The sequence below is a fragment of the Neisseria sp. P0008.S004 genome (assembly GCF_051962755.1).
In the GTDB taxonomy this organism is placed as follows: domain Bacteria; phylum Pseudomonadota; class Gammaproteobacteria; order Burkholderiales; family Neisseriaceae; genus Neisseria; species Neisseria subflava_A.
In genome coordinates this window covers 55,135-170,116 of the sequence record NZ_JBQCUZ010000003.1, presented here as the reverse complement: position 1 = coordinate 170,116, position 114,982 = coordinate 55,135, and the positions used below count along the sequence as shown (strand labels likewise).

At 49.6% G+C, this 114,982-nt stretch carries 107 protein-coding genes, 2 tRNA genes, 1 pseudogene and 2 riboswitches (2 of these 112 running past the window's edge); of the genes and pseudogenes, 47 read left to right on the top strand and 63 right to left on the bottom strand.

Translation table 11 applies throughout. The features are described from left to right. The 9 genes from ACTHSW_RS04340 to ACTHSW_RS04300 all read right to left on the bottom strand — a co-directional run. A protein-coding gene (locus ACTHSW_RS04340; RefSeq protein ID WP_070460634.1) for a hypothetical protein crosses the window boundary here: on the bottom strand, positions 1-943 show its 5' portion. Its footprint begins 128 nt before the window's first position; the window shows 943 of its 1,071 coding nt (coding positions 1-943); its start codon is at positions 941-943; the stop codon falls past the left edge of the window. Between the two features lie 55 nt (positions 944-998). Continuing rightward, positions 999-2,000, bottom strand: coding sequence for a hypothetical protein (locus ACTHSW_RS04335; protein WP_070460421.1), 1,002 nt, complete (start codon positions 1,998-2,000; stop codon positions 999-1,001). Between the two features lie 74 nt (positions 2,001-2,074). Continuing rightward, positions 2,075-3,001 carry an ACP S-malonyltransferase gene (gene fabD / locus ACTHSW_RS04330; RefSeq protein WP_070460419.1) on the bottom strand — a complete coding sequence of 309 codons (927 nt, stop codon included), beginning with the start codon at positions 2,999-3,001 and terminating at the stop codon, positions 2,075-2,077. Between the two features lie 9 nt (positions 3,002-3,010). After that, positions 3,011-3,358, bottom strand: coding sequence for a DUF1294 domain-containing protein (locus ACTHSW_RS04325; protein WP_070460417.1), 348 nt, complete (start codon positions 3,356-3,358; stop codon positions 3,011-3,013). A gap of 51 nt (positions 3,359-3,409) precedes the next feature. Continuing rightward, the gene (locus ACTHSW_RS04320; protein ID WP_070460415.1) at positions 3,410-4,372 is read right to left on the bottom strand and encodes a beta-ketoacyl-ACP synthase III; all 963 of its coding nucleotides are present in this window, start codon (positions 4,370-4,372) and stop codon (positions 3,410-3,412) included. A gap of 152 nt (positions 4,373-4,524) precedes the next feature. Next, positions 4,525-5,595, bottom strand: coding sequence for a phosphate acyltransferase PlsX (plsX, locus tag ACTHSW_RS04315; protein ID WP_070460414.1), 1,071 nt, complete (start codon positions 5,593-5,595; stop codon positions 4,525-4,527). 122 nt (positions 5,596-5,717) lie between these two features. Further along, the gene (locus ACTHSW_RS04310) at positions 5,718-6,242 is read right to left on the bottom strand and encodes a phosphoribosyltransferase (RefSeq protein ID WP_070460412.1); all 525 of its coding nucleotides are present in this window, start codon (positions 6,240-6,242) and stop codon (positions 5,718-5,720) included. Positions 6,243-6,334: 92 nt separating this feature from the next. Continuing rightward, a complete protein-coding gene (gene rpmF / locus ACTHSW_RS04305; RefSeq protein ID WP_002240035.1) occupies positions 6,335-6,514 on the bottom strand; it encodes a 50S ribosomal protein L32 in 180 nt (59 codons plus the stop codon). A 33-nt stretch (positions 6,515-6,547) separates the two neighbouring features. Then, entirely contained in the window at positions 6,548-7,051 is a 504-nt protein-coding gene (locus ACTHSW_RS04300) for a YceD family protein (RefSeq protein ID WP_070460410.1), read from the bottom strand. Positions 7,052-7,106: 55 nt separating this feature from the next. Here ACTHSW_RS04300 and ACTHSW_RS04295 point away from each other — a divergent pair, with 55 nt between their 5' ends. Beyond that, positions 7,107-7,697, top strand: coding sequence for a Maf family protein (locus tag ACTHSW_RS04295; RefSeq protein WP_070460632.1), 591 nt, complete (start codon positions 7,107-7,109; stop codon positions 7,695-7,697). A 54-nt stretch (positions 7,698-7,751) separates the two neighbouring features. Further along, positions 7,752-8,462, top strand: a complete 711-nt coding sequence (locus tag ACTHSW_RS04290) for an SAM-dependent methyltransferase (protein ID WP_107769139.1) — start codon at positions 7,752-7,754, stop codon at positions 8,460-8,462. 95 nt (positions 8,463-8,557) lie between these two features. Here ACTHSW_RS04290 and yidC read toward each other — a convergent pair whose 3' ends face one another. The 4 genes from yidC to rpmH form a co-directional block, all read right to left on the bottom strand. Further along, positions 8,558-10,204, bottom strand: a complete 1,647-nt coding sequence (gene yidC, locus ACTHSW_RS04285) for a membrane protein insertase YidC (RefSeq protein ID WP_070460406.1) — start codon at positions 10,202-10,204, stop codon at positions 8,558-8,560. A 118-nt stretch (positions 10,205-10,322) separates the two neighbouring features. After that, complete coding sequence (gene yidD, locus ACTHSW_RS04280) at positions 10,323-10,544, bottom strand: membrane protein insertion efficiency factor YidD (protein WP_003682178.1); 222 nt, start codon at positions 10,542-10,544, stop codon at positions 10,323-10,325. Next, entirely contained in the window at positions 10,541-10,882 is a 342-nt protein-coding gene (rnpA, locus tag ACTHSW_RS04275) for a ribonuclease P protein component (RefSeq protein ID WP_070460400.1), read from the bottom strand. The genes yidD and rnpA overlap by 4 nt, the downstream gene beginning before the upstream one ends. A 2-nt stretch (positions 10,883-10,884) precedes the next feature. Continuing rightward, the gene (rpmH, locus tag ACTHSW_RS04270; protein ID WP_002214728.1) at positions 10,885-11,019 is read right to left on the bottom strand and encodes a 50S ribosomal protein L34; all 135 of its coding nucleotides are present in this window, start codon (positions 11,017-11,019) and stop codon (positions 10,885-10,887) included. Between the two features lie 319 nt (positions 11,020-11,338). Here rpmH and dnaA point away from each other — a divergent pair, with 319 nt between their 5' ends. Both dnaA and dnaN read left to right on the top strand, forming a co-directional pair. After that, positions 11,339-12,907 carry a chromosomal replication initiator protein DnaA gene (gene dnaA / locus ACTHSW_RS04265; RefSeq protein WP_070460398.1) on the top strand — a complete coding sequence of 523 codons (1,569 nt, stop codon included), beginning with the start codon at positions 11,339-11,341 and terminating at the stop codon, positions 12,905-12,907. Between the two features lie 105 nt (positions 12,908-13,012). Then, a complete protein-coding gene (dnaN, locus tag ACTHSW_RS04260) occupies positions 13,013-14,116 on the top strand; it encodes a DNA polymerase III subunit beta (RefSeq protein ID WP_004520410.1) in 1,104 nt (367 codons plus the stop codon). A gap of 137 nt (positions 14,117-14,253) precedes the next feature. Here the strand turns inward: dnaN and ACTHSW_RS04255 are convergent, their stop codons facing one another. From ACTHSW_RS04255 to orn, 6 genes are all read right to left on the bottom strand, one after another. After that, a complete protein-coding gene (locus ACTHSW_RS04255; RefSeq protein ID WP_070460395.1) occupies positions 14,254-14,616 on the bottom strand; it encodes an ACP-like domain-containing protein in 363 nt (120 codons plus the stop codon). Between the two features lie 297 nt (positions 14,617-14,913). Then, positions 14,914-16,500, bottom strand: a complete 1,587-nt coding sequence (locus tag ACTHSW_RS04250; protein ID WP_070460394.1) for an L-lactate permease — start codon at positions 16,498-16,500, stop codon at positions 14,914-14,916. A gap of 331 nt (positions 16,501-16,831) precedes the next feature. Next, positions 16,832-17,467 carry a 7-carboxy-7-deazaguanine synthase QueE gene (locus ACTHSW_RS04245; protein ID WP_107792258.1) on the bottom strand — a complete coding sequence of 212 codons (636 nt, stop codon included), beginning with the start codon at positions 17,465-17,467 and terminating at the stop codon, positions 16,832-16,834. Positions 17,468-17,572: 105 nt separating this feature from the next. After that, positions 17,573-17,944 (bottom strand): DUF1304 domain-containing protein, encoded by a 372-nt coding sequence (locus ACTHSW_RS04240; protein ID WP_107792206.1) that lies wholly within the window; start codon positions 17,942-17,944, stop codon positions 17,573-17,575. Between the two features lie 73 nt (positions 17,945-18,017). Continuing rightward, positions 18,018-18,440, bottom strand: coding sequence for a 6-carboxytetrahydropterin synthase QueD (gene queD, locus ACTHSW_RS04235; protein WP_377073651.1), 423 nt, complete (start codon positions 18,438-18,440; stop codon positions 18,018-18,020). 66 nt (positions 18,441-18,506) lie between these two features. Next, positions 18,507-19,061: an oligoribonuclease gene (orn, locus tag ACTHSW_RS04230; protein ID WP_440373769.1), complete on the bottom strand. Its 555-nt coding sequence runs from the start codon at positions 19,059-19,061 to the stop codon at positions 18,507-18,509. Between the two features lie 133 nt (positions 19,062-19,194). Between orn and dxs the strand changes: the two genes are divergently transcribed. Genes dxs through ACTHSW_RS04215 form a run of 3 tightly spaced genes read left to right on the top strand, consistent with a single transcriptional unit; the run spans position 19,195 to position 23,570 of the window. Further along, entirely contained in the window at positions 19,195-21,084 is a 1,890-nt protein-coding gene (gene dxs, locus ACTHSW_RS04225) for a 1-deoxy-D-xylulose-5-phosphate synthase (RefSeq protein WP_440365648.1), read from the top strand. Positions 21,085-21,119: 35 nt separating this feature from the next. Then, entirely contained in the window at positions 21,120-22,130 is a 1,011-nt protein-coding gene (locus ACTHSW_RS04220) for a glycosyltransferase family 2 protein (protein WP_070625169.1), read from the top strand. Between the two features lie 39 nt (positions 22,131-22,169). Then, positions 22,170-23,570 carry an L-serine ammonia-lyase gene (locus tag ACTHSW_RS04215; RefSeq protein ID WP_440361970.1) on the top strand — a complete coding sequence of 467 codons (1,401 nt, stop codon included), beginning with the start codon at positions 22,170-22,172 and terminating at the stop codon, positions 23,568-23,570. An 81-nt stretch (positions 23,571-23,651) separates the two neighbouring features. Here ACTHSW_RS04215 and ACTHSW_RS04210 read toward each other — a convergent pair whose 3' ends face one another. Further along, positions 23,652-23,873 (bottom strand): hypothetical protein, encoded by a 222-nt coding sequence (locus ACTHSW_RS04210; protein ID WP_004519529.1) that lies wholly within the window; start codon positions 23,871-23,873, stop codon positions 23,652-23,654. 8 nt (positions 23,874-23,881) lie between these two features. Then, on the bottom strand, positions 23,882-24,511 hold the full coding sequence (locus tag ACTHSW_RS04205) for a C40 family peptidase (RefSeq protein ID WP_440365649.1): 630 nt from the start codon (positions 24,509-24,511) through the stop codon (positions 23,882-23,884). 260 nt (positions 24,512-24,771) lie between these two features. On the opposite strand from ACTHSW_RS04205, the gene hslO reads away from it, so the two are divergent. Beyond that, positions 24,772-25,668 (top strand): Hsp33 family molecular chaperone HslO, encoded by an 897-nt coding sequence (gene hslO / locus ACTHSW_RS04200; protein ID WP_440365650.1) that lies wholly within the window; start codon positions 24,772-24,774, stop codon positions 25,666-25,668. Positions 25,669-25,838: 170 nt separating this feature from the next. On the opposite strand, the gene tyrS is transcribed toward hslO, so the two are convergent. From tyrS to ppc, 4 genes are all read right to left on the bottom strand, one after another. Then, on the bottom strand, positions 25,839-27,134 hold the full coding sequence (tyrS, locus tag ACTHSW_RS04195; protein WP_107810443.1) for a tyrosine--tRNA ligase: 1,296 nt from the start codon (positions 27,132-27,134) through the stop codon (positions 25,839-25,841). A 75-nt stretch (positions 27,135-27,209) separates the two neighbouring features. Beyond that, on the bottom strand, positions 27,210-29,069 hold the full coding sequence (locus ACTHSW_RS04190; protein WP_107810932.1) for an acyltransferase family protein: 1,860 nt from the start codon (positions 29,067-29,069) through the stop codon (positions 27,210-27,212). A 484-nt stretch (positions 29,070-29,553) separates the two neighbouring features. Next, on the bottom strand, positions 29,554-30,645 hold the full coding sequence (gene ychF, locus ACTHSW_RS04185) for a redox-regulated ATPase YchF (RefSeq protein WP_063068446.1): 1,092 nt from the start codon (positions 30,643-30,645) through the stop codon (positions 29,554-29,556). An 867-nt stretch (positions 30,646-31,512) separates the two neighbouring features. Beyond that, positions 31,513-34,215 carry a phosphoenolpyruvate carboxylase gene (ppc, locus tag ACTHSW_RS04180; protein ID WP_107810933.1) on the bottom strand — a complete coding sequence of 901 codons (2,703 nt, stop codon included), beginning with the start codon at positions 34,213-34,215 and terminating at the stop codon, positions 31,513-31,515. 188 nt (positions 34,216-34,403) lie between these two features. Between ppc and ACTHSW_RS04175 the strand changes: the two genes are divergently transcribed. The 6 genes from ACTHSW_RS04175 (at position 34,404) to ACTHSW_RS04150 (ending at position 39,601) form a co-directional block, all read left to right on the top strand. Continuing rightward, entirely contained in the window at positions 34,404-34,868 is a 465-nt protein-coding gene (locus ACTHSW_RS04175) for a cyclic pyranopterin monophosphate synthase MoaC (protein WP_004519536.1), read from the top strand. A gap of 49 nt (positions 34,869-34,917) precedes the next feature. Next, on the top strand, positions 34,918-35,664 hold the full coding sequence (locus ACTHSW_RS04170) for a HesA/MoeB/ThiF family protein (RefSeq protein ID WP_199901833.1): 747 nt from the start codon (positions 34,918-34,920) through the stop codon (positions 35,662-35,664). A 183-nt stretch (positions 35,665-35,847) separates the two neighbouring features. Further along, the gene (locus tag ACTHSW_RS04165; protein ID WP_049343552.1) at positions 35,848-36,192 is read left to right on the top strand and encodes a CidA/LrgA family protein; all 345 of its coding nucleotides are present in this window, start codon (positions 35,848-35,850) and stop codon (positions 36,190-36,192) included. Continuing rightward, entirely contained in the window at positions 36,192-36,890 is a 699-nt protein-coding gene (locus tag ACTHSW_RS04160; RefSeq protein ID WP_070460368.1) for an LrgB family protein, read from the top strand. Before ACTHSW_RS04165 ends, ACTHSW_RS04160 begins: the two co-directional genes overlap by 1 nt. Positions 36,891-36,932: 42 nt before the next feature. Further along, positions 36,933-38,153: a bifunctional glutamate N-acetyltransferase/amino-acid acetyltransferase ArgJ gene (argJ, locus tag ACTHSW_RS04155; protein ID WP_070460366.1), complete on the top strand. Its 1,221-nt coding sequence runs from the start codon at positions 36,933-36,935 to the stop codon at positions 38,151-38,153. Between the two features lie 77 nt (positions 38,154-38,230). After that, complete coding sequence (locus ACTHSW_RS04150; protein WP_083290037.1) at positions 38,231-39,601, top strand: chloride channel protein; 1,371 nt, start codon at positions 38,231-38,233, stop codon at positions 39,599-39,601. A gap of 75 nt (positions 39,602-39,676) precedes the next feature. On the opposite strand, the gene ubiB is transcribed toward ACTHSW_RS04150, so the two are convergent. Next, positions 39,677-41,188, bottom strand: a complete 1,512-nt coding sequence (gene ubiB / locus ACTHSW_RS04145; RefSeq protein ID WP_070460362.1) for a ubiquinone biosynthesis regulatory protein kinase UbiB — start codon at positions 41,186-41,188, stop codon at positions 39,677-39,679. Between the two features lie 206 nt (positions 41,189-41,394). Continuing rightward, positions 41,395-41,492: riboswitch (glycine riboswitch) on the top strand. 209 nt (positions 41,493-41,701) lie between these two features. Here ubiB and gcvT point away from each other — a divergent pair. The 16 genes from gcvT to ACTHSW_RS04065 all read left to right on the top strand — a co-directional run bounded on the left by gcvT (position 41,702) and on the right by ACTHSW_RS04065 (position 58,053). Further along, complete coding sequence (gene gcvT / locus ACTHSW_RS04140; protein ID WP_070460361.1) at positions 41,702-42,802, top strand: glycine cleavage system aminomethyltransferase GcvT; 1,101 nt, start codon at positions 41,702-41,704, stop codon at positions 42,800-42,802. A 147-nt stretch (positions 42,803-42,949) separates the two neighbouring features. After that, entirely contained in the window at positions 42,950-43,348 is a 399-nt protein-coding gene (gene gcvH / locus ACTHSW_RS04135) for a glycine cleavage system protein GcvH (protein ID WP_036492952.1), read from the top strand. Between the two features lie 107 nt (positions 43,349-43,455). Then, positions 43,456-44,007 carry a DNA-3-methyladenine glycosylase I gene (locus ACTHSW_RS04130; RefSeq protein WP_070460360.1) on the top strand — a complete coding sequence of 184 codons (552 nt, stop codon included), beginning with the start codon at positions 43,456-43,458 and terminating at the stop codon, positions 44,005-44,007. A 55-nt stretch (positions 44,008-44,062) separates the two neighbouring features. Continuing rightward, complete coding sequence (gene gcvP, locus ACTHSW_RS04125) at positions 44,063-46,915, top strand: aminomethyl-transferring glycine dehydrogenase (RefSeq protein ID WP_070646632.1); 2,853 nt, start codon at positions 44,063-44,065, stop codon at positions 46,913-46,915. Between the two features lie 224 nt (positions 46,916-47,139). Then, complete coding sequence (gene thiD / locus ACTHSW_RS04120; protein ID WP_049332169.1) at positions 47,140-47,949, top strand: bifunctional hydroxymethylpyrimidine kinase/phosphomethylpyrimidine kinase; 810 nt, start codon at positions 47,140-47,142, stop codon at positions 47,947-47,949. A gap of 111 nt (positions 47,950-48,060) precedes the next feature. Next, a complete protein-coding gene (locus ACTHSW_RS04115; protein ID WP_003679886.1) occupies positions 48,061-48,480 on the top strand; it encodes an OsmC family protein in 420 nt (139 codons plus the stop codon). A gap of 261 nt (positions 48,481-48,741) precedes the next feature. After that, on the top strand, positions 48,742-49,455 hold the full coding sequence (locus ACTHSW_RS04110) for a GntR family transcriptional regulator (RefSeq protein ID WP_070646633.1): 714 nt from the start codon (positions 48,742-48,744) through the stop codon (positions 49,453-49,455). 73 nt (positions 49,456-49,528) lie between these two features. Further along, entirely contained in the window at positions 49,529-50,308 is a 780-nt protein-coding gene (locus tag ACTHSW_RS04105; RefSeq protein WP_049332174.1) for a DeoR/GlpR family DNA-binding transcription regulator, read from the top strand. A gap of 105 nt (positions 50,309-50,413) precedes the next feature. Beyond that, a complete protein-coding gene (locus ACTHSW_RS04100; protein WP_070460351.1) occupies positions 50,414-52,102 on the top strand; it encodes a glutamine--tRNA ligase/YqeY domain fusion protein in 1,689 nt (562 codons plus the stop codon). Positions 52,103-52,176: 74 nt separating this feature from the next. Beyond that, positions 52,177-52,932 carry a BPSS1780 family membrane protein gene (locus tag ACTHSW_RS04095; protein WP_070460349.1) on the top strand — a complete coding sequence of 252 codons (756 nt, stop codon included), beginning with the start codon at positions 52,177-52,179 and terminating at the stop codon, positions 52,930-52,932. Positions 52,933-52,989: 57 nt separating this feature from the next. Next, positions 52,990-53,892 carry a DMT family transporter gene (locus ACTHSW_RS04090; RefSeq protein WP_070460347.1) on the top strand — a complete coding sequence of 301 codons (903 nt, stop codon included), beginning with the start codon at positions 52,990-52,992 and terminating at the stop codon, positions 53,890-53,892. A 244-nt stretch (positions 53,893-54,136) separates the two neighbouring features. Then, on the top strand, positions 54,137-55,396 hold the full coding sequence (gene rho / locus ACTHSW_RS04085; RefSeq protein ID WP_003748836.1) for a transcription termination factor Rho: 1,260 nt from the start codon (positions 54,137-54,139) through the stop codon (positions 55,394-55,396). A 56-nt stretch (positions 55,397-55,452) separates the two neighbouring features. Continuing rightward, on the top strand, positions 55,453-56,811 hold the full coding sequence (locus tag ACTHSW_RS04080) for a deoxyguanosinetriphosphate triphosphohydrolase (RefSeq protein ID WP_107810934.1): 1,359 nt from the start codon (positions 55,453-55,455) through the stop codon (positions 56,809-56,811). A gap of 132 nt (positions 56,812-56,943) precedes the next feature. Next, positions 56,944-57,020: transfer RNA gene (locus ACTHSW_RS04075), tRNA-Arg, on the top strand. Between the two features lie 12 nt (positions 57,021-57,032). Then, a tRNA-Glu gene (locus tag ACTHSW_RS04070) sits at positions 57,033-57,107 on the top strand. Between the two features lie 394 nt (positions 57,108-57,501). After that, complete coding sequence (locus ACTHSW_RS04065) at positions 57,502-58,053, top strand: hypothetical protein (RefSeq protein WP_070460629.1); 552 nt, start codon at positions 57,502-57,504, stop codon at positions 58,051-58,053. 83 nt (positions 58,054-58,136) lie between these two features. On the opposite strand, the gene ACTHSW_RS04060 is transcribed toward ACTHSW_RS04065, so the two are convergent. The 3 genes from ACTHSW_RS04060 to ACTHSW_RS04050 all read right to left on the bottom strand — a co-directional run bounded on the left by ACTHSW_RS04060 (position 58,137) and on the right by ACTHSW_RS04050 (position 61,465). Then, positions 58,137-59,447 carry an NCS2 family permease gene (locus ACTHSW_RS04060; RefSeq protein WP_070460344.1) on the bottom strand — a complete coding sequence of 437 codons (1,311 nt, stop codon included), beginning with the start codon at positions 59,445-59,447 and terminating at the stop codon, positions 58,137-58,139. Between the two features lie 226 nt (positions 59,448-59,673). Next, positions 59,674-60,996 carry a tRNA (N6-isopentenyl adenosine(37)-C2)-methylthiotransferase MiaB gene (gene miaB / locus ACTHSW_RS04055; RefSeq protein ID WP_003684389.1) on the bottom strand — a complete coding sequence of 441 codons (1,323 nt, stop codon included), beginning with the start codon at positions 60,994-60,996 and terminating at the stop codon, positions 59,674-59,676. A 73-nt stretch (positions 60,997-61,069) separates the two neighbouring features. Next, complete coding sequence (locus ACTHSW_RS04050) at positions 61,070-61,465, bottom strand: hypothetical protein (protein ID WP_070460342.1); 396 nt, start codon at positions 61,463-61,465, stop codon at positions 61,070-61,072. 198 nt (positions 61,466-61,663) lie between these two features. Between ACTHSW_RS04050 and hemL the strand changes: the two genes are divergently transcribed. Next, positions 61,664-62,947 carry a glutamate-1-semialdehyde 2,1-aminomutase gene (hemL, locus tag ACTHSW_RS04045; protein ID WP_049336068.1) on the top strand — a complete coding sequence of 428 codons (1,284 nt, stop codon included), beginning with the start codon at positions 61,664-61,666 and terminating at the stop codon, positions 62,945-62,947. Between the two features lie 78 nt (positions 62,948-63,025). Here the strand turns inward: hemL and ACTHSW_RS04040 are convergent, their stop codons facing one another. After that, positions 63,026-63,490 carry a universal stress protein gene (locus tag ACTHSW_RS04040; RefSeq protein WP_003680896.1) on the bottom strand — a complete coding sequence of 155 codons (465 nt, stop codon included), beginning with the start codon at positions 63,488-63,490 and terminating at the stop codon, positions 63,026-63,028. Positions 63,491-63,676: 186 nt separating this feature from the next. On the opposite strand from ACTHSW_RS04040, the gene ACTHSW_RS04035 reads away from it, so the two are divergent. The 6 genes from ACTHSW_RS04035 (at position 63,677) to rpmG (ending at position 67,924) form a co-directional block, all read left to right on the top strand. Beyond that, positions 63,677-64,453 carry a tRNA threonylcarbamoyladenosine dehydratase gene (locus ACTHSW_RS04035; protein WP_440373768.1) on the top strand — a complete coding sequence of 259 codons (777 nt, stop codon included), beginning with the start codon at positions 63,677-63,679 and terminating at the stop codon, positions 64,451-64,453. 13 nt (positions 64,454-64,466) lie between these two features. Continuing rightward, complete coding sequence (locus ACTHSW_RS04030) at positions 64,467-64,934, top strand: hypothetical protein (RefSeq protein ID WP_070460336.1); 468 nt, start codon at positions 64,467-64,469, stop codon at positions 64,932-64,934. A gap of 92 nt (positions 64,935-65,026) precedes the next feature. Continuing rightward, the gene (locus ACTHSW_RS04025; RefSeq protein ID WP_070460334.1) at positions 65,027-65,923 is read left to right on the top strand and encodes a segregation and condensation protein A; all 897 of its coding nucleotides are present in this window, start codon (positions 65,027-65,029) and stop codon (positions 65,921-65,923) included. A gap of 1 nt (position 65,924) precedes the next feature. After that, positions 65,925-67,253 (top strand): branched-chain amino acid transport system II carrier protein, encoded by a 1,329-nt coding sequence (brnQ, locus tag ACTHSW_RS04020; RefSeq protein WP_070460332.1) that lies wholly within the window; start codon positions 65,925-65,927, stop codon positions 67,251-67,253. Between the two features lie 251 nt (positions 67,254-67,504). Next, on the top strand, positions 67,505-67,738 hold the full coding sequence (gene rpmB, locus ACTHSW_RS04015; RefSeq protein WP_002216391.1) for a 50S ribosomal protein L28: 234 nt from the start codon (positions 67,505-67,507) through the stop codon (positions 67,736-67,738). A gap of 30 nt (positions 67,739-67,768) precedes the next feature. After that, the gene (gene rpmG, locus ACTHSW_RS04010; RefSeq protein WP_003684373.1) at positions 67,769-67,924 is read left to right on the top strand and encodes a 50S ribosomal protein L33; all 156 of its coding nucleotides are present in this window, start codon (positions 67,769-67,771) and stop codon (positions 67,922-67,924) included. 229 nt (positions 67,925-68,153) lie between these two features. Here rpmG and nqrM read toward each other — a convergent pair whose 3' ends face one another. From nqrM to ACTHSW_RS03900, 22 genes and pseudogenes are all read right to left on the bottom strand, one after another. Then, on the bottom strand, positions 68,154-68,375 hold the full coding sequence (gene nqrM / locus ACTHSW_RS04005; protein ID WP_070460328.1) for a (Na+)-NQR maturation NqrM: 222 nt from the start codon (positions 68,373-68,375) through the stop codon (positions 68,154-68,156). Between the two features lie 17 nt (positions 68,376-68,392). Further along, complete coding sequence (locus ACTHSW_RS04000; RefSeq protein ID WP_083290029.1) at positions 68,393-69,460, bottom strand: FAD:protein FMN transferase; 1,068 nt, start codon at positions 69,458-69,460, stop codon at positions 68,393-68,395. 132 nt (positions 69,461-69,592) lie between these two features. Continuing rightward, a complete protein-coding gene (gene nqrF / locus ACTHSW_RS03995; RefSeq protein WP_049323894.1) occupies positions 69,593-70,810 on the bottom strand; it encodes an NADH:ubiquinone reductase (Na(+)-transporting) subunit F in 1,218 nt (405 codons plus the stop codon). 13 nt (positions 70,811-70,823) lie between these two features. Continuing rightward, positions 70,824-71,417 carry an NADH:ubiquinone reductase (Na(+)-transporting) subunit E gene (gene nqrE / locus ACTHSW_RS03990; protein WP_003684365.1) on the bottom strand — a complete coding sequence of 198 codons (594 nt, stop codon included), beginning with the start codon at positions 71,415-71,417 and terminating at the stop codon, positions 70,824-70,826. Between the two features lie 3 nt (positions 71,418-71,420). Continuing rightward, complete coding sequence (locus ACTHSW_RS03985; RefSeq protein ID WP_003684313.1) at positions 71,421-72,047, bottom strand: NADH:ubiquinone reductase (Na(+)-transporting) subunit D; 627 nt, start codon at positions 72,045-72,047, stop codon at positions 71,421-71,423. Beyond that, entirely contained in the window at positions 72,047-72,823 is a 777-nt protein-coding gene (locus ACTHSW_RS03980) for a Na(+)-translocating NADH-quinone reductase subunit C (RefSeq protein WP_070460326.1), read from the bottom strand. The genes ACTHSW_RS03985 and ACTHSW_RS03980 overlap by 1 nt, the downstream gene beginning before the upstream one ends. Further along, positions 72,816-74,048 (bottom strand): NADH:ubiquinone reductase (Na(+)-transporting) subunit B, encoded by a 1,233-nt coding sequence (locus ACTHSW_RS03975; RefSeq protein ID WP_070460324.1) that lies wholly within the window; start codon positions 74,046-74,048, stop codon positions 72,816-72,818. Before ACTHSW_RS03975 ends, ACTHSW_RS03980 begins: the two co-directional genes overlap by 8 nt. A gap of 2 nt (positions 74,049-74,050) precedes the next feature. Then, positions 74,051-75,394: a Na(+)-translocating NADH-quinone reductase subunit A gene (locus tag ACTHSW_RS03970; protein ID WP_070460322.1), complete on the bottom strand. Its 1,344-nt coding sequence runs from the start codon at positions 75,392-75,394 to the stop codon at positions 74,051-74,053. A gap of 339 nt (positions 75,395-75,733) precedes the next feature. Then, a complete protein-coding gene (locus tag ACTHSW_RS03965; RefSeq protein WP_070460320.1) occupies positions 75,734-77,152 on the bottom strand; it encodes a sodium:proton antiporter in 1,419 nt (472 codons plus the stop codon). Positions 77,153-77,594: 442 nt separating this feature from the next. Beyond that, positions 77,595-77,954, bottom strand: coding sequence for a YbaN family protein (locus ACTHSW_RS03960; protein ID WP_070460318.1), 360 nt, complete (start codon positions 77,952-77,954; stop codon positions 77,595-77,597). Positions 77,955-77,968: 14 nt separating this feature from the next. Next, on the bottom strand, positions 77,969-78,565 hold the full coding sequence (locus tag ACTHSW_RS03955) for a DUF1415 domain-containing protein (protein ID WP_070460316.1): 597 nt from the start codon (positions 78,563-78,565) through the stop codon (positions 77,969-77,971). A 117-nt stretch (positions 78,566-78,682) separates the two neighbouring features. Next, positions 78,683-79,165, bottom strand: a complete 483-nt coding sequence (locus tag ACTHSW_RS03950) for an Lrp/AsnC family transcriptional regulator (protein ID WP_003684427.1) — start codon at positions 79,163-79,165, stop codon at positions 78,683-78,685. Positions 79,166-79,567: 402 nt separating this feature from the next. Further along, positions 79,568-80,041 carry a pilin gene (locus ACTHSW_RS03945; protein ID WP_070460313.1) on the bottom strand — a complete coding sequence of 158 codons (474 nt, stop codon included), beginning with the start codon at positions 80,039-80,041 and terminating at the stop codon, positions 79,568-79,570. Positions 80,042-80,145: 104 nt separating this feature from the next. After that, the gene (locus tag ACTHSW_RS03940; protein ID WP_070460312.1) at positions 80,146-80,595 is read right to left on the bottom strand and encodes a pilin; all 450 of its coding nucleotides are present in this window, start codon (positions 80,593-80,595) and stop codon (positions 80,146-80,148) included. Positions 80,596-81,387: 792 nt separating this feature from the next. Next, positions 81,388-83,946, bottom strand: coding sequence for a [protein-PII] uridylyltransferase (gene glnD, locus ACTHSW_RS03935; RefSeq protein WP_107810935.1), 2,559 nt, complete (start codon positions 83,944-83,946; stop codon positions 81,388-81,390). A gap of 19 nt (positions 83,947-83,965) precedes the next feature. After that, positions 83,966-84,262, bottom strand: coding sequence for a helix-turn-helix domain-containing protein (locus tag ACTHSW_RS03930; RefSeq protein ID WP_003680870.1), 297 nt, complete (start codon positions 84,260-84,262; stop codon positions 83,966-83,968). A gap of 239 nt (positions 84,263-84,501) precedes the next feature. Next, the gene (locus ACTHSW_RS03925; protein WP_107810936.1) at positions 84,502-85,509 is read right to left on the bottom strand and encodes an IS5 family transposase; all 1,008 of its coding nucleotides are present in this window, start codon (positions 85,507-85,509) and stop codon (positions 84,502-84,504) included. A 91-nt stretch (positions 85,510-85,600) separates the two neighbouring features. After that, positions 85,601-88,330: a lactoferrin/transferrin family TonB-dependent receptor gene (locus tag ACTHSW_RS03920; protein ID WP_070460052.1), complete on the bottom strand. Its 2,730-nt coding sequence runs from the start codon at positions 88,328-88,330 to the stop codon at positions 85,601-85,603. An 86-nt stretch (positions 88,331-88,416) separates the two neighbouring features. After that, complete coding sequence (locus tag ACTHSW_RS03915) at positions 88,417-90,195, bottom strand: transferrin-binding protein-like solute binding protein (RefSeq protein WP_070460055.1); 1,779 nt, start codon at positions 90,193-90,195, stop codon at positions 88,417-88,419. A 137-nt stretch (positions 90,196-90,332) separates the two neighbouring features. Next, positions 90,333-90,866, bottom strand: a pseudogene (locus ACTHSW_RS03910) (glutamate racemase); the annotation flags it as partial. A gap of 432 nt (positions 90,867-91,298) precedes the next feature. Beyond that, complete coding sequence (locus tag ACTHSW_RS03905; protein ID WP_070460058.1) at positions 91,299-91,739, bottom strand: TIGR01244 family sulfur transferase; 441 nt, start codon at positions 91,737-91,739, stop codon at positions 91,299-91,301. 78 nt (positions 91,740-91,817) lie between these two features. Continuing rightward, positions 91,818-93,569, bottom strand: coding sequence for a M61 family metallopeptidase (locus ACTHSW_RS03900; protein WP_070460061.1), 1,752 nt, complete (start codon positions 93,567-93,569; stop codon positions 91,818-91,820). Positions 93,570-93,901: 332 nt separating this feature from the next. Between ACTHSW_RS03900 and ccoN the strand changes: the two genes are divergently transcribed. From ccoN to ccoP, 4 genes are read left to right on the top strand one after another with little or no spacing between them, the layout of a single operon-like run. Continuing rightward, the gene (gene ccoN / locus ACTHSW_RS03895; RefSeq protein ID WP_199900391.1) at positions 93,902-95,335 is read left to right on the top strand and encodes a cytochrome-c oxidase, cbb3-type subunit I; all 1,434 of its coding nucleotides are present in this window, start codon (positions 93,902-93,904) and stop codon (positions 95,333-95,335) included. A gap of 24 nt (positions 95,336-95,359) precedes the next feature. Then, the gene (gene ccoO / locus ACTHSW_RS03890) at positions 95,360-95,971 is read left to right on the top strand and encodes a cytochrome-c oxidase, cbb3-type subunit II (protein ID WP_063075589.1); all 612 of its coding nucleotides are present in this window, start codon (positions 95,360-95,362) and stop codon (positions 95,969-95,971) included. A gap of 4 nt (positions 95,972-95,975) precedes the next feature. Then, positions 95,976-96,173, top strand: a complete 198-nt coding sequence (locus tag ACTHSW_RS03885; protein WP_003748776.1) for a cbb3-type cytochrome oxidase subunit 3 — start codon at positions 95,976-95,978, stop codon at positions 96,171-96,173. Further along, positions 96,173-97,537 carry a cytochrome-c oxidase, cbb3-type subunit III gene (gene ccoP, locus ACTHSW_RS03880; protein WP_083290024.1) on the top strand — a complete coding sequence of 455 codons (1,365 nt, stop codon included), beginning with the start codon at positions 96,173-96,175 and terminating at the stop codon, positions 97,535-97,537. The genes ACTHSW_RS03885 and ccoP overlap by 1 nt, the downstream gene beginning before the upstream one ends. Before the next feature lie 136 nt (positions 97,538-97,673). On the opposite strand, the gene ubiT is transcribed toward ccoP, so the two are convergent. The 9 genes from ubiT to ACTHSW_RS03835 form a co-directional block, all read right to left on the bottom strand. Beyond that, entirely contained in the window at positions 97,674-98,120 is a 447-nt protein-coding gene (ubiT, locus tag ACTHSW_RS03875) for a ubiquinone anaerobic biosynthesis accessory factor UbiT (RefSeq protein ID WP_049323906.1), read from the bottom strand. After that, the gene (locus tag ACTHSW_RS03870) at positions 98,107-99,024 is read right to left on the bottom strand and encodes a U32 family peptidase (protein WP_070460069.1); all 918 of its coding nucleotides are present in this window, start codon (positions 99,022-99,024) and stop codon (positions 98,107-98,109) included. Before ACTHSW_RS03870 ends, ubiT begins: the two co-directional genes overlap by 14 nt. A gap of 10 nt (positions 99,025-99,034) precedes the next feature. Next, the gene (gene ubiU, locus ACTHSW_RS03865) at positions 99,035-100,042 is read right to left on the bottom strand and encodes a ubiquinone anaerobic biosynthesis protein UbiU (protein WP_070460072.1); all 1,008 of its coding nucleotides are present in this window, start codon (positions 100,040-100,042) and stop codon (positions 99,035-99,037) included. 334 nt (positions 100,043-100,376) lie between these two features. Continuing rightward, positions 100,377-100,997, bottom strand: coding sequence for a DUF2238 domain-containing protein (locus tag ACTHSW_RS03860; RefSeq protein ID WP_070460075.1), 621 nt, complete (start codon positions 100,995-100,997; stop codon positions 100,377-100,379). Between the two features lie 108 nt (positions 100,998-101,105). Next, the gene (locus tag ACTHSW_RS03855; protein WP_070460078.1) at positions 101,106-102,095 is read right to left on the bottom strand and encodes a phosphatidate cytidylyltransferase; all 990 of its coding nucleotides are present in this window, start codon (positions 102,093-102,095) and stop codon (positions 101,106-101,108) included. Then, positions 102,092-102,799 carry a lysophospholipid acyltransferase family protein gene (locus ACTHSW_RS03850; RefSeq protein ID WP_070460081.1) on the bottom strand — a complete coding sequence of 236 codons (708 nt, stop codon included), beginning with the start codon at positions 102,797-102,799 and terminating at the stop codon, positions 102,092-102,094. Before ACTHSW_RS03850 ends, ACTHSW_RS03855 begins: the two co-directional genes overlap by 4 nt. A 63-nt stretch (positions 102,800-102,862) precedes the next feature. Beyond that, entirely contained in the window at positions 102,863-103,237 is a 375-nt protein-coding gene (locus tag ACTHSW_RS03845) for a hypothetical protein (RefSeq protein WP_070460084.1), read from the bottom strand. Between the two features lie 2 nt (positions 103,238-103,239). After that, positions 103,240-104,526 (bottom strand): phosphatase PAP2/dual specificity phosphatase family protein, encoded by a 1,287-nt coding sequence (locus ACTHSW_RS03840; protein ID WP_234395985.1) that lies wholly within the window; start codon positions 104,524-104,526, stop codon positions 103,240-103,242. A gap of 65 nt (positions 104,527-104,591) precedes the next feature. Next, on the bottom strand, positions 104,592-106,334 hold the full coding sequence (locus tag ACTHSW_RS03835; protein ID WP_070460090.1) for a bifunctional alpha/beta hydrolase/class I SAM-dependent methyltransferase: 1,743 nt from the start codon (positions 106,332-106,334) through the stop codon (positions 104,592-104,594). A gap of 440 nt (positions 106,335-106,774) precedes the next feature. On the opposite strand from ACTHSW_RS03835, the gene ACTHSW_RS03830 reads away from it, so the two are divergent. Together ACTHSW_RS03830 and ACTHSW_RS03825 are read left to right on the top strand one after the other, a co-directional pair. After that, entirely contained in the window at positions 106,775-107,059 is a 285-nt protein-coding gene (locus ACTHSW_RS03830; protein WP_070460093.1) for a PepSY domain-containing protein, read from the top strand. A gap of 363 nt (positions 107,060-107,422) precedes the next feature. Continuing rightward, complete coding sequence (locus ACTHSW_RS03825) at positions 107,423-109,069, top strand: Pycsar system effector family protein (protein WP_432760711.1); 1,647 nt, start codon at positions 107,423-107,425, stop codon at positions 109,067-109,069. A gap of 139 nt (positions 109,070-109,208) precedes the next feature. Here ACTHSW_RS03825 and ACTHSW_RS03820 read toward each other — a convergent pair whose 3' ends face one another. Beyond that, positions 109,209-109,808 carry a CDP-alcohol phosphatidyltransferase family protein gene (locus ACTHSW_RS03820; protein ID WP_070460099.1) on the bottom strand — a complete coding sequence of 200 codons (600 nt, stop codon included), beginning with the start codon at positions 109,806-109,808 and terminating at the stop codon, positions 109,209-109,211. Between the two features lie 71 nt (positions 109,809-109,879). Next, a riboswitch (PreQ1 riboswitch) is annotated at positions 109,880-109,925 on the top strand. Positions 109,926-109,928: 3 nt separating this feature from the next. On the opposite strand from ACTHSW_RS03820, the gene queC reads away from it, so the two are divergent. After that, positions 109,929-110,588, top strand: coding sequence for a 7-cyano-7-deazaguanine synthase QueC (queC, locus tag ACTHSW_RS03815; protein ID WP_070460101.1), 660 nt, complete (start codon positions 109,929-109,931; stop codon positions 110,586-110,588). A gap of 95 nt (positions 110,589-110,683) precedes the next feature. Here queC and ACTHSW_RS03810 read toward each other — a convergent pair whose 3' ends face one another. Further along, positions 110,684-111,745, bottom strand: coding sequence for a L,D-transpeptidase (locus ACTHSW_RS03810; protein WP_070460104.1), 1,062 nt, complete (start codon positions 111,743-111,745; stop codon positions 110,684-110,686). A 139-nt stretch (positions 111,746-111,884) separates the two neighbouring features. Here ACTHSW_RS03810 and rlmD point away from each other — a divergent pair, with 139 nt between their 5' ends. From rlmD to ACTHSW_RS03795, 3 genes are all read left to right on the top strand, one after another. Next, positions 111,885-113,210 carry a 23S rRNA (uracil(1939)-C(5))-methyltransferase RlmD gene (gene rlmD, locus ACTHSW_RS03805; RefSeq protein ID WP_070460107.1) on the top strand — a complete coding sequence of 442 codons (1,326 nt, stop codon included), beginning with the start codon at positions 111,885-111,887 and terminating at the stop codon, positions 113,208-113,210. Positions 113,211-113,334: 124 nt separating this feature from the next. After that, on the top strand, positions 113,335-114,810 hold the full coding sequence (locus ACTHSW_RS03800) for a 23S rRNA methyltransferase (protein WP_070460110.1): 1,476 nt from the start codon (positions 113,335-113,337) through the stop codon (positions 114,808-114,810). Between the two features lie 23 nt (positions 114,811-114,833). After that, on the top strand, positions 114,834-114,982 hold the beginning of the coding sequence (locus ACTHSW_RS03795; protein ID WP_070460113.1) for a response regulator transcription factor. 955 nt of this gene lie beyond the right edge of the window; the window shows 149 of its 1,104 coding nt (coding positions 1-149); the start codon lies at positions 114,834-114,836; the stop codon falls past the right edge of the window.

Here is a 114,982-nt window from a genome sequence, read left to right as displayed (position 1 = left end):
GCGGTACGTACGGCAAGGTCAGGAAGGCTTTGAGTTCTTCAAGGTTGCTTCCGTCCCAGTAGAACATATTGTTCGGGTGATAAAAATCGTAATGTACGATGGTCGGATTGGTCGTAATCAGTTTTTTGTCCAATCCAATCGCTTCGAAAATCCGCAAAGAGAGGCCGTAGTGCTTGCGGTTGAGGAAATCTACCAATACAGAGGATTTGGCCGCTTCTTCTAAGTTTTGACGATAGGAGAGGGCGTTTTCAAATGAGAAGAATTCGACTTCGGGAATGCCTAAAGCCGCTTTTTCTTCTTCGATTTTCTTACTGGCCAAGCGAAAATCTATTTCTAAACCGATTGAACGCGCAGCTTCGCAAAATGCACGGATGTCATTGTTGCGGTCGGCAGCGTACGAACCGATAAACAAGATTTTGTTTTGCGGGTTTTCAGACGGCCTGAAGCTGTCAAAGTAGAAGCTGGTGGTTGGAAAGAGTTTTTCGGTGTATTCGGGATGTTTGCCTTGGTCAAACGGATCGAAAAAGTAAAATTTGTCGAAAAATTCGATGTTGTCGAAGTCTTCTTTTAAGAAGGTCAGGGCTTCCCAGTTGTAATACACCATTAATTTTGAATGCGCTCTGAGCTTGGCGATGAAGTCTTTCGGATAGGCACCCAGCCAAATCATGAAGCAATAATCCGCTTGTTCGGGATGTTCGCTTAACAGGGAATTGAGGCGTTCTTCTACGGCGCGGAACATGGTCCGTTTTTTGAAGTCTTTTTGTCCAAGAATATTTCGATACCAGATTTTTTTCAGCCGTTGAAATACATTTTTGTATTTGAACTCTTTTTCTTCATAGGTCAGGGACAGCACTTCAAATCCGCATTTCTCCAAGTTCTCAATAATGAGTTCGTGGATTTTGAAGAGTTCCGGCATGGCGAGAATGACTTTTTTCTTACTCATAATGTATTCAATATAATATTTTGTCAGGCAGGTATATTTGCCATAGGCAATAGAGTTAATCAATGCCGAGCAGGCGGTTTAGCCATTGTGTAAACGAATAATAGGCTTTGATTTCAGGGGCAGGTTGCTGATACGGACGTGCCAAAAATTCAGGCAATGCGTCTAAATTACCGCCGTCCCATACGAACACGCGGTCTGGGTGGTATAGGTCGGTTTCCAAGATATGTTTGTTGGTGGTAATCAGTTTTTTATCGAAACGCAACGCATCAAAGATACGGAATGATAAGCCGTAATGTTCGAATTGTGCAAAATCGACGACTGCACCGCAACTTTGCACTTGGCTGAGGTTTTCTTCAAAGCTGAGGATGCTGCTGCGGTCAAGATAGCGGATGCCGTTGTGTCCGAAGGCTTTTTCAGCCCTGTCGTCTTTGCAGTAGATATGAAAATCCAAGGGTAGGCTGAGGCGTTCGGTTTCTTGGATAAAGCGTTTGGTTTGCTCTTCGCGTCTAAGTTCGTAGCCGCCTAAAAAGTAGAGTTTGTTAGTGGGTGCATATTCAGCCACGGGAAAGTCAAAGTAAAAATTGGTGGTGGCTTTGAAACGGCATTGCGGATATTTTTGAATATCGTCGGGGTCGAAAACCCAGCATTGATCAAAATAATCCAAATATTCAATGATGTCTGGGAAGCGGCCTACGCCATCCCATTGATAATTCACGCAAACATTGCTGTGTTCGCGGATGGTGGCGATAATTTCTTTGGGGTAAATATTGGCGCGGATACAGAGCGCATAATCGGCTTTTTTGCCGTTTAGCAAGGCCAATTTTTGCTGAATGTCGTCGAGGTGGCGACTGTATTTGAGGTATTTTTTATAGTTGCCGTCTTTGGAGATGTGTTTGTGATAGAGGTTTTTGAGTCTGCTGCCCAAGTTCGGGTAATAGGAATCCCGGTCGTCATAGCACAGGTTGATGACCTCAAAACCAAGAAAACGCAGATTTTTTTCGATACATTGATCCAGTCCGTACATGTAGGGAACGGCAAGAATAATGGTTTTTTTCATAATGTATTCGGATTGGAGTGGAGCTGATTTTTCAGACGGCCTTGCCTGACAGGATAAGGCCGTCTGAAAACGTTTTAATGGGCTTCGATAAATGCAGCCACTTGATCGGCATTGGTCAATGCGCTGCATACGGCTTCTTTGTTGATGCGTTTGGCGAGGCCTGCGAGGACTTTGCCGGGGCCGCATTCGGCGGATTCGGTGATGCCTTCGGAAACAAGCGCGTTGACGGTTTCTGTCCAGCGCACTGGGCTGTACAGTTGGCGTACTAGGGCGTCTTTGATTTTGTCGGCATCATCATAAGAAGCAACATCGGCGTTATGGATGACGCGGATTTGCGGTTGTTTGATGGTGATGTCTTTCAATGCTTCGGCAAGTTTTTCCGCTGCGGGCTTCATGAGGCTGCAATGTGAGGGAACGGAAACGGGCAGCGGCAGGGCGCGTTTGGCTCCGGCTTCTTTGGCAGCGGCCATGGCGCGTTCGACTGCGGCGGTATTGCCGGCAATCACGACTTGGCCCGGGGAGTTGAAGTTGACGGCTTCAACGACTTCGCCTTGTGCGGCTTCGGCGCAAATGGCTTTGACTTGTTCGTCTTCCAAACCCAAAATAGCGGCCATTGCGCCTACGCCTTGCGGTACGGCGGATTGCATGAGTTCGGCACGCAGGCGGACCAGTTTGACTGCATCTGCAAAATCCAATGCGCCGGCAGCGACGAGGGCAGTGTATTCGCCGAGGCTGTGGCCTGCAACGACGGAAGGGGTTTTGCCGCCGGCTTTTAAGTAGGCGCGGTAGGTGGCAATGCCGGCAGCCAGCATGATGGGCTGGGTGTTGACGGTTTGTCCGATTAATTCGGCATCTTCGCCGTTAATCATTGCCCACAGGTCTTGACCCAATACGGCGGAAGCTTCGTCAAATGTGGCTTTAACGATGGCTTGCTCGGCAAAGCCGTTCATCATGCCTAGGCTTTGTGAGCCTTGTCCGGGGAAGAAGAATGCGAAAGACATGGTAATTCCTTATTGGTTTGAATGTTTGAGGGTGTCTGCCAGCAGAAGGAGGGTGGCGACAGTATTGGTTGCGGTGGTCAGCCGGAAGGTGCGGACAAATCCGGGTTTGCTGGTTTTATGCCGGAATATGAGGCTGCCGCAATAACCGCCCGGCCAGCCACCAAGCAGGTTGAGCAGGTGCAATTTTGCTTCGGGTATGCGCCTGCCGTGCTTGCGTGCGCGCTGTTTGTCTTGGTAGTAAAGCAGGAAAACGTATGCACTTAGCGCGAGATAGGCAATTGCCAGTTTGGGCAATATTACAGCCGTTATGCTTAAAAACAGGCTGCTGATGCAGAGTGCAAACGTTAGGGATTTCATGGGTTTGAGCAGAATAGGCCGTCTGAAAGAGGTGTTCAGACGGCCCAATCGTTAGTATTTCACTAAAACCGCACCCCAGGCAAAACCGCCGCCGATGCCTTCGAGCAAGAGGTTTTGTCCGCGTTTGATTTGGCCGTTTTTAATGCCGACATCCAGTGCCAACGGAATGGAGGCTGCGGAAGTGTTGCCGTGGTCTTGGACGGTCAAGATCACTTTGTCCATGCTCAAACCCAAGTGTTTGGCGGTAGAGTCGATAATGCGCTTGTTGGCTTGGTGCGGCACAATCCAATCGATTTGATCAGCGGTGTAACCGGCTTCTTCGATAACGTCATCTGCGATTTTGGATAGCATTTTGACGGCAAACTTGAATACGCCGGGGCCGTCCATGCTGATGTAGGGCGAACCGCAAACCTGGCCGTTGGCGATTTGTCCGGGGACGTTCAAAAGGTCGAGGTAGTTGCCATCGGCTTTGAGTTTGCCGTGGATGATGCCCGGTTCGTCAGATGCGCTTAAGACAACCGCGCCAGCACCATCACCAAAGAGGACGCAGGTGGTGCGGTCGTTCCAATCGACGATGCGGCTGAAGGTTTCCGCGCCGATGACCAAAGCGTTTTTCGCCATGCCGCTTTTGATGTAGGCATTGGCAGTGGTCAGGGCATACATAAAACCGGCGCACACGGCTTGTACGTCAAAGGCAGGGCAGCCGTTGGCAATGCCCAATTTTTGCTGCACGATGGTTGCCGTAGAAGGGAATTGCATATCGGGAGTGGCTGTGGCGACGATAATCAGATCGATATCGTCAGCCTGCAAATCGGCATCTGCCAAGGCGCGGCGCGCTGACTCGGCGGCCAAGTCGCTGGTTTTTTCGCTGTCGTCTGCAATATGGCGAAATTTGATACCTGTACGCGTGGTAATCCACTCGTCGGAAGTGTCCACTTTTTTTGCAAGGTCGTCATTGCTGACGCGGTTGGCAGGAAGGTAGCTGCCTGTACCGGAAATTTTGGCATATTGCATGAGAACGGCCTTTTTAGAGAGTTGATTCAGATAGTCGGGTATTGTAAGCGAAAATGGGAAAATTCCCAATATTAAGAATGAAGTCGGTGATTAAAGATAAAAACAGGCCGTCTGAACATTTTGAAGTTTCAGACGGCCTGTGTATATCAGCCTTAAGCTTCCGTTGTTAGAGCAGCGGTTTCTTCCAGTTCGGCTGCTGCTTTGGCGGCTTCCAAAGCGGCCAACTGGGTGGCTACGCCTTGTTCGATTTGAGCGAGGCCGGCAGATTTGGCTTCGTGGTAGGCCTCTTCCAAAGCATAACGGAAGCCGACTTCGTCGGTTCCACCGTGGCTCTTAATCACAATACCGCGTAAACCAAGTAGGATGGCGCCGTTAAATTTGCGCGGATCCAATTTGCCTTTCAAGCCTTTGAGTGCGGGCAGGGCGGCAATGGCGGCAAGTTTGTTGAACAGGGTGCTTTGGAATTCACGGCGGATGGCGCCGCTCATGAATTTAACTGCGCCTTCGATGGTTTTGAGCATAACGTTGCCGACAAACCCGTCTGCGACAACGACATCGGCTTCGCCATATAAAACGCCGTTGCTTTCGATATTGCCGATAAAGTTGAGTTTGCTGCTGCTCAACAGTTTAAAGGTTTGTTTGACGGCATCCGTACCCTTGATGTCTTCTGTACCGACGTTCAAAAGGGCGACGCGCGGGCTGCCTTTTTCTGGGTGCAACGCGTGTACCAGCTCGCTGCCGATGATGGCAAATTGAACCAGTTGTTCGGGCGTACAGTCGACGTTAGCTCCCAAATCCAAAGCCAGGGTAACGTGTTCGCTGTCGGAAGGCAGGAATTTAGCGATGGCAGGACGCTCAATGCCGGGAATGGTTTTGAGGACGAATCGGGCGGTCGCCATCAGTGCGCCGGTATTGCCTGCCGATACGGCGGCTTGCGCGTTGCCTTCTTTGACTTGGTTGATGGCGATGCGCATGGATGATTCTTTTTTGTTTTTCAGCGCGGATTGCGGCGCTTCATCCATTTCGACGACTTGCGCTGCATGGCAGACGGTAATGCGGTCCATAGGTGCGCCTGCCGAGCTTAATGCTTGGCGGACTGCTGCTTCATCTCCGACCATAATCAGATGTACGTCGGATTGCTGTTTCAGGAAATCCACTGCACCGGGGACGGTAACCGCAAGGCCTGCATCTCCGCCCATGGCATCTACGGCCAGTGTAATCATGTTGTTCTCCGGTTTGTGTGTTTCAGACGGCCTCAGACAATCGGACAAGCACATTCATCTGATTTTCAGGAGATTGAATTGAAAATCAGATGAAAAGGCTTGTTGCGATGGTCGTACCAAATTTATTGGTTTTGCGCGGCCAATTTGTTGTGTTCGTCGATGTCCAGCGCGTCCCAAGGATAGTTGATCCACCAGTCTTCCACGGTAATGCCGCTGAAATAAGGGATGCCTTCGGGAATCTTGCCGACTTTGGCTTTGATTTTTTCATGCAATACTGCCACGCCGACGGTGCCGAAATCTTCTTTCAACAATTCGTTCAGGCAGAATTCCATGGTAACGCGGCTGTCGTCCACTTCGTCAACAACCAGTACGTTTTTGCCTTTCAGTACATCGGGAACGGGATCGAGCCATTGGACTTTTTTTACTTCCTCGGTCACTTGACCTTCGTTATCGCTGTCGTAGTAGGCTGTGGTGACGGCGTAAATCGGAATTTCCAAGAAGCAGCGCAACATGCGGGCAGGGATAAAACCGCCGCCGCCAATGGCAATCATGGCATCATATTTGGTGCCGGAGTTTTGGATTTTTTCCGCCAATCCTTTGATTACGCGGTGGATGTCGTCGTAGGTGTACCAGATTTTACGTTTCATGGTGTGCTTCCGAAGAGGAAAATACAGAGTGCAATGCAAAAAAGCCAGTCATTGCATGGCAATATTCTGGCTTTTTCAGTCAGACGAACGGATTATTCGCCTTTAGCTTTTACCACTTTACGGCCACGGTACATACCGTTTGGAGAAATGTGGTGTGGACGATGTACTTCGCCGGTTGCGCTGTCAACAGACAGAGAAGGCGCAGTCAGAGCGTCGTGTGAACGGTGCATACCGCGTTTAGAAGGGGATTTTTTGTTTTGTTGAACGGCCATTTCAAGCTCCTAGATAAATAAACTGTGTCCTAATTAACTGCTTTTCAAACCTGCTAAAACAGCGAAGGGGTTTGGTTTGTCCCGATTGACTTCTTCCAGTGTTCCATTGTTGCCGCAGTCTTCGTGTCGAGGGGAGAAAGGGAGCGACATCAGGATTTGGTCTTCAACCAGAGTCCGCACGTCAAGCTCTTTTTCGAGCAGCATGCCTTCCAATTCTTCATCGGCAAGCATGGCTTCGTCCAAACTCTCTTCATCGGCAAACAGGACGATACGGCTGGTTTCATCGAGTAGAAACGGCATGGGCGTAATGCAACGCTGGCAAATCAGGGGCATGTCGGCTTTGACGTTTAAATCGAGAAACAGACGGTGCAGCCGGTCGCGACCGCCTTGCAGCGTAAACGACACGCGTGTCTGTTTGTCGGCCGGATAATCGTGCGAACTGACTCGTTCATCCAATTCTTCGAGCAGGAAACTGCCTTGCAGATTCTGCCCTTCGGCGGCGAAAACTTCTGGGTCAATCAAATTAGGGTATGACATAAACGGAGTATGATATAATTTCGGCGGTCTAACGTCAATGTTTTTAAGTAAAAATATGGAAGTAAAACTGCCTTTGGTTTTAGGGTCGAGTTCGGTTTTCCGCTGCGGACAGCTTCGCCGTTTGGGTATCGATTTTCAGACGGCATCGCCTGATTTTGACGAAACGCCTATTGCGGGCGAGCATGCAGGCGAGACGGCGTTGCGTTTGGCTGAAGGCAAAGCCCGTTCATTGGCGGCAACTTTTCCTGCTGCGCTGATTATCGGCGCAGACCAAGTGGCATGGTGCGAAGGACGTCAATTGGGTAAGCCGATGAACGTCGCAAATGCACAACAGATGCTGGCGGACTTAAGCGGAAAACGGATTGAATTTTACAGCGCAATCGTGCTTTTGAATACTGCTACGGGCAAGGTTCAGCATCATGTCGATCATACGGTGGTTGCCATGCGCCAGTTGTCGCAGGAACAAATCAGCCGATATTTGGAACGCGAGCCGGATGCGGTTTATTGTGCCGGTGCGGCAAAGAGCGAGGGTTTGGGCGCCGCTTTGTTGGAGCGTATTGAAAGTACGGACCCGAATGCTTTGATCGGCCTTCCGATTTTCCGTCTGATTGATTTTTTGAAAAACGAAGGTGTGGAAGTTTTATAGTTTGAGGCCGTCTGAATGTGTTCAGACGGCCTGAGATTTTTTGGAGTTGGAAGAATGAAACCGATTTTGTATTTGATTCCTACCCCTTTGGGTGCGCCTGATACGCCATGCCTGTTGCCGCATGAACAACAGGCGATTGTCGGGCTGACGGATTTTATCGTGGAAGCGGAAAAAACAGCGCGCGCGCATTTGAAACATTTGGGCGTGACTACGCCTATCCGCGAGCTGAATCTGCAAACGCTGAATGAACACACGGATTTGAAGATTTTGCCGGAATTGCTGAAACCTTTGCAAGAAGGGCGCAGTATGGGTATTGTCAGCGAGGCGGGTTGTCCGGCTGTTGCCGATCCGGGAGCGAATTTGGTGGCGTTGGCGCATAAACACGGTTTTGAAGTACGGCCTTTGGTCGGCCCGTCCAGCTTGTTGCTGGCGCTGATGGCTTCGGGTGCGAATGGGCAAAACTTTGCATTTAAGGGTTATCTGCCGTCTGAAAAAAGTGAGCGCATTCAGAGTTTGAAGGCTTTGGAACAACGTTCGCGCCAGCAGAATGAAACGCAGCTGTTTATCGAAACGCCGTATCGTAACGATGCGTTGTTGGCTGATGCGGTGGAAAACCTGCATCCTGAAACGCGCTTGTGCGTGGCTACGGACTTGACCTTGCCGACACAGGAAATCATCAGTCAGACGATTGCGCAGTGGAGAAAAAGAAAAGAAATGCCGAATTTGAAAAAACGCCCGACGATTTTTGTGTTGCATGCTGCTTAAAACTGGATTGGATTCAATCTCAAACTGTATTTGTTTGGGGAAATAAAAAAAGGCCGTCTGAACAACAGACGGCCTTTGTGTTGCCTAAACCTTCATCAAGAAACGACTTCGCCTTGGGCGCGTTGTTTTTCGATACTGCGGTTGATGTGCCATTGTTGGGCGATGGTCAAGAGGTTGTTGACTACCCAGTACAGAACCAAACCGGCAGGGAAGAAGAAGAACATGATGGAGAAAATCAAAGGCATGACTTTCATCATTTTCGCCTGCATAGGGTCGGTTGACGGCGGATTCAGATAAGTCTGTGCAAACATGGTTGCCGCCATAATAAAAGGCAGGATGTAGAAAGGATCCGGACGGCTCAAGTCGGTAATCCAACCCAACCAAGGCGCTTGGCGCAATTCTACGGAGGCGAACAATGCCCAGTACAGACCGATGAAGACGGGGATTTGCAACAGCATAGGCAGACAGCCGCCCAGCGGATTGATTTTCTCGTCTTTGTAAAGCTGCATCATGGCTTGTTGCTGCGCCATGCGGTCATCGCCGTATTTCTCTTTGATGGCTTGCAATTTAGGTGCGGCGGCACGCATTTTTGCCATAGAGCGGTAAGAGGCGTTGGTCAATGGATACAGTACGGCTTTGACGATGATGGTCAAAACGATGATTGCCCAGCCCCAGTTGCCGATGATGTTGTGCAGTTGGTTCAAGAGCCAGAAGAGCGGGGAGGCGAACCAGTGTACTTTGCCATAGTCTTTGGCCAGTTGCAGTTTGTCGGCGATGTTGGCGATAACGGAAGTGGTTTGCGGACCGGCATACAGGTTGATAGCGGTTTCGGCTTTTGTACCGGCTTGGATGGCGGCTAAAGGCACGCTGACGCTTGCGCTGTACAAGTTGTCGTTGCGGCGTTTGATGTCGATACGGCAGTCGCCTGCGGTGCAAACGCTTTGACCGTCTTTAGGCTGCAAAATCCAAGTGGACATGAAGTGGTGTTCAATCATGCCAAGCCAGCCGGTCGGGGTTTTGCGGATGTATTCGGCTTCAGATTTGCCGGATTTGGCATCGTCGTCCAAATCAGAGAAGCTGACTTTTTGGAAGCCGCCTTCAGGGGTGTAAACCACCGGGCCGACGTAAGAGCGGGTGAAGTAGCCTTGGCCTTCAGGTTCGCTGTGGTCGCGAACGATGCGGTAGTCTGCACTTAGGTTGACGGGTTGGCCGTTGCTGTTGGTAATGTCAAAGCGGACGTTGACCAAGTAGCTGCCTTTGGTAAAAGTATAAACTTTGTCGATTTTCAGGCCGTTGGTTTCAGGTGCGCTCAGGCGGACTTCAACTTTGTCGCCTTCCAAACTGTATTGTTTTTGTGGAGCGGTAAAGCTGATTCCTTTCAGAACATTGTTGCCTTGTGCGTCCAAAAGCTCGGATTGGGCGACGTAGGTGTATTCCTTGCCGTCGTTAAACAGAACGAAAGGTTTGTGTTCGTCGCCGGTTGCTTTGTATTGCAAGAGGGTCAGCTGACGCAGGTCGCCGCTTTTCTCATCGATGACGGCTTTAACTGTGTCTGTGGTAACGGTAATAGGAGAGGCCGGGGTAAGCGCGGCTTCGGCAGCGGCTTTTGCCGGAGCAGCGGCCGTTTGCTGTTGCGCGGCTTGTTGCGCCGGATTAGGTTTGGGGCTGGGGAAAAAATGTTCCCAGCCGGCAAAGATTGCCACTGAAATGGCAAAAAACGCCATTAGTCTTTTAAAATCCATAAGAGATTCCTGGAATTGACGGATAGGTAATCAAGATGAAAACTGCTTCAGACGGCATTATATAGAAACCGACGGGAAATTAAAGGAAATCGTGTTCTTTAAATGGTTGACAGCAGCATTATGGAACAGGGTCATGGCCGTGTCCGCCGAAAGGATGGCATCGTGCGATGCGTTTGATTGCCAGCCATCCGCCTTTGAATGCGCCGTATTTTTTGACGGCTTCGACTGCGTATTGTGAACAGGTCGGGGTATAGCGGCAGCGCGGCGGAATGAGGGGGCTGATGCAGTATTGGTAAAAGCGGATGAGTGCGAGGAGGAGCTTGGAAAGCAGGGTATTCATCGGCGTTTTTTCATCAGCTGGGCAAGTTGGCTTCGGGCTTCCGGAGCAGTTTCCCGATTAAACGCCTGACGCACGCGCACAACAAAATCATGCGGCGGCAGCTGGTGTTGATTCAGCCTGAACCAGTCGCGGATGACGCGCTTCATATAATTGCGGTCATGGGCGCGTTTGGCGGTCTTTTTGCTGACGACCAAACCAAGGCGCGGATGGCCGAGCGCGTTGTCTGCGGACTGGGAGACTTGCAGTAAATCGCGGCTGCGTCGGTTTTTCAACGCAAAAACGGATGAAAAATCATCCGTTTTTAATAAGCGATACTGCTTCGAGAAGCCGTAATTCAAAATTATACAGCCAGGCGTTTGCGGCCTTTGGCGCGACGGGCAGCCAATACTGCGCGACCACCGCGGGTTTTGGAGCGAACCAAGAAGCCGTGGGTGCGTTTGCGTTTGGTAACGGAAGGTTGATAAGTGCGTTTCATGATGTTTCCTAAAAATTGGTAGATAATTAAACCGTGAATTACACTCCAATTTGCCGCTTTTGTCAATCAATATAAAAACTTTTCGTTGGCTAAAGTGTGACAATGGGTTTTATGCATTGATAGAATTTGTGGATAAAATTTTGCGGCGGTTGTGGATAAAAAAGAGTGGAATGGGTATAATCGCCCAACCTTGCCTTTCTCTGTGCGCAAGGCCGTATGAAAGCAGCGGGAGTATCGTAAAAATTTGATTTTTATCGGATTGCCTGTCTGCTCTGCCTTCTTGTATTTCCCAAGTCTTCCATTTTCCGAGCTTAATCTCATGACGTTAGCTGAATTTTGGCCGCTGTGCCTTTGCCGCCTTCACGAAATGTTGCCTGCCGGGCAGTTTGCGCAATGGATTGCGCCTTTGACCGTGGGTGAAGAAAACGGCGTATGGGTGGTGTATGGTAAAAACCAATTTGCCTGCAATATGCTCAAAAGCCAGTTTGCCGCCAAAATTGACGCCGTACGTGCCGAATTGGTGCCTCAGCAGGCTGCGTTTGCGTTTAAGCCGGGCGTAGGTACGCATTATGAAATGGCGGCTCAGGCTGTTGCGCCAGTGCAAGTGCAAGAAGTCATTGAAGTTGAAGAATTTGTAGAGCCTGTTCAAATGCCTTTGCAAACTGTTGTTGTAATGGAAGAAGATAGGCCGTCTGAAACGGTTTCCAAGCCTGCCACTGCCATGACGGCTGCCGAGATTTTGGCGCAACGCATGAAGAACCTGCCGCATGAGCCTCAAGTGCAAACTGCCGCTCCGGCTGAGTCTAAAGCGGTTGCCAAAGCCAAAACCGACGCGCAACACGATGCGGAAGAAGCGCGCTACGAACAGACCAATCTGTCGCGCGACTATACATTTGAAACCTTGGTGGAAGGTAAGGGTAACCGCCTTGCCGCCGCAGCTGCCCAAGCGATCGCTGAAAATCCGGGGCAGGGCTACAACCCGTTTTTCTTATACGGCAGTACCGGTTTGGGTAAAACCCACTTGGTGCAAGCCATCGGCAACGAATTGCTGAAAAACCGTCCTGATGCCAAAGTGCGCTATATGCACTCGGACGACTATATCCGCAGCTTTATGAAGGCTGTGCGCAACAACACTTATGATGTGTTCAAGCAACAATACAAACAATATGACCTGCTGATTATCGACGATATTCAGTTCATCAAAGGCAAAGACCGTACGATGGAAGAATTCTTCTATCTGTACAACCATTTCCACAACGAGAAAAAACAGCTGATTCTGACGTGCGACGTATTACCTGCCAAAATCGAGGGCATGGACGACCGTCTCAAATCCCGTTTCTCATGGGGTTTGACGTTGGAACTCGAACCGCCCGAATTGGAAATGCGTGTGGCGATTTTGCAGAAAAAGGCAGAAGCGGCCGGTATCAGTATCGAAGATGAAGCCGCATTGTTTATCGCCAATCTGATCCGTTCCAATGTGCGTGAGTTGGAAGGCGCGTTTAACCGTGTCAGCGCCAGCAGCCGTTTTATGAACCGCCCAGTCATCGACATGGATTTGGCGCGTACGGCTTTGCAGGATATTATTGCCGAGAAACACAAAGTCATTACCGCCGACATCATCATCGATGCGACAGCCAAATACTACCGTATTAAAATCAGCGATATATTAGGTAAAAAACGCACGCGCAACATCGCCCGTCCGCGCCAAGTCGCCATGAGCCTGACCAAAGAGCTGACCACGCTCAGCCTGCCTTCTATCGGCGATGCCTTTGGCGGTCGCGACCACACGACTGTGATGCACGGCGTTAAAGCGGTGGCGAAACTGCGTGAAGAAGATCCCGAATTGGCGCAAGACTACGAAAAATTGCTGATTTTGATTCAGAACTGACCCAATGCAATTTCAGACGGCCTGATGTCAATATGAGGCCGTCTGAAAACAAAAAATATTTTAAAATACCCAAATCAACCGATTTCAAATTCAAAGGAATGGAACATGCTGATTTTACAAGCCGATCGCGACAGTCTGCTCAAGCCGTTGCAAGCCGTTACCGGTATTGTCGAACGTCGCCATACTCTGCCGATTTTGTCCAATGTGTTGCTGGAAAGCAAAGACGGACAAACCAAACTTTTGGCAACCGACTTGGAAATCCAAATCAATACCGCCGGCCCTGAAAGTCAGGCAGGCGATTTCCGCATTACGACCAACGCTAAAAAATTCCAAGACATTTTGCGCGCCCTGCCTGACAGTGCGTTGGTGTCACTGGATTGGGCGGACAACCGTTTGACTTTGCGCGCGGGAAAATCCCGTTTTGCCCTGCAAACCCTGCCTGCAGAAGACTTTCCGTTGATGAACGTCGGCAGCGATGTGAGCGCGACTTTCTCGCTGACTCAAGAAACCTTCAAAACCATGCTTTCGCAAGTGCAATACAGCATGGCGGTTCAAGATATCCGCTATTACCTCAACGGCTTGCTGATGCAGGTTGAAGGCAACCAACTGCGCCTTGTTGCAACCGACGGCCACCGCCTTGCTTATGCGGCCAGCCAAATTGAAGCGGAACTGCCGAAAACGGAAGTAATCCTGCCGCGCAAAACGGTATTGGAACTCTTCAAGCTGCTGAACAATCCGTCCGAGTCCATCACCGTTGAGCTTTTGGACAATCAAGTACGCTTCCAATGCAATGGCACGACCATTGTCAGCAAAGTCATCGATGGCAAATTCCCTGACTTTAACCGCGTGATTCCTTTGGATAACGACAAGATTTTCCTCGTATCCCGTACCCAGCTTTTGGGTGCGCTTGAACGTGCCGCCATTCTTGCCAATGAAAAATTCCGCGGCGCGCGACTGTTCCTGCAGCCTGGTTTGCTGAGTGTTGTATGTAGCAACAACGAGCAGGAAGAAGCACGCGAAGAGCTTGAAATCGCTTATCAAGGCGGAGAACTCGAAGTCGGTTTCAACATCGGCTACTTGATGGATGTGTTACGTAACATCCACTCCGATGATATGCAGCTTGCTTTCGGCGATGCCAACCGTTCAACGCTGTTTACTGTGCCGAACAATCCGAATTTCAAATACATCGTGATGCCGATGCGTATTTAATTGGGTGAACAAACAAAAAGAGCGTGTACGGGACACGCTCTTTTTTATAGGATTGAATCAAAAGGCCGTCTGAAAATTGTTTTTCAGACGGCCTTTTGATTAAACCGGGATGATTCGGTTAAATAGGAAAACTGGGATTAACGTGGACGTGGTTCGCAGTTTTTCACCAGGAATGAGCCGTTAGGGGCGTTCACGCCAACTACTTCAGAAGTAGTGTGGGTGTTTTTGTCGATGAAACCGGCAGACATTGCATAACCTTGACGGTTGGTGAAAGTAGTGCCAGTGCTGTCAGAACGTTTTTTGTTGACAACCAAAGAGGCTTTTTTGCCACCGGCGTTTACGTCAGCAGTAACTGCACGGCCGCTACGGTCAAAGCCGTACATCACGTTCAGTGATTTGCCACCGTCACAATGGTAAGAAACGAAGCCGGCAGGTGCAGCGGCAGCAGAGAAGGAAACAGTAGCCAATGCGGCTGCAGTGATAACAGAAAGTAATTTCATGATCTAAGCTCCATATGAGGGTTGTGTGTTATCTTGCAAAATGAGAAAGGGTTTCCGTTTGCAGATGAAGCGTATTTTAGGCGTTTTGTCGGTAGTGGCAATTAGGTAAATTGCAAAACAGTGTTTACTTATGCTTACCCGATTGTTTATTAATAGAAAGTTGTTTGTAATTTGGTGTTGCAAAGTGGTTATGCGGATTGTTGCGGAATATATACATTAATGATTCTTTAAGAAATATAGCAAAAGAATACAAAAAAGGCCGTCTGAATATTCAGACGGCCTTTGATATGAAGCGGTTTACAAGAAGAAAATTGAAGCGATAGTCACGGCGATGACACCATAGATGCTCATCGGGATGACAGTTTTCTTGATGATCGCGCCTTCGGCGTTGTTTACGTTCAACACGCTGCATACGGCGATGATGTTGTTGATGCAGACCATGTTACCCATTGCGCCGCCTACGGATTGCAGGGCGAGGATGAGGGTAACGGACAGGCCGGTATCAAGCGCGATTTGTTGTTGAATCGGACCAAAGGTCAAGTTGGATACAGTGTTGGAGCCGGAGAAGAATGCACCGATTGCACCCAGGTATGGGGAGAAGTACACCCAGTGTTCGCCAGCCATATTGGCAAATTCTTTACCGATGATTTTCACCATGGAGTCGTCGCCGCCAACCATCATCAGTTGAACCATAATCAGCGCACCCATCAGGGCAAGCAGAGGTTTTTTGGTTTGGTTGAAGGTTGCAGCGTAGAAAGACCATGCATCTTTGAATTTGGTTTTGTACAGCAGGATGCAAATCCAAACGGTGAAGACAAACGGAATCCAAGCCGGAACGTAGAGGGTTTGGTAGGAAGCGTTTACGCCTTGACCGAAGATGTTGCCGAAGGTGATGGTCAGGGAGTCGCTGACGGTGATTTTGGACAAATCAAACGGCAGTTGGAAGCTGAACCATTCTTCTTTGCTGGTCAGCAGGCCTTTGATGCCCAGCTGTTTGATACGGGTTATCACCAGCATGCCGATCAGCATACCCAAAGGAGCAAGTGCTTTGGCAACTTGTGCGAAAGGTACTTTTTCTGCATTCGGGTCTTTGGCGTAATCTTTGCTCAAGCCCCAGCCGCGGTTTGCGGCGAATACGGATACCATCAGGCCGATTGCGCCGGCAACCAGAGATGGGAATTCTTCATTGACCATCGCCAATGCAACGTAAGGAAGGGTACAGGAGAATACGGCGATACCGATGAAGCCCAAGTTTTTGCGGATTTCAGCCCAAGGTACGATGAAGCTCAAGCCGATAACAGGGATGATGAAACCAGCAAAGAAGTGCATTACGCCGGTTTGCATACCGATTTCCATAATGCTCTTTTGATCCAAGCCCAAAGGAGCGAAGCCGAACCAAGTCGGGGTACCTACTGCACCGAAGGATACGGGTACGGAGTTCATGACCAAAGTGAAGATGGCTACTTTTAATGGGTTGAAGCCCAAGCTCATCAGGATTGGCGCGGCAATGGCGGCAGGTGTGCCGAAACCGGATGCGCCTTCAATCATAAAGGCGAAAGACCAGCCGATGATCATCAACTGGGCAATCGGATTCGGGCTGATGGTGGCCAGCCATTTGCGGATGACATCGATACAGCCGGTGGTTTCCATCATGCGGTTAAACATAATGGCACCGAAAATTACGGTAATCGGGGTCAGGGTAGAGACGAGGCCGGACGCGGCTGTTGCGTTGAGCAACATGGCGTCGTCGCCGAAATAAAACAGTTTGATGGCATAAATCAGCGCGGCGGTAATCGGCAACGCGACGTAGGACGGCATACTGTTTTTCTTAACCATCAGCCAGATCAGCAGCACGATGGGAAAAATACTGAGAAAGAGAGCCATGGGATTATCCTCGGGGCAACAAGCATCATAACCGTCAATCAATGGGGTTTGATGCGATGTGTTGAGTAGTTAATGTTTTTCGAATAAGGATTGCTATTTTTTTAGATGCAACCAGTTATCAGGTAAATTGGTTTTACCAATTTATGAAAACTGTTGCACACTTTACGTAATCTTATGTAATCGGTCAAGAGGTTTGTAACAAAAAAGGCCGTCTGAAATTGGGTTTTCAGACAGCCTGAGAGCATTGCCAGTAGTGCATTTGGTCGAATATCGAATGGTATTTACATTCAATATTTTGTAAAGATTTTGTTTTTAATTGATTTCAAACGAATTATTCTATTCCTGCCCATTTATGCGTTTGTACGCTCAATTGCCAATGGACGAGTGCATCGGGTCGGCTGTTTAACACACCGATTTGGCGGATGGTGTCGTAGATATTCATCACACCATCTTTCTCGCAAGGCGAGAGGTAGTAATGTTGGGCGCGGATTTTGCGTTCCATCTCTTGGCAAAATGCAACGACATCGCTGTCGGCAACAATGCGCACTTCATTAGCTTTCTCGATGCAACTGGATTCATATTTGGCGGCGTAGCAGGCTTTAGGGCTGGTGGCAACGTAGTCGATTTGCGGCGGCGCGGGGTTGAGGCCGTTGGTTTCGATACACAGGAAATAGCCTTCGGCTTTGAGTGTGTTGAGCAGGGTATCCAAATGCGGTTGGATGGTAGGCTCGCCGCCGGTAATGATGATGTTGCGCGCCGTGTAGGTTTTCAGACGGCCCAAAATATCGGACAGGCTCATCATGCCGAATTTGAGGTAGTCGGTATCGCACCAGCTGCACGCGAGATTGCATTTGCCCAAACGGATGAAAACGGCGGGCATGCCTGTATTCCAGCCTTCGCCTTGCAGGCTTTCAAAGATTTCGACAATGCGGTATTGGGGATTGTTCGGCGTGATGTGAATGGTCATGAATGTCGGGTGTGGGGTTTTAATTGTTGTGGTGAAGCGTTTTAAGAAATCGGTTGAGGCAGCCATTCTTTCTGTTAGTTCGAGTGGAAAGAACGGCTGGTGTGTTTAAGCGGCAATGACGGCTGCGGCGGCCAAAAATGCCGGCAAGCCTTGTTTGAGCAAAATGCCTTTGTTGCCGGATGAAAACGCGCCCCATGCGGCGGCGATGAGGACAAAGCCGAGGAACAGGATGGTCGCGCCGTAAACCGCGTTGTCGGGTGCGGCAAAGCGCGCCCATACCAAGCCGATGGCGAGGAAACCGTTGTACAGGCCTTGGTTGGAAAACAGGGTTTGCACGCGCTTTTGTTCCATAAATTCGTAAGGCATGTTGAACAGCTCTGACGCTTTTTCGCTTGGGATTTGCGTCATTTCGAGCCAGGCGACGTAGAAATGTTCGACAGCGACGAAGAGGACGAGGAGGGTGGAGATGATTTTCATGAAGATTCCTTTTGATGTTTAGCGGATGGGTGTGTTTGTGGAACAGGGCGTCTGAAAAATACAAAATGCTGGTTTAGTCTCCTTCATATTCCGCACACGACGTCGGCGTTTCCCATAATTTCACGCTGCACACTTTGACACCGGCGTTTTTCAGACGGCCATACATTTCTACGCTCATGTTTTCGGCGGTGGTACGGCAGGGCAGGCGCAGGGTTTTCATGTTCCAGCCTTCCAAAAGCGCGGCGATTTGGCTTTCGCGTTCGTTGTTGCCGTGATAGATGAAGGCATGGTCGAACGGGTCGGTAATGTGTTGTTTGACGATGGCTTTCAGGTCGGTAAAGTCCATCACCATGCCGTCTTTTGCGCCGCCTTGGATAACGGGCGCGGAGACGGTGATTTCGAGTTTGTAGGTGTGGCCGTGCAGGTTTTGGCACTTGCCGTCATGCCCGTCGAGCATGTGCGAGGAATCGAAGGTAAAAATTTTGGTGATTTTCATGAGATGAGGGAAGCCGATGAGGCCGTCTGAACGGTGTCAAACCGGTTTCAGACGGCCTTAAGATTATTATTCGGAAGGGAGTTTGAGGAAATGCTCGCGATAATGGCGCATTTCTTCGATACTTTCGAGGATGTCGTCCAATGCTTTGTGCGAACCGCGTTTGACCACGCTTTTGGCGACGGCCGGATTCCAGCGTTTGGCCAATTCTTTCAGCGTGGATACGTCTAAGTTGCGGTAGTGGAAATAGGCTTCCAAACGCGGCATGTATTTGACCATGAAGCGGCGGTCTTGATGGATGGAGTTGCCGCACATGGGCGTCGATTTCTCGGGTATCCATTCGGACATGAAGTCCAACAGGTTTTGCTCGACTTCGGCTTCGGTCAGTTTGGATTCGCGCACGCGTTGGGTCAAACCGGTGCGGCCGTGGGTGGCGGTGTTCCACTCGTCCATGCTGTTGAGCAACTCGTCGCTTTGATGGATGACGTATACGTCCGATTGCGCCAGTACGTTCAAATCGGAGTCGGTAATGATCATGGCGACTTCGATAATGCGGTCGTGTTCCGGGTTGAGGCCGGTCATTTCCATATCGAGCCAGCAGAGATTGTTTGCGTTTTGGGTCATTTCAGACGGCCTTGTGTTTTCAGTTGGCAGTATTATAAAGGATAAAGGTTCGGGCCGTCTGAAAGCATTTGTAACAAGTTGTGCAATCTCTTGATATAATCGTCCGTTACACAAAAAATCACCGCCAAAAATCATGAACCCAAGCCCTTTGCTCGATATTATCGATACGCCTCAGGATTTGCGCCGTCTGGAGAAAAAACAGCTGCCGCAAGTCGCCGCCGAATTGCGCGAATTTCTGTTGGATTCCGTCGGTAAGACGGGCGGCCATTTTGCCAGTAACTTGGGTGCGGTCGAGCTGACGGTGGCGCTGCATTATGTGTACGATACGCCCGAAGACCATCTGGTCTGGGATGTCGGCCATCAAAGCTATCCGCACAAAATCCTTACAGGCCGCAAAAATCAAATGCACACCATGCGCCAATACGGCGGTTTGGCGGGTTTTCCGAAACGCAGCGAGTCGGAATACGACGCGTTCGGCGTAGGACATTCTTCCACATCCATCGGCGCGGCATTGGGCATGGCCGTTGCGGACAAACAGTTGGGCAACAACCGCCGCAGCGTCGCCATCATCGGCGACGGCGCCATGACGGCAGGTCAGGCGTTTGAAGCCCTGAACTGCGCAGGCGATATGGATGTCGATTTGCTGGTTATCCTCAACGACAACGAAATGTCGATTTCCCCCAATGTCGGCGCGCTGCCGAAATATCTCGCCAGTAACGTCGTGCGCGATATGCACGGCCTATTGAGCACCATCAAAGCCCAATCAAGCAAAGTGTTGGACAAATTGCCCGGCGCAATGGAGCTTGCCCAAAAAGTCGAAAATAAAATCAAAACCTTGGCAGGCGAAGCGGAACACGCCAAACAGTCGTTGTCTTTGTTTGAAAACTTCGGTTTCCGTTATACCGGCCCGGTGGACGGCCATAACGTTGAAAATCTGGTGGACGTATTAAAAGACTTGCGCGGCCGAAAAGGCCCTCAGTTGTTGCACGTCATCACCAAAAAAGGCAACGGCTACAAATTCGCCGAAAACGATCCTGTCAAATATCACGCTGTTGCCAAGCTGCCGAGCGAAGTGCCTGCGCCGGAAGTCAAACCTGCCGCGGCCAAACCGACTTATACGCAAGTGTTCGGCCAATGGCTGTGCGACCAAGCAGCGGCTGACGAGCGTTTGGTTGCCATTACGCCTGCCATGCGCGAGGGCAGCGGCTTGGTTGAGTTTGAACAGAAATTCCCCGACCGCTATTTCGACGTCGGCATCGCCGAGCAACACGCCGTTACCTTTGCTGGCGGTTTGGCATGCGAAGGCATCAAGCCTATCGTGGCGATTTACTCCACTTTCCTGCAACGCGCTTACGACCAGTTGGTACACGACGTTGCCTTGCAAAACCTGCCTGTTTTGTTCGCCATTGACCGTGCAGGTATTGTCGGTGCAGACGGCCCTACCCATGCCGGTTTATACGACTTAAGCTTTTTGCGTTGCGTGCCGAACATGATTATTGCCGCACCCAGCGACGAAAACGAATGCCGCCTGCTGCTCTCAACCTGCTATCAGGCAAATTCGCCATCCGCCGTCCGTTATCCGCGCGGTACAGGCACGGGCGCAACCGTTTCAGACGGCCTGGAAACCGTTGAAATCGGCAAAGGCAGCATCCGTCGCGAAGGCGAGAAAATTGCCGTTATCGCCTTTGGCAGCATGGTTGCCCCATCATTGACCGCGGCTGAGAATCTGAACGCCACCGTTGCCGATATGCGCTTTGTCAAACCGATAGATGAAGAACTAATCGTCAGTCTTGCCCGAAGCCATGATTACATCGTTACCGCCGAAGAAAACGCCGAACAAGGCGGCGCAGGCAGCGCGGTGTTGGAAGTGTTGGCAAAACACTGCATTTGCAAACCGGTATTGCTGCTGGGTGTAGAAGACAAAGTTACTGAACACGGCGACCCGAAAAAACTCTTAGCCGATTTGGGACTGAATGCCGAAGCCGTTGAAAAACGCATTGCCGGTTGGATAGAGGCCGTCTGAAAAATATTAAAACATCTCAATACATTGCGTAATTTATGGGAAAAAAATTAATCAGCATCAGTATGGTGCGCAACGAAAACGACGTTATCGAATCATTTGTCCGTCATAATCTCGAGCTGATGGATGAAATGCACATCATCGATCATGGCAGCAGCGATGGCACAAGGGAAATCCTGATTCAATTGAAAGAAGAAGGTTTACCGGTATTTATCTATCAATATCAAGCGCTCAAGTTCAATCAAGACCAATTGGTAAACCTGCTTATGAAGCAGCTTGTAGCAAAAGATGAAGCGATAGATTTCGTTTTTCCGCTGGATGCGGACGAATTTATTTCATGTCCTAGCCGTACCATGCTGGAACAACTCTTGGATGTCATCGGTGAAAACAAGATCGGCATGTACCTTTGGCGCGGCTATTTGCCGACATCGTTGCAATACAACCCCGATTTCACCACACAATTTACCGAGCAACGCCTCGAAACGCTCTTTACCCCCAAAGTCATTATCCCCAGATGGGCTGCTGAATCTTGCAGCGTGATTATCGGCTGCCATTACATGTTGGATAAAGATGGCAACAAGGTTAAATCAACCCTGTTTCATTCGCCGAATTATCGAGGCTTGCATTCTTGGTTTATCGAGCAGTTTTCCGCCCAATTTGCAGAGACCGATTTGTTGTGGCTGGGGCATTTCCCAATCCGATCCTTGAACCAGCACATCAAAAAAATCCTCGAAAAGACCATCTTGATTGCCATTAAAGATGGAAGCAACGATATTGCCTGGGAAAACCAGTTGCGCGAATTGTTGGACAACGGCATGAAGATGGACTTGAACGATTTACGGCTGTTGGCATACAGATACCGCGCCGGTTCTACAAGTTTGGAAGACACGCATTGTAGAGTCAGCCGTTACGAACCTTTGCGTAAAAAACCGCTGATGCTGAAATACACCTCGCCGGAAGCAGGCGACCCTTTGATGATTGTCGGACATTTGGTACTTGCATTGGCAAGCGGTGCAAAAGATTCCTCTTTAGGCTTTAAGGCCGTCTGAAAAACAGCCAGCCCGCACACACAATGATAGGAAAACCTTATGATCAGTATCTTTGATATTTTTAAAATCGGCATCGGCCCGTCCAGCTCGCACACCGTCGGCCCGATGAAGGCCGCGGCCGCTTTTGCCGATTTGCTGAATGCCGAAAACTTGGATACACAAGTGGCGCGCATTGTCATTGAAGTGTACGGCTCGCTTGCTTTGACCGGTATCGGACACGGTACATTCGATGCATTATTGCTTGGTTTGGAAGGCAGCCTGCCGCACGATATTCCGCTTGCGGACATCCCTCAACGCTTGGAACGCATCCGCACGCAACACGTTTTAAAACTCAACGGCCGTGAAATGGCCTTCAATCCTGAAAAAGATTTGGATATCCGCGGCGACAAAGTGTTGCCCAAACATCCGAACGGTTTGAACTTTATCGCCTACCATTCAGACGGCCTGAAGCTGAAAGAGCAGATTTATTATTCGGTCGGTGGCGGTTTTATCGTAACAGACGAAGGGTTTGCACAAGAAGCGCAGGAAAATTCGGATGTGCCATATCCTTACAAAAACTGCGACGAGTTGCTGGCACAATGCCGTCTGAACCAGTTGAATATTTCCGAAGTCGTGTTGGCCAATGAAGCAGCGTTGGCAGGTTGCGATGAGGTGGAAGTGCGCCGCCGTGTGGCTGCCGTGGCCGATGTGATGGAAAACTGTATCAAGCGCGGCTTGGGCGCGGAAGGGCAATTGCCGGGCGGCTTGAACGTGCGCCGCCGTGCGCCGCAGTTGGCGGCCAAACTCAAAGTCCTGCGCGAGAGCGAAATCGTCAATACCCAACTTTGGCCGATGGTGTACGCCATGGCGGTCAATGAAGAAAACGCCGCCGGCGGCCGCGTCGTCACCGCACCGACCAACGGCGCGGCAGGCATTATTCCTGCCGTATTGCACTATTTCCGTAAATTTAATCCGCACGCCAACCAATCGCGCGTCGAAGATTTCCTGCTGACTGCCGGCGCTATCGGCATTTTGTACAAAACCAACGCGTCGATTTCCGGTGCGGACGTCGGCTGCCAAGGCGAAGTCGGTGTGGCATGTTCTATGGCGGCGGGTGCATACGCCGAAGTTATCGGCGGTACACCAAAACAAGTGGAAAACGCCGCCGAAATGGCTATGGAGCATCACTTGGGCCTGACCTGCGACCCTGTCGGCGGTTTGGTGCAAATCCCTTGTATCGAGCGCAACGGCATTGCCGCCGAAAAAGCCCTCAAGCTCGCCACCCTTGCGCTTTTGGAAGACGGCACAGATAAAAAAGTCTCACTTGATGAAGTGATTCAAACCATGCTGCAAACCGGCCGCGATATGAAGGCAACTTACAAAGAAACCTCACTCGCAGGCCTGGCCATTACCTTGCAGAAAAAAGCCATACCGGTATCCGTGCGCGTGGTGGAATGTTAGCAATAGGGTAGGGGATATGCCCGATAAAAAAAGGCCGTCTGAGAAACTTTCAGACGGCCTTTTTTTGTATGGATCGAAGAACTAACCGTTTTTTTGATAAGGGTTTTCCAGTCCGGCCATTAAGTCGCGGAAGTATTCGCGCAACTGTTTTTCGGAACAACCCATCAGCAGCGCGTCTTCAAATGCGTCCTGCGCTATTTGGTACAGTTCGTTCAAGTTTTCGGTCATGACTTTGACTTTTTCGGTGCAGGAAACAATCTGACCGTCGTCGTCATACCATTTGGGCATTTGCGGCATCGCCATCGTACACCTCAATTCAAGAAACGGGATGGGTCGTTTTTCTTCACGCGACGGGCAAAGGCGTATTTTCCGTTCCAATATTTGTGGCCGAGGCTGGTAATTTCGATACGTTTGCCCGTTCTCGGTGCGTGAATGAAATTGTTGTTGCCGATGTAAAGGCCGACGTGGGAAATACGGCCGTGGCCCATGGTACGGAAAAAGACCATGTCGCCCGGCTGCAATTCCGAACGGCTCACGGCAACGCCCATTTGCGCCTGTTCGGCAGAGGTGCGCGGCAGGTTTACGCCCATGGCGCGTTTAAAGATGTGTTGCATGAAGCCGCTGCAGTCAAAGCCGGTAGAGGCTGATGTGCCGCCGTAGCGGTAGGCCACGCCGAGCAAGCCCATGGCGCTGCCGATCAATTCGTCTGAATTACCTGAAGGTGCGCGCGTATTGTTGCTTGGGGCTGGACGTGTATTGACGGGGTGGACAGGGGTTGCCTGACGCGTATTGCCGTAAACGTTGGCGTTGTCGTTGAATTGGTTTAAAACATGCTGACGGGTGGTAATCAGGTTTTCCAAATCATCGGCGTAAGAAAAATTGACGCTCGCGAGCATGGCGACCGAAGTCCAAACTGCTGCGAGCCGGAGTAAAAAATTCATTATAAAAACTTCCGTTTCAGAAGGCATTCCCTGCCGATTGCAGGCACATTGCCGGTTTCTGAGATGTTATCCCGTATCATTCTCTTGTTATCTGCTTGATTGTATTCAAAAACTGTCTTTTTGGCAAAAAAACTGCTGTTATTTTGCGTTAAACCCTTGTTTCCAAACAAACTAGAAAAACATTAAATGCGGTTTCGCTTGATTTATCCTCTGCTGCAACCATATAAGCGGCATTCATTGATTTATTTTCAGAGACTGACATGACACAAAATCACTGCGATATCCGTACACGCTTTATCTTCGACGATATGCCTATCCGCGGTATGCACATCCGCCTCGAAAAGGTTTGGCACCACATCGTCAACCAAAAACATTATCCTGTCGCCATCCGTCGCGCATTGGGCGAATTGTTAGCCGCCGGTTCTTTATTGTCTGCCAACCTTAAAAACGAAGGCACGCTGATTGTTCAAGTTCAAGGTCAGGGCCGTCTGAAAATGTTGGTGGTGGAAGCGACTTCTGAAAATACTGTCCGTGCTACCGCGCGTTGGGACGAAACCGCTGAAATTCGTGATGATGAAAGCCTGACTGCGCTGTTGGGCGAAAACAGCGTGTTCGTTTTGACCCATCAGCCTAAAGATGCCGACCCTTGGCAAGGTGTTGTGCCGCTGGAAGGCGACAGCATTGCGCAAATGCTGGTCAACTATATGAAACGTTCCGAGCAGCTCGATACCTATATTACGCTTGCCGCCGACGACCAAGCAGCAGGTGCATTATTGCTGCAACGCCTGCCGGAAGAAGAATTGGATGATGCCGCGTGGGAGCATGTGACTACGCTTGCGCAAACGCTTACTCCGCAAGAATTGACCGGTTTGGATGCGCATCACGCCCTTTACCGCCTTTACCATGAAACCCCGCCCCGCGTTTTTGAACCGGAAGCCATCGAGTTTGCCTGCACCTGCTCCCGTGGCAAAGTCAGCGATATGCTGTTGATGCTTGGTGGTCAGGAAGTCGGTGGCGTGGTGGCAGAACAAGGCAGCATTCAAATCGATTGCGATTTCTGCCATAGCAAGTATGTGTTTGATGAAACCGATGTCAACGCTTTGTTTGGCGCGGATGTGGTGAATGCCGTCCGTCAAGAAAATGAGCGTTTGCAGTAAGTACGGGATAAAAGTTTCTTAAAAAATTGGCTTAATAGAAGGGCAGGTGCAAAACCTGTCCTTTCTTTTTGGAAAATTGAATGCTAAAAATAGAAAATGCCGTCTGAAAAAAAGCGTGGCTGATTTCAGACGGCATGATTGTTTTAAACGATGCGTTTAATGTTTCAAGATTATTTCCAAACCAACAAAGCATGGTTGCGTTTGCCACGGCGGACGATGGTGTATTTGCCGAAACGTTTGTGTTCGTCGGTCAGCATGTAGGCATCGTCAGGTTTTTCAGCAGCATGGTTCGGATTGTTGGCTTCGGCAGGTTTGCCGTTGAGCAAAACCGCTTTGCTGTTGACAAAGCCGCGTGCTTCTTTGTTGGAAGACGCCAAACCGGTTTTCACCAAAGTTTCCACCACGTTGAGGCTCTCGGAAACTTCAAACGTTGGCAGGCCGTCGAGTGCCAGCTGCTCGAAGTCGCTTTCGGTAAGATGGCTTTGGTCTTCGGCAAACAGGCTTTCAGAAATGCGTTGGGCGGCGGCAAGGGCTTCTTCACCGTGAATCAGGCGGGTCATTTCCTCGGCAAGAATGCGTTGCGCTTCTGGCTTGGTGCCGCTGGCTTTGTCTTTGGCTTCGATGGCGTCGATTGCTTCGATGGACAGGAAGGTAAAGTATTTCAGGAATTTGTACACATCGGCATCGGTGACTTTCAGCCAGAATTGGTAGAACTGATACGGAGAAGTTTTCTTCGCGTTCAACCATACTGCGCCGCCTTCGGTTTTGCCGAATTTGGTGCCGTCGGATTTGGTTACCAAAGGCAGGGTCAGGCCGAATACTTGTTTTTGGTGCAGACGGCGGGTCAAGTCGATACCGGCAGTGATGTTGCCCCATTGGTCGGAACCGCCGATTTCCAAAACCGCGCCATGGCGTTTGTTCAGTTCGGCAAAGTCGTAGCCTTGCAGCAGGGAGTAGGCGAACTCGGTAAAGGAAATCCCCACATCGTCGCGCTCGATACGCTGTTTGACGGATTCCTTGTTCAGCATGGCGTTGACAGAGAAATGCTTGCCGATGTCGCGCAGGAAGTCGAGGCAGTTCATGCTGCCGAACCAGTCGGCGTTGTTCGCCATAATGGCGGAGTTATCGCCGTCAAAGCTTAAGAAAGGGGTCAGTTGGTTGCGGATGCTTTCTACCCAGCCGGCAACAGTTTCGGCAGAATTCAAGCTGCGTTCAGCGGCTTTAAAGCTTGGGTCGCCGATCATGCCGGTCGCACCGCCCACCAAAGCAATCGGCGTATGGCCGGCTTGTTGGAAACGGCGCAATGCCAATACAGGCAGCAAGTGGCCGATGTGCAGGCTGTCTGCTGTCGGGTCAAAACCGCAATAGAGGGAAATTTTTTGTTCGTTTAGCAAAGCGTCTAAGGCTTCGATGTCGGTAGTTTGCGCGATTAAGCCACGCGATTGTAGGTCTTTGATGACGCTCATTGTTATCTTCCAAAAAAATTAGCAGTTTTACAAACTGCTAATTGTAACAAATTTCATCGGATGAATGGCTATGGCTTACTGAAGAAGCGTGTGTTTTTCAGAAAAACGCTTGGCCAGTTCTCTGCCGCCGTAAGGGTTGATGTGGTCTCTATCGGAATAAACCGGCAATCCGTTTATTTTGAAATTTTCCGGAATATAGGCAGTGGCATCGATAATGTGCACATTGGCATATTTTTCTGCCAATTCTTTGATGCGTTCATTTCCTTTTGAAGTGACTGTTTCATCAATGGCAAGATTCTGACTAAATCCCGGTATGCGGTAAGACAGAATATGGGCGCGCAAGCCGTTGTATGACAAATTAGGGTTGTCTATCATCAGGTAAACCGCTTGTTTTTCCGAAGAAAGTTTTTGCAACATGAGGTTGAATTTTTTGAAAAAATCGGGATCGTAAGCAAGGGAGTTGCTGTTTTCAGGCATTTGGCTGCCCCAGCGCATGGCCAAAAGCACTTTTGAGTATTGGGGCAGATGCTCTTTGGCATACTGATAAACGGCACGGCAGGAGGCGTTTTTCTTGAATACGGGTGCAGCATAATCTTCTACATAGGCACAACTGTCCGCAGAAACCATCGTTGCCGACCATTTTTCTTTTTTGCCGACGGTATCAAAAAACGTTTTATATTGATCGGCATGCGAATCGCCTAGAATCAGTAATTCCGGCTGTTTGTCGGTATCGCCCCAAATACACTGTTTGTCGGTGTTGTTGTGACAAGAAGTGTAGGAACGTGCCAATCCCATGCGGTCGTATTGCTCCATAAACGGGAGCTTCATGGCAAGAAAAGGCGTAATAGCCAAAACAAGCATGGGGACGGCATAAATCCATGTCACAGACTGGGCAAAAGAGCCTTTCCACTTTTTAAACGGCTTCTCGACAAAATAATAAGAAAGCAGGGAGAGTGCAAACATTAAGATAATCGCGGCCGCAGTCGAATACGAAGGCAGATTGTTTGGACCGATGTATCTCATAAAAGCCAATACAGGCCAATGCCACAGATACAGCGAATAGGAAATTAAGCCTATGCCGACGGTAATCTTCCATTGGAAAAATTTTTTCAGCCGGTGTTCAAATTGATTGAAATAAATGAATGCGGCGGCGGCCAAACAAGGAATGATGGCGGCAGGCCCTGGAAAATAGGCGGTTTTTTCTGTATAGGCAAACAGGCAGGCAAACAGTACGCAGATGGAAAGTAATGCGCCTGCCGCCGCATATGGTTTGCCGGTATCCAGCCCTTGTTGTTGCCGATATTGCATCCACACGGCTGTTAATGAGCCGATCAGCATTTCGCAGGCGCGCAGATGGGGCAGGTAATATTTATCCAGTGCAGTTGGCATAAAAGAAGCCAAAATACTGAATACGCATAGCGTGATGAGGAAGGCAAACTGAGTGCGCCAGCTTTTGCGGACAACCAGTAACAGCAATATCGGGAAGACGAAATAATATTGTTCTTCGACCGATAAAGACCAAATGTGAAGCAAAGGTTTTTCTTCTTGTATGGGATCGAAATAGCCCTGACCCTTGGCAAAAAAGATATTGGAGATGAACCCCAAGGTGGACAGAGCTGTCCTCCATAAAAGGAAGAAATCATCTTTGGTGAATAAAAGAAAGCCGCATATCATCGTTACCGTCAAGACGGTAAAAAATGCGGGCAGTATCCGCTTGATACGGCGGATGTAAAATTTTTTGAACGAGAAAATCCCGCTGCTCATTTCACGATGAATAATCATCGTGATCAGAAAGCCGGAAATGACAAAAAAGATATCAACACCAAGAAAGCCGCCAGGCAGCCAGTTTTTTTCAATATGGAAAACGACAACGGATAGAACAGCAACGGCACGCAATGTATCAATATCTGGGCGGTAAGATAAAACTTTGCTCATAATATTTTGATTTTAATTAGTTTATTTTAATGGCGTCGTCTGAAAAGTGATTCCTGCCGAGAGTGGGGCATTTCGGAGGTCGGCCATCGTTTGTCAGTACTGGGCAGTTTGTTTGCCTTCTTAGAATGATTGCTGATGATATGCGTTTGAATAGTAATAGATTAGAGTAGGAATACGGTTAATAGTTTCAACATAATGTTTAATATGTTGTTTTTATAATGAATCAATACGATGTGGTATTGTTTAATTATTTATTGTCATATCAGTGGTATTGTTATTGATGATGTAATCTTGCGCTATTTTTAGGTAAGGCGTCGACAAGAAATGAGAGATTTTAAGAAAGAAAAATTACGGGCTATGCCCGCATTTATTATGGAGATGATGTTTTGTTTTGTTGATATTTCAAGACATGAGGCCGTCTGAAAATAAATTCAGACGGCCTTAATCTTAGAAAAGGCCGTCTGAAAAAAGCGTTACGCTGGGTTTATACGTTAAAGAGGAAGTGCATCACATCGCCGTCTTGTACAACGTATTCTTTGCCTTCCACACGCATTTTGCCGGCTTCTTTGGCTTTTGCTTCGCCGCCTAAAGCGATGAAATCTTCGTAGGCGATAACTTGGGCGCGGATAAAGCCGCGTTCAAAGTCGGTGTGAATTACGCCGGCGGCTTGTGGGGCTGTGTCGCCTTTGTGGATGGTCCAAGCGCGGACTTCTTTGACACCGGCGGTGAAGTAGGTTTGCAGGCCCAAGAGGTCGTAGCCGGCACGAATCAGGCGGTTCAGGCCCGGTTCTTCCAAGCCCATTTCGGCGAGGAATTCGGCTTTCTCGTCGTCTTCCAGTTCGGCGATTTCGCTTTCCATCGCGGCGCAGACGGCCACAACCGGCGCGTTTTCTTTTGCAGCCAATTCTTTCAGGCGGTCGAGGTGCGGGTTGTTTTCAAAACCGTCTTCGGAAACGTTGCCGACATACATGGCAGGTTTGGCAGTCAGCAAGAACAGTGGTTTGAGCATGGCAAGTTCTTCTGCGTCCAAACCGAAGGAGCGTACAGGCTTGCCTTCGTCCAAATGCGGCAGCAGTTTTTTACACAGATCTACCAGTTTTTGCGCGTCTTTGTCGCCTGAGCGTGCACGTTTTTCTTCGCGGACGATGGCTTTTTCGACGCTGGCTAAGTCAGCCAGTGCCAACTCGGTGCCGATGGTTTCGATGTCGGCGATCGGATCGACTTTGCCTGCAACGTGAACGATGTTGTCGTCGTCAAAGCAACGTACGACGTTAACAATCGCGTCAGTCTCGCGGATGTTGGCAAGGAACTGGTTGCCCAGGCCTTCGCCTTTGCTCGCACCTGCAACCAAACCGGCGATATCGACAAATTCGACGATGGCAGGCTGCATTTTTTGCGGATTGACGATTTTTGCCAATTCGGCCATACGCGGATCGGGGACTTCAACGATGCCGACGTTGGGTTCGATGGTACAGAAAGGATAGTTTGCCGCTTCGATACCCGATTGGGTCAGCGCGTTAAAGAGGGTGGATTTGCCGACGTTGGGCAAACCGACGATGCCGCATTTCAAGCTCATGGTTTTTCCTGAAAAGATAAAAGTTTAACGGCGGATTATAGCATATTGTGGAGGTACTCAAAACAGCCGCAATGCTGGTGTGTTCTTATAATAAAAGGCCGTCTGAAAAAAGAGGGAGCAGGCATTCAGCTTATTGTGCTTCTGAAGAATGAGTAAATGAATAAAGCCATTAAATAAAACAATTTTTCGGATAGGAGGCTTAAGATCAAACCCAAAAGAATGCCCAGTACCCAATAAATCATCTGACGGTGTTTCGGGTTGGATGCGGTACGTAACATTTTGAAATACAAAACCAAACAGCCGAACATGCAGATTGTTTGAAACAGAATGAGGGGGAGGCTGTCAATGGCTTTGGAAATCGAACCATAAAGGATGATTGTCCCTATGCGTATGCATAAATAAATTAAAGCTGAGCCTGCAGCCGAACTCCCAAAAGGGACGGGCGTGTCGGATGAGTCGGGTGTTTTGTGGGGCTGAAGCCTGCCAAATAACAATATAAATACAATGTCAAACATATTGATAGTTGCCTTGGTGTGAGATGTTTTTGTTTTTCAGACGGCCTCAGGGTTGTCTGAAAGCTTATTGTGCGGCGATATGGGGCAGTGCCGCGGTAAGGTATGTCAGTAGGTCAACCATCCACCATGCTGAAGCGGTTGTTATGCTTCAGTGAACATATTGATTTGGCAGAGGGTTATCTGCTATTTCTCCAAATAGTCTGAAATACAGGGTAAGTTAAATGAATAGGGTCAGAGTGGCAAGCAGGTTGAGAAACAGTATGAGGCTTGTGGGTAAAACCTTTTCTGCGGTTCGCAGTTAGTTTAAAGGCCGTCTGAAAATTGTTTCAGACGGCCTTTTTTCCATGCTGCCTTAACCGGTATTACGCAAACCTTGCGCCACGCCGTTGATGGTCAAGTGAACCATCAGCAGCGCGTGCGGATTGTCGGGCTCTTTACGCAGGCGTTTGAGCATGGCGACTTGCAGGCCGTTGAGGGCATTCAGGTATGGAATCCTCAAGGCAAGCGAACGGGCGAGGCTGCGGTTGTCGCGCAGGAGCTCTTCGGTTTGCAGCAAGTCAAGCAGTGCTTTACGGCTGCGTTGGTATTCTTCCTTAATCATGCCGAAGATGACTTTTGCTTTATCGGGCGATTCGCTCAAGCCGGCATAGTTTTCCGCCAAGGTGATGTCGGTTTTTGCCATTACTTGCTCCATATTGGAGAGCATGGCTTGGAAGAACGGATTGCTTTGGGCATGTTCGCGCAGGGCGGCCAGTGTGTCGGGATTACCTTCGCACAAGGTTTCCACTGCGCTGCCGAAACCGTACCAAGCCGGCAGCATGAGGCGGTTTTGCATCCATGAGAATACCCACGGAATTGCACGCAAGTCCTGAATCCGCGCCAAGGTTTTGCGGCTGGCGGGACGGCTGCCGAGGTTGAGGGTGGCGATTTCCTGAATCGGGCTGGTTTGCAGGAAGTAGTCGATGAAGTCGGGGTGGGTAATCAGTTCGCGGTAGTATTTGAACGATACGTCCGACAAGTCCTGCATCAGTTTGTCATCAGGGTCTTTTTTGTCCGGCAGGATGCTGGCTTCCAACGTCGCAGCAACCAAGGTTTCCAAGTTGCGTTGGGCATTGCCCGGGTCGGCGTATTTGGCGGTAATGACTTCGCCTTGCTCGGTAATGCGGATTTGTCCGGCAACACTGCCCGCAGGTTGCGCCAAGATGGCTTGGTAAGAAGGGCCGCCGCCGCGACCTACGCTGCCGCCACGGCCGTGGAACAGGCGCATGCGGACATCGTATTTTTTGAAGAGTTCGACCAAGCCCAATTCGGCCTGATACAGACACCATGAGCTGGTAACGTAGCCGCCGTCTTTGTTGGAGTCGGAGTAGCCCAGCATGATTTCTTGGATATTGCCGCGGCTTTCGAGCAGGGTGTCATACCAGTCGAGGCGGAACATGGTTTCCATGACCGGACAGGCGTTTTCGAGCGCTTCGATGGTTTCAAACAGAGGCACGATATTGATGCGGCTGTGCGGTTTGCCGTTTTCCACCACCAACAGGCCGCTTTCTTTCAGCAGCAATGCCAAGGCGAGCAGGTCGCTGGGTTGTTCGCAGTTGGAAATAATGCTTTGTGTGACGGCATCTTCGCCGAATTCGTCTTTGATTATGCGCGCTTCGTTGAAAATTGCCAGTTCGTGACGAGTATGGTCGCTGTATGTGATGAACGGGCTGTACAGCGGACGTTGATGGCTCAATTCGCGCAACAGGGCGGCTTGTTTTTGCTCTTCGTTCAGGCTGTTGTAGTCTTCCAAGCCTGCGTGTTGGAAAAGCTCGGCAACCACATCGGCGTGTTTGCCTGCGTGTTGGCGCAGGTCGAGCGGCATCATGTGGAAGCCGAACACGGACACGCTGCGGGTAATGTCGGACAGACGGCCTTCTGCCAGCAGTTGGCTGCCGTTTTCGTGGAGTGAGCGTTGCAGTTTTTTCAGGTCGTTGAGGAACTCTTCAACCGTGGCATAAGGCTCGAGGAAGCCGAATTTGCAGCCCATGCCCAAACCGAGTGAGCGTGCTTTGCCCATGGCACGTGCCATGATGTAGGCGATGGCGCGGCGGTAGGGTTCTTCGGTGCGGGCGATTTCTTCGTCAGGCGAGAGGGCGGCCAGTGCCATCACGTCGTCGTTGACTTTGACGCGGCGGATGGAGAGTGGCAATTCGCGGTAAAGTTTGTCGAGTTCGCCGCGATAGAAACGGAACACTGCGTCGGCATGCCGTCTGAACGCAAAACGCAAGGTTTCGGCAGAAACGAATGGGTTACCATCGCGGTCGCCACCGATCCAGCCGCCGATTTTAAGGATATTCGGAACGCGGACGCCGGGATAGGCCGTCTGAAAATCACGTTCCATTGTGCGGTAGAGTTTGGGCAGGGCTTCAAAGAAGCTCATTGGGAAGATGGATACACCGTTGTTGATTTCGTCGTTGACGCTAAGTTTGTGGCGGCGCGTTTCGCTGGTCTGCCACAAGCCCAAAAGCACGGTGTCGATTTCGCGGCGCAACTGAGCCAGCGCATCAGGATTAGTGCAGCGTTCGCGTTGCGGCAGCAGCGCGCGGATGCGGCGGTTGAAGCTTAAGACGGTTTGGCGTTGTACTTCGGTCGGGTGCGCGGTCAAAACGGCGGTAACGACCGTGTTGTCCAGTTGTTGTTGCACCGCTTTTCCGTTGACTTTGCCGGCTTTGAGTTTGCGCACGGTTTCCGTCAGGCTGCCTTCGGCACTGTTGTGTCCGGCCTCTTCGTGGATTTGGCGGCGGCGTTCGTGGTGCACGTCTTCGGCGATGTTCAAAATCTGCGCGAACAGGCCGCAGGCCAGGGTTAAATCGTGGGTTTGTTGTTCGTCCAATTGCGGCAACACCTTTTCAATCAAGGCGGCGCTGTCGTCTGAAGTCGATAATAACTTAACGGTTTCGACCACCAAAGGCGACGCTTCCTCATGCAGCAGATTGAAAAGAGACTGTTTTAAAAATTCCGCATCCGCCGCCAGAGCGGCATCTTTTGGATTATTTAAGATATGCAGTTGCATGATTTTTCTCTTATTTAAATGTTAATTTGGGTGTATCGTGAATCCATTGTATAGCAAATTTTTGTAAACTGCCAATGCTGCCGTCCGATACATTTCAAACCGGAAAACAGCCGTCCGTATCCGCTGCGTGGTCGCTGTCTGTAAAATGCCGTAAAATATTGCCCATCAAAACAGATGGCGAGAAACCCATGATTGAATTTCCCAACCAGCCCGATTTTCCTGAACAACACACCGCCGTCGCCGTCGGCACCGTCAACATGAGCCAGCAGGCGATACGGGTGTTGATAGAGAATGCTACCGAAAAGGCAAGTATCCTGACCATCGCCCGCGTTGCCGCCATTCAGAGCATCAAACAGACCGCCAACCTGATTCCGCTGCACCTGCCCGGACGCATCATCGGCGTGCAGGTTGATTTCGATATTAACGTTGAGCTGGCCTGCCTGAAGGCCACGCTGACCGTCCAAGCGAACAGCAACGGCAGCATTGCCACCGAAGCCCTGACTGGCCTCAATTTGGCGCTTTTGAGCGTTTACGACATGATGAAAGACGTTGACCGCAATATGATGCTCAGCGGCATTCGCCTCGAATCCGAAACCAGCAGCGAAGGCCGTCCTTTCCTGTTTGACAACGCATACGAAAATATTAATTTCTAAACCACTCAGGCCGTCTGAACATTGGGTTTCAGACGGCCTTATTATTATGATGAACGATCAACAACTCTTGCGGTTCAGCCGCCATATCCTGCTTGATGAAATCGGTATCGAAGGCCAAGAAAAACTCTTGGCCTCCCATGTGCTTGTTGTCGGTTGCGGCGGGCTGGGTGCGGCAGCCTTGCCGTATCTTGCCGCCGCCGGTATCGGCCGCCTGACGATTGCCGATGCCGATACCATCGACGAGACCAACCTTCAACGCCAAATCACGTTTACCGAAGCCGACATCGGTAAAAACAAGGCTTTGGTCATGCAAGGCCGTCTGAAACAGATCAACAGCCAAACACACATTACAGCCATTGCCGAATTTCTCGATGAAGCCAGGCTTGTCGAATTGGCAAACGCAGCCGACATCATTCTTGATTGTTCCGACAATTATCCCACGCGCCAGGCGGTCAACCGCACCGCCGTTGCCACGCGCACGCCTTTGGTTTCCGCAGCGGCCGTCCGCTTCGACGGACAAATCGCCGTGTACCGCCCCGACCTTCCCGATACGCCTTGTTATGCCTGCCTGTTTGACAGCGAACAAGCCGACGACGGCGCTTGTGCATTGTTCGGCGTTTTTTCGCCATTGGTCGGCGTTATCGGAACGACCCAAGCCGCCGAAGCGCTTAAAGTGCTGATCGGTATCGGTACGCCGTCGCACGGCAAACTTTCCACCTACAACGCATTGAGCGGGCAATGGCGGCAATACGGGGTGAGGCGCAATCCCGAATGCCCGGTTTGCGGCGGCCGTTAAAGACCAAAGCAGGGCAAGGGTTTCAATGCTCCGAAGCCAATCCGCCGGAGCAATCATGCTTATCTTTCATTAAACTTGAAAGAAGGCGTTTCTTCCCTTTTCAGACGGCCTGTGGCACGATATGATTCAATGATTAATAAATTTTTTGAGGCCGTCTGAAAAAGATAGGGAGAAACCGGCTTAATGAATATTATTCGTGCCTTATTGGTGGTATTGGGTTGCCTGGCTTTGGGCGAGGCAACCGTTTGGATTTTGGGGTTGAAGCTGCCGGGCAGTATTGTCGGCATGGCTTTGCTGTTTGCCGCGCTTCAGGCAGGCTGGGTCAAATTGTCTTGGGTGGGAGAGCTGGCAGACATTTTGATGGCAAACCTGACTTTGTTTTTGGTGCCGCCTTGCGTGGCCGTCATCAGCTATTTGGATGTGATTGCAAACGACTGGTTTTCGATTTTGACGGCCACAATCGGCAGTACGATCTGCGTATTGTTGGTGACCGGCAAAGTGCATGAGTGGGTCAGGAGGTGGATGTGATGAACATAGACGGGCTGTTGCGTATGCCCTCGGTCATGTTGTTCCTGACTTTGGCCGTGTATGCTTTGGCGGTGCAGATTCGGGCGCGCACGGGGAATGTGCTGTGTAATCCGGTATTGATCAGTACGCTGGTGTTGATGGGTTATTTGAAGGTATTTGCCATCGATTACGAGCTGTACCATTCTGCCTCGCACTTTATTGATTTTTGGTTGAAACCGGCAGTCGTGTTGTTGGCCGTGCCGCTTTATCGAAATTGGGATCGTATCCGCAGCCAGTGGTTGCCGGTGGTGTTGTCACAGTTGGCGGGCAGCGTGACAGGCATTGTTACAGGCGTGTATTTTGCCAAATGGCTGGGCGCTTCGCGCGAAGTGATTCTGTCGCTGGCTTCCAAATCGGTGACCAACCCGATTGCGATCGAAATCACGGCGTCTATCGGCGGTATTCCGGCGATTACGGCGGCAACGGTGATTATTGCCGGACTTTTTGGACAGATGGCCGGATATAAAGTGTTGAAAGGGACGTTGTATATGCCTTCTTCAGTGGGAATGTCTTTGGGTACGGCCTCACATGCGATGGGTATTGCGGCGTCTTTGGAATACGGCCGCCGTATGGCCGCATATGCCGGCTTGGGCTTGACGCTCAACGGCGTATTGACGGCGGTATTGGTGCCTATCTTGATTCCCTTATTGGGCGTATAGCGTTTAGGCCGTCTGAAAATAGTGTAAACAGGAGAAAATGATATGGCTGTAAATTTGACTGAAAAACGTGCAGACGAATTGTTGGAAATCGACGGCATCCGTCTGTTTACAGGTCGTGCCGGCATCAAGCAACAAGACCGCGACGATTTGACGCTGATGGTGTTGGGCGGCGGACATACGGTGGGCGCGGTGTTTACGCAAAACCGTTTCTGCGCCGCGCCGGTGCATATCGCCAAGTCGCATTTGTTTGACCAAGACGGCGTGTGTGCCTTAGTTATCAATACGGGCAATGCCAATGCGGGTACCGGCGCACAAGGCCGTCTGGACGCGATTAAAGTGTGCGCGGCGGCGGCGGAACAGGTCGGCTGCCAATCCAATCAAATCATGCCGTTTTCGACCGGCGTGATTTTGGAGCCGCTGCCTGTGGATAAAATTGTGGCCGCTTTGCCGCAAGTGCGCCCTGCATTCTGGTCGGATGCGGCTCGTGCCATCATGACGACGGATACTGTACCGAAAGCCGCTTCACGCACAGGCTTGGTCGGCGAAAAACACACAGTCCGCGCTACCGGTATCGCCAAAGGTTCGGGCATGATTCATCCGAATATGGCGACCATGTTGTCGTTTATCGCCACTGATGCCAAAGTGTCCCAACCGATTTTGCAGCTGATGACCCAAGAAATCGCAGATGAAAGTTTCAATACGATTACCGTGGACGGCGATACCAGTACCAACGACAGCTTTGTCATTATGGCGACAGGCCGTTGCGGTCAGAGCGAAATCGACAATACCGCCGATCCGCGCTATGCGCAGCTCAAAGCCTTGCTTGGTTCGCTGGCTTTGGAGTTGGCACAGGCGATTGTCCGTGATGGCGAGGGTGCGACCAAGTTCATCACGATTGAAGTGCAAAACGCGAAAACCCGCGAAGAGGCGCGCAAAGTGGCTTATGCCGTCGCCCATTCGCCTTTGGTGAAAACCGCTTTCTTTGCCTCCGACCCAAACTTGGGCCGTCTGTTGGCAGCCGTCGGCTATGCCGGTATTGAAGACTTGGACGTCGATGCTTTAAAAATGTGGCTGGATGACGTGTTGGTGGCCGAAAACGGCGGCCGCGCGGAAAGCTATACCGAAGAAGCAGGACAAGCGGTGATGAACCGTCCAGAAATCACCGTCCGCATCGATTTGCAACGCGGCGATACGACGGCGGCCGTCTATACCTGCGATTTGTCGCACGAGTATGTGTCGATTAACGCGGATTACCGTTCTTAAAAACCTTTATCCTTGTGTTCAGACGGCTTTTGAGCAAAGTATCAAGGCCGTCTGAACACATTGACTGCGTGTTTATGATGAAATTTCCCCAGACTTGGGCGGCGCGCCTCGCCCACAAAATCCGCCAAACCAAACGCCTGTCGAAAAAGAGCATTGCCCTTCTGTTTTTGCTGGCAGGCTCGGCACTGGTTGCCCTGACGGCTTTGATGTTTGCGTACTTGGCAGATTTGGCTTTGGAATGGAACGCATTGCTGGTGGGAAAATATCCGTGGTTTGCGTGGGTGGCTTTGCCGCTGGGTTTGCCGCTTTTGGCATGGTTTACGCGTAAATTTGCGCCATACACTTCCGGCAGCGGTATCCCTCAGGTCATCGCCTCTTTGTCTTTGCCTTATGGTGCGCAGAAAACCCGTTTGATTCGTTTGGGCGAAACCTTTTTCAAAATTCCGCTGACGTTTTGCGCCATGCTGTTGGGCGCGTCTGTCGGCAGGGAAGGACCGTCTGTACAAGTGGGTGCGGCGGTGATGAACGCTTGGGGCGCGTGGTGTAAAAAGCACGGGCTGGCGTTTAGGGGCATGCAGGAAAACGATTTGATTGCCGCAGGCGCTGCAGGCGGTTTGGCGGCGGCGTTTAACGCGCCTTTGGCAGGCGTGGTCTTTGCCATCGAAGAATTGGGACGCGGCGTGATTTTGCGTTGGGAACGCCAAATCCTGATGGGCGTGTTGGCAGCCGGTTTCATTCAAGTGGCGATACAGGGCAACAACCCGTATTTTTCAGGGTTTCAAGGGCATGAGCTGCCAAACATGCTGATGTGGGCCGCGGTGTCGGGCATTGTCTGCGGTGTGGCCGGCGGATTGTTCAGTAGCTTTTTGTATCGCGGCGCGGCAGCATTCGCGCCGGTACGCTGGCGCAGTTTCATCCGCCGTCATTTGTTGGTGGTCGCCTTTGTGATGGGTATCTTGCTGGCACTGCTCGGTACGTTTTATCAAGGCAAAACCTATGGCACGGGCTATCACGAAGCCGCAGCCGCACTCAAAGGTGCGTATGAAGCGCCGTTCGGCTTGGCCGCCGCGAAATGGGCGGCAACCGTGTTCAGCTACTGGGCAGGTATTCCCGGCGGTATCTTCACGCCGTCATTAACCATCGGCGCGATGATAGGCGAACACATGGCTTCTTTCGCGCAACTGGGCGACGCGTCCAATGTCGCGGTTTTGCTTTGCATGGCCGCATTCCTTGCCGCTGCGACCCAATCGCCGTTGACCGCCGCCGTGGTGGTAATGGAAATGACGGGCGGACAGAATTTATTGTTTTGGATGCTGCTGACTTGCATCTTCGCTTCGCAAGTCTCGCGCCAGTTCTCGCCGCACCCATTTTACCACGCCGCAGGTTTGCGCTTCAGACGGCATATCGAAGCTGAAAGCGGATATGTTCAGCACGAGAAAAAAGAATAGGTCGGCATATAAAAAGGCCGTCTGAAAATCGATTTCAGACGGCCTTTATTATGTCGTTTAAAGCTGTATTACAGTTTATTTAAACAGCAAAATCAGCAGCAAAACAACCGCAATCACACTCAGCCACAGGCTTTGGCGTTGCTGTACTTTGACCAAATGCACATAGGCATCGCGCATTTCCTGCTGGCGGTTTTCATCAACCAGCGCACTGATTTTTCGCGGCAGGGAAGGGATGATTTGCGCCCAGTCGGGGGCTTCGTTTTTGAGATTGCGCCAAAGGGCTTTGGGGCCGACCTGTTCGTTCATCCAGCGCACCAAAAACGGTTTGGCGGTTTTCCACAAGTCCAAATCTGGATCGAGTTGGCGACCCAAGCCTTCGATGTTGAGCAGCGTTTTTTGCAGCAATACCAGCTGCGGCTGGATTTCGACATTGAAGCGACGGCTGACTTCAAACAGGCGCATCAGCACCAAGCCGAAGGAAATCTGCGAAATCGGTTTGTTGAACACAGGCTCGCACACGGCGCGGACAGCCGCTTCCAATTCTTCCGCCCGCGTGTCGGCAGGTACCCAGCCCGATTCGATGTGGGCGGTAGCGACGCGGTGGTAATCGCGGTTGAAGAAGGCGAGGAAGTTGATGGCGAGATAGCGTTTGTCGTAATCGGTCAGCGTGCCGACGATGCCGAAATCGAGGGCGATGTAGCGGTTGTCGGCGGCGACCAGAATGTTGCCGGGGTGCATATCCGCATGGAAAAAGCCGTCACGGAAAACTTGCGTGAAGAAGATTTCCACGCCGTAATCGGCAAGTTTGTGCAAATCGATACCGTCTGCTTTGAGTTTGGCGATATCGGATACCGGTGTGCCGTCCATCCATTCGATGGTCAGCACGTCGCTGGTGCAGTAGTCGTAAAACACCTTCGGCACAATCAGCATATCGCTGTTTTGGAAATTGCGTCCGAGTTGGCTGGCATTGGCGGCTTCGCGCATTAAGTCCAATTCGTCGTGCAGGTATTTGTCAAATTCGGCCACCACTTCGCGCGGCTTCAAACGCTTGCCGTCTGAAAACAAACGCTCTACCCAGCCTGCACCAAAGCGCATCAGCGACAAATCCTGTTCGATAACGGGCAAAAGGTTGGGGCGCAAGACTTTCACGGCGACCTGTTCGCCCGAATGCAGGCGGGCTTTGTGTACTTGGGCGATGGACGCGCTGGCGACAGGCTCTGTTTCAAATTCCGCGTATAAAGTGTCGATGGATTGTCCCAGTGATTTTTCGATTTGCGAGCGTGAAAGTTGCGCGTCAAACGGCGGCACTTTGTCTTGCAGCCTTGCCAGTTCGACCGCGTAATCGTGCGGAATCAAATCGGGACGCGTGGACAATACCTGCCCGAATTTGATGAAAATCGGCCCCAGGCTTTCCAACGCCAAACGCAGGCGCACGGCAGGCATTTCGTGTTTGAACTTGGACGACTGCGGCAGCATATTGAGGAAAGTCCGCGCCCAACCCGGACGGACCAGCGAGGCAATCAGCTCGGCAAGGCGGTAGCGGTAGAGCGTGCAGAGGATGGTTTTAATGCGTTTGAGGCGGTTCATGATGGGCGCGGATAAATCGAAAAAACAGAATTATATAGGAAAAACGGGTAAGGGCTTCAGACGGCCTGAGACTTTTGCAAAAACATTTGCCGCATAGCTAACAATTTTATAAAGGCTCAAGTTTTGCCGCCCCAATAAAAAGACGGATATTCACATCATAAATATTCGTCGGCTACTTGCCCAAACTGCCGATTCAAGACATAATCGGGAAATGTGCAGGAGAGTGTTACACCCAACTACAATGTAACCACCGAAGGCGCAGACACCCTTAAATCGCTCAGGTATCAGGGACTGCACATTGAAACAAACAATCTGGAGAGCGGCGTTAGAATAACGTCCACCGAAGGGGAGAAGGCCGTCTGAACCACCATTCAGACAACCGCGCAAAGCAGTGAGCAGACTGGTTTGCATCATGCGGATACGGCCGAAAATCTCAGGTTCAAGGACAGATAGGGTCATCCGCGCACAGGTGCGCGGGCGGCATCTGAACAAAAAATCCGGAGAAACTTGAGAATGACTGCTCTGAAAACCACCCCATTTCATCAAGCCCATCAAGATGCAGGCGCGAAGCTGGTAGATTTTGCCGGCTGGGAGCTGCCCATCCATTATGGTTCACAAATCGCCGAACACGAAGCCGTGCGCACCGACGCCGGTATGTTTGACGTATCCCATATGCTCGTTACCGACGTCGCCGGAGCGAACGCCAAAGCCTTTTTCCGCAAATTGATTGCCAACGACGTTGCCAAACTCGCCTTCGTCGGCAAAGCCCTTTATTCCGCTTTGCTCAACGATAACGGCGGCGTGATTGACGACTTGATCGTTTACCGCACCAACGAAGCCGAAACCCAATACCGCATCGTGTCCAACGGTGCGACCCGCGAGAAAGACACGGCGCAATTCCACAAAGTCGGACAAGAGTTCGGCGTTGCCTTCAATCCGCGCTACGACCTCGGCATGCTCGCCGTACAAGGCCCTAAAGCCATCGAAAAACTCCTGACCGTCAAACCCGAATGGGCGGATGTCGTCCATAATCTCAAACCGTTCCAAGGTGCAGACTTGGGCAACGACTGGTTTGTCGCCCGTACAGGCTACACCGGCGAAGACGGTGTCGAAGTGATTCTGCCGGGTACTGAAGCAGGCGCATTCTTCAAAGCCCTGCAAGCAGCAGGCGTACAGCCTTGCGGTCTCGGCGCACGCGACACCCTGCGCATGGAAGCCGGTATGAACCTCTACGGCAACGATATGGATGACAATACCAGCCCGCTCGAAGCAGGCATGGGTTGGACCGTTGATTTGAAAGACGAAAGCCGCGATTTCGTCGGTAAAGCCGCATTGGTGGCATTGAAAGAAAAGGGCGTTGCCGTCAAACAGGTTGGCTTGTTGCTCGAAAAAGGGGGCATTCTGCGCGCGCATATGGAAGTGTTGACCGATAAAGGCCAAGGCGAAACCACCAGCGGCGTATTCTCTCCAAGCCTGAAACAATCCATCGCCATCGCACGCGTACCGAAAGATTTTGACGGTGATACCGCCAAAGTTCTGATGCGCGGCAAAGAAGTGGACGTACGCGTACTGAAGCTGCCGTTTGTCCGCAACGGTCAAAAACAGTTTGATTAATATCGGTTCAGACGGCCTTTATTTGTTAAGGGCCGTCTGGAAGCAGGTTTTAATTGTCGTCCGATACGGACGTTTGTAGAAAGCATTGAACAAGGCATCTGTGGATATTGATTCATGCAGATGCCGTCTGAAAATAACCCCCTATCAATGGAGTATCAAACCATGAGCAACATCCCAGCAGAACTGAAATACGTTGCCAGCCACGAATGGCTGCGCCTTGAAGAAGACGGTACCATCACCGTCGGCATTACCCATCACGCGCAAGAGCTGTTGGGCGACATCGTGTTTGTCGAGCTGCCAGAAGTTGGTGCAAACCTGGCTGCCGAAGAGCAAGCCGGTGTGGTTGAGTCTGTAAAAGCCGCATCTGACGTGTACGCGCCGATTGCAGGCGAAGTCGTTGCCGTCAACGAAGATTTGCCAAGCGCTCCGGAAACTGCCAACAGCGATCCTTACGGCGCAGGCTGGTTCTTCAAAATCAAACCTGCCAACCCTGCCGATTACGACGGTCTGCTGACTGCCGAACAATACGCAGGCGAAGTAGCTTGATTTTTGCAAACATCCAAACAGGTTTTTCATCTGTTTGATATTGCAGGTCTTAGGTCGTCTGAAAAATGCTTTCAGACGGCCTTTGTTTCAATTTTTCCTCAGCAAACATGAATTACTGCGAATTTGTCGCCACGCTTCCTGACGATACGGACAACCCCAACAAACATTATCACGACACGCAATACGGTTTTCCGATTGAGGACGACAATGAATTGTTTGAGCGGCTGGTGTTGGAAATCAATCAGGCAGGATTAAGCTGGACGCTGATGCTGAAGAAGCAGCAGGCATTTCAGACGGCATTTAAAGGTTTCGACATCGATACGGTCGCCGCATTTGACGAAACCGATATTGAGCGACTGCTTGCCGATGCAGGCATCGTCCGCAACCGACTGAAAATCAACGCAGCCATTTATAACGCGCGACAAATCAGACAAATACAGCAAGAATACGGCTCATTCAAAAACTGGCTCGATGCGAACCATCCGCTCGACAAGGCTGAATGGGTGAAACTGTTTAAAAAACATTTCAAATTTGTCGGCGGCGAAATCGTCGGCGAATTTTTAATGAGTACCGGCTACCTGCCCGGCGCGCATGTGGCAACCTGTCCGGTTTATAGGGAAATATTGGCATGTCGTCCAAAGTGGGCGGAGGTCGTCTGAAACAACATTTGCAAGAAAAAACAGTGTTGATATCGATAACACCGAAGGAGTAGAAATGAAACTATCTGAATTGTTCAACCCGAACGAATTTGCCGCGCGCCATTTGAGCTTTGGCGACGAGGCTGCGCTTTTGGAAGCGCTCGGCGAGAAGAGCATGGATGATTTTGTCGGCAATACCGTGCCGCAAAGCATCCGTATGCCGTCCGAACTCGATTTGCCCGAAGCGTTGACCGAGGCGGACGCGTTGGCGAAATTGAAAGGCATCGCGTCGAAAAACGTGATCAACAAATCCTATATCGGTTTGGGCTATTACCCGACCCGCGTGCCGAATGTGATTTTGCGCAACGTATTGGAAAATCCGGGTTGGTACACCGCCTACACCCCGTATCAGGCGGAAATTGCACAGGGTCGTTTGGAAGCTTTGTTGAACTTCCAACAAGTGTGTATCGATTTGACCGGTTTCCCTGTGGCAGGCGCGTCTTTGCTGGACGAGGCAACTGCCGCCGCCGAAGCGATGGCGATGGCGCACCGCGTGGGCAAAGTGAAATCCGAGCGTTTCTTTGTGGATGCGCGCGTGTATCCGCAAACTTTGGACGTGATGAAAACCCGCGCTAAATATTTCGGTTTTGAACTGGTGGTCGGCGATTTTGCCCAAGCCGACGAGGGCGAATACTTCGGCGCGCTGTTCCAATACGTCGGCAAAGACGGTGACGTGCAAGACTTGCAGGACGTTATCGGCCGTCTGAAAGCCAAAGGCACAATCGTGGCCGTTGCCGCCGATATCATGAGCTTGGTTTTGCTGAAGTCTCCGGCTGAATTGGGCGCGGATATTGCTTTGGGTAACACCCAACGCTTCGGCGTGCCGATGGGCTTCGGTGGTCCGCACGCTGCTTATTTCGCGTTTAAAGACGAGTTCAAACGTTCCGCTCCGGGCCGCATCATCGGCGTATCCAAAGACGCATCGGGCAAACCTGCCTTGCGCATGGCTTTGTCCACCCGCGAGCAACACATCCGCCGCGAAAAAGCGACATCCAATATTTGTACCGCACAAGCATTGCTGGCGAACTTGGCCGGTATGTATGCCGTTTACCACGGTCCTGAAGGCGTGAAACGCATTGCCAAACGTATCCATGCGCTGGCTTCTACCTTTGCCAATGTGCTGGTTTCAGACGGCCTGAATGTGGTTCACAAGGTCTTCTTCGATACCGTTACCGTCGATTTCGGCAGCAAAGAGAAAGCAGACCAAGTGTTTGCCGCTGCTTTGAAGTCGGGTTACAACCTGCGCCGCGTCAACGATACTCAAATTGCGGCTGCATTCCATGAAACATCGGCATATGAAGATTTGGTCGATTTGTACCGTGCGTTTACCGGCAAAGATACGGCTACATTTGCCGATGATGTCAAAGGCCGTCTGAATGCCGAATTGCTGCGTCAGGACGACATTCTGCAACATCCTGTGTTCAACAGTTACCACACCGAACACGAAATGCTGCGCTATCTGAAAAAACTCGAAGACCGCGATTTGGCGATGAATCGCAGCATGATTTCATTGGGCAGCTGCACCATGAAACTCAACGCGACTGCGGAAATGTTGCCGATTACTTGGGCAGAGTTCACCGACATCCACCCCTACGCCCCCAAAGACCAAGCCGCAGGCTACCGCGCGCTTTTGACCGACATGGAAAACAGCCTGAAAGCCATCACCGGCTTTGACGCGATTTCCTTCCAGCCCAACTCCGGCGCGCAGGGCGAATACAGCGGCATGCTCTCCATCCGCCGCTATCAAGAAGCCAACGGCGAGGGACACCGCAACATCTGCCTGATTCCCAAATCCGCCCACGGTACCAACCCTGCGACTGCCGCTATGCTGGGTTTGAAAGTCGTTGTTGTCGATACCGACGAACACGGCAACGTCAACATCGATGATTTGAAAGCCAAAGCAGAGCAACACCGCGACGCTTTGTCCGCCATCATGATTACTTACCCGTCCACCCACGGCGTGTATGAAGAAGGCATCCGCGACATCTGCCGCATCATCCATGAAAACGGCGGACAGGTTTACATGGACGGCGCCAACCTCAACGCCCAAATCGGCATCATGCAGCCTGCCGAAGTCGGCGCGGACGTGTTGCACATGAACCTGCACAAAACCTTCTGTATCCCTCACGGCGGCGGTGGTCCGGGCGTCGGCCCTATCGGTTTGAAAGCCCACCTTGCCCCGTTTGCACCGGGACATGCTTTGACCGACATCCACAGCGCCAGTGCCGACCAAACCGCCGTTGCTGCTGCGGCCTTCGGTTCTGCGTCCATCCTGCCGATTACTTGGATGTACCTGACCATGATGGGCAAACAAGGCATGGAACAGGCGACACGCTGGGCATTGCTCAACGCCAACTACGTTGCCAAGCGTCTGAGCGAAGACTATCCGATCCTGTATACAGGCAAAAACGGCCGCGTCGCGCACGAATGTATCGTCGATTTGCGTCCGCTTAAAGCCGAAAGCGGCATCACTGAAACTGACATCGCCAAACGCCTGATGGATTACGGCTTCCACGCGCCGACGGTTTCCTTCCCTGTTGCCGGTACGCTGATGATTGAGCCGACTGAGAGCGAAAGCAAAGCCGAACTCGACCGCTTCATCGCTGCCCTGAAACAAATCAAACAGGAAGTGCTGAAAGTCGAGCGCGGCGAATGGCCGAAAGAGGATAATCCGCTGGTGAATGCTCCGCATACCGCAGCAGATGTAACCGGTGAATGGGCGCATCCGTACTCCCGCGAAGAAGCTGTCTTCCCATTGCCGTTCGTACGCGAACACAAATTCTGGCCGAGCGTCAAACGGGTAGATGAAGTGTATGGTGACCGCAATCTGGTTTGCTCCTGCTTGCCGATTGACGCATACGAAGAATAAGCCTGAATAGGTTTAAAATTGAACAGGCCGTCTGAAAATGAAAATAGTTTTCAGATGGCCTTTTGTTTGTTAAGATATTCCGCCCGAGAACGTACGTTTGTTTTGGGTAAAACAACAGATAAGGCATTCGGAAAGATAGATGGCGAATGCCTTTGTTTGCGGATAAAACCAAACTGCTCTCAACAACGATAAACATAAGGCCGTCTGAAAAACAGGAGGACACGATGGACGAACTTTTTATTCAAACGCTGACGATTGCCGGCTCAGATTCCGGCGGCGGCGCGGGCATACAGGCGGATTTGAAGACATTTCAGATGCGCGGCGTGTTCGGCACCAGCGTACTGACCGCGGTTACCGCACAAAATACCTTGGGCGTATCGGCAGTGCATCCGATACCGACTGACATGATTGCCGCGCAAATTGCTGCGATTCAGGAGGATTTTCAAATCCGCGCCTATAAAATCGGTATGCTGGGTACGGCGGAAATCATCGAATGCGTGGCGGAACAAACCGCCGAATGCGACTTCGGCAAACGCGTGTTGGATCCGGTCATGATTGCCAAAGGCGGAGCACCGTTGTTGGAAAATTCAGCCGTCGAAGCCATGAAACGCCTGTTGTTGCCGCATACGGACGTCTTGACTCCAAACTTGCCCGAAGCGCAGGCATTGACGGGTATTAATATTGAAAACCGCCAAGATGCGGAACGCGCCGCCAAAATTCTTCAGGATTGGGGCGTGAAAAATGTGGTGATTAAAGGCGGCCATCTTGCCGACAGCCAAAGCGAATATTGCACCGACTGGCTGTTTACGCCATATGAAACCATCGAGCTGAACAGCAAACGTTTCCCGACGCCGCATACGCATGGCACGGGCTGCACGTTTTCTGCCTGCATCACTGCCGAGTTGGCAAAAGGGTTTAGCGTGCCCGAGGCGGTTCAAACGGCAAAAAACTATATTGCTGCCGCCATTTCCCATCCTTTGGGCATCGGGGCAGGACACGGGCCGGTCAACCATTGGGCGTATCGGGACGAATAATGCGTTTAGGCCGATTGTAATTGATTGTATTTTTCAGACGGCCTGACTAGGTTTATCACTTGAAATTGTTTACAATATCGGATTAATGCTTTTACGGATAAAAAAGACACCATGCAAGTTACTTCAAAATGGATAGATGGAATGTGCTTCGTCGGTACAACGGCAAACGGACACAGCGTTGTGATGGAAGGCGCGGCGGCTGAAGGCGAAGTCAAACGCGGTCCCAGCCCGATGGAAATGCTGTTGTTGGGTGTAGCAGGCTGTTCCAGCATCGATGTCGTGATGATTGCCGAGAAACAACGCCAAAAAATCACCGACTGCCGTGCCGAAGTGACTGCCAAACGCGCCGACACCGCGCCGCGCGTGTTTACCGAAATCCATATCCACTTCAAAGTGTATGGTCGGGATTTGCAGGAAAGCGCGATTGAACGCGCAGTACAGATGTCTGCCGAAAAATATTGCTCCGCATCGATTATGCTGGGCAAAGCGGCAAAAATGAGCCACAGCTTCGAGATCGTCGAAACAGAATAGGGCAGTTTCAGGGTGGGAGTATCGGAGCGTGAACCGGCTACCCACAAAAAAAGCAGATATATTCACGCATTAACATGAATATATCTGCTTGCTTTTTATTCCTTTTTCTCTCTCTCTATCAGCCTTTATAACTTGGCTTGTTGATCTCATTGTGCAAGTTTCGTTTAACATTGTCAACAATTTTTAATTATATTTTAAACAACCCCGAAAGCTGCAGGTTTGTAAACGCTTGCGCCTTAATACGGATACTGGGGAAACAGTATGGATTACGAAAATAATACCAACATTGCGCCTGCAACTTCATCGCTTATTTTGGAAGAGCGTCACGATTCGGAACTCTTCCGCGTGTACGCATTGATTTTGGACGGCATTACCGACCATCTGCTGCTGCCGGGCAAAAAACTGACCGAGTCCGAGCTTTGCCGGCAAATGGTTTGCTCGCGCAATACCGTGCGTGGCGCATTGTCACTTTTGGCGCACGATAAAATCGTCGATTTGCAGCCCAACCGCGGCGCATTTGTCCATGTGCCGGACTTGAAAGAAATGAAAGACGTGTTCAATACGCGTATCGAAATGGAAAGCATGATTTTGAGCGTCCTTATCGATATGCCTGATTTGGAAACGCGTCTGAAACCGCTTTACGCCATGATTGAGCAAGAGGGCGCAGCCTCCGAAAGCGGCGACCGCGTGGGTTGGAACCGCCTGTCCAATGCCTTCCATGTCGAATTGGCGCGGCTGCTGGACAACGATGTCCTGTTTGAAATCATGAATACCTTGTGCGCACGTTCTTCATTGATTGTGGCTGTTTCCGATCCGCTTCGCAAAGAAAAGCGCAACATCGATTCCAATTCGCACCATGAACACCGAGAAATCCTCGATTTGTTGCTGGCAGGCAAGCGCAACCGTGTGACCAAAGTCATGCGCCGCCACTTGGGCGCGTGCATGGAACGCTTGGAACAGAAACTCGAGATGTAATCGGTTTGACAATTAAAAAGGCCGTCTGAAATATTCAGACGGCCATTGGTTTATCCCTACAAAACGAAACGCCATGAAACCCAAAATCCAAAGACACGAACATATCCTCAGCCTTGTCCGCGAACATAACTTTATGACGGTAGAAGAATTGGCGGCAAATTTGGATGTTACGCCGCAAACCATACGCCGCGATGTTCAAGAGTTAAGCGAGACTGGACAGCTCAAACGCTATCACGGCGGCGCATCTTTGGGCGATGTTTCAGTCGTAACGGCAGGGCAGGAACGACGCAACCATCAGCAGCAGGAAAAAAACGCCATTGCCCGTCTGATTGCTTCCACCATTCCCGACAATGCCTCGCTGTTTATCAGCATCGGCACCACCATGGAAGCCGTTGCCGCCGAGTTGGTCAGACAGCGTAAAAACCTGCGGATTATCACCAACAATATTTACGCCGCCTCCATCACTGCGGCGCGTACCGATTACACGGTCATCATCGCTTCCGGCGTGGTCCGCCCCTTGGACGGCGGTATTACCGGCGTGGCGACCGTCGATTTCATCAACCAATTTAAAGTCGACTATGCCATCATGAGTACCCACGGCATAGAAAACGACGGCTCGCTTTTGGATGACGATTACAAGGAAGTCAGCGTCATGCAGGCGATGGTGAACAATGCCCGCGTGCGCTATCTTGGCGTCGACCACAGCAAGTTCAACAGCAATGCCCTGGTCAGACTGGGCGATATCGGCGCATTCGATAAGCTATTTACCGACCGCACACCATCCGCCGCCATGCAGAAAACCCTAAACGAGCGCGGCGTGGCGTGGCAGGTTGCCGACCCTGTATCAAAGTAGCCAAGTCGGGTACAATTGAGCCATCATTCCATTCCTTTCAGACGGCCTGATTGAATGCCCAGGCCGTCTGAAAACAGAAAATCATCTTTCCATCAAAGAAATATTATGTTGAATAAAGACCAATTCGCGGACAACCACTTTATCCGCACCATTATCGAAGAAGACCTCAAAAGCGGTAAACATACAGCCATCCAAACCCGTTTCCCACCCGAGCCGAACGGCTACCTGCACATCGGCCACGCCAAATCCATCTGCTTGAACTTCGGTTTGGCGTATATTTATGACGGCTTGTGCAACCTGCGTTTCGATGACACCAACCCCGAAAAAGAAAACGACGAATACGTCAACGCCATCAAAGAAGACGTTGAGTGGCTCGGTTTTCATTGGGCGGGCGAACCGCGTTTTGCTTCCAATTATTTTGACCAGCTTTACGATTACGCCGTCGGTTTAATCAAAGACGGCAAGGCCTATGTCGATGATTTGACGCCCGAAGAAATGCGCGAATACCGCGGTACGCTGACCGAAGCAGGCAAAAACAGCCCTTACCGCGACCGCAGCGTCGAAGAGAATCTCGACCTGTTTACACGCATGAAAAACGGCGAGTTCCCCGACGGCAGCAAAACCCTGCGCCTGAAAATCGACATGGCATCCGGCAACATCAATATGCGCGACCCCGTCATCTACCGCATCCGCCGCGCCCATCACCACAACACCGGCGATAAATGGTGCATCTACCCGATGTACGACTACACGCATTGCATTTCCGATGCCATCGAAGGCATCACGCATTCCTTGTGTACGCTCGAATTTGAAGCCCACCGCCCGCTGTACGACTGGGTGTTGGACAACATTCCTGCGCCGCACGCCACCCGTCCGCGCCAATACGAGTTTTCCCGTTTGGAGCTTCTGTATTCCATCACGTCCAAACGCAAGCTGAACCAACTGGTTTCAGACGGCCACGTTGCCGGCTGGGATGACCCGCGTATGCCGACCATTTCCGGTATGCGCCGCCGCGGTTACACGCCCGAAGGCTTGCGCCTGTTTGCCAAACGCGCCGGTATTTCCAAATCTGAAAACATCGTCGACATGAGCGTGTTGGAAGGCGCGATTCGTGAAGAGTTGGAAAACTCCGCTCCGCGCCTGATGGCGGTTTTGAATCCGCTCAAAGTGACCCTGACCAACTTCGAAGCCGGCAAAACCCAAAGCCGCCGTGCCGCGTTTCATCCGAACCACGAAGAAATGGGCGAGCGCGAAATTCCCGTGTCCCAAACCATTTACATCGAAGCCGACGACTTTGCCGAAAATCCGCCCAAAGGCTTCAAACGCCTGATTCCCGGCGGCGAAGTGCGCTTGCGCCACGGCTATGTCATCAAGTGCGATGAAGTGGTAAAAGACGAGGCAGGCAATGTGGTTGAACTCAAATGCAGCATCGACCACGATACCTTGGGTAAAAACCCCGAAGGCCGTAAAGTCAAAGGCGTGATTCACTGGGTTTCTGCCGAACACGCCGCCGAAATCAAAGTCCGCCTCTACGACCGCCTCTTTACCGTCGAGCGTCCCGATGCCGTGCGCGGCGAAGACGGCAACTACCTGCCGTTTACCGATTTCCTCAACCCTGAATCCATTAAGGAAATCACCGCCTACGCCGAGCCTGTCGCAAAAGATTTGCCGGCGGAGAGCCGTTGGCAGTTTGAACGCATCGGCTATTTCGTCACCGACCGCAAAGACCACAGCAAAGACACACCGGTGTTTAACCGCACTGTGACACTGAAAGATTCTTGGCAGGCAAAATAATTGGTAAGAAGGCAGTCAGTATGCACTGGCTGCCTTTATTGTGTTTAAATTTTTGATTTTATAATAGGAATTTTATGGAAAACCAAATACCCACTTCACAGGAAGTTCGATATCACGAACCCAAACGCCTTCCTGCTTCTGCAGGCATCAAGTGGATTACCGACGCTTTCGGTATTTTCAAACTTCATCCGTGGAAATGGATGGGCGTATTATTGGCTTATATGATCGTAGGCTTTGTGGTTTCTATTATTGACTTACTAGGAATTAATGCGCTTTCTAGTTTAAAAGGTATTGTATTCAGCTGGGTGGGTTCATGCTTAGTAGGCGGAGCTATGTATGTTGCTAACAATATCAATAATGGAAAAGCATTTGATGTGAAAGATTTTTTTATTGTTTTTTTAGATAAAAAAATGAGTTTTTTCATTTTATTGTTACTTCAGGTGCTGTTCAGTATAGCTGTTAGTTTGCTTATCATTCCGCTATATTTTGCAGGTCATTGGGCAATGATGATAGGTGTTGTATTGATTGTTATTGTCCTTTTGTCTATATTTTTATTAACCCCCGCTTTGATTGTTTTAGATGGTCTGAAGCCATGGGAGGCTATTAAAGCTAATGTTAAAGCGGCTATGTGTAATATTCCTGCAATATTAGTTTATGTTGTAGGTGTGGCTCTCTATTCTTTTATGTGGGGCGTATTAGGCAGCATGTTAGGCCAGTGGATTATCATGATCATACTTTTACTATTCCTACCTGTCAGCGCAGTTTTACTGCTGGCTCCTTATATTGCTTACCGCAGTATTTACCCTAATGGTCGTATTGTAAAATCCTAAGTGGATAAAGGCCGTCTGAAACATTTTCAGACGGCCTTTGTCAATAAAAGGAATGAGATGGAACGTTATTCTGTACATTTGAAACTGCTGGGGATGGCGGTGCTGTGGGGCGCGTCTTGGCCGATGGGGCGGATGCTGGGGCAGTCGCTGCCACCGCTGACGGGCGGGGCGGTTCGGTTTGTACTGGCTTCGGTTTTGTTGTTGGGCTGGTTGTTTGCGCGCAGCAGGTTTGCAACTTTAGCAGCTTTATCGGCGCGGCAATGGTTGGGTTTGACGGTGGCCGCTTCCGTCGGGGTGTGCGGCTATGCGGTGTTTTTTATGCTGGGTTTGCAGACTATGCCGGCAGGCAAGGCGGCGGTGGTCGTGGCGGTGAACCCCGTGTTGACGCTGCTGTTGGCAACTTGGTTTTTCGGCGAGCGTTTAAATGCGAAGATTTTGGCGGGTATGCTGCTGGCGGTCGGCGGTGCCATTATGGTGGTAACGCAAGGGCAGCCGTTGACAGTGTTATCCGGTGGCATCAAGGCAGGAGAGTGGTTGATTTTCGGCTGTGTGGTCTGTTGGGCGGCCTATACTTTAATTGGTCGTGCGGTTTTGCGCGGAATAGATGCGCTGACGGTAACGACGGCAACATCGTTCATCGGTGCGTTGATGTTATCGGTGGTGGCGTTGTGGACGGATGGAATACCGTTTGAGGCGATAGCGGCAATGGATGGGCGTGGCTGGACGGCCTTGGCGTGGCTGGTCATCGGCGCGACGGTATTGGCCTATGCGTGGTATTTTGAAGGGGTAAAGACTTTGGGTGCAGGCAGCGCGGCGGCATATATTACGCTCGTGCCGATTTTCGGTGTGCTGTCTTCGGCGTGGTTTTTGGGCGAATCGCTGCATATTTCGCTGGTTGCAGGTTGTGCGGCGGCGGTCGGCGGCATGACGCTGATGCGGTACGGGCAAAAGGCCGTCTGAAGTTGGGTAAATACTCGAATTTTTGATGATAAGATTGCGGTTGCCACCTTACTTCCAGCCGTAATCTTATTGAAGGATAAGACCAAGTCACGGCCTCAGTGTTCGATTTAAAAATTTGACACCCTGCCTACAACTGCCTAAAATTCAACTTCCTCAAAAATCTACCGTATCCTGCGGCACGATTTCATCCTTTCAGACGGCCTTTGTGCCATCTCTCTGATACCATTCAAAATATATCAATACTATGCACGTTTCAGAACTACAAACCCTCCACATTTCCAAACTCTTGGAAATGGCAGAAGAACATGGCATTGAAAACGCCAACCGTTTCCGCAAACAAGACCTCGTTTTTGCCATCGTCCGCCAGATGATGAAGCAGAATGTCAGCTTCACCTGTTCCGGTACACTCGAAATTTTGCCTGACGGCTTCGGTTTCTTGCGCAGCGCAGATACTTCTTACCTTGCCGGTCCTGACGATATTTATGTTTCGCCCACGCAAATCCGCCGCTTCAATCTGCACACCGGCGACACCATCGAAGGCAGCGTGCGCGTGCCGAAAGACAACGAGCGCTATTTCGCGCTTGTCCGCCTCGACACCATCAACGGCGATCCGCCCGAAGTCTGCAAACACAAAATCCTTTTTGAAAACCTCACGCCTTTATTCCCAACCGAACAATTCAAACTCGAGCGCGACATCAAAGCCGAAGAGAATCTGACCGGCCGCGCCATTGACTTGGTTTCCCCGATCGGTAAAGGCCAACGTGCATTGTTGGTGGCGCCGCCTAAAACCGGTAAAACCGTGATGTTGCAAAACATCGCCCACGCCATTACCGCCAATTATCCCGATGTCGAGCTGATTGTCCTGTTAATTGACGAGCGTCCGGAAGAAGTGACCGAAATGAGCCGTTCTGTACGCGGCGAAGTCGTTTCCTCTACGTTTGACGAGCCTGCGCAACGTCATGTACAAGTGGCCGAGATGGTGATTGAAAAAGCCAAACGCATGGTCGAACACAAAAAAGACGTGGTCATCCTGCTGGATTCGATTACCCGTTTGGCGCGCGCCTACAATACCGTTGTGCCGACTTCGGGCAAAATTTTGACCGGCGGTGTTGATGCCAACGCTTTGCACCGTCCGAAACGCTTCTTCGGCGCCGCGCGTAATGTAGAAGAGGGCGGTTCGCTTACTATTATTGCGACAGCGCTTGTTGAAACCGGCAGCCGCATGGACGACGTGATTTACGAAGAGTTCAAAGGCACGGGCAATATGGAATTGCACCTTGACCGCCGCATGGCAGAAAAACGCCTGTTCCCGGCCATCAGCATCAATAAATCCGGTACGCGCCGCGAAGAATTGCTGGTGCCGAACGATCAGTTGCAGCGCATGTGGCTCTTGCGTAAATTTCTCCATCCGATGGACGAAATCGAAGCGACCGAGTTTTTGGTGGGCAAACTCAAAGACTCCAAAAACAATGATGATTTCTTTGAATTGATGCGCGGTAAATAAGCATAAGGCCGTCTGGACATGTTTCAGACGGCCTTTACTTTGCTTGAGGAATCTTTATGACCATCCGAATGAATTGGCAAAACTTATTGTCCACCCAACGCTTCCGTACCAAAAACGGCGAAATTGTGCCGACCGTTACCCCTTCGACTCAGGAAGGCGCCGATGCCTTGCGTACGGATTTTCACATCGACTACGACCGAGTCGTTTTTTCCGGAGCCTTCCGCCGCCTTGGCCGTAAAACGCAGGTGCATCCGCTGGCGCAACACGATTTGACGCACAACCGCCTGACGCACAGCGTTGAAGTTGCCAGCGTGGGCAGGAGTTTGGGCAACCGCGTGGGCGTGATGTTGCACAACGGCGGTTTTCTGCCGCAGGGCAATACACCCAGCGATATTGGTGCCGTGGTGCAGGTTGCCTGTTTGGCGCATGATTTGGGCAATCCGCCATTTGGTCATACCGGAGAAGATGCTTTGCGTGATTGGTTCAGACGGCCTGAACATCAAATTTATCTGAACACATTGAACGAAGCGGAGCGCAACGACATTCAAACCTATGAAGGCAATGCGCATAGCCTGCGTATCGTCGCCAGTCTTGAAATGTATCCGGAGGCGGGCGGAATGCGCCTGACTGCGGCAGCCATCGGCGCATTGCTGAAGTATCCGTGGACAACGCAACATCCAAACGGCAGAAAGAAATTCAATATTTATCAAACCGAGTTGCCGTTTATCCGTCAAGTTGCCGACGAATTGGGGCTGGTTTCCGCAGGAGTAGACAGCTGGGCGCGCCATCCTTTGTCTTATTTGATGGAGGCCGCCGACGATATTTGCTATGCCTTGTTGGACTTGGAAGATGCCGTCGAATTGGATTTGCTCACGGATACGGAAGTGGAGAGTATCTTATCCGAGCTGACCTTTGCCGAAAGCGCATGGCACGCCAGCTCCAGTCGTCAGCGTTGCGCCATGTTGCGCGGCATTGCGATTGGCAAGGCGATTGATGATGTCGCGCAAACCTTTATGCTGCATCAGTCCGACTTGTTGGATGGAACATTCAAAGGAAAAGACTTGCTTGCTCTGTGTAGCCCGCAAGTGCAAAACACTTTGGAAAAAGCGAAAGAATTGGCGCAAACACGGATTTTCCGCCATCATACCAAGCTCTTGACCGAGATCGCCACGTTCCCATGTTTAGGCTCCATCTTGGATTTACTTGTCCCTGCCGCCTATGCCCTGATTGCAGAAAAACAGTTGGCAACGCGTCAGTCTTTGGCGTTGGAGTTGTTGAAAAAGCACAATCCGATTCTTCCTGAAGACAGTCTGTATCAGGCATATATGAAAATCTTGGATTTTGTCGGCGGCATGACTGATAACTCCGCCGCCAAAATGGCACAGGATTTATCAGGAGTAGGGATTTTGCGTTAATTTTATATTTTTTAATTTCAATCAGTTAAGTAAAAATATAAAAAATATCCGTGAAAAAAGTAGACAGGTTTTGGTAAAGCCTATATTATTCGATCTTCTTGATTCACAACGCACTTGCGAAGTGATGAGGATGCACCCGTAGCTCAGTTGGATAGAGTATCTGGCTACGAACCAGAGGGTCGGGCGTTCGAATCGCTCCGGGTGCGCCACAAGATTTATCCGCGCCCATCGTCTAGCGGTTAGGACATCGCCCTTTCACGGCGGTAACCGGGGTTCGATTCCCCGTGGGCGTGCCAGTTTTCAAAAAAGCGCAATCTATTTTAGATTGCGCTTTTTTATTGCATTTACTGTTTGTGTTCTAAGGCCGTCTGAAACGCTTAGCAACTCAAGAGGCAGAAGTGTGTAAAATAAATCGCCCAGACTTTTTGTCGTCTATATGCGCTTTTCAATCTCATTTTACCATTGTCGAAACCCAATTTATTGACAACAGTATTCATCTTAAGAGTTCCTAAACCTGAATTTACATGATTTCATATTTATAATTTCTTGATTTTAGAAAATAAAAATATTTATTTGAACTTTTCTTAAAAAATGCCGTCTGAGATAAAGACAAGACGGAATATCTCTGTTAATGTGTAAATGTCAGCCGGCGTTTGCCGGTTTTTTATTGAAACCATTTGGGAGTCAATTATGAATATGAATGTTAAATTAATCGTTCCTGCCGTTTTGGCGGCTGTTGCCCTAACTGCATGTAGCAGCGGTTCTAAAGCCAAACCTGAAGCTAAAGCTGCGCCTACTGCGCAACAACAAGCTCAGGCTCAACAAGCTCAAGCTCCAGTGCCTAATACTTTGAAAGTAGACTCTATCGACGGTACTAAAGAAGTTCACTACAAATGCGGTAAAGACGGCAAAGAGCCTCTGAGCGTAATGTATGGCTTCAAAGGCAACGAAGTTGTTGCCGCCCAAGTAAAATACAAAGGCCAACTAACTGAAAACCTGTTCCGTATCACTGACAGCAGCAAAGACGTAAACGCATTCTGGGGCGGCAATGTCGCTTGGGTTGCTGAAGCAGCCACTGCAGCCAACGTAGACAAAGTTGATGGCAACATGTTGACTATCCGCGGTACTACCGAAGTAAACGGCAAACAAGAAGTGGTTGATCAAATCGTTACCCGCTTCTGCGCATTGGACAAAGGCGCGAAAGCTGCCGTTAAACCAGCTGCTAAAAAAGTGAAAAAATAATCTTTTACCGACAGCTTTAAACGCTGGGTAAAATAAAACAGGCCGTCTGAAAAGTTTTCAGACGGCCTGTTCTTTTGAGCAGTTTAACCTAAGAACCAGAATTTCAATGCCCACAACACGGCGACAATCCATACCATAGGCGGTACGTCTTGGGTGCGGTTGCACAAGAGTTTGATGAGTGCGTAGCTGATAAAGCCAAATGCAATACCGTCGGCAATCGAGTAGGTAAACGGCATGAAGACGATGGTCAGGAATGCCGGTGCGGCTTCAGTCATGTCGTCCCAATCGATTTCGCGCGCGCTGCGCAACATTTGCGCGCCAACATAGAGCAGGGCGGGTGCGGTAGCGAATGCAGGAATGCTTTGAACCAGCGGCGAGAAAATCAGACAGGCCAGCATCAGTACGCCGACGGTAACGGCAGTCAGGCCGGTACGGCCGCCGGCAGAAACGCCTGCCGCGCTTTCAACGTAAGGGGTAGTAGAAGAAGTACCCAAGGCGGCACCGGCGACGATGGCGGTTGAGTCGGCAAGCAGGGCGCGTTTCAAACGCGGCAGTTTGCCGTCTTGCAACAGGCCTGCGCGGTGTGAAACACCGACCAATGTGCCGGTAGAGTCAAACAGGTCAACCAGGAAGAATACAAAAATCACGCTGACCATGCTGACGGTGAACAAGCCTTTGAAGTCCATCTGCATGAATGTTGGCGCAATGCTTGGAATTTCGCCGACCACGCCTTTGAACTCGCTCAAGCCCAAGATGGTGGAGATAGCGGTCAGCGTCAGAATGGTAATGATGATGGAGCCTTTAACATGGAAGTGGCCAAGTGCAACCACCATCACAAAGCCTGCCATCGCCAGCAATGCGGTAGGCTGGTGGATATCGCCCAAGCCGACCAATGTGGCAGGATTGGCCACAATCACGCCTGCGCCTTTGAGCGCAATCAATGCCAAGAAGAGGCCGATACCTGCGGCAATCGACATTTTCAAGCCCATAGGCAGAGCGTTGACCAGCATTTCACGCACTTTAAAGAAGCTGAACAGGATGAAAATAATGCCGGAGATGAAAACAGCACCCAAAGCCACACGCCAGTCCACGCCCATGCCTTTGACGACGGCAAAGGTAAAGTAGGCGTTCAAACCCATGCCCGGAGCGAGGGCAATCGGGTAGTTGCCGACAAAGCCCATCACGAAACAGCCGATGGCGGAGGCGATACAGGTAGCCACAAATACTGCGCCCATATCCATGCCGGTTTCACCCAAAATCAGGGGATTGACGATGATGATGTAGCACATGGCGAGGAAGGTTGTCACACCGGCCATAATTTCCGTGCGGACGTTGGTCTGATTGGCGTTGAGGTTGAATAATCTTTCCAAAACGCTTTGATTTGAAGAACTCATTCGAGATATTCCTTTGGGAAAGCCGTTCAAGGACGGAATCAGCGGATTTAACTGCAGGAAGCTCGGATTTTAGCCTTAACTTCTCAACAGATAAGGGAATTTTCGGGCGGTATTATACTGAAAAGCCTTTTGTTCGGGTAATAAAAATACATGAATCAGATAATGCCCGGCCGAACCAAGATAAAGGCCGTCTGAACAGTTTCAGACGGCCTTTGTTTGTGTGTGTTTATACCGGTTTGCCTTTCAGGGAGAAGGTGTAGGCTTCGGTGATTTCCAGATCGATCATTTGGTTGATCATGTCGGGCGTGCCGGTAAAGTTGACCACACGGTTGTTGGCGGTACGGGCTTGCAGTTGGTCAGGGTCTTTTTTGGAGATACCTTCAACCAAGCAGCGTTGAACCGTGCCGATCATGGTTTGGTTGATGCGCGCGGTTTCGGCTTCGATGACTTCGTTCAAAGCTTCGAGGCGACGCACTTTTTCTTCATGCGGCGTGTCGTCGTGCAGGTTGGCGGCAGGCGTGCCTGGGCGCGGACTGTAAATAAAGACGAAGCTCAAGTCGAAGGCGATGTCTTTGACCAGTTTCAAGGTTTGCTCGAACTCGCGCTCGGTCTCGCCCGGGAAACCGACGATAAAGTCGGAGCTGAGGCACAAATCAGGACGGATGGCACGCAGTTTGCGGATGATGGATTTGTATTCCAAGGCGGTGTAGCCGCGTTTCATCGCGCTCAATACGCGGTCGGAACCGCTTTGAATCGGCAGGTGCAGATGGGAAACCAGCTTCGGCAGGTCGCGGTAGCACTCGATAATCGCGTCGGTAAATTCGCGCGGATGGCTGGTGGTAAAGCGCAGACGTTCGATGCCCGGGATTTCGTGGACGATGCGCAATAAAGTGGCAAAGTCGCAGATTTCGCCGTTTTCCATTTCGCCGCGATAGGCATTGACGTTTTGGCCTAAGAGGTTGATTTCTTTAACGCCTTGTTGCGCCAAACCGGCAATTTCAGTCAATACGTCGTTAAGTGGGCGGGAGAATTCTTCGCCGCGGGTGTAGGGGACGACGCAGTAAGAGCAGTATTTGGAGCAGCCTTCCATAATGGAAATGAATGCCGAACCGCCTTCTACGCGCGCAGGCGGCAGGTGGTCGAATTTCTCGATTTCGGGGAAGGAAATGTCGATTTGAGACAGGCCGGTGGTTTCTTTGTCGACGATGAGTTTGGGCAGGCGGTGCAGCGTTTGCGGGCCGAAAACCACGTCCACATACGGAGCGCGTTTGACGATGTTTTCGCCTTCTTGAGAGGCAACGCAGCCGGCAACGCCGATGATGAGGTCGGGATTTTTTTCTTTAAGCGGGCGTACGCGGCCCAAGTCGGAGAAGACTTTCTCTTGCGCTTTTTCACGCACGGAGCAGGTGTTGAACAAGATGATGTCGGCGTCGTCAGGTTGGGTAACCTGCTCGATACCGCCGTGTTCTTCGGCGAGGACGGACAGCATTTTTTCGCTGTCGTACTCGTTCATTTGGCACCCGAAGGTGCGGATAAATACTTTTTTCATGGTTTGTTTTGATTGATTTGCTTGTTGTAAAAGGGTTCAGACGGCCTGTGCAATACTCTGGCCGTCTGAAAAATTATTCTTCCGCCTTTTTCTGCTTTTTGGCGTGTTCGATGAACCTGTCGGCTTCGGCGTCGGTCAAAATCCAGATTTCGCGGACGAGGCGGCTCTCTTCGTTGTATTTGAACGCAACGGCTTTGCCGGTTTGATTCAGCAGGCGGCCCATGGGGATGAAACGGTCGTTTTCATCGTGGATTTTGGTAAAGCGGGTGATTTGCAGTTTGGCTGCGTTGCCGTCCACAATGCCCAAGGTCAGCAGGCGCGTCCAAGAAAAACCGCCTTTGCTGACTTTCAGATAAGGCAGATCGACAGTTTTTAAAACGGCCACGTCCATATCATCAGGCAGGCTGCGTTGTGCATGGACGAGGGAGGACGCCAAAAGGGCGAGGCTGAGTATGAGTCCGCGTAACATGATGCTTTTCTTTTATTGTTTCAATAGGTCGCGGATTATAGCACAAGCAGGAAAAATGTGGATAGAGTGTTTGTTTTTAAAGAATAATTTTGATTTTGCGCCCGATTCTTATTTTGAAGCTTGGGCCGTCTGAAAAGGATTTGGTGTTAAAATGGCTCCGATTTGATTTTCAGACGACCTCTTACGAAAGAATTGACCATGAACCGTAATGAAAGCTTGTTCAATCGCGCCAAAGCCATTATTCCCGGCGGCGTGAACTCTCCTGTGCGCGCATTCGGCAGCGTCGGCGGCGTGCCGCGCTTTATCAAAAAGGCAGAAGGCGCGTATGTTTGGGACGAAAACGGCACGCGTTATACCGACTATGTCGGCTCTTGGGGCCCTGCGATTGTCGGCCATGCCCATCCCGAAGTCATTGAAGCCGTGCGCGAAGCAGCATTGGGCGGTTTGTCGTTTGGTGCGCCGACTGAAGGCGAAATTGTTATTGCCGAAGAAATCGCCAAAATCATGCCGTCGGTCGAGCAGCTGCGCCTTGTCAGCTCCGGTACGGAAGCAACGATGACTGCCATCCGTTTGGCACGCGGTTTTACCGGCCGCGACAAAATCATCAAGTTTGAAGGCTGCTACCACGGCCATTCCGACAGCCTGTTGGTGAAAGCAGGCAGCGGTCTGTTGACGTTTGGCAATCCTTCTTCCGCCGGCGTGCCTGCCGATTTTACCAAACACACTTTGGTACTCGAGTACAACAATATCGCCCAACTGGAAGAAGCCTTTGCCCAAAGCGGCAATGACATTGCCTGTGTGATTTTGGAGCCTTTTGTCGGCAATATGAATCTGGTTAGGCCGTCTGAAGCCTTTGTCAAAGCCTTGCGCGAATTGACTGAAAAACACGGTGCCGTATTGATTTACGACGAAGTGATGACCGGCTTCCGCGTGGCGTTGGGCGGCGCGCAATCTTTGCACGGCATCAAGCCTGATTTGACCACCATGGGTAAAGTGATCGGCGGCGGTATGCCTTTGGCGGCATTCGGCGGCCGTAAAGACATCATGGAATGTATTTCCCCGTTGGGCGGCGTATATCAGGCAGGTACATTGTCCGGCAATCCGATTGCGGTTGCGGCCGGTTTGAAAACGCTGGAAATCATTCAGCGCGAAGGCTTCTATGAAAACCTGACTGCCTTGACCCAACGTCTTGCCAACGGTATTGCCGATGCGGCTAAAGCACATGGTGTTGAATTTACGGCGGACAGCGTGGGCGGCATGTTTGGTTTGTATTTTGCCAGCCATACGCCGCAAAACTATGCCGACATGGCGCGTTCCAATATTGACGGTTTCAAACATTTCTTCCACGGTATGCTCGACCGCAATGTCGCATTCGGCCCGTCAGCTTACGAAGCTGGGTTTGTTTCCGCCGCGCATACGCCTGAGCTGATTGACGAAACCATTGCTGTGGCACACGAAGTGTTCAAAGAAATGGCAAAATAAAAGCTGAAGCTGTCATGTGAAAAAAGGCCGTCTGAAAAATATTCAGACGGCCTTTCGCTATTTTAAATCAATGCTTGATTATGCTTCTTCAGCTTTGCTGCGGATAATCAGCAGAGGCAGGTGGCTTTGACGCATTACGGTCTCGGCGAAGCTGCCCATCAGCAAGTGCATCAGGCCGGTGCGGCCGTGTGTACCGAGTACCAGCAGGTCTGCACCGTTGTTGTCGGCGTAGTCAACCAAGTCTTGCGCCATTTCGCGCGCGCCTTTGTTGGCAACCAACAGATGTTTCACGATGTTTTCAACGCCGCTTTCACGCGCTGTTTTTTCTGCGAAATCCAAAACTTCGTTGCCTTGAGCCACTGCGGCAGCTTCGTAGCTTTCGTGTTGCAGGAATTCAGGAGCCAAAGCCATGTATTCGGCAGGGTTGGCAACGTGAACCAAAGTCAGTTGGGCTTTGTTGAGGCTTGCCAGTTCGGCGGCGTGTTTCAATGCATTGAGGGAGGTCTCGCTACCGTCAACGGCTACAACCAGATGTTTGTACATATTTATTCTCCTTTTGCGCCGAGTAGCGGCACTTTCGTTTAATATGAAATCAGAACTTGTCTGAATGTGAAACGATTATAAACTCTTTCGGGCGGGTACAACAGCCCATCTGCTTTCAAGTATAATGTCAGTCCGATTCTCCTGTCGCGTTTTTCATTAATTTATTGATATATCACAAGGTTACTTATGCAGGACGCCGCTTTTCTTTCTTCGCGCCGCTTTGGCGGCATTGCCAGACTTTACGGAGACGAAGCATTGGCGCGCTTTTCGCGTGCGCATGTGTGCGTGGTCGGTGTCGGCGGCGTCGGCTCGTGGGCGGTGGAAGCTTTGGCGAGGAGCGGTATCGGTCGTTTAACGCTGATTGATTTGGACAACGTTGCCGAGTCCAATGTCAACCGCCAGTTGCACGCTTTGACCGATGATTTCGGTAAGGCAAAAGTTACCGCTTTGCGCGAACGCATTGACCAAATCAATCCGCAATGCGAAGTGACGGAAATTGAAGATTTTGTGACCGAAGACAATCTGGACGAGCTTTTCAGACGGCCTTTTGACTTCGTCATCGACGCCATTGACCAAATCCGTGTCAAAGCGGCGATGGCGGCGTATTTCGTGCAACATAAGCAACCGTTTATTATCAGCGGCGGTGCGGGCGGACAGAAAAATCCGGCTTTGATCCAAACCGCCGATTTGAGCCGCGTCACCCACGATCCGCTGCTTTCCAATTTGCGCTACACCTTGCGCAAACGCTACGGCTTCAGCCGCGATACCAAAGAAAAAATGCGCGTGCCTTGCGTTTATTCAATCGAGAATATTACGCCGCCGCAATCCGGCGAAGCGTGTTCGAGCGATGCCGCACCGCAAGGTTTGTCCTGCGCGGGCTACGGCGCGAGTATGCTGGTAACGGCTTCGTTTGGATTGTATTGTGCACAGGCTGCGGTGGAGCATATCGCGGGGCGGAAGTGAGGGGTAGAGGAAGATGGTTAAGAACCGATTTTTTAAAGCCTACTTTATCGCCAGCCTGATTTATGCGGTATGGTTCGGCGTATTGATGTATGCTGTCGATCCGATGTTTCTCGATGTGATGGAATGCAATACGCTGCCGGGCGATTATTTGTGTGTGCAAAGCGGTTATAACCGCCCGTTCACCACTTTTCTTTATCCGTTTCTGTCCGTCGTGATATTCAGCCTTTTACACGCCGGTATCATGAAATGGCGCAAACGCCGTTCGGTTAAAATGATTTGGCTTTTGGTCGGCTGCGAAAGTTTGCTGTTGTTGGCTTTGATGGTGGCGATGCTTGCGAGGGATGGTTTTGTGTTTTCTCGCGATATTGGCTCGGTACTGACGGGTACGGTTTTCGCCAGCCTGCCGCTGTTGGGTATGGCCTTGGCCCAGACCTTTGCCGTCGCCATTGTTTCTTTGCAAATCAATCGTAAAAACCGCTGATTTTTATATTAAAAACGGGTTGTCCTTGTTTCAGACGGCCTTTTGTTGATGAAACTTCTTACTAAACTTAAAAAGAAAAAGACCCTTTAACCATGCCTTCAGAACACCTTATTTCTTCCACTGCCGCAACGCCGTCTGAACATACCGTTGCGTGGGTGTTCGGTCAGCCTGTTACCGATGTGCCGCAGGATTTGTTTATTCCGCCTGATGCGTTGAAGGTGGTATTGAGCAGCTTCCAAGGGCCGTTGGATTTGCTGCTGTACCTTATCCGCAAGCAAAATATCGATGTCCTCGATATTCCGATGGTGAAGATTACTGAGCAGTATCTGCACTATATTGCCCAAATGGAAGCGTATCAGTTTGATTTGGCGGCAGAATACCTGCTGATGGCGGCGATGTTGATTGAAATTAAATCGCGCCTGCTGTTGCCGCGTCCTGAAGAAGTTGAGGATGAAGAGGCGGATCCGCGTGCCGAGCTGGTGCGCCGTCTGTTGGCTTACGAACAAATGAAACTGGCGGCTCAGGGCTTGGACGCATTACCGCGTGCCGGACGTGATTTTGCTTGGGCGTATTTGCCGCTGGAAATTGCGGTCGAAGCGAAGTTGCCGGAAGTGTACGTTGCCGATTTGACGCAGGCTTGGTTGGGTATTTTGTCGCGTGCCAAGCATACGTGCAGTCATGAAGTGGTGCGGGAAACCATTTCTGTTCGTGCGCAGATGACAGCGATTTTGCGTCGTTTGAACGAAAGCGGTATCAGCAAGTTCAGCGATTTGTTTAAACCGGAGCAGGGCGCGACATATGTGGTGGTCAATTTTATTGCATTGCTGGAATTGGCTAAAGAAGGCTTGGTGCGTATCGTGCAGCCTGAAAATTATGGTGAAATCGAAATCAGCCTGAAAGACGGTTTGGAAACAAACGAAGCCGAAATGTTTTCAGACGGCCTTGAAGCCGATGAAACCGATAACGAAAATTTGAAAAAAGAGAACTAAAATGAATTCGACGACAAGTCATAACAAAGCTTCTTTATGGGCGGTGGGCTTAATGCTGTTTGCCCTGTTTTTTGGGGCAGGGAACCTGATTTTTCCTGCTTTTTTGGGACAGCAGGCCGGTGATAACTGGCTTTCGGCCATGTTCGGCTTTTTGCTGACGGGCGCAGGTTTGCCATTGTTGGGCGTGATTGCCGTCGGCTATTCCGGCTCGCGCGATGTGGAAGCATTGGCCTCCCGTGTTGCGCCTTGGTACGGCGTGACTTTTGCTACCGCGCTTTATCTGGCAATCGGCCCTCTGTTTGCCATGCCGCGTACGGCGACAGTATCTTTTGAAACCGCGATTTCCCCTTTCATTGATGAATCTTGGAAAAGCATCGCATTGGCAGTATTCAGCCTGGTGTTTTTCGGCATTACTTATTGGCTGTCGATTTCTCCGGGGAAGCTGGTTGACCGTATCGGTAAAATTCTCACGCCTGTTTTGTTGCTGTCAATTGCGATATTGGTCGGCTATGCCGCCATTAACCCGATGGGCGTGCCGCAGGCGGCGCAAGGCGATTTTGTCACTCATCCGTTGGTTAAAGGCATTTTGGAAGGCTATGGCACCATGGACGCGCTGGCTTCGCTGGTGTTTGCCATTATAGTCATTGATGCCGTTCGCGCCATGGGCGTGGACAACCGCGCGGACTTGCTGAAGACAACGACGATTTCCGGTGTGTTGGCGGCTTCTTGTTTGGCAGTAGTTTACCTGTTTATTGGCTATATGGGCGCGACAGGTGTGGCCGGTATCGGCTTGCAGGAAAATGGCGCGTCGGTTTTGTCTAAAACTGCACAACACTATTTCGGTACGGCCGGTATTGTGCTGCTTGGCGTTATGGTGCTGCTTGCCTGTCTGAGTACGGCGGTTGGCTTGATTACTTCATGTGCCGAATATTTCAACCGTCTTTGCCCGGGTATTTCTTATAAAACCTTTGTAATACTGAATACGGTGGTGTCTATTCTGTTGGCCAACAAAGGCCTGTCAGCGATTTTGCAGTTTTCCATCCCTATGTTGATGCTGTTGTATCCGCTGACCATCGTCATCATTCTGCTGGCTTTGACAGATAAATTGTTTGGCGGCGGCCGTATTGTCTATTTCTGCACCATGATGGCGGCTCTTGTGGTCGGTTTGCTCGATGCCTATAAGGCCGCGTTTGGATTTGATGCCGATACCGCTGCTGCCATCGAGCGCGCATTGCCGTTTTACAATATCGGTTTAGGGTGGGTTGTTCCCTCTTTAGCCTGCTTTATACTCGGTTGCATTTTGAATGCGGCGTTGAAGAAAAAAGCATGACGATAAAACAGGCCGTCTGAAATGTTCAGACGGCCTGTTTATTTCGCCGACCACGCAAACGACAGATGATTTTTTTAAAGAAATCCGTTATAATTGAAAAGTTAAGGCTTTGCGAAATACCGTTTCGCAGATGCAACATATTGAGAAGATTTATTTCCATAAATCCCGTTTTTTCGGCAAACGACTTGAACTGAAGGCGGATTTCGTGGTATAAATCGCGTTTTACTATTTTAGAAGTTTGGAGACTAACCATGGCACGAGTTTGCAAAGTGACCGGTAAGCGCCCGATGTCTGGCAATAACGTATCACACGCCAACAACAAAACCAAACGTCGTTTTTTGCCTAACTTGCAATCACGTCGTTTCTGGGTAGAAAGTGAAAACCGCTGGGTTCGCCTGCGCGTTTCTAACGCTGCATTGCGCACCATCGATAAAGTAGGCATTGATGTCGTATTGGCTGATTTGCGTGCTCGCGGCGAAGCTTAATTTAAACACCATTAATTAAGGATTACTGCAATGCGCGATAAAATCAAACTGGAGTCCAGTGCTGGTACTGGTCACTTTTACACAACTACTAAAAACAAACGTACTATGCCTGGCAAACTGGAAATCAAAAAATTTGACCCAGTAGCCCGTAAACACGTTATTTACAAAGAAACTAAATTGAAATAATCCGGTTTCTTCCAAGAAAAAGCTCCTGTTTTGCAGGAGCTTTTCTTTTTATTTTCTGATTGGTTTTTGGGGGGCTTGTTTCAAATGTGTATGCAAGATATTTTTGGATTGCTTTGTAAGGAGGCAAAATAAAAGAGCGTGTATCCATTGGGATTACGCTCTTTTATTTTTCAGACGGCCTGATAGAGGATAAGCTGCCTTAAATCGCTAATAAACATTCAACAACGACTTAATGATCGACCTTGATGCCTTGGTCGTCGGAATGTTGTTTTTTATCCAGCTCTTTTTGCAAGGTATCGCATGGCGTGTCGCAATCGCACATTTTTTTCATGCCGAGAGAGGAAATGCCGCCGCAGCTGCCTTTGATGGTGCGTTTGGAGAAGATATAGCCGACTGCCATGCCAAGGATGACAATGATAAAAATGCCGAAAGTGAGGAGGAGGGTTTTCATGTGTGTATTCCTGAAGGTTAGTTTAATAATTTCTTGAATGCGCTGGACATTTTAGTATGGTAGCCGCCTTGCGGGGTCCGGATGATAAGGAAAACGGCGAGATTTTCTTGCTCGGCAAGTTTAAGTGCTTCAGTTTCTCCGAGGACGAACAATCCGGTGGAAAGGCCGTCTGCAAGTGTGGCGTTTTCTGCTACTACGCTGATGGAAGCAAGGTTGTGGCTGATGGGTTGTTTGGTTTTAGGGTTGATGATATGGGAAAGGCGGCGGCCTGACTTATCGACATGGAAAATGCGGTAGTCGCCGGATGTGGCCAGTGATTTATTGTCCAATGGAATGGTGATTTGAGTGGCGCCGCCTTGAACGATATTGGGCTGCTCGATGCCGATACGCCAAGGATTGCCTTGTGCATTGTGGCCTTTGCCATGTAACTCGCCTCCGATTTCTACCAAATAATTGCCGATATTGAGTTTTTCAAGTTCGGCGGCGGTTTTATCCACGCCAAAACCTTTGGCGATGGAGGATAGGTCTAAATAGACTTCGGGATGGGTTTTGGCGAGTGTAGGCTGCTGACCATCTTGGGAAAGTTTGAGTTTGTCCGTACCGACCATTTCTGAAGCATGTTGGATTTCTTGTGCAGTCGGTTCGTGCGTGATTTCTTTTTGCGGGCCGAATCCCCAAAGGTTGACCAAAGGGCCGACGGTTACGTCCAGTGCGCCGTGCGTCAATTTGTTTAAACGCAAGGCTTCGCCGGTTACATAGGCAAAGTCTTGGGAAATGGGCATGGCCTGATTGACGGTGCGCAGCTGGTTGAATTGGCTGATTTCGGAATCGGTCTGGTAGGTAGACATTTGCCGGTTGACTTCTTTAAGCGCGTCATCAATGCGTTTTTGTATTTCGGCGGGGGAGGGGAGTTTGTCTTGACCATCTGAAAGGTATTTGACGGTATAGGTAGTGCCCATGGTCTCGCCTTGCAGGGTGATGGTTTGTTGTTTTTCAGGTTGGCAGGCAGAGAGCGTGAGTGCGGAAACGATGGCAACGGTGTAGCCGATTATCGGACGGTAAAACGAATTGGAAAGAAACGGCATAGGGGATTCGCGGATTATTTTTTGAAGCCTTTATTGTATCGTAAAAGAAAGGTTCAGGCCGTCTGAAAGTATGGTTTTCAGACGACCTGGCAATAAAAAAGGAAGAAACCGAAGTTTCTTCCTTTTTGTTTGTTAGCCGCCGAAATCGTCCAAGAGGATGTTTTCGTCTTCCACGCCCAAATCTTTGAGCATTTTGATCACGGACTGGTTCATGATCGGAGGGCCACACATATAGAATTCGCAGTCTTCCGGTGCTTCATGGTTTTTCAGGTGGTTTTCGTAAACTACGTTGTGAATGAAGCCTGTGTAACCATCCCAGTTGTCTTCAGGCAATGGGTCGGACAGGGCAACGTGCCATGTGAAGTTCGGGAATTCTGCTGCGAGTTGGTCGAAGTCTTCGACATAGAACATCTCGCGTTTAGAACGTGCACCATACCAGAAGGTAATCTTACGTTTGGAGTTCAAACGTTTCAGCTGGTCGAAAATGTGGGAACGCATCGGAGCCATACCCGCACCACCGCCGATAAATACCATTTCGGCATCGGTATCTTTGGCAAAGAATTCGCCAAATGGACCGGAAATCGTTACTTTATCACCGGCTTTAAGCGACCAGATATAAGACGACATTTGTCCTGGAGGCGCATCAGGTACGCGTGGAGGAGGCGTAGCGATACGCACGTTCAGCATGATGATGCCTTTTTCTTCAGGGTATGAAGCCATAGAGTAGGCACGCAAAATCGGCTCGTCCACTTTGGAAACATATTGCCACAGATTGTATTTGTCCCAGTCTTCGTGATATTCCTTAGGAATGTCGAAGTCTTTGTAGGCAACAGTGTGAGGAGGGGCTTCAATTTGGATGTAGCCACCGGCGCGGAAAGGAACTTCTTCGCCTTCGGGAATGGCAAGCTTGAGTTCTTTAATGAACGTTGCTTTGTTGTCATTGGAGATGACAGTACATTCCCATTTTTTCACGCCGAATACTTCTTCCGGTACTTCGATGTCCATGTCGGTTTTAACGTTGACCTGACAAGACAGACGGCAGCCTTCGCGCGCTTCGCGTTTGCTGATGTGGGACAACTCGGTTGGCAGAATGTCGCCGCCGCCGCTTTTTACGATAACGCGGCACTGGCCGCATGAGCCGCCACCACCGCAGGCGGAAGGAACGAAGATGCCTTGGCTGGCAAGCGCACCCAGCAGTTTACCGCCGGCAGGCATCGTCAGCTCTTTTTCATTATTGACTTTGATGGTGATGTCGCCTTCGCTCACCAACTTGGATTTGGCAAACAGAATCATCAGTGCCAAAACCAAGACGATGAGGGTAAACATCACGATACCTAGAATAATCTCCATGCCGATTCCTTTCTTATAACTGGATGCCGGAGAACGACATAAACGCCATTGCCATCAGGCCAGCGGCGATAAAGGTAATGCCCAAGCCTTTGAGGCCTTTAGGGACATCCGAATATTTCATTTTTTCGGTAATGCCCGCCAAAGCGACAATAGCCAAAAGCCAGCCCAGACCTGCACCGAAACCGTATACAACGGACTCGCCGAAGTTGTATTCGCGTTGCGCCATAAACGATACGGCACCGAAAATCGCGCAGTTTACGGTAATCAGGGGCAGGTAGATACCCAATGCGTTGTAGAGGGCAGGGACGAATTTATCCAAGAACATTTCCAAAATCTGCACCAAAGCGGCAATCACGCCGATGAAGGTGATGAATTTCAGGAAGGTCAGGTCCACACCTTCAACCAGCGCGCCGTCTTTCAGCAGCGAGTAAACCAGTTGGTTGGCTGGGACGGACAGGCCGAGTACGAAAGTAACGGCAACGCCCAAACCGAATGCGGTGGATACTTTTTTAGATACCGCCAAAAATGTACACATTCCCAAGAAGAAGGAAAGTGCCATGTTTTCCAGAAAGACGGATTTTACAAAGAGGCTTAAGTAATGTTCCATGTGTTATTTCTCCGCCTGTTCAGGTTTCCAAGTGCGCAGACCCCATACCAAGAAGCCGATGATGAAGAACGCGCTAGGGGCGAGCAAGAACAAGCCGTTGGTTTGATACCAGCCGCCATCTTGTACTGTTTGGAAAATGGTGTAGCCAAAGAGCTTGCCAGAGCCGATCAGTTCGCGGATGGTTGCGATGATGATCAACATCATGCCGTAACCTGCGCCGTTGCCGATACCGTCAACCAAGCTTTCCAGCGGCGGCTCTTTCATGGCGAATGCTTCGGCACGGCCCATTACGATACAGTTGGTAATAATCAGGCCGACGAATACGGACAGCTGTTTGGACAGCTCATAAGCAAAGGCTTGGAGCAGTTGGTCAACCAGCGTTACCAAGGAAGCAACAATCGCCATTTGCACAATAATACGGATGCTGTTGGGGATGTAGTTGCGTACCAAAGAAATGAAGAAGCTGGAAAAACCGGTTACCAAAGCTACGGAAATACCCATTACGATGGCCGTCTGAAGTTTGGTGGTAACCGCCAAAGCCGAACAAATACCCAAAACCTGCAAGGCAATCGGGTTGTTGTCGATAAAGGGTGAAAACATCAAATATTTCAAGCGTTTCATGTCAGCCATTATTGTGCTCCTGCTGATTTCAATTTGTTCAGGTAGGGGATATAGCCGTTTTCGCCGAACCAGTAGGCGAACGAACCTTGCACGCCTTTAGATGTCAGCGATGCGCCGGAGAGGGCATCTACGCCGTGTTCTTTGTCTGAGCCTGCGCCTTTGCCGACGTGCAGGGCGAGTTTGCCTTGTTCGTCAAACAGTTTTTTGCCGACGAATTTTTGTTGCCACAGAGGGTTGCCGATTTCGCCGCCCAAGCCCGGGGTTTCACCTTGGTCGTAGTAGGTGATGCCGTTGATGGTGTTGCCGTCGGGTTGGATGGCGACAAAGCCGTACATAACAGACCACAAACCGTTACCGTGCATAGGCAGGATGATTTGGCTGACTTTGCCGTCATCGCCTTTTACCAGATAAACCTCGGTGTATTTGGCACGGCTCTTGATACCGGCCAAATCGTCTTCGGGTTTGATTTGGATGCTTTGGGCAGGGTCTTTGCCGGCAACGCGTGCGCTGAAGTCTTTAGGCGCATCGGCGACGTATTCGCCGGTAGCCAAGTCCACGACACGTTGCTCGATACGCTCGGCAAAGGTTTTGCTGATGTCGGTGTTTTTATCCATCAAACCGGCTACGCTCAAGATATAGCCTTGTTTGTCCTGGAGTTTTTGTTTCTCTTGGATGGGTTTCAAGCCGACGACCGCACCGGCAACGATGATGGAACAAATCAGGCTGACAACCAATACCACAATCAGCGTGCCGCTGAAGCTGTCTTTATCGAATTTCTTAGCCATTGCTGCGCGCCTTTCTGCGTTTGATGTTCGCTTGTGCGACGAAATAGTCGAAAATCGGGGCAAACAGGTTGGCAAACAGAATCGCCAACATCATGCCTTCGGGGTAAGCAGGGTTGACCACGCGGATCAATACGCACATCACGCCGATTAACGCGCCGTACCACCATTTGCCGACATTGGTAAAGGAAGCGGAAACAGGGTCGGTCGCCATAAACAGCATACCAATGGCAAAGCCACCGACTACCAAGTGCCAGTACCAAGGCATGGAGAACATGGCGTTGGTGTCCGAACCGATGAAGTTAAACAGTGAAGACATGGCAATCATACCGATCATCACGCCGGCGATAATGCGCCAAGAGGCAATACGGGTGAACACGATAAACGCGCCGCCGATTAAGAGCGCCAAAGTGGACACTTCGCCGATTGAGCCGGGTACATTACCGATAAACGCATCCATCCAAGAAATGGCTTGACCGGTTACAGCATTTTTCAGGCCGTCTGCACCGTGTGCCGCCCATTGCGCCAAAGCAGTGGCACCGGAATAGCCATCAACCGCAGTCCAAATGGTATCGCCGGTAATGTTGGCAGGGTAGGCGAAGAACAGGAACGCACGGCCTGCAAGAGCAGGGTTCATGAAGTTTTTACCTGTACCGCCGAATACTTCTTTCGCAACCACAACGCCGAAAGAAATACCCAAAGCCGCTTGCCACAAAGGCAGGGTAGGGGGAACAATCAAAGCAAACAGAATCGAAGTCACGAAGAAACCTTCGTTGATTTCGTGTTTGCGTACGGATGCGAACAAAACTTCCCAGAAGCCGCCCACAACAAATACAGTCGCGTAAATCGGCAGGAAGAAAATCGCGCCGAACAGCATTTTGCCCAACACGCCCGCCTCAGACGACATATTGATGCCCAAAGCGTTGGCAAGGGCGTAATGCCAGTCGTTGGCGATATTTTGTTGCAGCAAATCAGGCGTTAACGCACCGAATGCCTGTGCGCCGACGTTGTACATACCGTAGAACATGGCAGGGAACAAAGCCAGCCACACCAAGATCATCATGCGCTTGGAGTCGAGCGCATCGCGGACGTGGGCCGCTTTGCGCGTTACCGCGCCGGATGTATAGAAAATCGTCGCCGCAGCTTCGTAGAGGGCATACCATTTTTCATGTTTGCCTCCCGGCAGGAAGTGCGGTTCGATTTTTTCAAGAAAATGTTTCAAGCCCATAATCAGCCTTCCTTCTCAATGGTTTCCAGCACCTTGCGCAACAGCGGGCCGTATTCGTATTTGCCCGGGCAGACGAAGCTGCACAAAGCGAGGTCTTCTTCGTCCAATTCCAAGCAACCCAATGCCTGAGCGCTGTCGGTATCGCCGACGATTAAATCGCGCAAGAGCAGGGTAGGCAGGATGTCCAACGGCATCACGCGCTCGTAAGTGCCGATCGGTACCATGGCGCGGTCGCCGCCGTTGACGGCTGTGTTGAACTTGAAGAGTTTGTTTTTCAGGAAATGGCCGAGGGTTGTGCGCGTGATGGAGTATTTGTCCGGTTGTGGCGCAACCCAGCCGAACAGCTCTTTGCTGCGGCCTTCTTCGATAACGGAAATCTGATTGTGGTAGCGGCCGAGGTAATCGTGCGCGCCTTGTGCAATCGCGCCGTTCAATACTGAGCCGGAAATCACGCGGTTGTCTGCATCAACCAATTCGCCCGCAGTAATTTGCGATACTTTCGCACCCAAAACGGTACGCAAGAGGCGCGGTTTGTTGACTTGAGAGCCGCCCAGGGCAACAACGCGTTCGGTGTTCAGACGGCCTGTTGCAAACAAACGGCCAATGGCAATTACATCTTGATAATTGATGGTCCAAACGGTTTTGTTCGCACCGACTGGTTCGATGAAATGAATGTGCGTGCCACTCAAACCAGCAGGATGCGGGCCGCCAAATTCATGTGTTTCGATGTTGGCAGCGTTTTCAGACGGCACATCTGCGCCTGCTGCTTTACACACATGGATTTTACGCTCGGTCAGGCAGCTCAATACCAACAGGCCGCGTTTGAAGTCCTCGGAGGCTTCTTTGATGATGACTGTAGGATCGGCAGCCAGCGGATTGGTGTCCATCGCATTGACGAAGATGGCGAACGGCTCGGCATCGACGGCAGGGATTTTGCTGAACGGACGGGTACGCAGCGCAGTCCACAAACCGGATTGAATCAGGTTGCGGCGCACTTCTTCGCTGCTCAATTTTGCCAGCGCTTCAGGTGCGTAGCGTTCGAACTCGATTTCGTCGTTGCCTTCAACGGCAATCACGACTGACTGAAGTACGCGCTTTTCGCCACGGTGAATCGCGGCGATTTTGCCTGAAGCCGGAGCGGTAAATACTACGCCCGGATTCTTTTTGTCTTCAAACAGCACTTGGCCTTTTTTGACGGCTTCGCCTTCCTTGATTTTCATCGAGGGGCGCATGCCGACATATTCTTCGCCAAGCAACGCGACTTCGGTAATGGCCGGGCCGTCATAAATGACTTGCTCCGGTCTGCCTGCGATAGGCAGGTCTAAGCCTTTTTTTATCTTAATCATAAGGATGCGTTACTTTTTGGTGGGTTGAGATTCGGATGTCGGATTGTTTTTTCAGACGGCATGTAATGCTTTGAAACAAAGGGTGGGCCGTCTAAAAAAAAGCAGAGGTTTGCTATAAAAACAATGAATAAACGCAAACAACAAAGCTTTAGATTTTATCAGGTATAGGCTGCTTTATGTCAGTTTTACGCTTATTTTTACGGGAAAATTGGGAAAAAAGTAGGAATGTGTAATCGAGTGTTAAGGGAAATAATTTTTAACTGATTGATATTTAAACGCTATATTTGATGATATAGCTGAAAATAAAAGGCCGTCTGAATTTCAGACGGCCTCTAAGTTTTAAAAGAGCTGCCAAACGAAGAAAATCATCGTATGCAGGGCAAACAGCGGTACCAATACAATTACCGACCATGCCATGTAGCCGAAGAAGGAAGGCATCGGTACGCCGCGTTGTTCGGCAATGGCTTTGACCATGAAGTTCGGCGCATTACCGATATAAGTGAGCGCGCCCATAAATACGGAACCCATGGATACTGCCAGCAGCGAATGGAACAGATGGCCTGTCATCAAAGCTTGGGCATCGCCACCGGCCATATTGAAGAACACCAAATAAGTCGGCGCGTTATCCAAGAATGCCGACAACAAACCGCTCATCCAGAAATACATCACATTAATCGGATTGCCTGCCGCGTCGTGAACCAAAGAAACAACAGAAGCCAATGCGCCTGTTTCACCAGCTTTCAAAATCGCCAAGACGGGGGAAATGGTAATGAAAATACCCAAAAACAGTTTGCCCACTTCGGCAATCGGCTCGAAGTTGAACTCATTGCCTGCGCGTACCTGTTTGGGCGTAATAATCCAAGATACGGCGGTCAAAGCCAGCAAAATGCCATCGCGCATCAGGTTTTGCAAGGCGTAATGGCTGCCCAAGATTTCAAAGCCCGGATGATTTGGTTTCCACAAGCCGGACAATAAAACCGCGCCGACTACACCGGCCAGCAACAGGAAATTCCATTTGCCGTAAATTTTGACTTTTTCTTCTTTATCGGAAGGAGCAGGAGCAAGGTGTTCGCTTTGTTCACGGTTGAAGTGTCGGCTGTCGATGATGTAGAAAACGGCCAGTAAAACCACAGAACTGATCAATACAGGCATCAGCATGTGTTTGACCGTCCACATGAAATCTACGCCTTTCAGGAATCCTAAGAACAGCGGAGGATCGCCTAAAGGAGTCAGACCACCGCCGATATTTGCCACCAAGAAAATGAAGAAAATCACAATGTGAACGCGGTAGTGGCGTTTATGGTTGGCTTTCAAAAGCGGACGAATCATCAGCATCGCCGCGCCTGTTGTCCCCATGATGGAAGACAAAGCCGTACCGACTGCCAACAGGATTGTGTTCAATTTAGGCGAACCATGCAAATCGCCGCTGACAAAAATACCGCCTGAAATGGTATAGAGCGCCAAAAGCAGCAGGATAAAGGGGATATATTCTTCAACCAATGCATGGGCAACGGTATGTACGCCGGCTCCGAAACCAAAGGTTACGATGAATGGAGTTAAAAACAGCAGCGTCCAAAACGCCGTAATTTTGCCGAAGTGGTGGTGCCAAGTATGGGAGAAAAACAGAGGTCCGAGTGCAATAGACAAGAGAATCAGTGCAAACGGCAGACCCCAAAGCAGGCTTGCGGATGAGCCGTCAAAATCGGATGCCGCAGCAGGAAAGGCGGCAAGAAGCAGTAAAAATGAGAGATAGCGCATAGTATTTCCTTTTTATTCTGTTGCGCCGTGAGGAACTTCGTTGAGAAAGCACGGCGGTGAAATATTCAGGCCGTCTGAAAATATCCAGACGAACTGCGCGGTGGTGTCAGGGGAAAGTATAACGCAAAGCAAGTGTTAAGGGACGGTTTAGAGTGTTGGAATCAAAAGAAATGTTGATACAAATAAAGAAATAAAAGGGAGGGAAGTAGTCGAAAGTAGTAAAAAAATGTTTTTGAAACAGGAGTTTGAAATATTGAAAATAATGCTATCGAAAAAATACTTTGAATTAATTTTAGCTAAAATTTACATTTGATTGAATAAATGGAGGCCGTCTGAAAAATGAGGATGAAATAGGGTGTTTTAGTCCTTACTGATTGTTTTAATGGATAAATTAGGTGTGAAAATAAAAAACAGGTAAGCGAAAATGCCCACCTGTTTTATTTTATGCCTCCGGCCGTAACCACATCCACACTGCCACGCAGCTACAGAAGACTGATGAAACGGCACCCATCCACCAGCGTTCTGGAAATTGCCAAAACATAAACAGGCAAGAAAGGGCCATCATGCCGATAGCGAAGAATTTTGCCTTGCGTGGCACGGCGCCGTTATTTTCCCAGTTTTGTATGATCGGGCCGAAATGGCGGTGATGATACAGCCAATTGTGAAAGCGCGGCGAAGCTTTTGCCCAGAAGGCGGCGGTCAATAAAATGAAAGGCGTAGTCGGCAGTAATGGCAGGAAAATGCCAATAATGCCCAAGACGAGCGACAATGCGCCGCAAAAAATCAATAAATAGCGAACCATATTCCCGTCACCAATTATTTGTTTTCAGACGGCTTGTGATGTGGAAATGGACAACGCGGAATGTCTAATTTATCCCAGCCCTCATGCCCCATTTTTTCCAGCAGCGCGATATTGCGGTCAAAAATTGCCGAGGCATCGGGAAATGCTTCAGCCGCTTTGGCAATACTGTCTTCACGAATCAAGTGCAAAGTCGGGTAGGGTGAGCGATTGGTGTAGTTGCTGATGTTGTCGGCTTCAGTGCCTTCAAATTGGAAGTCAGGATGGAACGGCGCAATTTGGACAATGCCTTCCAATTCGTTTTCTACAACGGCATCATCGGCGATTTCCAACATTTGGTTGAAGGTTTCAAAATCAGGGAACAGCGTTGGATGAACCAGTAAAGTGGTTTCCAATTCCGAAGCGGGCGTATTGCCCAGAAGCTGCAATTCACGATCCAAGTCTTCAAGGAAACCATCCAAATGACGGGCTTCGCTGACAACGATGCGAACCAGGTTTTTAACGTGCGGCGCTTTGGCAAACGGGCAGAGATTCAGCCCGATAACGGCTTTTTCCAGCCATTGTTTGGTATGTTCTGAAACAGTATTGCTATCGAGATGGGTGGTGTCAGTCATAGTAAAAGCTTATGTGAATTATTCTTAAAAAGTATACAAGTGTATGGACATGAAAGCAAACCATTGGAATTTAAAAGGCCGTCTGAAAAACAGACGGCCTTTATCGGTTTCAAATCATCAATCCTGAACCAAATGAACCAAAGGCAGAGCAGTCGTGTTTTTAATTTCTTTCAACACAAAACTTGATTGCGCATCTTGCACGCCGTGGTGCGAAAGCAGCGTGTCCAAAACAAAATGGGAAAACGCGTTCATATCGGTAAAAAAGGCATGGAGCAGATAATCGGTTTCGCCCGTTAAAGCAAAGCAGCTCAATACTTCCGGCCAAGCGCGGACAGATTCGGAAAAATCCTCGCGCGCATCTTTTGCCTTGCTAATCGATACACGGATAAAAGCCTGCAAACCCAAGCCCAAAGAGACAGGGGAAAGCTGGGCGGCATATTTTTGAATGATGCCAGCATCTTCAAGCTGTTTGAGACGGCGCAGGCAGGGAGAAGGGGAGAGCGCCACCTTTTCAGAAAGCTCAACATTGCTCAACCGCCCATTTTCCTGCAAAACCTGCAGAATTTTTAAATCCGTTTTGTCCAAGTTTAGATGAGGCATGATGGTTCTCCCAGTGTCGATAATATATGTTTTGAAAATGAAAAATGCTTAAAAATAAAGACTTGCATGGTTAAATTATATATTGAGTTCAGATGTGCGACAAATTGTCTTATCAGGGGTGTTGCGAATTTGTTTTATGTAGTGGTGAAAAGATGAAGGCCGTCTGAAACTAATCAAGACCAAAGTTTTATGTCATATTAGGATTGGATATAAAGAGGCCGTCTGAAAATGATTTCAGACGGCATTTATTTTCGTAATGTGATCATTCAGGCTCTTAAGGACCTTGTTTTGGAGAGTTTTGTTCTTTTGGTTTGTTCGCTTTCCGCGTTTGTATTTGGCTTTGTTTGGGGTGTTTTCTTTGCAATGTATTTGTGTGTTTTTCTTAGGGTATATGCTTGCTTCTTATCCGTGTGAGTTGTCACGGCACATGGCGGGAACCATTATCGGATCCAGCGTTCCGCCGCATTGCCAGTTGAGCAACCAAGTCGAATCGTTATGATTTCGATAAGGGGTCAGGGTCAGGACTTTGCCTTTGTTTTGCCCTTTATCGAAAGGAATGCTGATTTTGCCTGTATCTGCTTCTACAGTTACGCCACCGTTTTGGATGTATGTGCCGCCGATGCGTTGAGCGGTAACGCCGATTGAGCCTTGTTTACTGACATCCTCTGCATTGGGCAGGCGATTATTTACCGCTGAGGCAATGCTGATTTCGGTTTTCAGGTCGTCGGCAAGGTATAGTGCTTCGGAGGCTTGCGCCCTACCGATATAGTTTTGATAAGTGGGTATGGCGACAACAACCAGAATACCGAGGATGGCGATAACTATCATCAGCTCAATTAGGGTAAAACCTTTTTGGGCTTGAAATGGGGTATTCATTTGAGCGTATCGTTTTTAAGTTTTTTTTATTTTTATAAAGCAAATCCCATAATCACATTATGGGATTTGCTCTTTAAGCTTTTAAATTTGTTGGTAACAAATTATTAACGGCAAGAAGAAGGCAAGAATTTGCTATCAACAGTACCTTTCTTACAGGTCCAAGTGAAAGAACCTTTAGAAGAGGTAGCATTACCAGTTACATCAGGTGATAACATAACTGTTTTACCTTTAATATCATTATTGACATCAGTATTTTTCATTGTTGCAGTCAGAACACCATTTGTGCCTACAGCAACTTGAGCAACGTATTTACCTTTAATATCGGTAGGTGCTGCGATACCAGCCTCTGTATTATTTTTAGGCCATTTACCTTTATCTGCATAGTATTCAACAACAGCAGACTTTTGACCTTCCATCAAAGAGATGGCTTCAGAAACTTGAGCACGTGCAGTGTAGTCTTGGTATGCAGGCAGGGCGATAACTGCCAAGATGCCGATAATCGCGATGACGATCATCAATTCGATCAGGGTAAAACCTTTTTGGATTGCTTTCATTGTTTAAAACTCCAGTTTGAAAGTGTGAATAATTGTGTTTAAGTAAAAAGTCCGTAATGTGCTTGGCACTATGTATTATGAGTAAACCATAAGTAAGAAGGAATATACAGCTTCCGTCGGGCTTGCTGCTTTGAGGCTTGGGCCTTATCGGACGTGTTGTTTCAAGCAGTCGGTGTGCCAAGTGCGCAAAATTGATTAAAAAATTTATTTTTTATTTTTTATTTATTGTTTTTATTGGGATTATTTTTAAAATTTTAAATTTTGTGATGTTTTGTTTGAAAGTTTCAGGATTTTAGAGAAATTAGGGGGTTGACGTTTTTTGTCAGTTTTGTGTTTTTTGTGACAGGGAGTGTGTGCGAGTTTGGTCATGTGACGTTTTTTGTCAGAAATTAATCTTGTTTCAATAATATGTTAATTGATTTGGATGGGTGGTGATTTTATGGATTAATCGGTGAGTTTAATATTTTTTGATTTTATTTTTTTGTTTTTTATGAGTTTTATTTTTTATGCGTATTTTGTTTGAATACGGATAAGGAAAAAATTTGGAAGGAAGGATTTTTGAAGGGGATTTGGCATAATAGGTGAATGAAAATTTGTTACTGAAATTATATCCATATGGGTTATGATTTTAGAATGTAGTTTTATGTCAGAAGGAAGTTTTGGTTTCGAATTTTAAGGCTTTGGATTTCTTGAGTGTTTGAGAAGGGTATATTCAGGATGTTTATATTTTTGGGTGCGATTAGGGTGAGCAAAAAATGCTCACCCTATGTTTTTAAGATGTTCAGACGGCCTTTATGGGGTTAAGACTTCGACCAATGCCTGCTTTAGGGTGTTTTGGATTTGCGGGTCTTGCAGGGATGGGCTGTAGGTAATGAAGCTGTCCTCAATGCGCTGATCCAAGGTGGTAATTTTGGCGTAGCGCAGGCTGATGTTGTGGGCGAAGAAGGTCTCGGCGATGTCGGCGAGGAGGTGGGGGCGGTTGACGGCGGTGATGTCTATGGTGTGCCAGCCGGGATAATCTTCTTCGGGGGTGATGATTACGGTAGGCGGAATGGGGATGTGGCGGATGCGGCGGCTGATGTGCGGGCGGCCGCTTTGTTTTTGGACGGTGGTATTGCCGTGGATGAAGCTGTTGAGTTCGGCTTCAAGTGCGCTTTGGCGGTCGGGATATTCTTCGGGCGGGAGATTGTCGGGGAGTTGCAGGATAAAGGTGTCAAGGATGTAGTCGTGCTCGGTGATGAAGGCGCGGGCGGCTTGGATGTCGAAGCGGTGGCTGCTGAAAATGCGGCAGAGGCGTGCGAAGAGGCGGTCGCCATTGGGCATGAACACCATGACTTGAAGGCTGTTGCTTTGGGGAAGGATGCGGCTGCGGACGGCCGGACTTTGGGTGTCGTAGGCGAGGTTTGCGGTGTGCCAGAGGATTTCCCGCGTTTGATGGCGGACGTAGTATGCGCTGCCGAGGATGCGGCGGAGTTTTTGTTGGTTTTTGAGGGGAACGGCCGCGCGCGTGAGCTGATCGGTCGAGGCTTGTTCGCGTCGGTTGGGGAGGCGTTCGGGATCGTGGTGTTTGCTGTTTAAAACGGCGGCGGTGCTGTGGTAGAGGGTTTGGAGCAGGCTGGCGCGCCATGTGTTCCAAAGTTTGGGGTTGGTGCCGCGGATGTCGGCAATGGTAAGCAGGTAGAGTGCGTCGAGGTATTCGCGTGTAGGAATACGGCGGCAGAAGGCTTGGAGGACATGGGGATCTTGGATGTCTTCTTTTTGGGCAACGGTGGACATGAGCAGGTGGTTTTCAACCAGCCATGCGAGGAGGTGGCTTTCTTCTTCGGTGTAGTAGTGGTTGGCGGCGAATTGTTGTGCGTCTTTGATGCCTTCTTTGGCGTGATCGCCGCCACGGCCTTTGGCGATGTCGTGCAACAGGGCGGCGGTGTAGAGGACATGTGGTCGTGGGTAGGCCTGCATGATGGCGCTGGCCTCGGGCATTTCGTGGCTATGGGTTTCGATGGCGAGACGGCGCATATTGCGGACGACGGTCAGGATGTGGTCGTCTACGGGGTAAATATGGAAGAGGTCGTGTTGGAGCAGGCCGGTGATTTTTTCCCATGCGGGGAGATAGCGGCCAAGTACGCCGTAGAGGTTGAGAAAACGGAGGGTTTGGGTAAGGCCGGTGCCGTGTTTGAAGAATTGGATAAAGCGGCGGCGGTTTTCTGGATTTTGGGTAAAACGGGTGTTGATTTTTCGTGTGGCCGCCCACCATGCGCGCAGGGTTTGCGGCTCGATGGTGGTGATGTTTTGCTCCTGCATGGTTTGAATAATGGTGAAGATGTGTTCGGGATTTTGTTCGAACAGGGCAAGGTCGTTGGTGGCAATTTGGTGGCCGATGCGTTTGTAGTGGCTGTCGATGGGGTGGATATGTTGGGGATGGCTGGAGGTTTGATGGTTTTTGAGAACCGGAATAAGGATGCCGTTGAGTTGTTTGATGGCTTTGGTGGCTCGGTAGAAGGTGTGCATCAGGGCTTCGCTTCTGCCGCGGATGTCGGGTTGGGGATAGCCTAAGCTTTCGGCGACTTGGGACTGGTAGTCGAAAAGCAGTCTGTCTTCGGGGCGGTCGGCGGTAAGGTGGAGGTGAATGCGGATGTTGGCGAGACGGCGGTAGCCATGAGCCAGCATGCCGGCTTCAGTGCGTGTGAGGACGCCTGCGGTAACGAGGGCAGTGGGGTTGCTGTCTATGCCTTGTGCTTTGGCTGTCCAGATAAGGGTATGGATGTCGCGCAGGCCGCCGGGGCAGGTTTTGATGTTGGGTTCGAGTTGTGCGCCTGTGCCTTGGGATTTGGTATGGCGTTGCTCCATTTCGAGGAGTTTGGCTTCGATAAAGGCGGCTGTGTCGCGACGTGTGTTGAGTTTGTTTAGAAGTTGGGCGGTAAGGTCGGCATTGCCTTGTAGGTGGCGTGCTTCAAGAAAGGCGGTTTCGCCGGTAATGTCGTTTTGGGTACTTTGGAGTATTTCTTCTATGCTGCCGCTTTTGATGGCGGGATTGAGGCGTGCGTCCCAAAGGGTTTGGATAAATTGGGCGGTTTGTTGTTGCAGGCCGTCTGAAAATGGGGCCGAGGAAATAATCGCTAAGTCCCAGTCAGAATGGGGGTAGAGTTCGCAACGCCCGAAGCCGCCGATGGCAATGAGACTGATGTCGTCGCTGTCGGGAAAGTGGATTTGCCAGAGGGTTTGCAGCAGGGTTTCGGCAGCGGCGATATGGTCGCGGAAGTAAACGGTAGGGCGGTTGTTTTGGCGGTAGGCGGTTTCTGCTGCTGCTTTTTGCTGCTGGTAGGTTTGGATGGCTTGTTGGGCGGCGGTCATAATGATATCTGGCTGTGAACTAGGCTTGGGTGTCGGCAGGCTCGGTCATTTGGCGGAGCATCTCTTGCGGCGGAAGAAGGAGTTTGTAAGGGGCGATTTTGAGTGCGGATGCGATTTTTTCGATGTTGGAAAGGGCGATGTTCCAGCGTTTGCGCTCGACGGCGGAGACGTAGGTGCGGTCAAGTCCGCATTGGCGCGCCAGTTCTTCTTGCGACCAGCCGTGATTAACGCGGTAGAGGCGCATGTTGTAAGCGATAACGGCACGGAGGTCTTGCGGATCGGGCAGGCTTGGAGGGGGAGTGAGTTTGTTGACCATGGTATTTTGAGTTTGTGGTTTGAACGATAAGGAGATTTTATACTATTTTTGTGAGGGGAAAGGAAAGGCCGTCTGAAAGTTTTCAGACGGCCTGAGACCTTTGCAAAATTCCTTTTCCCCCGACAGCCGAAATCCAAACACAGGTTTTCGTTTATTTCCGCTCCTAATTACTCCTGATTTTACCCAAATATCCCCTTAATCCTCCCCGGACACCCGATAATCAGGCATCCGGCCGCCTTTTAGGCGGCAGCAGGCGCACTTAGCCTGTTAGCGGCTTTCAATAGGTTCAAACACATCGCCTTCAGATGGCTTTGTGCACTTACTTTGAGCAGACCAAAATAGACTGCCCGGGCGTAGCGGAATTTACGGTGCAGCGTACCGAAGCTCTGTTCGACCACATAACGGGTTTTTGATAAATATCGGTTGCGTTTGGTTTGCGCTTCCGACAGCGGATGTTTGCGGTGGGCTTTGCGCATAATACCGTCCTGCAGCCGATGCTCTTTCAGATGTTGCCGGTTTTCCTCACTGTCATAGCCTTTGTCGGCATAGACGGTCGTATCTTTGGCTATACCTTCCAGCAAAGGCAACAGATGGTTGCACTCATGGGTATTGGCGGGGGTGATGTGCAGTTTCTCGATATAGCCTTCCTCATCGGTGCGGGTATGTTGTTTGTAACCGAGTCTGTAGAGGCCGTTTTTCTTTATCCAACGGGCATCGCTGTCTTTACTCGGTGTGGTTTGGCCGCTGACTTGTCCTTCCTCATCGACTTCTATAGCCTGACGCTGTTTGCTGCCGGCGGTCTGAATAATGGTGGCGTCAATGACGGCGGCGGATGCTTTCTCTACTTTTAAACCTTTTTCGGTCAGTTGGCAGTTAATCAGTTTTAGCAATTCGGACAGGGTGTCGTCTTGCGCCAGCCAGTTGCGGTAGCGGCATAAGGTGCTGTAATCGGGGATGCTCAGTTCGTCAAAACGGCAAAACAGGTTGAAATCGATGCGGGTGATGAGGCTGTGTTCGAGTTCGGGATCGGAGAGGCTGTGCCATTGTCCGAGCAGGACGGCTTTGAACATGGACAACAGGGGATAGGCGGGACGGCCGCGGTGGTCTCGGAGGTAACGGGTTTTTTGACGATTCAGGTATTGTTCGATCGGTTGCCAATCAATTACTTGATCCAACTTCAATAGTGGGAAACGGTCGATGTGTTTGGCAATCATGGCTTGTGTGGTTTGCTGGAAGAAGGTACTCATGAAAAATCCCCTAAATGTCTGGGTAGGAATTTAGGGGATTTTGGGGAATTTTGCAAAGGTCTCCTATTGCCTTGATGCACGGTTGCTTAGGTTAAAACTTCATCTCCAAAGTCAGGGTGTAATTTCGTCCCGGTGCGGCGTAGCGGTTATACCTGCCGACATTATTGTGCCTATTGACCGCTCCTTCGGCAGTCTGCCTTACAGACTCCCAAGTGGTATACCGGTAGTTGAAGAGGTTATACACGCCTGCGCGCAGGGTCAGGTGTTTCTTGATATTGTAATATCCGGAAACATCCGTAACATGCCAAGGCCGCGTCCGCCGTGATGCTGCTTTTTTAGCATTGGCATTACCGTTCAACAGCGCCTGGCTGCCTAGCAGTTCGTCAACAGATTTTGCCTTGGAATAAGTAAACATCGTATTGATACCCCATATTCCGTCAGGATGGTCGTAACCCAAACCCAATACATATCGTGAAGGTTGGACGGCATCAAAGAGATATGAAGTTACAAACGTCCTGTCGGCGCGTATATCGGCATCTTTGACCTTGATGCGGTTATAGGCAAGCGTGGAATACAACCCGTCCGGCAACCCGCCCCATACACCGTGCCAATCGATTTTACCCAAAATATTGATACCGGCTATCCGTGCATTTTGAGCATTTCGATATCCGGGGTCGCCAGAAGCCGAAGTTTGCCCGTTTTGAGTTCGGGTTTCATAACCGAATGCAATCAGGTCGCGATAAGCATTGTTGAAATAGCTGGCTTCCAAATTGCCGAAGTCCCCTTTAAATACAATACCTGTCTCTCTATTAAAGGATTTTTCCGGTTTCAGATCCAACGTTTTCAAAGACTCCCCGGCTCTCCAGCCGTACATTTCGGCAAACGACGGTAGACGGAAGCCCGTAGAAGCGCGATAAGTCAAATCCATCCAGGTGAAAGGCTTGAGGACTACGCCTGCGTTCCAAGAAAGGTTGCGGTGAGTGCCGGTAGAGACACTCTTATCTTCCGAATGCGTACTGCGATAATCGTAACGTATGCCTGCTCCGACATCCGCCCACCTGCCCAAACGAACATTGTCTTGAACGGCTGCATAATAACCGTTGCCGCCGATATTCCTCGGTGTGCAGTCTGTATAGGTGTTATTGCCGAAACGGCATATCGGCGATGTATTGACCGTGGTCTTGCCGATAGACACCCAATACGGTTTGCCTTGGCTTCCGTTGGGTGACTGCGCCCCTTCCGGGATTTTCGATCCATATGCCTGAACTGCGTTTTGAAGATAATAATCGCTGTGGGACAATTGCGACTTAAAGCGGTCGTACCCTAGATTGATACTCAAATTGTGACGGATTTTGGCCGTATCAAATGCCTTTTTAAATACTGCTTGGAACAGGTTTCGGCTTTCTTCATAAATCATCCGGTCGGATTTATAGAAGGAATACGGTTTATTGCCGTCGGGACGGCAATTTTTATCCGAACCGTCGTGAGAGCAATGCGTCTGCTGCAAACGGTTGTCCAAATCTATACCTTGCCGGTCATAAGAAAGTCGGGCGTAATCGGCCCAGGTATCCTTGTCAGCATTATGGTAAACATATTCGACCCCGTACCGGTTTTTAGTATGGCGTTCATCATAAAACACGCCGGTACCGTAACCGATACCCTGCAATGTACCGCCCTCTCCCTGAACAAACAGCCTTTCGGCCTTATTATTGCCCGAATATTTGCCAAAGCCGCTCGGCGTACCGTTTCTCCGGACACTTTCATTCAGATCGGCCTCGGTAAAATAGGCAGGAACAGTCATATCCCGTGTATCAAAGGTCTGCTGCGTACGTTCAAGAACGGCTCCGACATAATGGCGGTTGTCCAAATGCCAACCCGGTCGGAACAGCCATGATTGGCTGCCATACTCAAGCGGGTCCGCAAGGAAGCGGCTGGGGCCGGTATAATCCTGCGTGCTGACGGTTTTGCGCTCATCTTTGGCCAAAGCATCTTTTTTCGCATTGTCTTTACAGGCCGCATATCCATTGGAACATTCCTCTTCGACAATGAAATTTGCGTACGGATGGGTATCCTCGACCGGCATCAGCCGGTTGAAACTCTGCACACCTTTACCAGCATCTTTATGCGCATGGATTTCCTGCCCCCGCCGTTTAGTATAAATAAGGAGGGCTTCCGCGCCGCCGCTGCGTCCTGCAAGCGCAAGGGACTGTGTCAGGGCATGGTCTTTTCCAGAATAGGCAGTTTTACTCTGAATGCCCCACTGTTTTCCCTCTCCGATAATGTCGGCTGCGGTTTTGGTTTGAAATGCGACCGAACCTGCCAATGCGCCGTTTCCGTATTCTGATGAATTCGAACCCTTGCTGATTTCAACGGCCTTAACGTTTTCATACTCAATTTCATTGATTGCGCCGCTGCTGCCCGCCGTCCTCGTCCCACCCAATGCCGCCTGCGCGGTGTAGGACTGTATTTGCGAAACGCCGTCTACCGTTAAGGAAACGCGGTTTTTATCCATGCCGCGTATTGAATAGCCGGAACTTGCGCCCCGACCCTGTTCGACCACGGCAATACCCGGATCGTAACGGGTCAGGTCTCGGATATTCAAAACCTGTTCTTTACTTAGCGTCTCGGAAGATTTGACCAGCTTGCCCAGCCCGGTTACTTCGTTATCACGGCGGGTTTTCTGTTTTTTCGCATTGACCTGCACGGTATCGAGCTGCTTTTCCCACACTTGTCCAGACGGTAAAACATCCGCATAAGCAGGCAGCGCAGTCATCAGCGACAGGCATAAAATATTTAATCGGAACAAATGTTGCTGTTTCATATCATTTCTCTACTTACTGCCTTCAGACGGCATTTAAAACCGATATGCCGTCTGAAGAACTTTCCTCTGTCAACCGGCAGCCCAGTTTACCGGACAAGCTGTTGGCGTTTCGTACCGAATACCACTGCCGCCTTGCCGCTTTCTCCCTCCAATGTATTTCCGGAGAACGATCCGCCCATCTCAATGGCGGTTTTGCCGTAGAAGCCGCCGGACACATCTGCACGGATATTCGTCCGTTTCGGATCGATGGTATTTTTCGGATCTAATGCAAAGCCGTTTTCACCGGTTTTCGCCACACCTGAAAAACCGTTGCCCTGAATCGTGGCAGTGATGGTGAATACGGGGGCAATGCGGTCTTTCGCCGTCAGCATACCGTTGAGGGTTTTCTCGGCAAAATTAACTTTAAACTCCGCCCGGTTACCGCCTTCCTTATTGGAAGGTTCGGCACTCCAGCTCGTACCATTAACAATAGTACCCGACCATGTACCGCGATATACCGCCTCTCCCGCCGTTACAGGCATATCGGAAACCGGCGTACGGCTGCCCTGCAGGAACATATCGTGCGAACCGCCGTGTTCCAACACCCCGAAATGCAGGTAATCCAAATTGGAGCAGCATACCGACACCTTCACACCGTCTTTCTCAAATACATGCTGGAATGCCGTCTGAGTGCCTTCGGACGGCACAAGCGCAAGCTCTACGCCGTCAATCAGCAGTTTGGCCACGTTGCCAAAGCTGTCTATCTGTTTTTTCACAAAATCCGCACCGATGCGGTAAGCGTCCATAAAGGTTTCAGCCAATGGTTTTTCTGCACCGTCTTTCTGTTTCGCGCTGAATACGGCAAGCACTTTCTTATCGTTTGCCAAAAACTTGCCGCCCAACTCATCGCCCTGAGGCCCGTAGAAACCACCTTCCAGACTATCAGAATCAGAAACAAAGGGATGACCGTTCCCAGTATCTTTATCTGCAGCCAACGCCTTACCTTTGAAACGGTTACCGTGCAGGTTAGCCTGAATGTCGTAACGTTTAATTTGTTTGGCTTTATTTTCGGTTTCGTTATGGGTAATCCGGTTATTGCGGTAGAGCGCGCCGGTCATGGTCTTGGCGGCGAAGTCCACCTCAAACTCGCTGGTCAGCCCAAAATCGGTCTGACCTTCCGGTGCCTCGCTTTTATTGCGCAACACATCCGCTTCCTCGGCAGACAAAGCCCCGTACCTATCGCCCGCTTGCGAATTACCCAACTGGGAAAACTTCTGTTTTTCCTTGGCATCGGTTACATAATCCCAAGTGCCTTTGTAAATCGACTTGCCCATCGGCAGAGCTTGGGAAGGATTGCTGCCTTTGTAGAAAAGGTAGCCGTCCGCGCCGGAAAGGGCGATATTGTTTTTGAAATCGATTTTATTGGCACCGTTGCGGTAGATATAGCCCGAGCGGACATATTGGAAATCCGTGTATCCTTCCACACGGCTTTTGCCATCGCCCGTTGTGATGGATTCGTTCAGCGTACCCTTATCCATCGCAAAAATCTCATTCTTTTGGGGAAACTCACCCGGCTCACCCGCACCTAATTTCTCCCAATCCGCTTCTGATAATGCCTTATGATCTTCTTTATTTTTCGGGTGCCAGTTCCGACGCGGTATTTTGGCTGCAAAACCGTAAACCGGACGGTCGTTTTCCGCCGCCTGCGCTTCATCGGGTTTTGCCGGTTTTTCAGTCTGTTCGTCTTGGTATTTCGGTGCTTCGGACTGCGGGTTGTGCTGTTTCGTTTCCACGCTGTCCAAATCGAAACTGCCGCCACCCGCGCAGGCAGAAAGCAGCAGCACAGGCAGGATACCGGCTGCTTGGGCAATAAGTGAATTTTTCATATCAACTTTTTTAAAAATGATAATAGTTTATATTTTATTAACTTAAAATGTAATTTGCAAACATTTTCTGACGTACCTTCACAAAAAACACCCGCACATCCTTACTCCGGATATGCGGGTGTTTGAGCAAACCTTGACTAACCCAAAGACACCATTTCAATCTGCTCCATCGTTCTACTTAGAAAACGTTCGCCTATCATTCTGAATTTCAAAGGAATATCGCTGACATAAAAACGATAGTCGGGATTATTGTTGTCAGTATTGAGAAATCCCTCCTGCGCAAGGACGCGTGCTGTTTCTTCAGCCGTCGTAATTGCAGAATCAACCAACGCGACATTACCCGCCTCCCTACCGATTAAGGGCTTGAGCAAGGGAAAGTGCGTGCAGCCCAACACCAGCGTATCGATGCCGTCTGCAAGCAATGGTTTGAGGTATTCGCATACGGTCAGGCGGGTAACTTCATGTTCCAACCAACCTTCCTCCACCAAAGGGACGAGCAGCGGCGCAGCCTGCGTGCGGACGAGCGTATCAGGGTTGTTCCTATGGATGGCGCGCGCATAAGCATTGCTGTTGACTGTCGTATTGGTGGCGATAATGCCGATTTTATTGTTGCGCGTCGTTGTCAGCGCGGCTTTCGCGCCGGCGGAAATCACGTCCAACACAGGCATATTGAGACCTTTGCAAAATTCCCCAAAATTCCCTAAATTCCAACCAAGACATTTAGGGGATTTTGGGGAATTTTGCAAAGGTCTCGGCCTTAAAGAGGGTAGGTATAAAAAAAAGGGGGTGGCTTTCGGCCACACCCAAACACACACACATCAAGAGGAAAGAAAAATCATTTAATAAGAGAGCTGGCTCTTATAGAGGAAAACTGGATGATTCGGGCTTGACCCTGAAGCATTGAAAGGCATTATAAATGAAAATAGGGTTAGGGTATTGATACAGGTCAATTCGGGCTTGATTTAGAAAATATATTTTTAGGATAGTGGAAATAAATTAAAAATAAGGTTTGATTGTGAATAAAAGTCATTAGGCCGTCTGAAAAATGGGTTTCAGACGGCCTGATTGGTTTGAAGGCTGCTACTTAGTATATAAATAAAGTATTAAGCCAAACCTTTATCTTTGGCTTCTTGCAGGCGGGCTTCAAAGTTACTGAGGTTGACGCCTGCCTGTTCGGCTGCGGCAACTACTTCGGCTACAGATGCGCCGTGTTGCACTTGATGATAACCCCAAAGCAGGGAGCAGCGAGTGCCGGTGCGGCAGAAGGCAAGAATGGGAGCCGGAGATTGTTGCAACAGATTTTGGAAGGCTGCAACATCGGCTACGGTGATTTGAGGCGCAACGACGGGCTGGTGGGAAAATTGGTTGATGCCAGCCTCTTTAAACCAGTTTTGTACTTCGGCAAAAGCCGGTTGGTTTTCTTCTTCGCCGTCCGGGCGATTGCAGATGATGGTTTTGATGTCGAGACGTACGGCTTCTTGGACGTCGGCTTCGGTCAGCTGAGGGGCGATATAGAGGGTGTCGGTCAGTTTACGGATAGGCATAGTTTTTCCTTTCTTTATATTAAATGGATATGTTGATTTCAGACGGCCTAGGAAGTGGCAGGCCGTTTGAAGTTTTATTTAATGATTGTACAACCAGTTTTCGAGTTTTTGGCGATCGGTAATGTGCAGCAGGGCAGTATTGGCTTCTGCTGCTTGAACTGTGATGCTGGTTTCACGCAATAGGCCTTGGCGGAAGAAATGGATGGTGGTGCGCGTGCCGATAGGCAGTTTGCCCCACTGCGCTGCAAGGTCGTTGCAGGCATAGCCGCCTAAGGCGATGATTTTATCTTGCGGGCAGAGTCCGGCATTTTCTGCGCTACCGCCATTAAATACATGAGTCAGGACGGCATGATCGCTGTTTTGTTTGAAACGTGCGCCCAAATCGTTGGCGGGGGCAACCGATTGGGGTTCGGTGGCAAATGCTCCGCCGTGCTGGCGTGGTAGGGGAATAAAGTCGAGTTTGACACCTACGCTTTGCAGGCATTCTGCGAGCGGAAGATCATCGGTACTGTATAAGGCCGTCTGAAAGAAGGTTTCTAAATCTAAACCGGTCATTTCTTGGCAACGGGATTGCCAGTGTTTTTCGGGTATGCCTTGATGGGTGTTGCACCAATCGAGATAGTGTTGCTGCATCACGCTGTCGAGGGTGTATTTGCCTTGGCTTTTCTCACGGATGATGAGGTCGAGGCAAAGTGCGGCCAGTGCGCCTTTTTGATAGTAGCTGACGATGGCGTTGGGGCTGTTTTCGTCTTGTTTGTAGAACTTGTCCCATGCGCTGAAACTGGATTGGGCAAGTGTTTGTTTCAGACGGCCATGTGTTTGCTGTACGCGTGTGATGCCTTGTGCAAGCAGGGTAAGGTAGGCTTCGGGGCTGATGGTTTTGCTTCTAGCAAGAAAGAGGTCGTCGTAGTAGGAGGTAATGCCTTCAAATGCCCAAAGTTGCTCGGTATAGTTTTCTTGGTCGAGATTGTAAGGTGCGAAGACGGCCGGTTTGATGGATTTGACGTTCCATGCGTGGAAGTATTCATGGGAGAATAGACCGAGTAATTCGGTATAGGCTTTGTCGGCTTCGCCCATATCGTAAGATGGCAGACTGTGGCGGTCGGCGAGTAGGGCGGTGCTGCTGATGTGTTCCAGTCCGCCGTAGAGGTTGTCTCCCAGATGTAGTAGGAAAAGGTATTCGGTAAACGGGGCAGGGGAAGGGAACATCGCCAACTCGGTTTCGCAGATTTTTTGAATATCGGCGAGGAAGCGGGTGAGGTCGAAATCGGGGTAGATACCGCTTAATGCAATACGGTGGGGAATACCTTGTGCTTCAAAGTCGAGGAATTCGATGATGCCTGTTTCAACAGGGTGATCAATAAGCTCGGCATATGAGGCCGTCTGAAAAGTGGTCGCCGAAATTTGTGGCAGGGTTGTGGCTATCTGCCATGTGTGTGGCAGGGTAGGAAATTCGACTTGGTGCGGTTGTTCCTCTTGTCCGTGTACTTTTAAGAATAGGCATGCGCCGTCGAAAAAGCCACGCTCGGTGCTGAGGAACGAGCCGCGAACTGATAAGTCGAATGCGTAAACAGTGTAGTAAATTTCCCACTCTCCACTGAGAGCAGGGGTTTGCCAATGGTTTTTGCTGGTTTGTGTCAGCAGCTGGGCTTTGCCGTTGCAGCGCGCGCTGATGTGCGTGATATGGCGGGCAAAGTCACGGATGAGGTAGCTGCCGGGAACCCAGTTGGGTAAGCTGATTTCTGTTTCTGAATCATCAGTTTGAGTGAATGATAAGGTGATGTGCCATTCATGAGACAGAAAGTTGGGAGTAATTTTGTAATTAATCATAACTATTGGTTAATTTGCTAAAGTTTATTAAGAATAAGGGGGTTTAAGGGGTGGGCTTAATCTATATCAATAAAACTGTATGAAAAAGGGGGCTTGAAAAAATACCACGTCTGATTTAATGCGTATGTTTTAATAATTTATTGATTATAAAAGAAATGAATTTATGTCTTACTAAATATTTTATGCAATGTGGAATGTAATTTTGCTTGGCATGTTGTGGTGTCTATGTTAAATTTAGAAAAATTTGAGCCTTGGCCGTATTGCGCTTTTCGTAAATGCAGGGGTTGGGGTGAGATAAAAATTTTTTATACCCATAATTTATGGAGACTTCCATGGACACACAAACTTATAACTACAAAGTGGTGCGCCAGTTCGCCATCATGACTGTAGTTTGGGGTATTGTGGGCATGTTGGTCGGCGTTATCGTCGCTGCCCAGCTTTTTGCTCCGGCCCTCGATTTATCCAATATCGGACCTTGGTTCCACTTCGGTCGCCTGCGTCCTCTGCACACCAATGCGGTTATTTTTGCATTCGGCGGTTGCGGTTTGATCGGTACATCATACTACGTTGTTCAACGTACATGTAATACCCGTCTGTTTGGCGGTTGGCTGCCTGCATTTACCTTCTGGGGTTGGCAGGCTGTTATCGTGGCTGCGGCCATCAGCTTGCCTATGGGTTACACCCAAGGTAAAGAATACGCCGAGTTGGAATGGCCTATCGACATTTTGATTACGCTGGTGTGGGTTGCCTACGCCATCGTATTCTTCGGTACGATTGCCAAACGTAAAATCAAACATATTTACGTTGCCAACTGGTTCTACGGCGGCTTTATCTTGGCCGTTGCGCTGTTGCACATCGTCAATAATATCAGCATCCCTGCCGGTTTGATGAAATCTTACCCGGTTTACGCAGGTGCGATTGATGCGATGGTTCAATGGTGGTACGGCCACAATGCGGTGGGCTTTTTCCTGACAGCCGGCTTCTTGGGTATGATGTACTATTTCGTACCAAAACAAGCAGGCCGTCCTATTTACTCTTACCGCTTGTCCGTTGTTCACTTCTGGGCTTTGATTTTCACTTATATGTGGGCTGGTTCACACCACTTGCACTACACCGCATTGCCTGACTGGACTCAATCTTTGGGTATGGTATTGTCTTTGATCCTGTTCGCACCTTCTTGGGGCGGTATGATCAACGGTATCATGACTCTGTCTGGTGCATGGGACAAACTGCGTACCGACCCGATTTTGAAATTCTTGATCGTATCTCTGTCCTTCTACGGTATGTCTACCTTCGAAGGCCCGATGATGTCTATCAAAACAGTTAACGCTCTGAGCCACTATACTGACTGGACTGTTGCGCACGTTCATGCCGGTGCATTGGGTTGGGTAGGCTTCGTAACCATCGGTTCCGTTTACTACATGATCCCACGCCTCTTCGGTAAAAACGAAATGTACAGCACCAAATTGGTTGAAGCGCATTTCTGGATTGCAACCATCGGTGTGGTTCTGTATATCGCCGCGATGTGGATTGCCGGTGTGATGCAAGGCCTGATGTGGGGTTCTTTGAACGAAGACGGCACACTGACTTATTCCTTTGTCGAATCTGTAAAACGTACCATGCCTTACTACATGATTCGTTTCACCGGCGGTCTTCTGTACCTGAGCGGTATGTGCATCATGGCATATAACGTTTACCGTACTGCTATCAGTGGTAAAGCGGTTGATGCTGAGATTCCTGCGGTTTCTCAAACCCAACACCACTAATAATAAGAAAGATAGGCTACCAAAATGAAATTGCAACAATTAGCTGAAGAAAAAGTTGGTGTACTGATTGTATTCACCCTGCTTGTAGTCAGCGTCGGCCTTCTGATCGAGGCTGTCCCGCTGTTCTTCTCCAAGGCAGTTACTGAACCTGCGCCAGGCGTGAAACCATACAACGCCTTGCAAGTGGCCGGTCGTGATATTTACGTACGCGAAGGCTGCTACAACTGCCACTCTCAAATGATTCGTCCATTCCGTGCAGAAACTGAACGTTACGGCCACTACTCCGTTGCCGGTGAGTCTGTTTATGACCATCCGTTCCAATGGGGTTCTAAACGTACCGGTCCGGATTTGGCTCGTGTCGGTGGTCGCTATTCTGATGAGTGGCACCGCATCCACCTGCTGAACCCGCGCGACGTTGTGCCGGAGTCCAATATGCCTGCATTTCCATGGCTCGCACGCAATAAAGTCGATGCCGAGGCAACTGTGGCGCATATGAAAGCCCTGCGTAAAGTGGGTACACCTTACAGCGATGAAGAAATTGCCAAAGCACCTGAAATGCTGGCCAACAAATCAGAGCTGGACGCTGTTATCGCCTACCTGCAAGGCTTGGGCTTGGCATTGAAAAACGTAAGGTAACATCATGGACGCTAACTGGGCTCGCTCGCTCTTTACTGTTTGGGTATTCATCAGCTTTATTTTAGTCCTCTATATTGTGTTCAATAGACGCAATAAGAAAAACTATGATGATGCAGCCAGCAGTATTTTCGATAATGACGAACAAAGGCCGTCTGAAAAGGACGATCAAGCTCAGTCAGTCCGTGATCACGGAGCAAAATAATGAACACAACATCCCAATTTACCAGTAGTTTCTGGAGTATATATATTGCCGTTATCGTCGTGCTCAGCTTCATCGGCCTGGCTTGGCTTCTGCTTTCGCAAAACGTTGTGAAACGCCCTAAAAAAGGCGAAGAAGTAAAAACCACAGGTCATGAGTGGGACGGCATTTCGGAGTACAACAACCCTCTGCCACGTTGGTGGTTTTGGCTTTATGTCTGCACATGGCTGTTTGGCGTCGGCTACCTGATTATGTATCCAGGTATCGGCGATTACAAAGGCCTGTGGGGCTGGAGCAGCCATGGTCAATATGAAGAAGAAGTTGCCAAAGCCAATCAGCAATACGGTAAAGTGTATGCTAAATTTTCCAATATGCCGATTGACCAAGTGGCTAAAAATCCTGAAGCACGTGCCATTGGTCAAAACCTTTTCAATACCTACTGTATCCAATGTCACGGTTCAGATGCTAAAGGCTCTAAAGGCTTCCCAAATCTGACTGACGATGACTGGTTGTGGGGTGGCGAGCCTGAAAAAATTCAGGAAACCATTGAAAAAGGCCGTACTGCCGCCATGCCTGCATGGGGTCCTGCTTTGGGTGAAGAAGGCGTGAAAAATGTAACACAGTATGTTATGTCCCTTTCTAAACCTAAAGGTCAATACGACGAAGAACGTGCAGAACGCGGTAAAGCCTTGTTTAGCGGCCCACCTGCCAACTGTTTCACTTGTCACGGCGACAAAGGTCAAGGTATCCAAGGCCTCGGCCCGAATCTGACCGACGATGTATGGTTGTGGGGCGGTACTCAAAAAGCGATTACCGAAACCATTACCAACGGTCGCAGCAGCCAAATGCCTGCTTGGGGTCACTTCCTCGACAAAGACAAGCTGCACATCATGACCGCTTATGTTTGGGGTTTGTCCAACAAAGACGGTAAAAAAGCTCCTGCTAAAAAAGCCGAGCCTGCTCCGGCAGCTCAACCTGCCGATGCTTCTGCTCCAGCGGCTGCTTCGGCTCCTGCTGCCGATAAAGCTGCTTCAGATGCTAAAGCTGCTTCAGATGCTAAAGCTGCTCCTGCTGCTGAAGCCAAACCTGCTGAAAAAGCAGAAGCAGCTCCGGTTAAGGTAGACGGCAAAGCTGTTTTTGAAGCCAACTGTAAAACATGTCATGGCGGTTTGATTCCAGGCGCTCCTGTCGTAGGTAAAAAAGAAGACTGGGCTCCTCGCATTAAACAAGGTAAAGACACTCTGCACAAACATGCTATCGAAGGCTTTAATTCTATGCCGGCTAAAGGTGGCAATGGTAGCCTGAGCGATGATGAAGTTAAAGCAGCTGTTGACTTTATGGCAAATGAGTCTGGCGCAAAATTCTAATTTTGAGTTAGATTGAAAAAAAGCGTACCTTTCTAGGTACGCTTTTTTTATGTTTGATAAAACCGTATGGAAGAAACATACAAAAGGCCGTCTGAAACATTCAGACGGCCTTTGTTCTTGGTTCAACCAAAATTAATCAATCCAAAGTGGACGTACTGCGTTTCAGGAACCATTCGCTGAAAGGCCACTCGACGCTGTCGAGTAAGTTTTTGGTAATTAACCCCAGTTCCGTATCGCCTTCAATTTGCAATTTACGGTTGAAAAATAAGGTATCGGGATCTTCCTCGCGCATCATCATGCGCATGAAGTCTATACCGTTGGCGGCCAGCCTCAGATCGGGGGCGCCGCTGAAGTTGTCGTCCAGGAATTTTTCCGTATCGGCACTAAACCGCACTTTGATACCGGCATCCAAAACTTCGATTTCGAATTTTCTTCCGGCAAAAAGTTCCATATCGGCAGGTAGTAAACCTTTTTTCAGCATGGTATTCAATACGGAGACCAAAACAAAGCGTGGAGGTTTGCCGGGAAGTTTGGTACCGATTTTTGCCATCCATTTGGGTAATATGATTTCAGGCAGCGCCATAATATGCCTCCTTCACGGTTTCAATACCGGGCTGACCGCGCCAATAGCCGTCAACCAGTGTTCCGGTAGTCAGTCGTTCCAACTCGGGGCGGACATCTTCCCATGTGGCTTTTCCGTCCAATACATCGCGGTGAATTTGGATAATTTCAGCCATGCTGTGCATTTGTGGCGACAGTCTGAGCATATTCACGCCGATTTTATTCAAGTCTTCATGGTGGGGCAGTAGGTTTTGGCAGCCGTAAGACATGGTTTGGATGCCGTTGATGGTGAGAAACGGCTGGCCTTCTCGCGTATTCATGGCCATACCGTGCTCGTGGTCGAGGCAGCGGAACTCGCAACTGTCTTTATTCAAATTGTAATGGCGGGCGGTAAAGCAACGTGATGAATAGGCAAGCGGCATTTTGCCCCAAGCGAAGAGTTCGGTTTCAATGCCGTCTGAAGCCTTGATGATTTCGGCAACCTTATCGCGGCTCAGCTCGGACGGTGTAATCCAGCGGAATGCCCCTAATTTTCGGAATACGTCTAAAGTGGTTTCGTTGTAGATATTCAGGCTTGCACCGGCAACGAACGGGATGCCGTGTTTGCGTGCCAATTTGACCGCACCCATGTCGTTGGCTTCAACTTTAAACTTTCCCTGCTCCGTAATTTTGCGCAGGCGTTTCAGATCGGATTCGCTTTCGAGCAGGACTTGTGAAGAAAGAATAATCTCCTTACCGCTTTCTGCCAGGTCTTCAGCCAGTCCGAACCAGTCGGCAAAGCGCATTTTCTGACGGCGTGAGCAGACTACCTCACCCAAATAAACAGTGTCCAACGGCGTATCCAGCATGGAAACGTAAAATTCCAGTAGGGCTTCTTTTTGCCAGAAAAATAAAATAGGGCCCAGCGACAATTTCAATGAATTCATTTTCTTCCCCTTATTTCCATGGGCGGTTGTATGCGCCCAAAGTTGTCTGATGACCTTCCGAAACTTTGCTCAAGGCATTGTTCCAGGACGGATTGACTTTGAAATGCGACGGGTCGGCTGCGGCTGCATTCAGTGCTTGGCGGAGGGATTTGGTTACTTGCGCCGTATACATCGGGCTGCGTTGGCGTCCCTCGATTTTGATGGCGGACACACCGATTTTGATGAGTTCGGGCAACATTTCCAAAACATTCAGGCTGGTCGGTTCTTCCAAGGCATAGTAGGTTTCATCATTGACTTCAAAGCGGCCTTTGCACAAGGTTGGATAACCTGCCGGTTCATTGGGTTTGTATTGGTCTATCAATACCTGGTTTAGACGTACGTTCATGCGGTCGGGCAGTTGTTCCCAGCGGACGGATTTTGCCGGAGAGCAGACACCTTGCATATTGGGCGATTCGCCTGTTGCATAGCTCGACAAGATGCAACGGCCTTCCACCATCACACACAAACTGCCGAAACCAAAGACTTCAATTTCCACATCAGTATTGTCAATTACATGTTTGACCTGATCGATGGTCAGCACGCGCGGCAAAACGGCACGACGGATGCCGAACAGCTCTTTCATCATATTGATGGCCTCGTAATTGGTGGCCGAACCTTGTACTGACATATGCAGGCGTAAATTCGGATGTTTGTCTGCCGCATACGCCATGATGGCGGGGTCGGCAACAATAATTGCATCGGCACCCAAATCTGCCGCCGTATCCACAGCAGCGTGCCAACGCTCCACTTGGCCGGCTTGTGCGAATGTATTGATGGCCATCAGTACATTGCGTCCGCGCGCATGGGCGTAAGCTACGCCTTCCCGTGCCGATTTCATATCGAAATTCAATCCCGGAAAGTTTCGTGCATTGGTCGCATCTTTCAAACCCATGTAAACCGTGTCCGCACCATTATCCACAGCGGTTTTCAGTGCAGGCAGGTTGCCGGCTGGGCAGACTAATTCTGGAATTTTCTGCATTTTGTGTTTCTCATCTTAATGATAACATCTATCAGGTTAATCAATATTTTGTAGAATTCCGGATATTTTATGGATTAATGACACAAGATATGCTGATTTAAATCAAATCGAAAAATTTAGGTTGACGTAGGCATATTGTTTACAAAATCTTAACAGACATGGTTTTTTATATATTTCATGTGCTTAAAAATTTTGATGACGGATTTTGTTTCAAAATCAGCTTATGTTTTTAACTATCGCATTTATTAATTTTTACAATAGCAACAATAGAAAAATGAAAAAAGGCCGTCTGAAAATCTGGTTTCAGACGGCCTTTTATTTTAAAGAGATATATTTAAGAGGAACCCAAACGTTTATCGGGGCGGGTAAACACAAAAATAAACAGCGAGGTTAACGCGCCCAAAGTATCGGCAAGCATGTCTTTTTGCGCATCCCAAATATCGCCTTGAGAACCCAAGAATTCCAATCCGGCCTCTCCGCCGTCGATGACGGCATATTGCCATTCGATGATTTCATAGGCTGCAGCAACGCTCATAATGAAGAATAGGGAGAAAAATAAGGCCAACAGCAGGTTGCACAGCTTGCGGCGCAGCAGCCATTCGGCCATCGGGTAGGCGTAGAAGCCGATGATGTAATGGGCAATACGGTCGTAATGATTGCGGTTTTCGCCCAAAATCGGTTCGACAAAGCGGTTGATGGATTCAAATGGCACATCGGCAAAAGTATAGTATGCGCCGATGGAATGCATAATCAGCCAGAAGCTCATGAATAAGTAGGCCAAGTTGCTGAAGCGGAAAATGCGGTAGGTGGCAACCAGAAGGAAGAATACGGATGCTACGGGGATAATTTCGGCGTACCAGACTGCGCGGTCATGAGGATTAATGCCTGACCAAACAATAAGGGCGAAGATAATTGCAGCAAGAAAAATGGGAAAGATTGGAGAGGGTTTATTCATGTTGTGTGTATGTAATAACAATGGTTACGTATTGTATAACGAATTGGTAGAACTGGAAGTTTCGATCATTAAAGGCCGTCTGAAAACAGCTTTCAGACGGCCTGAAGTTTAGCCGTTCCAGAAATAACGGGTGATGTGGAAAAACACGGGTGCGGCAAAACAAATCGAATCCACGCGGTCAAGCATACCGCCGTGGCCGCGTATCATATTGCCCCAGTCTTTGACACCGTAATCGCGTTTGATGGCAGACATAACCAGACCGCCAAAGAAACCCATCAGGCAGACGATAAAGCCGATAACGGCCGCTTGGCCGTGGGAGAACGGCGTAATCGGCGCCATTAGCGCGGCAATGGCTGTGGCCGACAAAATACCGCCGACAGTGCCGGAAATGGTTTTTGACGGCGAAAGCGAAGGCATGATTTTTGCACCGCCAATCAGTTTGCCCCAAACGTATTGCAACACATCCGATACTTGCACCACGCCAATCAGGAAGATCAGCAACAGGATATTGTTGCCGTTATCGAAGCCGTCCAAGTCCAGAAACATCAGCGCCGGAACATGAGACAGACAGAAGATGCAAATCATCGCCATCCATTGCGTTTTGGCGGCGCGTTCCAAAAAGTGCGCGGTTTGGCCGCTGAGGCTGGCAATAATCGGCAGTATCAAAAAGCCGTAAACCGGAATAAAAATGCTGAACATGCCGTACCAGCCGTCATAGACGAAATAGTATTGCACCGGCAGAAGCAGGTAAAAGCAGACTACCATGCTGTAATAGTCGCTGCGGCGGCGATAGACGAGGGTCATAAATTCGCGCAGTGCGGCAAATGAAATCAGGAAAAACAGTACAACCGTCCCGATTTTGCCGAACCAAAACGCCCCCAGCAACACCAGCGTCATCAGCCACCATGCGTAAATACGGGCGTTGAGGTTGGCGATGGTGGCATTATCTGCGCCGTTTTTACGCTTGAACCATTGTCCGATGATGCTGGCAAAACACAATACGGCAAATACGCCGACAAAAATATAGCTGGCTTGCGGAGTCAGATGAGCTGCGGCTTGTTCGACGATGATTTGTTGGGAAGTCGTAGAAAGGCTCATGCTTGTCCTCCTTTGTTTTGCTGAACTTCAGGTTCATTTTGGCGAAGCTCGCCGCGGTCATTTTCAGACGGCCTGAGTGCCAACAGCGCTTCACGGCTGCGTGTCAAAAAACTGTCTTTGTCTTCGTTTTCCTGCAAAGTAAGCGGCTGTCCGATATGGACTTCACACAAAAGCGGGATAGGCAGGATTTTGCCTTTGGGCAGTACGCGGCTGATGTTATCTATCCAAATCGGCACAAATTCGGTATTAGGTTTGCTTTTCGCCAGATGATAAATGCCGGACTTGAACGGCAGCAGGATAGTGTTATCGTCAGTATTACGCGTGCCTTCAGGGAAAATAATCAAGGAATCGCCTGCGTTCAGCGCGTCTTTCATCTGTTCGGTAATTGCTTGCGGATTATCGCTATGACGCGGAATCAGCAAGGCATTGAAAACATTTTGAATGATGAAGCGTTTGAGTTTGCTCGTCAGCCAGTAATCCGAACCGGCGACAGGGCGCGTGGACAAGCGCCAGCGGCGGGGCAGGGAAATCCACACCAATACAAAATCACCATGGCTGCCGTGATTGGCGTAATAGACTTTTTGGTGCTGATTGAATGTCAGCTCGCGCGGGCTTTTAGGGCGTACGCCCGTAAGAAAAGAGACCGACAGACACAAGGCTTGGTCGGTCAGCCAGGCAAGTTGTTTTTTGAGGAAGTTTTTCATTGTTTCTGCCTTTTGAAATGAGATACCGCTAAGGATTTGGTTTGGGTAAATCAGCAAAAATAATCAAATGTTTTGGATAAGCAAAATTAAAAATTGTACGGCGGTCAGGTATAAGCTTTTGCGCCATAAGGAAAGTGCGCCGTTTATCCGTTGGGGCAAAGTACGGCTGCCTGAAATTTGACGCAAACCGTTTTGCTGTAAGGCGTGGTCGAAGTCTTCAGGAGAGTAACAGTTGTCGGCAAAGTCTTCGAACACGCGGCGGTCGAAGTGAATGCGGATATGGCAGTACAACAAAACCGCTGCCAAGAAAAGTTGCACCGCAAACCATACGCCGCCATATTTTGCCGACAAGGCGAGCAGCAAGGCGTTACAGGCGGCAACATAATGTGCGGTAGAGAGCAGGTGGGCAGTAATACGGCTATCGGTTGCGTTGTCCATCATTATCCTTGTTTTAAACGGTTTGCTGCAGCTTCGACTGCTTGGGCGGCGGTCGGTGATAATACCATTTGCGGCCGAGCCTGTTTGAGTTCGGCCTTCGCTTGCGCCAAGTTTTTGCAGCCACCATAGACCAGCAGCCACGTCAGCACCACTGCGGCACTTCTTCCATAACCCAAAGCGCAACATACCAGCGCTTTGCCGTGTTTTTGGCGTAAGGTTTCCAATATCAAGGCCGTCTGAACCAAATCATTTTCAGACGGCGTTACCATATCTAGTAAAGGCAGGGCGCGATATTCTCCCTGATAGCTACAGCAGGGATATTCGGCGCATACATCCAATACGGCAGGCAGATGGTTTGAAATACCCAAAACGCTCCCAATCCATACATCATGGCGGACTTGTGCCATTTTCGCCTTACCGCGTAACCAATACGCCATGTTGAGCCGTACGCCCACCAGATAAGGCAACAGCAAAACCGTCGCTGCCGCCGATAATTTACCGTTAGCCTGTTTTTGGAATATGTTTGCATTTCCAGTCAAATAGGCAAAGGCCACCATCAGCAAAGACACGCTCATCCATATCAACCACAGCCACGCGCCACCCAGCAGCGCAGGCAACGCCGTCAAACACGCGCCAAGTAAATACAGCAGCACAATATTTCTTGAGTGTACATCACTCGAGCTAAGTTTTAACGGCGAAGTCATCTGATGTGGGAAAGCCCACAACACCAGCCAGCCGAGCAATGCTCCGGTCGGCACGTCAATAAAATGATGTTGATAAGTCGTCAGTACCGACAAGGCAATTAGGCTTTGCCATAAGAAAAGCGGCAGGCGGATTTGGGGAAAGCGTGTCCAATAAAATGCACCCACGATAATTGCCAACGCAATATGCAAAGATGGCGCTTGGTTGTATGGCAAATCAAATGCAGCCAATGAATCAAACAGCCAGCCTGACAGCCCATCGGCAGGCGGTTTAGGCCACCCGAAACGCAGCGGAAACAGCACAAAGCAAGCAGTCGCAATCAGTTGGGCGGCTACGAGGTGCGCTACATATCGGTTTTGTTCATGTGTATCACGGCAAAGAAAAAATGCCGCAGCATACATCAGGTTCAGCGACCAATAAGGCACAATCGTCCATGCCCAAAACGGAATATTGCTCTCCCATGCAAAAGCGATTTCAGGCACATAGTCCAGCGATGCCGCATAATGATTGGATAGGCCGTAGCTGGTGTAGAACAGGATACCGACTGAAATCAGCTTGAGTAGGGAGGTTTTGAGGGTAGGTTTCATGGATAGGTACATGGTTTAAATAAGGCCGTCTGAAAGTTAAAAAATTGTTCAGACGGCCTTTATTTTTATTTCTTCACTGCCAAGCTCACGGTGAAAATACCGTCTTCGTCTATCCATTGATGGATTTTTTCAAAACCGGCTTTTTCAACCAACTGATCCATTTCCTGCTGACTGCGGCGGCGCATTACCCAGTTTGGGCTGCCTGCTTTGTGGCTGGTCAGAGCACGGGCAATCATTTCCAGTTGCGGATGCCACGGCTGGTCGGTGTAAATCAGGTAGCCGCCGGTTTCGATGGCTTCTCCGAAGCCGTAGAGCGAGTTCAAAATCAAATCATTGTCGGCAAACAATTCATGTAGGCCGGAGACGATGCCCAGCGTTGGACGAGGCTGTAAATCGTGATAATTGGCGCGGTCGTAGGCATTGACTTCATTGAAGGTTACCGTGTTTTGCAAGCCGCGCTCGGCAATCAGTTTGCGTCCGGCTTCGACATTAATCGGGCTGTAATCGCGCAAGCGTACGGAATCAGGCAATGTGTCGGCAGTCAGGGCATCCAATACATAGCGGCCATGACCGGACGCGATATCCAAAACGTGTACAGGTTTGCCTGCTTCACGCAATTTAGCTGAGGCCGTCTGAATGGCTTTGCCGATATTGACTTTGCGTTGGCGGATACCGCGCCAGCCGATGGCGTTGAGATAGTACTTGTCCACCCATACACCGAAAGCGTTGCTGCCTTGCGGTTGATTGCGGTAGACGTAATCCAGTGTGCTGCCCGAATCAAAACCTGTTTCTTGACCGATTCTCAAACCTTCACTCCAGCGCGAACCCAGTTTGAGCGAGGCGCGATATGTCGCCCAAAATGCGCCACGAGGCGAACAAACAGGCAAAGGCGTAGCCAGTTCGTCGGCTTCACGACGGCTGTCTCCAAATAAGTGCGATTGAGTCAGATCGACTTGTTGCAAAGGCTGATTGAAACGCTCGCGGATAAAACGGCGCATTTCAACAAAAGCGATTTCACGGTTTTGCTCACCTAAAGTATCGTGGTAGAAACCGGGCAGGATATGGCGCTCTTTAATATGGCTGCCCAAACGGTTGTAGAAATCGTGTTGCGGTTTGTGATGAACAACCCAGTCGCTGCCTGAAATCAACAGTTGTACAGGCGTAGTAATCGCTTGTGCATCGGCAACGACGCGTTCGGCCGCTTCATATAAACCCAGCAGGATGCGCACAGAAATAGCGCGGGCAATAAGCGGATCATTGTCGTAGCTTTTTTGACGTTCGACATTGTGGGTCAGATAGTGGGCTTTGACGTAGCTGTTGACAAAGAAATTGCCACGCCATTTTTGCTTAATTTTCAAACCGGTACGGGCAAACGGAACATAGAGTTTGACTTTGAACGCAGGCGAAGCCAATACGGCGCAACGGATTTTCGGCGCGTAATCGTGCAACCAAGTAGAAACCAATACCGCACCGACACTTTGCGCAATCACGCAGATGTTTTCAGGTTTGATACCGTATTCGCTTTGAATGTGTCGGATAAAATCATCTACGTCTGAAACCGAAGTGCCAATACTCGGACTATCGCCGCGTTCACCGGGGCTGTAACCATGACCACGCGCGTCCCAAGCGAAATAGGCAAAATCATCAAAACCCAACTCGTCCGCCACAAACATCATCCGGCCGGAGTGCTCATGTCCGCGATGGAACAACACAATGGCTTTGTCGGAAGAACCATCGGCAGCAGGGCGATAGCGGTAGAAAAGCGAAGTACCGTCTTGGGTAGAAAAGTATTTTTGCTGTTCGGACATGAGAAACTCCTAATAGTCATGTTTTTAAACAGTATCATGGCATATCAAATAAAAGCAATGACTATCCGATAGACGGACAAATGCAATGATGGAGAGAAATGGTAAAAGATGATTCCAAATTTTACTTAAAACCGATGACAGTGATTGTTAAAAGGTTAGATAGAGGGTGTTTGGATAACCTTACAAATTACTACCGACATATCATCATAAACTCGTTTTTTCGCAATTAATTTACGAAATACAGTCAGATGGGACTTATCGTTATCATATTGTTGCCAAATTTTTTCTCTTATTTCTTTTGAAAGGGCATCACTTAGGCCGTCTGAACAGTTTTCAGACGGCCTTTACTACGTTTAACCAAGCACTAATTAACTGCTAATTTTGTCATGTTTTAATACATCCATCGAAACCCGAATACACATTCTAAAAGGAAATCAAACATGAAAAAATTCTTATTGACCGCCATCGTTGCTTTGTCTGCTGCTACTGCCGGTGCCAGCGATTACATCGAACACAAAATCTACAGCGACAAAAACTTCGAGCAAAACCGTGCTAAAGCCGTAAGAATGTTGGAACAACGCGGCTATCAAGTTCACGATGTTGATGCCGATAGCCGTCGAGGTCAGCCTGTGTTGGAGGTTGAGGCTTTTAAAAATGGCCGTGAGTACGACATTGTTTTGTCGTATCCTGATTTGCAAATTATCAAAGAGCGCATCGATTATTAATATTTTGATATAAAGTGGATTGTCGCAGGGCTTTTGGTCCTGCGACAGTTTGCTATTTGGGAATTTAAAGAATGTAAACAGCATGTAAATTACCTAAAACAAATGAACTAAATATGTTTTTTATTTTCCATGTAGTTCAAAGTGTTTGATGTCGGGAGTCATGATATGAGTTTGAATGATTGGAAGGAAGATGGTCAGCCGAAGCAGATGGGCGACCAAGAAAAACCTTTAAACGACGGCACATCTGCAGAATCCCAACAGGATGTTGATTTGTGGGATCACAAGCAAAACGGCGTTGTTGAAAACGAAGTTGAGGTTGTGGCTGAAGCGGTAGAAATTCAGGAAGTGGTTGAACATCCTGAGATGCCGTCTGAAAAAAACGAGAAGAAGGCCAAACGTAAAAAAGACAAGGCGAAAAAGAAAAAAAATAAAGCCGAGGATTTGAATGCGTCTGATCTGTTGGGTACGAATAAGGGCGTGGAAACCATGTTCCGCAACGCCGTACGCTCAGAGATGGAATTGTTGGCGCTGGCGGCAACCAAAGCGAATATTATGATTTCGCTGAATGGTTTTATTGTTTCTGCGCTGATGATTTCGGGCGCGTTTATTTTTTCATCATCGCCCGAATTTTTGATTCCGGCCAGTACGTTTATGATTACTGCCGCGGCGTCTATCGTGTTTGCATTGCTTTCTGCTTCTCCTGAACGTATCGGCAAAATGCAGGCGGCGCGTACATGGTTTAAGGATTTTGTCCGCGGCCGTTCTAAGCTGAGGGATTTGAAAACCCGCCTCAGCAGTACCGAAACGCGCTTTTTTGGCGGCAGCCAACCCAATATTTTGATTTATGAAGACCGTGTGAAGCTGCAAAAAGATCAATATTGGGAAATGATGCAGGAAATTATGGGCGACCGTAAACAAGTCTATCAAAAGATGAGCGACCATCTTTACTGGCTCGGTTTGTTGGCGGATAAACAGTTTAAATACATTAACTTATCTTATGCAGTATTCCGCTGGGGTTTGCTGGCTTCGTTGGCGGCATTTATCGGTGTGAAAACACTGCCGTCATTGCTGATGCCTCCGGCCAACAACGCGGCAGAGCTGCGTTCGCTGGGTATCAATATGTTTAACGGCGTATTTGAACCTTCTGCCGTACAACAGCTTCCGGACGGCAAGTTGCTGATCGCGGAAGACGAACCAAACCATGCGTTCAGTATCATCAGCATTGATAAAACCGGCAGGTTTGTGGAAGACGAGGCATTGGATACACGCGTGATTACCGGTTTCAAACGCCGTCTCAGCGACTTGGAAGCTTTAGCGCGTGACGATGAAGGCTTTATCTACGCTATGACTTCACACTCGCGCACCCGTAAAGGCAACCGCTCGCCTGACCGCGAACACCTGATGCGCTTTAAAATCCAAGACGGCAATGTGTTGGGGCTGACCAGCTACGACAATCTGACGCAGGTTTTGGAAACCGATCACAAACTGCATGATTTAATTCGCGAGCGAACCAAGGCAGAAGTGTCTTTTGAAGAAATCAATATTGAGGGCATGGCGTTTGATCCGGTGAAAAAACGTCTCGTTTTGGGATTCCGTGATCCTGAGTTCAACAACATGGCGTTGGTCGCGTTTATTAGCAATCCGAAAGATGTATTTGAGCGCAATGCCAAACCTGAGTTTGATGAAGTGGCCGTGATTGATATTGATGGCGGCGGTATCCGTTCCCTCAACTATGATCCTGTGTTGAAAACCTACGTGATTGCCAATGAAGTGAAGGATGAGAATGGACAGAAATTCTCACAACTGTGGACTTGGAGCGGTAATCCGACTGATGAACCGCAAAAAATCTCTCTGCCTAATCTGCAACACATCACCAACGTTGAAGCCGTCGATTCGATTACCGTTAACGGCAAGCCTCAAATGATTCTGATGGGTGACGAAGGTAATGCTTCGCAGAAAATTACTGCCAAGTATATGTTGGTAGATTACAGTCAACTGGGTAAACAGTAAGTTATCTTGGCTACTGAATAAAAGGCCGTCTGAAACCGATAGTTTATGGTTTCAGACGGCCTTTTTGTTTTCAGTAAAACAGGTTGATGGGTTTAAATACTCTAATTAATAATGATTAACCCAAGAACGTGGACAAGTTTCAGACGGCCTTCAAGCCATTGATGACACGTTTGTAGCAGGTATAAACCAATGCCGCACAGGCCAGCCACATAAGGATATAGAAAGTCGAATGGAAGCTACCGTCGATTGCATACCATACGGCCAATGCGCCGATAAAGAATGCGCGGTCGCTTTTGCCGAATGGCCCGTCATAACGACGTCCGTTGCCATGAACTTGTCCCAAAACGCCGCAAAACTCGGTCATTGCCGCCAGCCAAATAAACAGGGCAATTTGCACGCCGCCGAAGGGTGCGATAAAGGCAAAAGGCAGGTACAAAGCAGCATCGGCGGCAATATCGGTGATTTCATTCAAATAACCACCTAATGCCGATTGCTGGCCGAACTCCCGTGCCAGCATACCGTCCATCGCATTCAGTGCCATACGGACGAACAACCAAATCGGCAAAAGCCAGAATAATGTGGATACACTAGCAAACAATGCTAAAAGCAAACCGATCAAAATGGAAACGGCGCAGGCAAACAGAGTGACCTGATTGGCAGTAATGCCTTTTTGATACAGTCGCTTAACAATGGGGCGCAACAGGTTTTGAAATTTTGGTTTCAGGGCGTAGATGCTCATAATTATGCTATATAAAAGAAAATGAAGTGCCGTGATTATAGACGAAATCCGTTATAATCCGTCAATCTTCGAATCACGCGGTTCGCAAACCTCCCGCGTTAACAAAACTAGGAATTTACTATGGAAAAACAGCAGGCACTCGTTATTTTTTCGGGTGGGCAGGATTCAACAACCTGCCTGATTCAGGCAATTCAAACATATGGCCGTGAGAATGTGCAGGCCATCACTTTTCAGTATGGGCAACGCCACGCCATCGAATTGGAGCGCGCGCGTTGGATTGTCCAAGATTTGGGCGTGAAGCAGACAGTACTCGATTTGAGCCTGATGCAACAGATTACGCATAACGCCTTGATGGATGATAAGGCATCCATTGAAACAGCTTCAGACGGCCTGCCTAATACATTTGTAGATGGACGCAATGCTTTGTTTTTGCTTTATGCCGCTATTTACGCCAAAGGTCAGGGGATACGCCATATCATTGCCGGCGTGTGCGAAACCGACTTTTCCGGTTATCCCGACTGCCGCGATGTGTTCGTCAAGTCGATGAATGTCACGCTGAATCTGGCCATGGATTACGCTTTTCAAATCCACACGCCCTTGATGTATTTAACCAAAGCGCAAACATGGGCGCTGGCAGATGAAATGGGTGCATTGGATTATATTTGCGAGCACACGCATACCTGTTATAACGGCGTGGTTGGTGGTTGTCATGAATGCCCAAGCTGTATTTTGCGCGAGTGCGGTTTGTCGGAATATTTGGAAAGTAAAAAGGCCGTCTGAATTAAGAGGGGCATATATTTCCAATATCCAGTTGTACGAAAAGGCCGTCTGAAAAATTCATTTCAGACGGCCTTTGGCTATGTATTTTGTTCTGCTTAGAACAACAAATCTGCAGGTTCGCTGCTTGTCGGAGCATCTTTCGCAGGGGAAGAGGCAGGGGTAGTAGCCGGTTCGGAAGCGGCTTTAGGCACAGAAGCAGGAGTATCGGCCGGAGTGGTTGCCGGTTTGGCAGCAGGTTTTGCCGGTTTCACCGGAGTCGGACGAACGCTTTGTTTCGGTTCGGATGCTGCCTTGTTTGTATCGTCGGTAGCATCGACTTCGATTTCAGTTCCTTGAGGCAATACCACATCTTTAGCAGGAGCCGGTTTCGGCATGACTTTAGGTTTGCTGTAAGCATCCGTGCCGCTGGTCCATGCCAAAGACTTCAAAGGCGATTTGAGTTTCACACCTTTGGCGCAGGTCAGACAGTTTGCTGCGCCGGTGCGTCCTTTCAGGATTGCATCCACACGTGCGGCAGGAATGGTTTTGCCGTGCGCTTTTGCCCAGGCGGCAATGCTTTTTTTCAGGGCAGCCGTATCAAGGTTTTTCTTGTCGTATGGGTCACGATAGGCAGCCAGCCACAAGTTTTGGTTGGCATCTTCGTTCAGGCTCGCCATTTGGTAGATAACGGAGGCAGGAGAACCTGTTGCGATGGTTTTGGCGAATTCCAATGCGTCAGGCGATTTCATGCGCACGCAACCATGGCTACGGACGCCGGGTACGCTGGCAGGGGCATTGGTGCCGTGGATACCAAGGCTCAATTTAGGGTCACCAAGACGGACAAATACCGGGCCCAGCGGATTATTTGGGCCGGCAGGTACGCTTTTTACGCCGTCATTGCGTTCTTTTTGGATGGATTTAGGGATGTGCCAAACCGGGTTGTAGGCTTTTGCGCCGATTTTATGTTCGCCTAGATTGGTTTGGGTCATGGCTTTGCCGACGGCAACAGGATAAATTTTGCTCAGTTTGCCGTTGTCGTAGAGGAACAAACGCTGTTGCGTAATATTGATAACGACGTGTTGTCCGGAAGAGGCGGGGGAGACGTCTGGAATAAGTGTGTTTGCAGTAGTGGCCGAGGTCAGAAGGGCAGCTGTCAGGCCAAGGAATAATTTTTTCATGTCGTCTTTTTTTGTAGGGATTGAAATGAAAGTTTTTGGCGCATGATACCTGAAACTCTGTGTTTTTGTGAGAAAATATGCGCTTTCGGTATTGGAAGACAGTCAGACGGCCGGTAAGCGGCTGTCTGACGGAAACGGTATGAGTGTGAAAGAACGGTATCAAGAGGCGGAAGTTTTTTCTTTGGATTATGAGGGCAGGGGTGTTGCCAGAGTCGATGGGAAGACTGTATTCATCGGCGGTGCGCTGCCCGGAGAGCGTGTAACGTTTGCCATTCATAAAGAAAAAAAGCAGTTTGCAGAAGCTCAGGTCGAAACGGTTTTAAAACCTTCTTCCGAACGCATTGAGCCAGCTTGTTGCTATTTTGATACATGTGGCGGTTGTTCGCTTCAACATGTTTCCTTTGGCGCGCAAGTTGCATTAAAGCAACGGATTTTGGAAGAGCAGTTGGAACGGATAGGTAAGGTCAAGCCTGAGATAATTTTGCCCCCTTTATATGGTTACTCCTGGTATTATCGCGATAGAGCACGTTTAAGTGTTTCGATGGATAAGCAAGGCCGTCTGAAACTCGGTTTTCAGGCCAAAAAAAGCCATGATGTCGTCAATATCCGCCATTGCCATATTTTGCCTAAGCATGTGTCCGATAGGTTGCCTGATGTCCGCAATTTGCTGCAAAAGCTGCATGATGACGGTGTGAAAGTGAAATTTGTTGAGTTTTATTGCGGAAAAAATGTGACCGTATTCAACATTCGTTTCGTAAATCAACCGTTTGGACAAATATTAAGCGAATTGCGTAATTGGTTTGATAAGATATTGTCGGGTGCTGAAAAGGCATGGCAAATATGGCTGCAGGATCATGCCGAGTCTTTGCCGTTTTACCCTGAGAACGCGCCTGCCCTGAACTATACTTTTGCTCAATTTGATGTGGAAATGCCTTACAAGCCGGGTGATTTTACGCAGATTAATGCGCAATTGAACGAAGTGATGGTGGCAAGGGCGGTCAGGCTTTTAAACCCTCAAAAAGGGGAGAGGATTGCCGATTTGTTTTGCGGTTTGGGCAATTTTAGTTTGCCGCTGGCAAAAAGTGGTGCATCGGTTGTCGGTATTGAAGGTGCCGATTATTTGGTCGATAGGGCAAGGGAAAATGCACGCCTGAATCGTTGTGCCGAGAATATGACGTTTTCTGTTGCAGACTTGTTCGATACCGATGAAAAAACTGTTGAGTCGTGGGGGCAATTTGACAAGATGTTGCTGGATCCTCCGAGAAATGGGGCTTATGCTGTTGTCAAATCGCTACACAAGCCGTTTTTGCCTCAGAAGATAGTGTATGTTTCGTGCAATCCATCAACATTTGCACGAGATGCCGGTGTCTTGGTTGATAAGGGCTATAAGTTTAAGGCGGTAGGAATCATGAATATGTTTGCACAAACCTCGCATGTTGAATCCATTGGTGTGTTTGAGTTGTAAATTGGTATCAAGTCCTTTATGGGGGTAGGGTTTCTAATGTGAAAATGGGTGCGTTCATGTTATCATCATTCGTTTGGGGAATTAATAGCGTTGAAGTTGCGTGTAAAGCAACAGATGTTAATAAATGCAGTTTGCAGCACAAGACCGGGAGGTGTTCTTGAACTATCAACTTTTAACTATTCTTTTGCTGGTGCTTTTTTTGCTGGTGTTGTTTTTTGTTCGTCATAAACAAAGTAACAATTCAGACAAACAAAGCGCACATGCATCAAAAAGCAGCCGTACATCTGCTGCTCATACAGCCTCCTATGAGGACGGAAACGACTGGATTGAGAAAGTGAACCAGACAGTTTCCAATGCGGATAATCAAGACTGGGAATGGGGCGGAAGCGGCTCAAACGATGCAACAGCTTCTGTTTCCGCACAAGAAGTCGATCCGTTGACCGAATATCAGGTTTATAAACAGTTCGGCTATGAGAGTAAGGCTGCAGAGTCTTTGGCCGGTTATCTCAATACTTTGGAAGACGGCGCTCCGGAAAAGCTGGTTCATGAATTAATCGGTTTGAATCTGCGGGTCGGTAATATCGACATGCTGGCGGATACACTTGAGCGTCATAGTGCCTCACTTTCAGAAGATAGTGTAGCCGAATACCTGAAAGCCGGTCTGGCTTTGGATTCTACTAACCTGCGCCTGCGTGTTTTTGCCGAGCATCATCTTGGTTGGAATATGCAGGAAGTCGATCGTCAAATTGGCGAACAAAGCGGTTTCGAAGTTGCTTCCGACGGACATATTGCCTTTGAGAACGATTCGGTTGAACGTATTGTCGTTCCTGGTATGGGCAAACATGCGCCTATCGTATTAGGTAAGAAAGATTTTGGCGAAATCAGCCCTGAAGAGATGGGTGCGGTTATTGGTTTTGCCAAACCGGAACGCAGTGCAAAAATCCTGAAAGACAAGATTAGCTACGAGACTGCTTTGCATCAATACAACAAAGCAATCCAAACTTCTGCGAAGCCTGCTGGTCTCATTATCGATGCCTTGCGTCTGGATTATCAGAATGAAGAAGTAGGGCAGTTTGCCAAGCATCTGTGGAAGCTTTACCACTCTTTGGGTCAATATGGCCGTCAAGTAAAAGAACGTATGCTTGGTTGGGGTTATAGCCTTGGTTATCACGAAATTTTTGATGATTTGGAAAAAGGGCCGTCTGAACAGCAAATTAAAGAGATTGGCTTGAAACGCGGTTATATCCAGCCAAGTTCTTTGCAGATGAAAGCCAAATATCGTGAGTTGGTTCAAAAAGACTCTTCAGTCATCAGCGCGAGCTCTTCACCTGCAGATGAAGCTGTGAAAGAAGTCGAATCTTTGTTGGCCTATGGTCAGTTGGATTTGGCCATCGGTACTTTGGAACAGGCTGTTTTGCAGTATCCTCAAGAATCGCAGTTGTACATTATCTTGTTTGATTTGTACGAACGCGTTGAAGATTGGGGACGTTTGGAACAATTTCTGCGCTTGTTGCGTGAACGTGTTGTCAGCCTGCCTGAAGAGGTTGTCTTGGCAATGAGTCGTCTCTTGCAACGAATGAACCAATATTCAAAAAAATAAGATAATCGTAGAAAGTACGAGTGATGAATAATCATTTACCAAAAATTAAAACCATACGGGTTATGTTACAGGAGATGGGTGAGCAACAGCAGGCGGTATTCCGTATGGCATTTAAAATGCACAATACGACGAATTACGTCATCGTTTCCCCTGATTCTGATGAAAAACCGGA

Bases quoted from the DNA above. Each gene is read 5' to 3' on its own strand.
- ACTHSW_RS04335 (WP_070460421.1), bottom strand. From the start codon at position 2,000: ATGAAAAAAACCATTATTCTTGCCGTTCCCTACATGTACGGACTGGAT.
- fabD (WP_070460419.1), bottom strand. From the start codon at position 3,001: ATGTCTTTCGCATTCTTCTTCCCCGGACAAGGCTCACAAAGCCTAGGC.
- ACTHSW_RS04325 (WP_070460417.1), bottom strand. From the start codon at position 3,358: ATGAAATCCCTAACGTTTGCACTCTGCATCAGCAGCCTGTTTTTAAGC.
- ACTHSW_RS04320 (WP_070460415.1), bottom strand. From the start codon at position 4,372: ATGCAATATGCCAAAATTTCCGGTACAGGCAGCTACCTTCCTGCCAAC.
- plsX (WP_070460414.1), bottom strand. From the start codon at position 5,595: ATGATTACACTGGCCGTAGATGCCATGGGCGGAGATGCAGGCCTTGCG.
- ACTHSW_RS04310 (WP_070460412.1), bottom strand. From the start codon at position 6,242: ATGAAACGTAAAATCTGGTACACCTACGACGACATCCACCGCGTAATC.
- rpmF (WP_002240035.1), bottom strand. From the start codon at position 6,514: ATGGCCGTTCAACAAAACAAAAAATCCCCTTCTAAACGCGGTATGCAC.
- ACTHSW_RS04300 (WP_070460410.1), bottom strand. From the start codon at position 7,051: ATGTCATACCCTAATTTGATTGACCCAGAAGTTTTCGCCGCCGAAGGG.
- ACTHSW_RS04295 (WP_070460632.1), top strand. From the start codon at position 7,107: ATGGAAGTAAAACTGCCTTTGGTTTTAGGGTCGAGTTCGGTTTTCCGC.
- ACTHSW_RS04290 (WP_107769139.1), top strand. From the start codon at position 7,752: ATGAAACCGATTTTGTATTTGATTCCTACCCCTTTGGGTGCGCCTGAT.
- yidC (WP_070460406.1), bottom strand. From the start codon at position 10,204: ATGGATTTTAAAAGACTAATGGCGTTTTTTGCCATTTCAGTGGCAATC.
- yidD (WP_003682178.1), bottom strand. From the start codon at position 10,544: ATGAATACCCTGCTTTCCAAGCTCCTCCTCGCACTCATCCGCTTTTAC.
- rpmH (WP_002214728.1), bottom strand. From the start codon at position 11,019: ATGAAACGCACTTATCAACCTTCCGTTACCAAACGCAAACGCACCCAC.
- dnaA (WP_070460398.1), top strand. From the start codon at position 11,339: ATGACGTTAGCTGAATTTTGGCCGCTGTGCCTTTGCCGCCTTCACGAA.
- dnaN (WP_004520410.1), top strand. From the start codon at position 13,013: ATGCTGATTTTACAAGCCGATCGCGACAGTCTGCTCAAGCCGTTGCAA.
- ACTHSW_RS04255 (WP_070460395.1), bottom strand. From the start codon at position 14,616: ATGAAATTACTTTCTGTTATCACTGCAGCCGCATTGGCTACTGTTTCC.
- ACTHSW_RS04250 (WP_070460394.1), bottom strand. From the start codon at position 16,500: ATGGCTCTCTTTCTCAGTATTTTTCCCATCGTGCTGCTGATCTGGCTG.
- ACTHSW_RS04245 (WP_107792258.1), bottom strand. From the start codon at position 17,467: ATGACCATTCACATCACGCCGAACAATCCCCAATACCGCATTGTCGAA.
- ACTHSW_RS04240 (WP_107792206.1), bottom strand. From the start codon at position 17,944: ATGAAAATCATCTCCACCCTCCTCGTCCTCTTCGTCGCTGTCGAACAT.
- queD (WP_377073651.1), bottom strand. From the start codon at position 18,440: ATGAAAATCACCAAAATTTTTACCTTCGATTCCTCGCACATGCTCGAC.
- orn (WP_440373769.1), bottom strand. From the start codon at position 19,061: ATGACCCAAAACGCAAACAATCTCTGCTGGCTCGATATGGAAATGACC.
- dxs (WP_440365648.1), top strand. From the start codon at position 19,195: ATGAACCCAAGCCCTTTGCTCGATATTATCGATACGCCTCAGGATTTG.
- ACTHSW_RS04220 (WP_070625169.1), top strand. From the start codon at position 21,120: ATGGGAAAAAAATTAATCAGCATCAGTATGGTGCGCAACGAAAACGAC.
- ACTHSW_RS04215 (WP_440361970.1), top strand. From the start codon at position 22,170: ATGATCAGTATCTTTGATATTTTTAAAATCGGCATCGGCCCGTCCAGC.
- ACTHSW_RS04210 (WP_004519529.1), bottom strand. From the start codon at position 23,873: ATGGCGATGCCGCAAATGCCCAAATGGTATGACGACGACGGTCAGATT.
- ACTHSW_RS04205 (WP_440365649.1), bottom strand. From the start codon at position 24,511: ATGAATTTTTTACTCCGGCTCGCAGCAGTTTGGACTTCGGTCGCCATG.
- hslO (WP_440365650.1), top strand. From the start codon at position 24,772: ATGACACAAAATCACTGCGATATCCGTACACGCTTTATCTTCGACGAT.
- tyrS (WP_107810443.1), bottom strand. From the start codon at position 27,134: ATGAGCGTCATCAAAGACCTACAATCGCGTGGCTTAATCGCGCAAACT.
- ACTHSW_RS04190 (WP_107810932.1), bottom strand. From the start codon at position 29,069: ATGAGCAAAGTTTTATCTTACCGCCCAGATATTGATACATTGCGTGCC.
- ychF (WP_063068446.1), bottom strand. From the start codon at position 30,645: ATGAGCTTGAAATGCGGCATCGTCGGTTTGCCCAACGTCGGCAAATCC.
- ppc (WP_107810933.1), bottom strand. From the start codon at position 34,215: ATGCAACTGCATATCTTAAATAATCCAAAAGATGCCGCTCTGGCGGCG.
- ACTHSW_RS04175 (WP_004519536.1), top strand. From the start codon at position 34,404: ATGATTGAATTTCCCAACCAGCCCGATTTTCCTGAACAACACACCGCC.
- ACTHSW_RS04170 (WP_199901833.1), top strand. From the start codon at position 34,918: ATGAACGATCAACAACTCTTGCGGTTCAGCCGCCATATCCTGCTTGAT.
- ACTHSW_RS04165 (WP_049343552.1), top strand. From the start codon at position 35,848: ATGAATATTATTCGTGCCTTATTGGTGGTATTGGGTTGCCTGGCTTTG.
- ACTHSW_RS04160 (WP_070460368.1), top strand. From the start codon at position 36,192: ATGAACATAGACGGGCTGTTGCGTATGCCCTCGGTCATGTTGTTCCTG.
- argJ (WP_070460366.1), top strand. From the start codon at position 36,933: ATGGCTGTAAATTTGACTGAAAAACGTGCAGACGAATTGTTGGAAATC.
- ACTHSW_RS04150 (WP_083290037.1), top strand. From the start codon at position 38,231: ATGAAATTTCCCCAGACTTGGGCGGCGCGCCTCGCCCACAAAATCCGC.
- ubiB (WP_070460362.1), bottom strand. From the start codon at position 41,188: ATGAACCGCCTCAAACGCATTAAAACCATCCTCTGCACGCTCTACCGC.
- gcvT (WP_070460361.1), top strand. From the start codon at position 41,702: ATGACTGCTCTGAAAACCACCCCATTTCATCAAGCCCATCAAGATGCA.
- gcvH (WP_036492952.1), top strand. From the start codon at position 42,950: ATGGAGTATCAAACCATGAGCAACATCCCAGCAGAACTGAAATACGTT.
- ACTHSW_RS04130 (WP_070460360.1), top strand. From the start codon at position 43,456: ATGAATTACTGCGAATTTGTCGCCACGCTTCCTGACGATACGGACAAC.
- gcvP (WP_070646632.1), top strand. From the start codon at position 44,063: ATGAAACTATCTGAATTGTTCAACCCGAACGAATTTGCCGCGCGCCAT.
- thiD (WP_049332169.1), top strand. From the start codon at position 47,140: ATGGACGAACTTTTTATTCAAACGCTGACGATTGCCGGCTCAGATTCC.
- ACTHSW_RS04115 (WP_003679886.1), top strand. From the start codon at position 48,061: ATGCAAGTTACTTCAAAATGGATAGATGGAATGTGCTTCGTCGGTACA.
- ACTHSW_RS04110 (WP_070646633.1), top strand. From the start codon at position 48,742: ATGGATTACGAAAATAATACCAACATTGCGCCTGCAACTTCATCGCTT.
- ACTHSW_RS04105 (WP_049332174.1), top strand. From the start codon at position 49,529: ATGAAACCCAAAATCCAAAGACACGAACATATCCTCAGCCTTGTCCGC.
- ACTHSW_RS04100 (WP_070460351.1), top strand. From the start codon at position 50,414: ATGTTGAATAAAGACCAATTCGCGGACAACCACTTTATCCGCACCATT.
- ACTHSW_RS04095 (WP_070460349.1), top strand. From the start codon at position 52,177: ATGGAAAACCAAATACCCACTTCACAGGAAGTTCGATATCACGAACCC.
- ACTHSW_RS04090 (WP_070460347.1), top strand. From the start codon at position 52,990: ATGGAACGTTATTCTGTACATTTGAAACTGCTGGGGATGGCGGTGCTG.
- rho (WP_003748836.1), top strand. From the start codon at position 54,137: ATGCACGTTTCAGAACTACAAACCCTCCACATTTCCAAACTCTTGGAA.
- ACTHSW_RS04080 (WP_107810934.1), top strand. From the start codon at position 55,453: ATGACCATCCGAATGAATTGGCAAAACTTATTGTCCACCCAACGCTTC.
- ACTHSW_RS04065 (WP_070460629.1), top strand. From the start codon at position 57,502: ATGAATATGAATGTTAAATTAATCGTTCCTGCCGTTTTGGCGGCTGTT.
- ACTHSW_RS04060 (WP_070460344.1), bottom strand. From the start codon at position 59,447: ATGAGTTCTTCAAATCAAAGCGTTTTGGAAAGATTATTCAACCTCAAC.
- miaB (WP_003684389.1), bottom strand. From the start codon at position 60,996: ATGAAAAAAGTATTTATCCGCACCTTCGGGTGCCAAATGAACGAGTAC.
- ACTHSW_RS04050 (WP_070460342.1), bottom strand. From the start codon at position 61,465: ATGTTACGCGGACTCATACTCAGCCTCGCCCTTTTGGCGTCCTCCCTC.
- hemL (WP_049336068.1), top strand. From the start codon at position 61,664: ATGAACCGTAATGAAAGCTTGTTCAATCGCGCCAAAGCCATTATTCCC.
- ACTHSW_RS04040 (WP_003680896.1), bottom strand. From the start codon at position 63,490: ATGTACAAACATCTGGTTGTAGCCGTTGACGGTAGCGAGACCTCCCTC.
- ACTHSW_RS04035 (WP_440373768.1), top strand. From the start codon at position 63,677: ATGCAGGACGCCGCTTTTCTTTCTTCGCGCCGCTTTGGCGGCATTGCC.
- ACTHSW_RS04030 (WP_070460336.1), top strand. From the start codon at position 64,467: ATGGTTAAGAACCGATTTTTTAAAGCCTACTTTATCGCCAGCCTGATT.
- ACTHSW_RS04025 (WP_070460334.1), top strand. From the start codon at position 65,027: ATGCCTTCAGAACACCTTATTTCTTCCACTGCCGCAACGCCGTCTGAA.
- brnQ (WP_070460332.1), top strand. From the start codon at position 65,925: ATGAATTCGACGACAAGTCATAACAAAGCTTCTTTATGGGCGGTGGGC.
- rpmB (WP_002216391.1), top strand. From the start codon at position 67,505: ATGGCACGAGTTTGCAAAGTGACCGGTAAGCGCCCGATGTCTGGCAAT.
- rpmG (WP_003684373.1), top strand. From the start codon at position 67,769: ATGCGCGATAAAATCAAACTGGAGTCCAGTGCTGGTACTGGTCACTTT.
- nqrM (WP_070460328.1), bottom strand. From the start codon at position 68,375: ATGAAAACCCTCCTCCTCACTTTCGGCATTTTTATCATTGTCATCCTT.
- ACTHSW_RS04000 (WP_083290029.1), bottom strand. From the start codon at position 69,460: ATGCCGTTTCTTTCCAATTCGTTTTACCGTCCGATAATCGGCTACACC.
- nqrF (WP_049323894.1), bottom strand. From the start codon at position 70,810: ATGGAGATTATTCTAGGTATCGTGATGTTTACCCTCATCGTCTTGGTT.
- nqrE (WP_003684365.1), bottom strand. From the start codon at position 71,417: ATGGAACATTACTTAAGCCTCTTTGTAAAATCCGTCTTTCTGGAAAAC.
- ACTHSW_RS03985 (WP_003684313.1), bottom strand. From the start codon at position 72,047: ATGGCTGACATGAAACGCTTGAAATATTTGATGTTTTCACCCTTTATC.
- ACTHSW_RS03980 (WP_070460326.1), bottom strand. From the start codon at position 72,823: ATGGCTAAGAAATTCGATAAAGACAGCTTCAGCGGCACGCTGATTGTG.
- ACTHSW_RS03975 (WP_070460324.1), bottom strand. From the start codon at position 74,048: ATGGGCTTGAAACATTTTCTTGAAAAAATCGAACCGCACTTCCTGCCG.
- ACTHSW_RS03970 (WP_070460322.1), bottom strand. From the start codon at position 75,394: ATGATTAAGATAAAAAAAGGCTTAGACCTGCCTATCGCAGGCAGACCG.
- ACTHSW_RS03965 (WP_070460320.1), bottom strand. From the start codon at position 77,152: ATGCGCTATCTCTCATTTTTACTGCTTCTTGCCGCCTTTCCTGCTGCG.
- ACTHSW_RS03960 (WP_070460318.1), bottom strand. From the start codon at position 77,954: ATGGTTCGCTATTTATTGATTTTTTGCGGCGCATTGTCGCTCGTCTTG.
- ACTHSW_RS03955 (WP_070460316.1), bottom strand. From the start codon at position 78,565: ATGACTGACACCACCCATCTCGATAGCAATACTGTTTCAGAACATACC.
- ACTHSW_RS03950 (WP_003684427.1), bottom strand. From the start codon at position 79,165: ATGCCTCATCTAAACTTGGACAAAACGGATTTAAAAATTCTGCAGGTT.
- ACTHSW_RS03945 (WP_070460313.1), bottom strand. From the start codon at position 80,041: ATGAATACCCCATTTCAAGCCCAAAAAGGTTTTACCCTAATTGAGCTG.
- ACTHSW_RS03940 (WP_070460312.1), bottom strand. From the start codon at position 80,595: ATGAAAGCAATCCAAAAAGGTTTTACCCTGATCGAATTGATGATCGTC.
- glnD (WP_107810935.1), bottom strand. From the start codon at position 83,946: ATGACCGCCGCCCAACAAGCCATCCAAACCTACCAGCAGCAAAAAGCA.
- ACTHSW_RS03930 (WP_003680870.1), bottom strand. From the start codon at position 84,262: ATGGTCAACAAACTCACTCCCCCTCCAAGCCTGCCCGATCCGCAAGAC.
- ACTHSW_RS03925 (WP_107810936.1), bottom strand. From the start codon at position 85,509: ATGAGTACCTTCTTCCAGCAAACCACACAAGCCATGATTGCCAAACAC.
- ACTHSW_RS03920 (WP_070460052.1), bottom strand. From the start codon at position 88,330: ATGAAACAGCAACATTTGTTCCGATTAAATATTTTATGCCTGTCGCTG.
- ACTHSW_RS03915 (WP_070460055.1), bottom strand. From the start codon at position 90,195: ATGAAAAATTCACTTATTGCCCAAGCAGCCGGTATCCTGCCTGTGCTG.
- ACTHSW_RS03905 (WP_070460058.1), bottom strand. From the start codon at position 91,739: ATGCCTATCCGTAAACTGACCGACACCCTCTATATCGCCCCTCAGCTG.
- ACTHSW_RS03900 (WP_070460061.1), bottom strand. From the start codon at position 93,569: ATGATTAATTACAAAATTACTCCCAACTTTCTGTCTCATGAATGGCAC.
- ccoN (WP_199900391.1), top strand. From the start codon at position 93,902: ATGGACACACAAACTTATAACTACAAAGTGGTGCGCCAGTTCGCCATC.
- ccoO (WP_063075589.1), top strand. From the start codon at position 95,360: ATGAAATTGCAACAATTAGCTGAAGAAAAAGTTGGTGTACTGATTGTA.
- ACTHSW_RS03885 (WP_003748776.1), top strand. From the start codon at position 95,976: ATGGACGCTAACTGGGCTCGCTCGCTCTTTACTGTTTGGGTATTCATC.
- ccoP (WP_083290024.1), top strand. From the start codon at position 96,173: ATGAACACAACATCCCAATTTACCAGTAGTTTCTGGAGTATATATATT.
- ubiT (WP_049323906.1), bottom strand. From the start codon at position 98,120: ATGGCGCTGCCTGAAATCATATTACCCAAATGGATGGCAAAAATCGGT.
- ACTHSW_RS03870 (WP_070460069.1), bottom strand. From the start codon at position 99,024: ATGAATTCATTGAAATTGTCGCTGGGCCCTATTTTATTTTTCTGGCAA.
- ubiU (WP_070460072.1), bottom strand. From the start codon at position 100,042: ATGCAGAAAATTCCAGAATTAGTCTGCCCAGCCGGCAACCTGCCTGCA.
- ACTHSW_RS03860 (WP_070460075.1), bottom strand. From the start codon at position 100,997: ATGAATAAACCCTCTCCAATCTTTCCCATTTTTCTTGCTGCAATTATC.
- ACTHSW_RS03855 (WP_070460078.1), bottom strand. From the start codon at position 102,095: ATGAGCCTTTCTACGACTTCCCAACAAATCATCGTCGAACAAGCCGCA.
- ACTHSW_RS03850 (WP_070460081.1), bottom strand. From the start codon at position 102,799: ATGAAAAACTTCCTCAAAAAACAACTTGCCTGGCTGACCGACCAAGCC.
- ACTHSW_RS03845 (WP_070460084.1), bottom strand. From the start codon at position 103,237: ATGGACAACGCAACCGATAGCCGTATTACTGCCCACCTGCTCTCTACC.
- ACTHSW_RS03840 (WP_234395985.1), bottom strand. From the start codon at position 104,526: ATGAAACCTACCCTCAAAACCTCCCTACTCAAGCTGATTTCAGTCGGT.
- ACTHSW_RS03835 (WP_070460090.1), bottom strand. From the start codon at position 106,334: ATGTCCGAACAGCAAAAATACTTTTCTACCCAAGACGGTACTTCGCTT.
- ACTHSW_RS03830 (WP_070460093.1), top strand. From the start codon at position 106,775: ATGAAAAAATTCTTATTGACCGCCATCGTTGCTTTGTCTGCTGCTACT.
- ACTHSW_RS03825 (WP_432760711.1), top strand. From the start codon at position 107,423: ATGCCGTCTGAAAAAAACGAGAAGAAGGCCAAACGTAAAAAAGACAAG.
- ACTHSW_RS03820 (WP_070460099.1), bottom strand. From the start codon at position 109,808: ATGAGCATCTACGCCCTGAAACCAAAATTTCAAAACCTGTTGCGCCCC.
- queC (WP_070460101.1), top strand. From the start codon at position 109,929: ATGGAAAAACAGCAGGCACTCGTTATTTTTTCGGGTGGGCAGGATTCA.
- ACTHSW_RS03810 (WP_070460104.1), bottom strand. From the start codon at position 111,745: ATGAAAAAATTATTCCTTGGCCTGACAGCTGCCCTTCTGACCTCGGCC.
- rlmD (WP_070460107.1), top strand. From the start codon at position 111,885: ATGAGTGTGAAAGAACGGTATCAAGAGGCGGAAGTTTTTTCTTTGGAT.
- ACTHSW_RS03800 (WP_070460110.1), top strand. From the start codon at position 113,335: ATGCAGTTTGCAGCACAAGACCGGGAGGTGTTCTTGAACTATCAACTT.